Consider the following 111,759-nt stretch of genomic DNA (forward strand, 5'->3'; position numbering starts at 1 on the left):
CCAAAGCGCACTAGGGATCTCGTTGCGACGTGTCATGCCGGCAATGTTGTCGCCGACTCAACAGAATTCAAGGGTTTTGTTAGCCGCTCTTAGTGACCGCTCGACCCGCCTCCTGGCAACCTCTGGCACGACATACCCTGCAACAACACACCAACTATCGCTCCTCGTCGCCGGAACGAAGCTGCCGGACTCGTCAACATAGATGAACATGCGGCCCCTTCCATGGACACACCGGCGACAGCAACGCCAATCCGTGCGCGTCTAACGCGTGAACTTCCGGAGCCAAGCCAGAGCCTTTGCCCGGTCCTCGGCTGACATTTTCCCCATTGCCAATATCGCTTCAGCCGTTTGATCGTCCTCAGCAACTAGGTAGGCCATCGGCACCCCGAGCGTCTCGGCCAGCTTCCCCAGCCCATCCAAGTCAATTCCACTGGTCTCGTTCTCGTAGCGGTTGACCCGGCTGCTGGCCAACTTCTTATCGAGCCCCATCAGCACCCCCAAAGCCCGCTGGCTTGGGATGCCTTGCAGTTCCCGAGCCTGTTTTAGGCGGGCAGCAAAGAGAGCTCGGGGAGAAGCTTTCGGCACGTGAACAGATGTTGAAAAGTTGGCCGAACAGCATGACTTGCTCCTCCACTGCATGGCAGACTCTTCATGAAATGTAGCACCCTCTACCAACACACGGGGATTTCATGGACATCGCAAGGATCGCAGGCGCAGCCCTGCTCGCATTGACCGTGGCCGGCGCCGCCCAGGCCCAGGACGCACAAGAACAGAAGCCCGGCTTCTTCCGTCAACTCGGAAAGGGGTTGGCCGACACGGGCAAGCAGATGGTCGGCCTCAAGCCGAACGCCGGCACCAAGGCCGGCAGCCAGGGGACGGGCTCGATCTATGAGCCTGTCAGTGGTCCTGGGAAGCTGCCCGGGCTCTTCAAGGGCGACAACCATCAGCAAGCCCAGCTCGGGAAGCTGGACTGGCCCCGGGTGGCGCTCACTTTTACTGAGTGGGGCGCCTCCTTGCCCTGTTGGACGACCGAAGCCCGCATCTGGACCAGCTCTACTGCCTCGAGCGTCGAGACCTTCCGCACCTGCTTCGATGCTGCCGTGACGGAAACGGACGACCTGGGCGAGACGGCGGAGCTCAACAGCGCAGCGCTGTGGAAAGGCCGCGACTCGCTCAACGGCATCCGCGTGCCGCCCAGCAACCCCAACACAGGCGCCCAGCGCTCCACCGGTCCCAACCCACCAGCTCAGCCCTTTGTGGTCAACGTGAGCCGCCCTGGCGTCGCTGACCGCGCTGTGGACGTGGCACTGCGTGTGGCGTGGGTCAGCGGCTTCATCCAGACCGCCGACCTGCACCCGGGCCCCTCCGGAATGCTGACGCCCTTCAAGGACAACAGGGTCTGGATTGCTGGCTTCAAGCCGGACGGCAACCGAGACAAGTAAGGCCCCTCTTCGGCCTCCTTCCCATTACCCAGCAAAAGGAACGACATGAAACACGCATGGATTGGCTTGGTCTCGTTGACCATGGTCCTCGGCCTGACCGCCTGCAGCGACAAGCCCCCCTCTGAGAACGCCAAGGACGCCCTTGTCCGGCTGCTGAAAGACAGCGGCGCCGGCCAAGTCACCGGCGTCAAAAACTTCGAACTGACCGGCTGCGTGGAAGCGGAAGGCGCCGACGGCTATCGCTGCGACACGCGCGGCCAGGTGGTCCTGGAGATTGCCGGTCGGCAGGTCCCCGTGCCGGTCAACAAGAACTTGCGCTATGCGAAGGCCGACGGCAACTGGAGGGCCTACGCCAAATGAGCACGAAGACCGATTCGATGGTTGGAACGTCCGCTGGCACCGTGGGTGGGCTTGGTGGGGACGGCGTGCAGCGCGCTGCTCTCAAGAAAGTCATGACGCCCCACAACCGCTTCTTTTGGTGGTTCTCGCTCAGCCTGCTGTTCCTGGGCCCCTTCGGCTTCATCATTGGGCCCCTGATGGCTCGCCGAAGCCTGCGGAAGGCGGAGCGCCTTTACGCTTTCGAGGCTCATATGGCACGTCAACGTGATCGCGGCTTCAGCTGGTGGCAGTGGTGGGTCATGACCCCGCTGACCGTCATGGGGGCTTTTTGGGTCACCTCGGTGCTCAGCGGGCTGCCCATGTTTCTGTTTGTTCTGTATGCGCAACTGACGCGCTAGACAGCAAACACTACTCAGGAATGCGACGTTGGCTTGCTGCGGCGCTCCACGCCGCAATACAGCTTCCATCAAGGACAAGGAACGCCCAAGGTGAAGCACCCGCCCTGCCCCGGCTTTGACTCCACATCGACGAAGCCGTTGGCGACGGATCGTGCCATAGACCTGACAGAGGCTTGGCCCACCCTTTTCCTTGCCGACTTGTTGGTAACCGATTCCTAGGAGCAAGCTCACCCAAGGTATGCGGATTTTTAGAATATAAATGATGTATTTGAGAGGACCTCTGACTGCTTCAAATTCAGGGCCGTTCATCCTTGGGTGGACACTTTATTTATGAAGTCAGGGAACTCAATAACGCTCACTTACTTCACCTCTGCCACCGCTATCTAGCTGAAAGCGCTTTTCCGAAAAATAACATCATTAGAAAGACATTGGCTTGGGGCTTTCCCCGAACAGCGGCCCACTTTTTAAAAGCAGCTTCCGCCAAGCTGACCTGCGCTACCGCATGTAATCTATCAAATGTTCTATTTATGTCGTAATCAGCAGCATGTCGCTCTTCTTGAAGAGTGACAAAATGACGCGCCACGTCAGCCAGTTCAGGCAGGACTGCTGTTGATATTAACGCTGAATACGGCCTACCTAAGTTAGGCTGAGAAATACCCTTGGCCGCACTTTTCATGTCGCCATGAGTAAGTGCCCTTTGGATGTGTCGTCCGATCCCCGCGGGCTTGGCGGGGCTCACGAGGCTTGCGGCCTCTGACGACAAAAGGTGAAATAGGGCGTAGTAGGCGGTTGAAATCGCTCGCCTGAGACTAGCCTGTTGCGGCCTTCTCTTTTCTTTCGTCGCCAAATGCCTTGCTTGACGCAGGAGGTCTTGAGGAAGCGCCATTAACGCTTTTTACCCATCCCACTAACTAGCTCGACATAAGGCCAGCGGGAAACGCCCCGGCTCAGCGCAACCTTCTGCACCTCGTCAGCGAAACTTCTCAACTCCTTAAATCTCTTTGAACTAGAAGCTACGGACTTTTCGTTCACCTTCAGTTTGACAAACAACGAAGAATCCCCGCTTGAGTCATCTCCAACCTTGATGTCGTAAGACAACACAGTGTTAGGAATCCTCATTGCCTTTATAAGACTATCAAGGACTTTGCGGTCTTCGGACTCGGAGTGGATGATTAGATCGGCCATGAAGAACAATTACCACAGATCCATAAATCTTGCAACAGCAGTGGCGTGTAAGACCTTTGATGCGATAGCCGAACCCATCACAATCGCCAATGCTGCTAGAAGGCAAAGCGCCTCCGGGAGCAATCCAGAACACCAGATTAGCAGCGCCTTCGCGCGGGCCCCTCCCCTACCGTTCTTTACGATCTAGCCTGAATGTCGGCAAAGTGCCCGACCGGCGGATCGCAACTAGCAGGCGTCTCCGCTTTATCGGACAAGCTACCGCGATCAATGTAGAAGTTCTCCAAGATCACCTGCCCAGCACCTTGTCACTGAGGGTCTCTTCACGGAAGCCGCCACTCCCGCTTCGCCGAGCCCAGTATCCAACTGCCGTTGAGTTGGATAGGTTTAGGAACAGTCGCTTTCCTCCAGGTAGAGAGGAGCCCAGCCTCAATGACCGCCTATACGCTACTTCCTCTTGGTGCCGCAAGGCGACTGATTGAAGGCTTCGGGGATGTCCCCTGCTTACGGGAATGAGTGGTGGTGATTGATCTTGGAGTCCGTCCCATCTTCAACCAATGATGCGGATTCGGGTATCACCACCTCCGCGCGCCCTCCCGTGACCGACGGAAAGCCGATCACCGAGACTAGCAACATGCATGAGCAAGCCGCTACAATGGCAGACCACAAAGCAGGACACCTTCCTGGTTTGCGTGGCTGTAGGAGAGTCAGGAAGTTGGATCGGGATCAGTACCTCCCCCTCTCTCCGCCAGTTTCATGATCCTGCAACGCGATTGCATGGATCCAGGGTCACGCCAGTGGCCCACGTCTTATGGTGGCCCCGTCGGTCCCTCGCGACGCTAGATCGAAAATCCCGCCAGGGCCGGAAGGCAGCAACGGTATCGATTGATGCGGGCGCCGAGGTCAACCGGCGGGGACACCACCCCAATCCCAGACAGATGCCGCACGCATTCGAGTGCAATGTAGACGGTATGCAAGCACTACTGCGACTCGGCACTTTGCGGCCATGCTCAAAGCCGACCAGTGATTTGCACCGGCCGCGGCGACGGCTTTGAGATACGCGCAACGTCAGACGTTCCCCGGCGCGGTCAACCGGCGGGACACCAACCTGATCTCTTGATGTTCCCGCAGCGCCTGAATGTTCCCGCAGCGCCTGACCTGCGAGACGCGCTACTGCGTCTGCGATTGCGATTGCGGATGCAGCCAGCCCGCATCGCCTTCCAGGTAATGCTCGTGCTTCCAGATCGGCACGCGCGCCTTGACCTCGTCGATGATGAAGCGGCAGGCATCGAATGCGGCGCCGCGATGCGCCGCGCTGACGCCTACCCATACCGCCATGTCGCCGATGCGCAGCTCGTCCACGCGGTGCACGCAGTAGGCGTTGACGATGGCAAACCGACTCATTGCCTCGTCGAGCACGCGCTGGCCTTCGGCCTGCGCCAGCGCGGCGTAGGCCTCGTAGCGCAGCCCGGCCACGCTGCGGCCCTCATTGTGATTGCGTACCCAGCCTTCGAAACTGGCGAATGCGCCGGCATGCGGGTGTTCCAGCGCAGCGCGCAAGCTGTCGACCGGCAAAGGCACGTCGGAAAGCGCAAACAGGGCGGAAGTCTGCTCGCTCATGCTCAACCTCCCGATACCGGCGGAATAAACACGATTTCGCTGCCATCGCGCACGCCGTCCTCCCAGCGTGCGAACGCGCCATCCACCGCCACGCGCAGCTGCGCCGGCGTCCAGCGCAGGCCATGGCGTGTATCGAGTTCGGCATAGAGCGCGCGCAGGTCCTGCGCCTGCGATTGCACCTGCTCGCTGGCAATGCCCGCTGCCTCACGCAGGCTGGCGAAATACAGCACCGTCACTGTCGTGCTCATTGTCCTGCTCCGATATCGCGCTTGCCACCGCGTTTGGACACCAGCCTGGTCGGGCCGATGCTCATGCCGTGCGACAACGCCTTGCACATGTCGTAGACCGTCAGGGCCGCCACGCTGGCACCGGTGAGCGCTTCCATTTCCACACCGGTGCGATGCACGCAGCGCACCGTGCAACGGATGTCCAGCAGCTGATCGCCCGCCCAGTCGATCTCGAACCGGCACACATCGATCGGCAGCGGGTGGCAGAACGGAATCAACTCGTGCGTGCGCTTGACCGCCATGGTGCCGGCGATCACCGCGGTCTCCACGATGCCGCCCTTGGCGCTGCGCAAGCCGTTGGCACGCAACTGTGCGGCGACGGCGGCCGGAAAACGCACCCGGCTCTGGGCGGTGGCGCTGCGCGCAGTGACCGCCTTGTCCGAGACATCCACCATCGTGGGCAGTCCGGAATCGTCCAGGTGGGTCAGGCGTGCGGAACGGGATTTTGCAGGCATGGGAAACGACACGATGACAGGCGCTCAGGATGCGACATTCTCGGTGAACGGGGCGCCTGGATGGAACAGCAGTGCCTTACCCGCCGATCAGGAACATCTCCACCGGCTTGCCACGGCGCGGTGTCGATGCGCGCACCTCGCTGTAGCGGTCGCCACGCACGCTCCAGCGCGCACGCAGATGCTCGGACAATCCATGCTCGCCCGCAGCCAAGGCTGGCTTGAGGTCATGGCCCTGGCTGGCGAACAGGCAGGTGTAGAGCTGTCCGTCGGCCGACACGCGTGCGCGCTGGCAATCGCCGCAGAACGGCACGCTGACCGAACTGACAAAACCCACCTCGCCGGCGCCATCGGCAAATGCATGCCGCTGCGCCACTTCGCCGGTGTAATTGGCATCCAGCGGCACCAGTGGCCAGCGCGCGTGGATGCGCGCGTGCAGTTGCGCCGAGGTCACCACCGCATCGGCCGTCCAGCCATTGCAGCTGCCCACATCCATGAACTCGATGAAGCGCAGCACGTGGCCGCTGCCACGGAAGTGCTCCACCAGGGGCAGCACCTGATCTTCGTTGACGCCACGCTGCACCACGCAGTTGATCTTCAGGCGCTGGAAGCCGGCCGGCTCGGCCGCGGCGATACCGGCCAGCACCTGCGCGATCTCGCCGCGGTTGCCGCTCATGCGCCTGAACAGCTCCGGATCCAGCGCATCCATGCTGACGGTAATCCGGCGCAGCCCGGCCTGGCGCAGCGCCACCGCCTGACGCGCGAGCAAGGTGCCGTTGGTGGTCAACGCCAGATCCTCGATGCCTTCGATCGTGGTCAGGCGCGCGATCAGGCTGGGCAGATCGCGACGCAACAGCGGCTCGCCACCGGTCAGGCGCACCTTGGTGACGCCGACCGAGACGAAAGCACGCACCAGCGTTTCCAGCTGATCGAAACTCAGGCGCTGCTGCGCATCGAATCCGTAGTCGTCGGGCACGCGATCGGCCGGCATGCAGTAACCGCAGCGGAAATTGCAGGCCTCGATGACCGACAGACGCAGGTCGCGCAGCGGCCGGCCATAGCGGTCCTGCATCGGCGCGGCGGTCAAATTCGGCGACAGCAGGGCGCCCATCAGGGCACCATGGCCGCGGTCGGCTCCGCCAGCGGCAGATGTTGTCCAGGCACGGCCACGCGATGGCCGCGTGCGCGGAGCACGTCGCCGTCGGCGTCGCTGGCGTAGTGGTACAGCAGCATGCGGCTCAACAGGTCCTGCGGGTATTCCCGCTCCAAATCGTCCACCCCAGTATGCGACGGGTTGCCGTGAACGCCGCAGTCATGCGCGATGAGCTCGCTGTCATCGGCGTAGCGGGCCAGCATTTCCGGGATCGGCCGGGTGTCGCCGCTCCAGACCAGCGCCCCCTTCAGCCGCAGCCCGTAGGCGGTCTCCGGCCAGTGGTGGCGCGCCGGGAACACTTCCAGCCGCACACCGTCGTGCCAGAACGCGTCGCCGACCGGCACCAGCTGGAACGCATCCCAGAAGTTCGCGCCGCCCTCGGCCAGCACGTTCGGGTAGTCGGCGATCCGCCGCTGCAGCAACGGCACCACCGGCGCCGGCACGTACAGGCGCGTGCGCCCGCGGCGTTGGGAGAAATAGCTGTCCACGAACAGCCGTTCCAGCCCGCCGACGTGGTCCAGATGCACATGGGTGATGAAGACTGCCTGCGGCAGATGACCATACTGGGCCTGGTAGGCAGTCAGCCCTTCGCTGCCGCAATCGATGGTCAGCCACGGCGCGCCGGCGCGCTCGATGGTGGCCATCGGCGAACCGAGCGCCACCGCCGACGCATTGCCGACCCCTTGCACCCGCAACGCCCAGTTCATTAGTAGCCCCGGCCCCAGGCCAGTTCGTACGCGCGATGCAGGCGCTCGTAATCCTTGTCGACCTCTTCGCGGCTGCGGTTGCCGCGCAGCTTGAGCAGCGAGCGATGCAGGCGCTTGAGATTGCGCTCGCGCCAGCGCGTGGCCGGAATGCGCAACACGCCGCGGTCGAAATCGATCAACCAGCCATGCCCGCCGGCATCGAACAGGATGTTGTGCGCGTTGAGATCGGCATGATCCAGGCCGGCGCGATGAAAGCGCGCGATCAGCCGCCCGGTTTCTTCCCACGGCGCACCGCGCCCGGCGACCTGCGCATGCTCGGCGAGCGAGCGCACGTTCTCCAGGCGTTCCATCAACAATGCAGCGCGATAACTCAGCCCCTCGCGCAAGTAACAGGCCGCCAACGGGCGCGGCACCGGCAGCTTGCGCTTGAGCAATTCGCGCATCAGCCGGAACTCGGCAAAGCTGCGCGTGCGCCCGGCGCCCTTCCACAGATAGTGATCGCGGCTCACGCGCGCGGCCATGCCGCCGCGCAGGTACTGCCGCAACACGCTGTGACCGAATGGCGCATCCACGAACCACGCCCCACCCCGCCCACCTTCGTCGACCGGCCGCGCCCTGTCGCCCCAGCGTTGCGGCGAAAACAGCCCGGCATCGGCTTGCCGCAGCCGTTCGCGGTCGAACAGAATGGCGCCATAGCCGCGGCCTTCGCGGTACGGCGCCAGCGCTTCAGTGGCGTCGAAAGAAACCATCTATCGAGTCTAACAACACCATGGCTTCTACGCCCGCCTCGTTATGCCTGCTGCGCCTGTCCGCCCTGGGTGACGTCACCCATGTGGTGCCGCTGGTGCGCACCCTGCAAGCGGGATTTCCGGCCAGCCAGCTGCATTGGATCATCGACAAGGCCGGGCTGAAATTGCTCGACGGCCTGCCGGGCGTGCAGTTCCATGCCTACGACAAGCGCACCGGCGTGGCCGGCATGCGCGCGCTACGCCGCTCGCTGGCGCCATTGGGTCGCTTCGATGCGCTGCTGCAGATGCAGGTGGCCTTGCGCGCCAATGTGCTGTCGGCCTTCGTGCCGGCGCGGCGGCGGATCGGCTATGACCGCAGCCGTTCCAAGGACCTGCACGGCCTGTTCGTCAACGAGCGCATCGCCGACCGCCCCGGCATCCACGTGCTCGACGCCATCGGCAGCTTCGCGCAGCCGCTCGGCCTGACCCAGACCCAGGTGCGCTGGGATCTGCCGGTTCCCGACGAGGCGCATCGCTGGGCACGCGCACAATGGGACGACGATGGCCGCCCGGTGCTGATGATTTCGCCGTGCTCCAGCCACCCACGCCGTAACTGGTATCCCGACCGCCATGCCGCGCTGGCCGACCATGCCGCAGCCCAAGGCTGGCGGGTCGTGCTGTGCGGTGGCCGCAGCGAGCTGGAACGCAGCACCGCCGATGCCATCGTCGCAGCCGCGCGCGCGCCGCTGCTGGACCTGGTCGGCAAGGACACGCTCAAACAGCTCCCCGCGCTGCTCGCCCGCGCCGATCTGGTGGTCACCCCCGATTCCGGGCCGATGCACATCGCCAACGCGATGGGCACCAAGGTGCTGGGCCTGCATGCGGCCAGCAACCCGCTGCGCAGCGGCCCGTATTCGGATGTGCGCTACTGCGTGGACCGTTATGACGCAGCCGCCCGCAAATACCTGGGCAAACCAGCCGACCAGCTGAAATGGGGCAGCAAGATCGAGTTCGAGCAGGCGATGGCGCTGATCAGCGTGGACGATGCGATCGCCGCATTCGAGCGCTATCGCAGCGATCATCCGCGCTGAGGACCGGCGCCGGATCGGCGTTCAATCGCTGCCAAGCGGCACGCTGCGCCGTGGCGCAAACGCCCAGGACGGCCGGGAAACAAGCACGAAACCGCGCCAGCTCACGCGCGCGGCAACCGACCACCGCGGTGCCGGCCGACTCGACGTGTGGCGGCGCACCGGAAAGCGCCGCGCACCCACCGACCACCACGCGTATCGGTTACGCAGACCTGCAGTCAGCGGCTGTCAGACGCCGCTAGCGCGATAGTCCTGATACGACTTCTCTTCCACGTACGACGAACCCAGCGCCAGGTTGATCTCTTTCTTGATGCGCGCGCGTTCGTCGTTTTCGATATAGACGCTGCGCGCCAGCTGCACGAAGCCGTCATCGAAGGTCTGCGCCTGCTCCTTGAGCCGGATGTCGTCCTCGATCACCCATAGCCGCTCGTTGACGGCCTTGAGCGCAGCACGCAGACGCACGATGTCGTGGCCGGCGGCCGGATGCGCCATCCAGCTGGTCTCCAGCGCGGACAGCTCGCTGCGCACGTTGGCCAACTTGACGGGGTCGCTCATGCGCTCGGACTTGATCTGCAGGATCGCGATCTTGTCGAGCAGCTCACCAAAGGACACGGGCACCAGGATCTCGGACATGACAGGCCTCCAACGGATATCGGGCGGATTGTAGCCAGCGCAGCAGCGCGCGGCGGCGACACATAAACAAAAGCCCCCTTGCGGGGGCTGATGCGAATCTGGCGGAGAGGGGGGGATTCGAACCCCCGAGGCGCTATAAACGCCTGCCTGATTTCGAGTCAGGTACATTCAACCGCTCTGCCACCTCTCCAGATGGTCCCCAGTGTCCCGGGGCCGTGCATCATACGGGCACCGGCGCCAAGCCACAAGCGGCCCGTGCCGGCATCGCCGGCACGATCGAAGGGCCGGGCGTGAACCCGCCCTGCGGCATCGGCAATCGGCGTGTTGCTGCGGGCCGGCCGCCCCGCGATGATGGTCACGCACCTCCTTCCTTGGCGACCCGCCCCCCATGCTCGAATTCGGACACCTTACCCATGTCGGCCTGCGCCGTGACCTCAACGAGGACACGTACTACGGCGACAGCGAGCTGGGGCTGTGGCTGGTGGCCGATGGCATGGGCGGGCACGCCTGCGGTGAAGTGGCCAGCGCCCTGGCGCGCGAAACCATCGTGCGCGAGGTGCGCGCCGGCACCCCGCTGGCCCAGGCGGTACGCATCGCCGACGAAGAGATCATCAAGACCTCGCGCCGCTGCAACGACACCTTGCCGATGGGCACCACCGTCGTCGCTGCGCGCGTGCTGGGCCAGCGCTTCGAAGTGGCCTGGGTCGGCGACAGCCGCGCCTACCTGTGGCGCGACGGACGGCTAGCGCAGCTGAGCCAGGACCATAGCTATGTGCAGGAACTCATCGCCCAGGGCACGCTGACCAGCGAGCAGGCGCGCGCGCATCCGCATCGCAACGTGGTGACCCAGGCGCTGGGCGTCACCGATCCGGTCCACCTCAATGTCGCCACCATGCAGGGCGAACTCAAAACCGGCATGCAGCTGCTGCTGTGCAGCGACGGCCTCACCGAAGAAGTCGACGATGCCGCGATCGCCGCGACCCTGTCGCAGGCCGATTGCAGCGCGCAGGAATGTGTCGAATGCCTGGTCGCCGCCGCACTCGATGGCGGCGGCTCGGACAACATCACTGCGATCCTGGTGCGCAGCTACTGAAAGCGGCCAACGAAGCGTAGCGAGCGCCGGCAGGCGGTGAGCGCGGGATTTTCGTCGACTGCATCTTGTGGGATGCAGACAAACGCTTGGTCGGCCCAGGGTGCGGTGTCCTCACCGCCTGCGGACCACGCCGTCAATCTAGCCCTAAAGACTCGCTTGCAGCATCCAGGCCGCCAAGGGTCCCGGAACCGGCAAGAGCGCTGCACCAGAGCATGAGTCGGCTGCCTGGTTGAACACCATGCACACCGACCATCTTGACTGGTCCTTGCCCGTCCACCGTCGCGGGACCTTACGCGGCATGGATGCCGCGTAAGGTCCTACAAGGACGTACTTGCGGCGTGTCCTGCGATGGTGGGCGGGCAAGGGCCTTGCAGCCAGGCCGCAGATCAACGGCCCACAGCCAAGAGCAAGCTCATCGCGCTCCGCAATAGACCGGATCGAAGTAGCTGTTAGCCGCGCCAAGCGCTGACATCGAACTTGCACGGCAGCCTTCATGTGCGCGCTACTCGCGCCCAGAATCGCCAGGCTTCAGCGACGCACTGCACTCCCACCACATCGCCACGCCGCGCGACAGCCGGACACCCGTTGCCGACAGCCGCACTACCCGGCAGCAGCCACCTCTTCAACCGGCGCATCCCACAGCGCGCGCCCGGCCTTCTTGCGCAGGTACGCCAGGCGCGCCTCGTGCGCCTGCGACTCCGACGCGGTCACCACCACCCGTGCGCGCGGCAACAGCAGCGCCGGATCGAAGGTGATCATGCCCTCGCCATGCTCGCTGCGCTGGCCGGTCTCGGCACTGGCAAAGCCGATCTCTTCCTGGCCCGAGGTCAGCGCGATGTACACATCGGCCAGGATCTGCGCATCGAGCAAGGCGCCATGCAACTGGCGATGCGAGTTGTCCACGCCCAGGCGCTTGCACAAGGCATCCAGCGAGTTGCGCTGCCCCGGATAGCGCTCGCGCGCCATCATCAGTGTATCCACCACGGTGGCGCGATCGACGATACGGCCGTAGTTGTCGCCCAGCAGCGCCAGCTCGTTGTCCAGGAATCCCAGATCGAACGCAGCGTTGTGGATGATCAGCTCCGCGCCGTCGATATAGGCCAGGAACTCCTCGACCACATCGGCAAACAGCGGCTTGTCGGCCAGGAACTCCAGGGTCAACCCGGTCACTTCCTGCGCACCGGGTTCGAAATCGCAATCGGGCTTCAGGTAGCGATGGAAATTGTTGCCGCTCGGGCGCCGCTCCAGCAGCTCCACCGCACCGATTTCGACGACGCGGTTGCCCTTGCGCCATTCCAGGCCGGTGGTTTCGGTATCGAGAATGATCTGACGCATGAATCCTCTTGCTGATTGCTTACGCGGTTGCGCTGCCACCGCGCTGGGCGATGGCCTGATTGCGGGCTAGCACGTCGACGCGCTCGTTGTCCGGGTCGCCATTGTGGCCTTTCACCCAACGCCAATCGATGCGGTGGCGTTGCGTGGCCGCATGCAGCCGCTCCCACAGTTCACGGTTCTTGACCGGGTCGCCGCCGGCGGTCTTCCAACCGCGGCGCACCCAGCCGGACATCCACTCGGTGATGCCCTGGCGCACGTATTGCGAGTCGGTATGCAGCACGATCTGGCATGGCTCGGTGAGCGTTTCCAGCGCCATGATTGCCGCCATCAACTCCATGCGGTTGTTGGTGGATGTGGCTTCGCCGCCGGACAATTCCTTCTCGCGGCCGTTGTAACGCAACAGGGCCGCCCAACCGCCCGGCCCGGGATTGCCGAGGCAGGAGCCGTCGGTATGCACTTCAATGGATTTCATCAGCTTCTGGTGTTTGGAAAGTGGTCAGTCATCAGATCGTGGCTACAGGCTGCGGCCAGCGCGAGGGAATCGCGATCGGGGTCGGCCCGATCGAAGCGGCGGCGCGCTTTTCCACTTCGAGCAGATACACCGCGCGCCAGGGTGCGCGATCGGTGCCGGCAACGCCACGCCCGGTGCGCCAGATCGGCCCCAGGTAGCGCTCGGTCTCCACGCATTGCAGCCCCGCACGCTGCGCCAGCAGCCGCCAGCGATCCGGTCGCAACGCCACCGGACCACGCCGTGCCCAACGAAAGCGGTACGGGCTCAGTGGATTGAGCGTGAACAGCCATAGCCGCCCGCCAGGCATCAGCACCCGCTCGCATTCGGCCAGGAATTCCGCCGCGCCGCCCACCACCGCATGCTGCACCACGATGGCCTGCAGGCTTTCGGTCGGCAACGGAAACGGCATGGCGCAGCGCGCATCGCCCGCAAAGCGGCCCGCGCTGCGAGACAGCCGCAACCCGCGCCCTTGCAGCAGCTCGCGTGGCGGCAGCTCGGGCGTCGGCGTCAGCCACAACCAGGGCTGCGAGGGGCGCGTCTGCAACGCCGCAAGCGCCAACTTGCGCTCCAGCAGGAGCAGGCTGCGCCCTGCACCTGTTTCAAACCAGGATGAGACGCCAGCTTGACGGGAGAATGGCGTGGCAGGCATGGTCCCAATTCTATGCGACTGACTGCCCTGCCCGCATTCGACGACAACTACATCTGGGCGCTGGTCGCCAGCGATGGCCGTGCGGTCATCGTCGATCCGGGCCAGGCCGAGCCGGTGTTCGCCGCCGCAGAGCGCGAAGGCTTCAGCCCCAGTGCCGTCCTGCTGACCCACCACCATGCCGACCACATTGGCGGCGTGGCAGCGCTGCAGCAGCGTTGGCCGGACCTTGCGCTGTACGGTCCGGCCGACGAACGCATCCCGGCAGAGGCCCACCGCGTGGGCCAGGGCGATCGCTTGAGCCTGCTCGGCAGCAGCTTCGACGTGCTGGAAGTGCCCGGCCATACCCGCAGCCATATCGCCTTCGTCACCGACCGTCATCTGTTCAGCGGTGATACCCTGTTCAGCCTAGGCTGTGGGCGGATGTTCGAAGGTACCGCTGCTCAGATGTTCGACGCGTTGCAGCGCCTGGCCTCCCTGCCTGGCGAAACGCTTGTGTGTTGCGGCCATGAATACACCTTGGCCAATGCGGCCTTCGCGCTGCACGTCGATCCCACCAACGCTGCCTTGCAGCGCCGTCAACAGGAAGCCCAGGCCATGCGTCATGCAGCCCGTCCTACCCTGCCGATTTCGCTCAAGAGTGAACTGGCCACCAATCCGTTCCTACGCACCAGCAGTCCCGAAATCCGCGCCGCAGTGGCATCGCGCGCGGGCGGGACAATTTCCTCTGAAGTTGACGTTTTCGCCGAACTTCGGCGCTGGAAAGACGAATTTCGCGCATGAGGCGCCTGCTTCTGGCAGTGCTGACCGCATCGGCGGTCATCGCACCCGCAGCCGCATCGTCCAACGACGCAAGCCGCTCCAAACCCGCAGAGAGCTCGATCACCCAGACCGCCACACCCCAGGTGCGCAACGGAAGGGAGATCTTTTCGTCGTTCCTGGACGGTCGCGCCGATCCTGGCTGCGACAGCGAACATAGCGATACCCGCTGGGAACAACATTTTTCGCGCGCGCCGGCCCGTCTGGCGGACGACGCACAGGATGTATTGCCGCTGTTCGGCTACGTGGTCGATGAACTACGCGAAGCCGACATGCCGACCGAATTCGCACTGATTCCGTTCGTCGAAAGCGGTTATCGCCCGGGCGCCCGCAACGGCAGCGGCCCCGCCGGCCTCTGGCAGTTCATCGCCACAACCGCGCGCAACCATCACGTGCCGGTTGGCGCGCAATACGACGGCCGCCTCTCGGCAGTGGACTCCACCACCGCGGCTGTGCGTTATCTCAAGACGCTGTATGGCATGTTCGGCGGCGATTGGCGCCTGGCGCTGATGGCCTACAACGCGGGCGAGTATCGCGTGCTGCAGGCCATGCGCACGGCCGGCATGAACGCGCAGAACGCTCGCCCGTCCGAATTGCCCGGCATGTCCAAGGTCACCTATGAGTACGTGGAAAAGCTGCACGCGCTGGCCTGTGTGCTGGACCATGCGCAGCAGCAGGGCAACCTGCTGACCGCGCTCGACCGCCCGGTACCGGTACTCACCGAACACGCACTGCCGGTCGGCACCAGTCTCAACGCCTTTGCCGGACAACGCGACATCGAGCCGCAACTGCTGGCCCGGCTGAATCCGGCGCTGGCCAGCGCCCGCGCTGCACCGCGCGGCGTGCATGTGCTCGCCCCGATCGCATCTGCGCAACCAGGTGCAACGGGCGCCATGGTGGCATCTGCCGACACGGGCAGCATTGCCGACAACAACGCTGCCGCCCCCACGGTCGTTGCCGCCGTGACGACGGATGCCTCCAGGCCACAGGCGCGCACCACGCATACGGTGCGCAACGGCGAATCCGCCTGGGCCATCGCACGCCGCTACGGCGTGACCGTCACGACACTGCTGACCAGCAATGGCCTGGACAAGCGCGCCGTGCTGAAGCCCGGCATGGTGTTGTCGTTCGACGATACGCGCTGACGTAAGCCGGCCGCCCCAGCCCTTGCCCGGCCGACGCTGACCCTGCCGCGACGGCGCTCCTTCGTGCGACGCTGCGCAATGGGAGCCGAATGCCGCGCGGCGCAGGCGAAGATAGGACATGAGCAGAGCGAACGCGCACGCCATCAGAACGCTGGCCACATGCTCCCGGTGCCCAGCGCATGTCGCCCATCGCCGCCGCGCCAGCAGCCGGACACTCCGCACGAAACGTCGGCACCTGCCCACGGGATCGACCAAAGAAAAAGCCCGGTCACCCGGGCTTTTCTCTACCAGTTGAACAGCAGCGGTTACAGCTGGGCCTCTTCGATCTGGATCTTGTAGCGCTTGCGCATTTCCTTGACGTACGCCTGCGCCGCATTGTTGCCGTCGATCTGGCTCAGCTGCTCGCGCAGCATGGTCTGCTGCTCGGCCGGCATCTGCTTCAGGTCGCCAGGGGTCGCCTTGCTGATGACGAACACCGCAAAGCGCCCGCCATCCAGCTCCACCTTGCCCACCGACGGCTTGCCGTCGGCCGGACGCGGCGCGCTGAAGATGGCGCGGTTTGCCGCCGGCGTCGGAATCGGCGCGGTCCGCGGCAAGCCCGGGATCGGCTGCACCTGCAACTTCTCGCCGGCGGCCAGCGCCTGCAGGGTCTCGCCTTTCTGCACACGTGCCAGCAACGCCTCGGCAGCCGCCGCGGCGGCCTTCTCGGTGCGGTCCGCGCGGACCGCGTCGATCACCTTCTCGCGCACCTTGTCCAGCGGCAGAGCCGCCTCGGCGGTGTGGTTGGTCACCCGCAACACCACGCTGTGGTTCGGCGCGATGGTGATCGGATCGCTCACCGTGCCGTCCTGCACCAGCGTTTCGGAGAATGCCGAACGCAGCACCGCCGGATTGGCCGCGATACCGCTGGCATCGGCGCGCGAGAACGGGCCCAGCGTCTGCACCGGCAGACCGACCTGCTTGGCTGCCGGCTCCAGCGCGGTGGGATTCTTGTAGACCTGATCCACCAGCTTGCCGCTCACATCCGTAAACGCCTTGTCGGCATCGGACTTGAGCTGCTCGGCGGCGAGCTGATCGCGCACCTGCTCGAACGACTTGCCCTGGCCGCCCTTGACCTCGCGCAGCTGGATCACGTGGTAACCGAACTCGCTCTTGATCGGGCCGACCACCTCGCCAGCCTTCATCGCGAACAAGGCATCTTCGAACGGCTTAACCATCGTGCCCTTCTCGACCCAGCCAAGATCGCCGCCGGCACCCTTGGAACCGGGGTCCTGCGAATTGGCCTTGGCCAACGCGGCGAAATCGGCGCCTGGCTGCTTGGCTTCCGCAGCCAGCTTGGCCGCTTTTTCCTCGGCGGCTTTCTGCGCGGCAGGATCGCTACCGGCGGTGATCAGGATGTGCGATGCCAGACGCTGATCCGGCTCGACAAAACGCGCCTTCTCTTCGTCGTAGCGCTTGCGCAGCGTCGCCTCGTCAGCGGCGGTGGCCGGCGGCAACTTGGCGGCATCGAGTTCGACATACTCGATCGTCACCGTCTCCGGCTGACGGAAATCCTGGGTATGCCCGTCGTACCACTGCTTGATCTGTGCATCGCTGACCGGCGCGGTATCGGCGGCCGGTGGCGGCAGCATCGCCAGTTGCACGTCACGCGTTTCGCCCATCAGCTTGAGCAAGCGCTCGAACTCGGCCTTGGTGGCAAAGCCCGACTCGGCGATCGCCTGCGGAATCACCGACTGCTGCAGGCTGTCGCGCACCAACGCATCGAACTGCGCCGGCGTACGCGGCGGCGTGCCCTGCGCAAGGGCAGCGCGGTACTGGTCGGGGCTGAATTTGCCGTCGACCTGGAACGCCTGAATGCCGGCGATGTAATCGCGCACCGTCGCATCGCCGATCACGATGCCGGCATCTTCGGCACCCAGACGCACGACCTGCTCGTCGACCAACTGGTCGAGCACCTGCAACTTGTTTTCGCGGGATTCGAACGTGCGCGGATCGAAATTCTCGCCCTGGCGCTGCCGCTCCTGCATGCGCGCCTGCTCGAAGCGGGCGCGGAAATCCTGGGTACTGATTTCATGGTGCTGCCACAGCAGCGAGACCGGCCACCACGACGGTGCCGATTTCCACCACGTCGGTGGCGCCTGCACCTTGGCCACGTTATTGGCGCCAATGCCGCCGAGGTAGCTGTTGTCGATGACGAACAGGAACGGAATCATCAGCAACCCCAGGATGGCGGTAGCGATCCAGCCTGACGTCTTGTCGCGAAGTTTCTGCAGCATTGGCAAATCACGGCCTGTGGGCGAGCCGCGCAGTGTAACGCGCCTGACGCCGGGCACCCAGCCCAATCCCGCACCGCACCGGATCCGGCATGGCTTCCGGCGCGCAATTGCCGCCATAGCGGCCAAAAAAAAGCCCCCGGCATGCAGCCGAGGGCTTTGTATAACTGGCGGAGCGGACGGGACTCGAACCCGCGACCTCCGGCGTGACAGGCCAGCATTCTAACCAGCTGAACTACCGCTCCGCTTTAAACCTGGACTGCTGCTTCCCCACCATTTCCGCGATGCGAATGCGGTGGAGAAAACGAAGCCCCCAATTGCTCAGGGGCTCCGGTATAACTGGCGGAGCGGACGGGACTCGAACCCGCGACCTCCGGCGTGACAGGCCAGCATTCTAACCAGCTGAACTACCGCTCCGCGCTTGAAACATTTGCCTGGTGCTTAATGGTGGGTGCTGAGGGTTTCGAACCCCCGACCCTCTCCGTGTAAGGGAGACGCTCTACCGCTGAGCTAAGCACCCTAGCGAGTCGATTAGTTTACTGCATCCTTCAGGGCTTTGCCAGCCTTGAATGCAGGATTCTTCGAAGCAGCGATCTTGATGCTGTCGCCGGTCTTCGGATTGCGGCCGGTACGCTCAGCGCGCGCGCGGACCTGGAAGGTGCCGAAGCCGACGAGGGTGACGGCATCGCCCTTCTTCAGCGCCTTGGTGATTTCGCTCACAACCGCGTCGACAGCACGGCCGGCCTCAGCCTTGGAGATGTCAGCGGCAGTGGCAACGCCATCGATCAATTCGGTTTTATTCATTCTTGAAACTCCCTTTGCGGCAGATGCCGCGGAATCGACAATCGGCGCTCTTGCCGTTGGCGAAGAACCCGACACAAGTGGTATCGCGTGACGCATCACAATTTGCCGCGCCCACGAGTCGTGCATTTATACCAGCGCCCCCAACCGCGCGCAAGCCAAAACCCAATAACGACGCGGGTTTTGGCTTGTTTTGCCTGGGTTTAGACAAGCGGTTTCAGTGCTTGACGCGGGTACCCGGAGTAGTGCGCGACTTGCCGCGGACCGCAACCCGCGAAGCCGTCTTGCGGGCCTTTTCCTTGCCCGCCTTCTTCGGTGCCAACGGACGCTCCAACGCGAGATCCAGCACTTCGTCGATCCACTTGACCGGCACGATCTTCAGATCGCGCGTGACATTGGCCGGGATGTCGGCCAGATCCTTGCGGTTCTCGTCGGGGATCAGCACGGTGCGGATGCCACCGCGCAACGCTGCCAGCAACTTCTCCTTCAAGCCGCCGATCGCCGACACGCGACCACGCAAGGTGATCTCGCCGGTCATCGCCACATCGGCGCGGATCGGCACCTTGGTCAACACCGACACCAGCGAGGTCACCATCGCGATACCGGCGCTTGGGCCATCCTTCGGTGTTGCGCCATCGGGCACGTGCACGTGCACGTCCTGCTTCTGCAGGAAATCCACATCGATGCCGAGTCGCTCGGCGCGCGAGCGCACCACCGACAAGGCGGCCGACGCCGATTCCTTCATGACGTTGCCGAGCTGGCCGGTCAGGATCAGGTTGCCCTTGCCCGGCACCAGCGTGGATTCGACCTGCAGCAGCTCGCCGCCGACTTCGGTCCAGGCCAGGCCAGTGACCAGGCCGATCTCGTTCTCCTCTTCGGCACGGCCGAAATCGAAGCGACGCACGCCCAGATACTTGTCGAGGTTCTTCGCGTTGACCGTGACCAGGGCCTTGGGCTTGCCCTTCTTGGCGACCACCTTCTTGGCATCCGGCTGCGGGCCGGCCAGCGCGATTTCCTTGACCACCTTGCGGCAGATCTTGGCGACTTCGCGCTCGAGGTTGCGCACGCCCGATTCGCGCGTGTAGTAACGCACGATGTCCTGGATCGCATCGCCGCCGATCTCGATCTCTTCCGGCTTCAGGCCGTTGGCCTTGATCTGCTTGGGCACCAGGTAACGCATGGCGATGTTGAGCTTCTCATCCTCGGTGTAGCCGGGGATGCGGATGACTTCCATGCGGTCCAGCAACGGACCAGGGATATTGAGCGAGTTGGAGGTGGCGACGAACATCACCTCCGACAGATCCAGGTCCACTTCCAGGTAGTGGTCGTTGAAGGAGTTGTTCTGCTCGGGATCGAGCACCTCCAACAGCGCCGAGGACGGGTCGCCACGGAAGTCCATCGACATCTTGTCGATCTCGTCCAACAGGAACAGCGGGTTCTTGCTGCCGACCTTGTTGAGGTTCTGCACCAGGCGGCCGGGCATCGAACCGACATAGGTCCGGCGATGGCCACGGATCTCGGCCTCGTCGCGGATACCGCCCAGGCTCATGCGCACGAACTTGCGGTTGGTCGCCTTGGCGATCGACTGCCCGAGCGAGGTCTTGCCCACGCCCGGCGGCCCGACCAGGCACAGGATCGGGCCCTTCATCTGCTTCACGCGCGACTGCACCGCCAGATACTCGAGGATGCGTTCCTTGACCTTGTCCAGGCCGTAGTGATCGGCGTCCAGGGTGTCCTCTGCGACCTTCAGATCCTTGCGGACCTTGGTGCGCTTCTTCCACGGCACGCCCAGCAGCCAGTCCAGATAGTTGCGCACCACGGCCGCCTCGGCGGACATCGGCGACATCTGCTTGAGCTTGTTGAGCTCGGCCTTGGCCTTGGTCTCGACCGGCTTGGGCATGCCCGCCTCGGCGATCTTGCGCGCCAGCTCCTCCAGCTCGCCCGGCGCATCGTCCAGATCGCCCAGCTCCTTCTGGATCGCCTTCATCTGCTCGTTGAGGTAGTACTCGCGCTGGCTCTTTTCCATCTGCGACTTGACGCGGCCGCGGATGCGCTTTTCCAGCTGCTGCACATCGATCTCGCCGTCCACCAGCCCGACCAGCAGCTCCAGCCGCTCGCCGATCTCGGTGATTTCCAGCAGGCGCTGCTTGTCGGCCAGGCGCACGCCAATGTGCGCGGCGATGGTGTCGGCCAGACGGCCCGGCTCGTCGATGCCGGCCAGGGTCTGCAGCAGCTCCGGCGGCAGCTTGCGGTTGGTCTTGACGTACTGCTCGAACAGCGACATCAGCGAACGCGCGATGGCCTCCACTTCGCGCGGCTCGCGCGCGTCGCTGGCTTCGATCTCGATGCCCTGCCCCTGCAGTGCGCCATCCAGCTCGACGACCTTGTCGACGGTGACCCGCGACAGACCTTCGACCAGCACCTTGATGGTGCCGTCGGGCAACTTGAGCAGCTGCAGCACCTGCGCGAGCGTGCCGACGGTATAGAGATCGCCGGCGGCCGGGTCGTCGGTTTCGGCCGACTTCTGCGCAACCAGCAGGATGCGCTTGTCCGCCTCCATGGCTTTTTCCAGCGCGCGCATCGACTTGTCGCGGCCGACGAACAGCGGAATCACCATGTGCGGAAACACCACCACGTCGCGCAGCGGCAACACCGGCAGATCGAGAACTTCTGGTTGGGACTGGGCCATGGGGCGCTCCGCAGGAATGGGGGTTTTGGGGCGTAAAAAAAGCCGATGGCCCCGTTATGGGGCCATCGGCCAGGTGTTGCAAGTAGCGTTCGGAAACCCTTTATCCGCCAGCGAGGCCGGGGCCCGGCGCGGCGGCATCCAGGCCTCAGTCGCCGGACGCCGCCTTGGCCGGTTGCGCCTGGTAGATCAGATACGGCTCGGATTTGTGCTCGATCACCGACTCGTCCACCACCACCTTGCTGACATTTTCCTGCGAGGGAAGCTCGTACATCGTGTCCAGCAGCACCGATTCGACGATGGTGCGCAGACCACGCGCGCCGGTCTTGCGCTTGAGCGCCTTCTTAGCGATCGCCGACAGCGCATCGGGGCGGAACTCCAGCTCCACGCCTTCCATGTCGAACAGCTTCTTGAACTGCTTGGTGATGGCGTTCTTGGGCTCGGTCAGGATCTTGATCAGCGCCGGCTCGTCCAGTTCCTCGAGCGTGGCGACCACCGGCAGGCGGCCGACGAACTCGGGGATCAGACCGAACTTGATCAGATCTTCCGGCTCGACTTCGGCCAGGATCTTGCCGACTTCCTGCTTGCGCTCGCTGCTTTTGACCTTGGCACCGAAACCGATGCCGCCAGCGTCGTTGGAACGCTGCTGGATCACCTTGTCCAGACCAGCGAACGCGCCGCCGCAGATGAACAGGATGTTCTTGGTGTCCACCTGCAGGAATTCCTGCTGAGGATGCTTGCGACCGCCCTGCGGCGGCACCGAGGCCACCGTGCCTTCGATCAGCTTCAGCAGCGCCTGCTGCACGCCCTCGCCGGACACATCGCGGGTGATCGACGGGTTCTCGCTCTTGCGCGAGATCTTGTCGATTTCATCGATGTAGACGATGCCCTGCTGGGCCTTTTCGACGTCGTAATCGCACTTCTGCAGCAGCTTCTGGATGATGTTTTCCACGTCCTCGCCGACGTAGCCGGCCTCGGTCAGCGTGGTGGCATCGGCGATCGTGAACGGCACATTGAGCAGACGCGCCAGCGTTTCGGCCAGCAGCGTCTTGCCCGAACCGGTCGGCCCGACCAGCAGGATGTTGGATTTCGCCAGCTCGACGTCATCGTTCTTGCTGCGGCTCTCGATACGCTTGTAGTGGTTGTATACCGCCACCGCGAGCGTGCGCTTGGCGCGCAACTGCCCGATCACGTACTGATCCAGCACCTCGAGAATCTCGCGCGGCTTGGGTAGGCTGGAACGTGCCGACTGCGCCTTCTCTTCGAGTTCCTCGCGGATGATGTCGTTGCACAGCTCAACGCACTCATCGCAGATGAATACGCTGGGACCGGCAATCAGCTTGCGGACTTCATGCTGACTCTTACCGCAGAACGAGCAGTAGAGAATCTTGTTGCTGTCGCCGGAACGACCTTGGCGGTCTTCGCTCATGCTTCTGTTACCCAGTTACCCCACCCGATGCACGGGGGTTCGATTTCGAGAATAGCACAGGGTCGGGAGGACATCCGCCCAGCCCGACCCTGCCGGTTTTTCCTGCAATTTCAGCAATCTGGCGATCAAGACGGCTGGATCGACTCTTCCGGACGGCGTTCCAGCACCTGGTCGACCAGGCCATAGGCCTGCGCATCGACCGCACTCTTGAAGTTGTCGCGCTCGGTGTCGCGCGCGATGGTCTCCAGGGATTGGCCGGTCTGCTTGGCCAGGATCTCGTTCAGACGCGAACGCAAGGTCAGGATCTCGCGCGCGTGGATGTCGATATCGGTGGCCTGGCCCTGGAAGCCGCCCAGCGGCTGGTGGATCATCACGCGCGAGTTCGGCAGCGCGTAGCGCTTGCCAGCTGCACCCGATGCCAGCAACAGCGCGCCCATCGAGGCGGCCTGCCCGACGCAGATGGTGCTCACGTCCGGCTTGATGTACTGCATGGTGTCGTAGATCGCCATGCCGGCGGTGACCACGCCGCCCGGCGAATTGATGTAGATGCTGATGTCCTTTTCCGGGTTGTCCGCTTCCAGGAACAGCAGCTGGGCCACGATCACGTTGGCCATATGGTCGTCGATCGGACCGACCAGGAAGATCAGACGCTCCTTCAGCAGACGCGAGTAGATGTCGTACGCACGCTCGCCGCGGCTGGTCTGTTCGACCACCATCGGCACCAGGTTCAGGGCTTTGGTCACAATGCTCATCAGTCTTCCTGTAGTGGCATCGGCTTGCGCCGATGCCCGGGTTTGACATCCGCGCCCCTGACGCTGGGCGCGGTTCTTCTCTTACTGCCGGATCAGACGCGAATGGCGTCCTGGAACGACAGCGACTGCTCGGTGTGCTGGGCGCGCTCGGCGATCCAGTCGATCACCTGCTCTCCCATGACACGGCTCTGCAATCCATTCATCAGTTGGGGGTCGTTGCGGTACATCTCAATGACCTGCTCCGGCTCTTCGTAGGTCGAGGCGATCAGACGCAGCGTTTCGCTGACGCGCTTGGATTCCAGGCGCAGCTCGTTGCGGCGGGCCACCTCGCCCACCAGCAGACCGACCAGCACGCGCTTGGCGGCGGCGTCCATGAAACCCTGGTGGGCATCGGCCGGGATCTCGCCCGGGTTGCGGCCGCTGCGACGGACCTGCTCGACCTGCTGCGCCAGCATCGAACGGGCTTCGTTCTCGACCAGGCGCGGCGGCATTTCCACGTGCGCATAGGCGGCGATCAGCTGCTCGCCCACTTCGCGACGCAGGCGGTTCATCAGCGCGCCCTTGAGCTCGCGCTCCAGGTTGGTGCGGATGTCGGCGCGGAACTGCTCGGCATCGCCACTCTTCACGCCGAAGCTCTTGATGAACTCCTTGTCCACCACCGGCAGCACCGGCTCGGAGACCTCGACCGCCTTGACGTGCACCTGCACGGTCTTGCCGGCCAGCTGCGGCACGCGCCACTCGGCCGGGAAGTCGATGGTCAGGGTCTTGTCCTCGCCCTTGGCCAGGCCTTCCAGGCCCTTTTCGATCTGGTCGAACATCACGCCCGAGCCCAGCACGCTGCTGCCGGTCTCCACGCCTTCGGCGGGCAGACGCTCGTCGCCGGCCTGCGACCAGGTCTCCAGCGCCACCAGATCACCGACCTGCGCGCCGCGCTCGACCGGGTTCCAGGTGCGGCGCTGCAGACGCAGGTTCTCGATCATCTGATCGATGTCGGCATCGGTCACTTCGGCGGTATGACGCACCACCGACAGCTTGGCCACGTCGATATCGCCAAAATCCGGCACCACTTCGAAGGTGGCGACGAAGTCGAAATCGCTCTCGCCCTGATCGATACGCGGGTTGCCGGCCAGACGCAGCGAATGCTCGCGCACTGCCGAATCGAAGGTCTCACGCAGCAGGCCTTCCATCGCCTCGGCACGCACCTGCTGACCGAAGCGCTGCTCGATCACCTTGGTCGGCACCTTGCCAGGACGGAAGCCCTTGATGCGCGTGGTCCGCGCAAGCTCGCGCAGGCGGCCACCGACATGCGTCTCCAGGCGCTCCTGCGGCAGGGTGAAGGTCAGGCGGCGTTCCAGAGTGCCGGTGGATTCGATCGATGCTTGCATGTTGACTCCTGCCACCGACTGCACAAGCGTCGGCACGAGATGGAAGATGCGGGTTGACGGATGGCGAGAATGCCGCCGAGCCTTGTAGTTTCGCCGATAACGGCGGCCGCTGCCAGCGGAATACGCGTCACTGCGCCGCGCGAGGCAAGACCCCGGGACGACGGCTGCAAGCGGCCGGAACACGCACGGCCGCACTGCCATGGTGCGAAAGGGGGGACTCGAACCCCCACGCCTTGCGGCGTCAGAACCTAAATCTGGTGCGTCTACCAATTCCGCCACTTTCGCGATGCTGCCCTGACCATGCCATTGTTGCAGGGATGCCGGGAAAGAAAAAGCATCGCGAGGGCAATGAGGCCGGCGGAACCGGGAAACGGTCTGCGTCCTCCCGCCCGCACAGGCAGCACGGCGCAGGCGGGCCCCGGATCCGACACACGGAAGGTAAACGCATTCATTAATGCAACTCGACCTGGGTTGGCGTACCTTGCGTCCGCCCCGCTAGCGTTGGGTAAAGCCGAGGCTTGCTAAAATTCAGTTAAAACCAAGTAGTGGCAGTCATCACGATGAGGGATCGCTATCGGCAGATCGTGGCCCTGTCCCGCGACTGCATCAAGGAGATCGACCTCGATGGGCGGATCACGGCCATCAACGTCAATGGTCTGACCGAATTGGGTGCCAGCCACCAGGATCAGCTGATCGCGCAGCCATGGCGCGACCTGTGGCCGCCGGAGGCGACCGAGTTGGTCGATGCGGCGATCGCCGGCTCTCGCGCCGGGTCGATCCAGCAATTCGAAGCCGCCAGCGTGAACTTCGTCGGCGTGCGCCAGATCTGGCAGGTCGTCACCAGCCCGCTGTTCGATGCGCTTGGCAAGGTCGAAGCGATCTTGGTGGTGAGCAGGAACATCTCCGACCGCCGGGCGCTGGAAACCGCCTTTCGCACACTGGATTCGACCCTGGCCGCAGAGCGCGCATTCGCCAGCGGCGTGCTGCGACTGGCGCGCGCGCGCGAACATTCGCTGTCGACCGAACTGCACAGCCTGCGCGACCTGCAAGAGCGCATCGAAGGCGATCTGGACATTGCGCGCGCCGCGCAGAGCGCAGCCGAAAAGATCTCCGAGCAGGCACAAAAGGGCGAAGCGGTGGGACACCTGCTGACCGGCGTGGTGCACGATTTGAACAACGTGCTGCAGGCGGCAACCTCGGCCATCGAGCTGGTGGTGCAGCGCGCCAGGATCGATGCGCATGACGCCAAGCTGTTGAGCGTGGCCGATGCGGCGCTCCAACATGGCTCGGTCATGGCACAGCGCCTGGTCGGGTTTTCGCGACAATATCCGTACAGCCCGGAATCGGTGGACCTGGCTGCCTTGACCGTACAGCTCGGCCCCTTGCTCGAACAGGTGATCGGCGCGGATCTGCACTTGCAGCTGCGCACCGCCGAAGGAGGATGCTGCGCAATGGTCGATCGCCACACGGTGGAACGCGCCATCTTGAACCTGGTGATCAACTCCCGCGATGCCTGCCAGAGTGGCGGCGTCATTCGCGTGGAGACCGGCGACGCCGTGATCGCCGAAGAACAGGCCAACCTGGCCAGGCCGGCCGGGCGCTACGTCACCATCGCCGTGGCCGACAACGGGCACGGCATGGATGCGCACGTGCAGGCGCATCTGTTCGAGGCGTATTTCACCACCAAGGATGCCGACAAAGGCGCGGGCCTGGGGCTGGCGCAGGTGTACAGCGCGGTCCGTCAGGCAGGTGGCTTTGTCGAGGTGACATCGGCGCCGGGCCAGGGTGCGTGCTTTACACTGGCGTTCCCACGCATGCAGCAGAGCGCGGCGGTGGCGCCCGTCGCATCGCCGTAAGCGAACACGGCTGCAGCTGCCCGCAACCGATCAGGCGCGGCGCATCGCCTTTGGGACGTATCGAAGCGCCGCCCAATGCAGCAAGGAACCTCTTCCTGCGCAAGCCGATGGACGCTGCCTGGTGCCCTTTCACCCGGCGCGGGGCGACACTGCCGGCGCGACCACATCAGCCAGACAAGCACGGCGCAGGCGCCACCTGCCGCCAGTCCACACTGCAGCAGCGTCAGCATGACCGTGCGGCGGACATCATCGACCAGCCGCCGATGATCGCCAGCAGCAGCACGATCACCCGGCCGAGAGCAGACCGCTCAACGCACCGATGCCCGTGCCGGGCGAGATCGGCACTGCGTTGCCGCGACCGCCGACCGAGACGACAGCGAAGCTGCAGCCGGTTCCTTGCGTCATCTTTTCCTCAGCACAAAAAGAAAAGCACCTAGGCGGATGCCTAAGTGCTTTTGTTTGGTGGGCCGTCAAGGATTCGAACCTTGGACCTATTGATTAAGAGTCAACTGCTCTACCAACTGAGCTAACGGCCCTGAAACTGGTCGCACATTGTATGTGCGTTTTTGCTTCGTTGCAACACCCCGCGATGCATCGGGTCCAACTTTTCCTGACAATTCCTGCAATCAGTGGGGTGGCTGAGGGGACTCGAACCCCCGACATCTGGAATCACAATCCAGTACTCTAACCAGCTGAGCTACAGCCACCACTGAAACCTACTTCCTACCGCACCGCCGATGGCGCGCCCGACAGGACTCGAACCTGTAACCGCCGGCTTAGAAGGCCGGTGCTCTATCCGGTTGAGCTACGGGCGCCCGGACCGAACTTCGCATTCCCACGCCGTCAAGAGCTCGGAATGGTCGGGGTAGAGGGATTCGAACCCCCGACATCCTGCTCCCAAAGCAGGCGCGCTACCAGACTGCGCTATACCCCGGCGGGACCTTTCAATCCCGAAGGCTGGAAAGGTCGGCTATTTTGGGAATGATTGGCCTTGCTGTCAATCACTCTGTGTAAATCGGACGATCCGGTATCCTCGCAACATCGCTCGCCAAGTCGGCAGGCATCTACATTTCATGGAGAACACGCATGCGTAGCGGCAATCCCGCCCTTCGGGAATCCACCTTCCTCGACCTCGGTTCCGGCTCGGTAGTCACCCGCGACGGTCAGGCGATGACCCTCAACGGCACCGTCAACAAGACCGGCCTGCTGTTGCTGATGGCGGTGGTCACCGCCGCCTTCGCCTGGTCGCAGTCGATCGGGGCCGATGGCGCTCCGTTGCCTGCCGCGCGGCTGTACATGATCGCCGGTGCGATCGGCGGGCTGGTGTTCGCGCTGGCGACCAGCTTCAAGCCGACCTGGGCCCCGGTCACTGCGCCGCTGTACGCGTTGGTGGAAGGCTTCTTCCTGGGCTCGATCTCGGCGGTCTACGAGGCGCGTTTCAACGGCATCGTGTTCCAGGCGGTGCTGCTGACCTTCGGCACCATGTTCGCGCTGCTGTTTGCCTATCGCAGCGGCATGATCAAGGCCACCGAGAACTTCAAGCTGGGCGTGGTGGCAGCCACCGGCGGCATTGCGCTGGTGTATCTGGCGACCATCGTGCTGGGCCTGTTCGGCGTGCGCATCCCCTTCATCCACGACTCGGGCCTGATCGGCATCGGCTTCAGCCTGTTCGTGGTGGTGGTGGCGGCACTGAACCTGGTGCTGGACTTCGACTTCATCGAAAGCGGTGTCGAACAGGGCGCTCCCAAGCACATGGAGTGGTATGGCGCGTTCGGCCTGATGGTGACGCTGGTGTGGCTGTACATCGAGTTCCTGCGCTTGCTGTCGAAGCTGCAGTCGCGCAATTAAGCAGGGAATTGGGAATCGGGATTGGGGAATCGTAAGAGCGTTCCCCACGATCAATGACCAAGTGTGGCTTCAGACAATTCCAAGCAAAAAGAAAGGGCGCCCAGGCGCCCTTTCTTTATTGTGCGATCAACCAGTGCGCTCAGAGGCGGCTGGCGATGGCCTTGGCGAAGCCCATGGTGTTGCCGGTGCCGCCCAGGTCGGGAGTCAGCGAATCCTTGGCTTCCAGGGTGGCCACGATCGCTTCGCGCAGGCGCTCGGCGTTCTGCGGCTGACCAATGTGGTCCAGCATCTGCGCGGCACCCAGCAGCAGCGCGCACGGGTTGGCCTTGCCCTGCCCTGCGATGTCCGGCGCCGAGCCGTGCACGGCCTCGAAGATCGCCGCGTCCACACCGATGTTGGCGCCCGGGGCCAGGCCCAGGCCGCCGACCAGACCGGCGCACAGGTCGGAGATGATGTCGCCGAACAGGTTGGTGGTCACGATGATGTCGAACTGCTCAGGACGCATCACCAGCTGCATGCAGGTGTTGTCGACGATCATTTCCTGGAATTCGATTTCCGGGTACTGCGTGGCCACATCGCGTGCCACCTTCAGGAACAGGCCCGAGGTCGACTTGATGATGTTGGCCTTGTGCACCGCGGTGACCTTCTTGCGGCCGGTGGCGCGCGCCAGGTCGAAGGCGTAGCGCACGATGCGCTCGGAGCCCTTGCGGGTGACGCGGGCGCCGGAGAACGCGGTCTCGCCATCCTCGGACACGGTCTGGCCTTCGCTCAGGTAGGCGCCTTCGGTGTTCTCACGCACCGTGATCAGGTCCACGCCATCGGCAAAACGCGACTTGGTGTTGGGGAACGACTTGGCCGGACGCACGTTGGCGTACAGGTCGAACTTGCGACGCATGGCGACGTTGATCGAGCTGAAGCCCTCGCCGACCGGGGTGGTCAGCGGGCTTTTCAGGGCCACCTTGTTCTTGGTGATCGAGGCCAGGGTGGACTCGGGCAGCAGATCGCCGTGCTTTTCCAGCGCGACCAGGCCAGCGTCGGCGTACTCGTAGGTCAGGCCAGCCTGCAGCGCGTCGAGCACGAACAGCGTGGCATCCATGATCTCCGGGCCGATACCGTCGCCGCGGATGACCGTGATTGTCTGCGTCATAACGTTGGGTTTCCGAACTTGAAGGGGGGAGCGCCAGCCGTCAAACCCGGCAGAGCGGCGCAATGAGGTTTCACCGGCAATTATGCCCGATGCCGGTGAAGGCGCCCAAACCGACCTTGGTCTAAGAGCGCCCGGCTGCGCACGGCGGCACCCCATTCCCACCCAATCACCCGTGCGCGTGCTGCTCCGGTGCCGGCGCGCCGCCTTCGAGCTGGTCGAGGAAGTCCACCGCACGACGCAGATGCGGGATGACGATGGAGCCGCCGACCACCAGCCCGACCGAGAAGGTTTCGAAGAATTCCTCGCGGCTCACACCGGCCTCCTTGCACTGGGCGACGTGGTAGCTGATGCAGTCGTCGCAGCGCAGCACCATCGAGGCGACCAGGCCGAGCAGCTCCTTGGTCTTCACGTCGAGCGCGCCCGCCTGATAGGTCTGGGTGTCCAGCGCAAAGAACCGGCGTACCACCTGGTTCGGCTCGGCCAGGATGCGCTGGTTCATGCGCTGGCGAAATTCGGTGAACTCGCGCAGCCGGTCGTCGCTGCCGCTGCCGGTCTCGCTCATGCCTGGCCGCCTGTATCGCCGGCCAGCAGGGGCTCGAGCTTGCCGGCCCGGTGCATCGCCATCATGTCGTCGTAGCCACCCACATGGACGTCGCCGACGAAGATCTGCGGCACGCTGGTGCGCTTGGCCAGCGCAACCATCTTGTTGCGCTCGGCCGGGTCCAGGTCGATGCGCACCTCGGTCCAGATCCGGCCCTTGCTCTTGAGGAAGTTCTTGGCCGCCACGCAGTACGGGCAGATCGCGGAGGAATACAGGGTGATCTGCGGGCCGCTGGCCGCATCCTGCACGTTGGTGTCTTGGCTCACGGGAAACTCCGTGGTTGGTCTGAGGTCTGACAATGGTACCGGGCGACTGGAATTTCCACGTCGTCACCGCAACACTGTGGATTAACCGATGATTCACGCCAGCGCGCCGTGCTGCCCGCATGCTCCGCGCACCACCTGGGAGTTCCACTTGCGCCTGCTACCGCTCGCCACCGCCCTCACGCTGGCCGTTGCCATCGGGGTGGCACCCGCGCAGGAAAACCGCCTGCCCGACATCGGTTCGTCTGCCGGCGAGTTGCTGACCCCGGCGCGCCAGGCCGAGTACGGCAAGATGATGCTGGCCGAGTTGCGCAACTACGACTACGTGCTGGACGACCCGCTGATCAGCGACTGGCTGCAGACCATGGGTACCCGGCTAGGCGCCAACAGCGACCAGCCGCAGCAGCCGTTCACGTTTTTCATGCTGCGCGACCGCCAGATCAACGCCTTCGCCACGCTGGGCGGCTATATCGCGGTCAATGCCGGGCTGGTGTTGACCGCCGAGCGCGAGGACGAGGTGGCCGCGGTGCTGTCGCATGAAATCGCCCACGTCACCCAGCAGCATGTGCTGCGTGGGGTGGAACGGGCGCAGCGCGACCAGATCCCGATCCTGCTCGGCATGCTGGCGGCGGTGGTCGCCGCGCAACAGGCCGGTGGCAATTCCAAGGGCGATGCCACCATGGCCGGCATCACCAGTGCGATGGGGCTGATGCAGCAGCGCCAGATCGACTACACCCGCTCCAACGAATCGGAGGCCGACCGGCTGGGTATCCGCACGCTGGTGCGCAGCGGCTACGACGTGGATGCGATGGCCGGCTTCTTCGAGCGCATGTCGGTGGCGATGCGCGCCAACGAGGGCGGCTACAGCGCGCCGGACTTTCTGCAGACCCACCCGGTCACGGTCACCCGCATCAGCGAGGCCAAGGCACGCGCCGAGCAGATGAAGAAGAACACCGTGGTGCTGACCACCTCGGTGCCGGGTGGCACGCACCAGGAACGGGTGGACCCGTCCGACCCGTCGCTGTCCGAACCGCTGAGCCGCAACGGCAACGCGCTGCTGCCGTATGCGCTGCGGCTGCCGGTGGATGCGCTGAGCCGCAGCGGCGACCAGCAGAACTTCGACTGGGCCAAGGAACGCCTGCGCGTGCTCAGCGCCAGCACGCCGGATGCGGCCATTCGCGAATACGAAAACCTGCGCCGCAGTGCCAAGCACGGCCTGACCGATGCCCAGCGCTACGGGCTGGCGCTGGCGAAGCTGCGCAACAGCGGCGGGCGGCCGGGTGAGCCGGTGGCCGAGTTGACCAGCCTGCTGGAAGCGCACCCGGACAACCTGTGGCTGACGCTGGGCCTGAGCGAGGCGCAGGCGCGGGTGGGCCAGCGCGAGGTGGCCAATGCGCGTTTCGATGCGCTGCTCAAGCAACTGCCGAACAACCGCGCGGTGGCGCTGACCTATGCCGGCGCGCTCAACGAGCAGGCCAGCAAGGAGTCCGGCCAGCGCGCGCGCCAGGTACTGGAGCCGCTCCTGCATCGCAGCAGCGAAGATCCCCTGCTGCAACAGACCTACGCGCGTGCCTGCGAACTGTCCGGCGACCATCTGCGCGCCAGCGAGGCCTACGCCGAATCTGCGTACTTGAATGGACGCCCGGAGCAGGCGCTGATCCAGCTCGAAGCGCTGAAAAAGAAAGATCTCGACTATGTGACACGGGCGCGGGTGGATGCACGCATCGCGGCGATCACGCCGACCGTGCTGGAACTGCGCCGGCAAGGCATCCGCGACCCGGATCTGTCGACGCGCTGGCGCATGTGACGGGTGGCGCAGCGATCATCCGGGCGCGCGCCCAGGTGCTCGGCACCGCGCCGGCCAATGGCACAGGCCGCTTCGGCCACGGCGGCAACCGTCGGGCATGTCACATTAGAGTCACAAAACCGTAGTCTACTGGCGATCAACCAAAGCCAGACGGTAAGCCCCGCGTGCAGAAACGCATTCTGATCGTCGACGACGAACCCGCGATCCGCGACATGGTGGCGTTCGCGCTGCGCAAAGGCGAGTTCGAACCCATCCATGCCGGCGATGCCCGCGAGGCGCAGACCGCCATCGCCGACCGCGTGCCGGACCTGATCCTGCTGGACTGGATGTTGCCGGGCACCAGCGGGCTGGATCTGGCACGGCGCTGGCGCAAGGAGCAGCTGACCCGCGAGATTCCGATCATCATGCTGACCGCGCGCGGCGAAGAGAACGACCGCGTCGGTGGCCTGGAAGCCGGGGTCGACGATTACGTGGTCAAGCCGTTCTCGGCGCGCGAGTTGCTGGCGCGCATCCGCGCGGTGATGCGCCGCACCCGCGAGGACGACGAGGACGGCAGCGTGGCGGTGGGCCGCCTGCGCATCGACGGCGCCGCGCACCGGGTGTTTGCCGGCGACGCGCCGGTGCCGATCGGCCCGACCGAATACCGCCTGCTGCACTTTTTCATGACCCATCCCGAGCGCGTGTATACCCGCACCCAGCTGCTGGATCATGTCTGGGGCGGCAGCGTGTATGTGGAAGAGCGCACCATCGACGTGCACATCCGCCGCCTGCGCAAGACGCTGGAACCGTTCGGCCTGGAAAACATGGTGCAGACCGTGCGTGGCTCGGGCTACCGTTTCTCATCGGCAACCTAGCGGTTGCCGCACAGCCGCTCGGCCCTGCAGGCCGGCCGGCTCGCACGCCCACCTCACGCCCCGTGGTAACGCCTTCCATGCCTCAACACATCCGTTCCGCCTGGCTCAAGACGCTCGGCACTCTCGCGCTGTTGCTGGGCGCTGCCGTGCTGGTCGGCGTGCTGATCGAGCATGTGTGGATGGCGTTGACGCTGACCGCGCTGGGGGTACTGGCCTGGCATTACTGGCGGCTGCGCCGGGTGCTGCAGCGCCTGACCGCGCGCCAGCGCGCCGAGCCCGCCGCCGGGACCGGCGCCTGGAACGAACTGGATCGCCTGCTCTATCGCAGCCAGGCCGAAATGCGCGGGCGCAAGCGTCGCCTGGTCGAGATGCTGCGTACCTACCGTGCTGCTGCGCAGGCGCTGCCGGATGCGGTGGTGGTGGTGGATCGCAACAGCCAGCGCGTGCAGTGGTTCAACCGAGCCGCGGGCGGACTGCTGGGGCTGCATCATCCGGGCGATCTGGGCGTGTCGGTGGTGGAGCGGTTGCAGCCGTTGCCGTTGGCGCACTGGCTGGCGGCCGGCCGCAATGCCGAGCCGATGCTCGACGCGGCATCGCCGGTCGACCCGGACCTGCGCCTGAACCTGCGCCTGATCCCCTACTCCGACGATTACTGGCTGCTGGTGGCGCGCGATGTCAGCAAGCTGCTGCGGCTGGAGCAGGTGCGCCGCGACTTCGTGGCCAACGTCTCGCACGAGCTGCGTACGCCATTGACGGTGGTGCATGGCTATCTGGACATGCTCGACCCGGAGGACTTTCCCGATTCGGGCCCGATGCTGGCCGAGATGCGCAAGCAGTCGCAGCGCATGGCGCAGCTGGTCGAAGACCTGCTGACGCTGTCGCGGCTGGAATCGCAGGAAGAACTCGGCGAGGAACACGTGGCGATGGCGCCGATGCTGTCGACGCTGCGCCGCGAGGCCGAAGCGCATAGCCAGGGCCGCCACACCGTGGAAGTGTTCGACGAGGCCGGCGTGGACCTACTCGGCTCCAACAAGGAACTGCATAGCGCCTTCTCCAACCTGGTCACCAACGCGGTGCGCTACACGCCCGGCGGCGGCACGGTGACGATCCGCTTCGTGCGCGAAGGCGATGGCGCGGCCCTCGCGGTGCGCGACACCGGCTACGGCATTCCCGCCTCGCATCTGCCGCGCATCACCGAGCGCTTCTACCGCGTCTCCAGCAGCCGCTCGCGCGAGAGCGGCGGCACCGGGCTGGGGCTGTCGATCGTCAAGCACATCCTGGGACTGCACCAGGCGCGTCTGGAGATCGAAAGCGAAGTCGGACGTGGCAGCGAATTCTCATGCCATTTCGTCGCTGCACGCGTCGTGCAGCGCGATCAGTCCCTGCCACTGTCACGTTCGGCGTGATATGTAAGAGGTGCGCGCCGCAACGCGGTGCGATGCGCGCGCACGAGGCGCCGCATTGCCTGCGCTGTACCTGGCGCATTGTCACGCCGCACACCATCTCCGTCTTGATGACCGATTCCAATGGGCCACGCCAAAGAACTGCACGACGTCACACCTTCCGAGGACATCGCCACCGATCCGTTGCGCGATCCGGCGCTGTACATCAACCGGGAGCTGTCGCAGCTGGATTTCAACTTCCGGGTGCTGGCACAGGCGTTGGACGAGCAGGTGCCATTGCTGGAACGGCTGCGGTTCCTGTGCATCTCCTGCACCAATCTGGATGAATTCTTCGAGATCCGCGCCGCCACCGTGCGGCATGCGCAGGAGTTCGGCCTGCCGCCGGCGCCGGATGGCCTGAGCCCGACCGCCATCCTCAACGCAGTGCACGACCGCGCGGCCAAGCTGGTCGAACAGCAGTACCACGCGTGGAATGAGGTGCTGCGCCCGGCGATGGAAGATGCCGGCGTGGCCGTGCTCAGCCGCACGGCCTGGACCTCGCGGCAGAAGCGCTGGCTGCGGGCGTACTTCCGCAACGAGATCATGCCGGTGCTGTCGCCGCTGGGGCTGGACCCGGCACATCCGTTTCCGAAGATCCTCAACAAGACCTTGAACATCGTGGTGGTGCTGGAGGGCCAGGACGCATTCGGGCGCGCCGGGCATCTGGCCATCGTGCGTGCGCCGCGTTCGTTGCCGCGCATCATCCAGCTGCCGGCGAGCCTGTCGCCGGAGGGTGCGCAGAGTTTCGTATTCCTGTCCTCGGTGCTGTCCGAGTTCGTCGACGAGCTGTTCCCGGGCATGCAGGTCAAGGGCTCGTACCAGTTCCGCGTCACCCGTAACTCCGAGCTGGTAGTGGACGAGGAAGAAGTCGAGAACCTGGCGCTGGCCTTGCGCGACGAGCTGGTCACCCGCGGCTATCGCCCGGCGGTGCGCCTGGAGATCGCGCACGACTGCCCGGCGCCGATCATGCGCACCCTGCTGCAGAACTTCGGCCTGAACGAAAACGCGGTGTACCGCATCGTCGGGCCGGTCAACCTGAGCCGCGTCACCCAGGTCTACGATCTGGTGCAGCGCCCCGAACTGAAGTATCCGTTGTTCAATCCGCGCACCCTGCGCGACAACGACGGCATCTTCGAGATCGTCAACAAGGGCGATGTGTTGTTGCATCATCCTTTCGATGCGTTCACCGCAGTGCTGGACGTGATCCGCCAGGCCGCGGTCGACCCGAACGTGCTGGCGATCAAGCAGACGCTGTACCGCACCGGCAAGGACTCGCTGATCGTCGATGCGCTGATCCTGGCCGCGCGCAACGGCAAGGACGTCACCGTGGTGGTGGAGCTGCGCGCGCGCTTCGACGAAGAGGCCAACCTGGGCCTGGCCGACAAGCTGCAGGAAGCCGGCGTGCAGGTGGTGTACGGCGTGGTCGGCTTCAAGACGCACGCCAAGATGCTGCTGATCGTGCGCCGCGAGGGACGCAAGCTCAAACGCTATGTGCATCTGGGCACCGGCAACTACCACAGCGGCACCGCACGCCTGTATACCGACATCAGCCTGATCACCGCGGATGTGGAAATCGGCAACGATGTGCACATGCTGTTCCAGCAATTGTCCGGGCTGGCCCCGCGCATGAAGCTGGAGCAGTTGCTACAGTCGCCCTTCACCCTGCACGCAGGCGTGTTGAAGCGGATCGAGCGCGAAACGCGGCTGGCCCGCAACGGCCGCCCGGGCCGCATCATCGCCAAGATGAATGCCCTCAACGAGCCGCAGGTCGTGCGTGCGCTGTATACCGCCTCGCAAGCCGGTGTGCAGATCGACCTGATCGTGCGCGGCGCCTGCACGCTGCGCCCGGGCGTGCCCGGCGTGTCCGACAATATCCGCGTGCGCTCGATCGTGGGGCGTTTTCTGGAACATAGCCGGGTGTACTGGTTCGGCAACGATGGCGCGGCAGAGTTGTACTGCGCCAGCGCCGATTGGCTGGAACGCAACCTGCTGCGGCGGGTGGAGACCTGCTTCCCGATCCTGGAGCCGGATCTGGCCAAGCGCGTCTACCGCGAAGTGCTGCAGAACTACCTGGACGACAACGTCAACGCCTGGGAACTGGATGCCGACGGCGTCTATCACAAGCGCATGCCCGGCCCTGGCGAGCCAGCCCATTCGGCGCAGATGACCTTGCTCGATCGGATCTGAAAGCGGCGCGGGCGCGGCCCCTCACGGGGCCGACGGCCCATCGGCTACCATGCGCCCATGCCAATGCCCTCCCCCACGATCCCGCCCCTGTGCGATGGCGATTTCCTTGCCGCCATCGACCTAGGATCCAACAGCTTCCACATGGTCATTGCGCGCTACCTGATGGGTCAGCTGCGCGTGGTCGATCGCCTGCGCGAAACCGTGCGCATGGCCGACGGCCTGGATGGCAAGGGCGGCCTTTCCAACGACGCGCGCCAGCGCGCGCTCGAATGCCTGGCGCGCTTTGGCCAGCGCATCCGGGAAGTACCGTCGTTGCGCGTGCGCGCGCTGGCCACCAACACGGTGCGTCAGCTGCGCTCGCCGCAGGCGTTCCTGATGCCGGCCGAAACCGCGCTCGGGCATGCGATCGAAGTCGTCAGCGGACGCGAGGAAGCGCGCCTGATCTATCTCGGCGTTGCGCATGCGCAACCACCCAAGCCCGATCAACGCCGGCTGGTGATCGACATCGGCGGCGGCTCGACCGAGTTCATCATCGGCCGCGGATTCCAGACCCTGGAACGCGAGTCACTGCAGGCCGGCTGCATCGCCAGCACGCGCCGCTTCTTTCCCGGCGGCAAACTGTCGAAGAAAAAATGGAAGGATGCGCTGACCGAGATCGGCACCGAATTCCAGCAGTTCGCCAATCAGTACAAGGCGCTGGGCTGGCACGAGGCAATCGGCTCGTCCGGCACGCACAAGGCCATCGGCGAGATCTGTGCGGCGATGAAGCTCACCAAGGGCGCAATCACCGCCGAGGCGCTGCCGGCGCTGCGCGATGAACTGCTCAAGGCCAAACGCATCGAAGACATCCAGTTGCCCGGCCTGGCGGCCGAACGCCGGCCGATCATCGCCGGCGGCATCCTGGTGCTGGAAGCGGCATTCCAGGCCCTGGGGCTGGAGAAGCTGATGGTCAGCAAGGCGGCGATGCGCGAAGGCATCCTCTACGACATGCTCGGCCGCGGCGGCGAAAACGACCCGCGCGACAGTTCGGTGGCGTCGCTGGTGCAGCGCTACGGCATCGACGAAGTGCAGGCGCAGCGCGTGGAAGCCACTGCCTGCCGCCTGTTCGACCAGGTCTGCGAATCCTGGCAGCTGGATGGCGACGACGCACAGGTGTTGCGCCGCGCCGCGCGCCTGCACGAGCTGGGCCTGATCATCGCGCACAGCCAGTATCACGTGCACGGCAGCTACATCCTGGAGCACTCGGACATCGCCGGTTTCTCTCGCCAGGAGCAGCAGGTGCTGGCAGCGCTGGTGCGCACGCACCGGCGCAACGTGCCCAAGACCGCGTTCGATGCGCTGCCGGACCGCCTGCTGCTGCCGACCCGACGCAAGGCCGCGCTGCTGCGGCTGGCGGTGCTGCTGCATCGCGCGCACGAATCGGACCCGATTCCGACCCTGGAACTCACCGCCGACGACACCCGCCTGTCGTTGATCCTGTCGCAAAGCTGGATCGACTCGCGCCCGCTGCTGCGCGCGGACCTGATCGGCGAAGTCGAAAGCATGGCCGGGCTGGGGATCGCGTTCAAACCGTTTGTGACCTGAGGCCTGCGGCCTCAGGCTGGATTCGGGAGTGGGGATTCGGGAATAGTCGACCACGGAGCTCTGAGAAATTCTGACTGGTGGCGATTGCGCTAAACGAGTGCAGCACGCTGCCTTTGCGATTCCCCATTCCCCATTCCCGGCCCCACTGTCACCGCCGCGACTTATGCGCGCAACATCCATGCCATCGCCCTCCCGGAAGCTAGCGAAAACCGGAGAACGGGCATGCGCTACGCGATCGTTACCGAAACCTATCCCCCCGAAGTCAACGGCGTTGCGCTGACCGTGCACGGGCTGGAAACCGGCCTGCGCGCACGCGGACACCAGGTGGACGTGGTGCGTCCACGGCAGAGCGGCGATACCGATGCGGCCACCGCCCTGCTGGTGCGCGGCGCGTCGCTGCCGCGCTACCCGGGACTGAAATTCGGGCTGCCGGCAACCCAACGCCTCGTTCGTCATTGGCAGATCACGCAACCGGATGCGGTCTATGTGGCCACGGAAGGCCCCTTGGGCTGGTCGGCGATGCGTGCGGCACGCCGGCTCGGCATTCCGGTCGCCACCGGCTTCCATACCCGCTTTGACGAATACCTGCCCGACTACGGTGCCGCCTGGCTGCAGGGCACTGCGCTGCGCTGGATGCGCCGCTTCCACAATCAGGCCGAGGCGACCCTGGTACCCACGCGCGAGCTGCAGCAGTTCCTGCGCGAGGGCGGCTTCCAGCGCGTGCAGTTGCTGGCACGCGCGGTGGACAGCCAGCAGTTCGCTCCGGCCCGGCGCGATCCGGCCTTGCGTGCCGAATGGGGCATCGAGGGCGAAGGCTTCGCCGCGATCTATGTCGGCCGCATCGCCAACGAAAAGAATCTGCCGTTGGCGATTCGCGCGTTCCGCAAGCTGCAGCAGATCCGCCCGAAGGCGCGCTTCGTCTGGGTGGGCGATGGCCCGGCACGCGAAAAGATCGCGCACGAGAATCCGGACTTCATCTTCTGCGGCATCCAGCGCGGCGAGGCGCTGGCGCGCCACTTCGCCAGCGGCGATCTGTTTCTGTTCCCCAGCCGCAGCGAGACCTTCGGCAACGTGACCCTGGAGGCGATGGCCAGCGGTGTGGCCACCGTGGCCTTCGACTACGGTGCCGCGCGCGAGTATCTGCGCAGCGGCCACAGCGGTGCGGCGGTGGATGACGACGAGGCGTTCATCCAGGCCGCCGTCGCACTCACCGACGACGATGCGATGCGCCAGCGCCTAGGTGCGGCGGCCGCGCAGGCGATGAAGAAACTGCATCCGGACAACGTGGTCTCCGACTTCGAGACCTTGCTGATGGGCATCACTGCGGCAAGGGGGCGTTATGTCGGCAACGCGGCTTGAACTTCTGCGCGGTCACGAAGCGCGCTGGTGCCGGCGCGCCAACCACTGGTGCCGTCGCCACCCGGTGCGGCGCGCATTCGCCACCATCAGCCGGCTCGGCGATGGCGTGTTCTGGTACAGCCTGATGGGCTTGCTGGTGCTGCTCGACGGCATGGACGGCGTGCGTGCATCTGCGCATATGGCCGCCACCGGCGTACTCGCGCTGACCTTGTACAAATCACTCAAGCGCTGGACGCGTCGGCCACGCCCGTACGCGGCCGACGTGCGCATCCGCGCCTGGGTGGCGCCGCTGGACGAGTTCAGTTTTCCGTCCGGCCACACCTTGCATGCGGTGTCCTTCAGCATCGTGGCACTGGCCTACTACCCGTGGCTGGCGCCCCTGCTGGTGCCGTTTTCGGCCGGCGTGGCGCTGTCGCGCGTGGTGCTGGGCCTGCACTATCCCAGCGACGTACTCGCTGCCACCGCGATCGGCGTAGTGCTGGCCAGCCTGTCGCTATGGGGATTGCCGGTGCTGCTCGGCTGAGGAGTGAGCGCCGTCATCGCTGCCTCTGCCCGACCAGGCCGGTGATCCTCTGGTTGCCGCGGCCGGCCCTTCACCCGGCACCCGCTCCGCGATGCAGGGCTCCACCGATTCCCGATTCCCGATTCCCGCTCCCGCCGTACAATGGCGCGATGACGACCCTGTTCATTTCCGACCTGCATCTGGATCCGGCCCGGCCGGCGATCACCGAGCTGTTTCTGGACTTCCTGCGCACACAGGTACCTGGTAGCGACGCGCTCTACATCCTCGGCGATCTGTTCGAAGCCTGGATCGGCGATGACACGCCGTCGACCGCTGCCGATGCGGTGGCCGTGGCGCTGCATGCGGTGGCCGATAGCGGCGTGCCGGTGTTGTTCATGCCGGGCAACCGCGACTTCCTGGTTGGCGAGGCATATGCGCAACGTGCGGGCTTCCGCATCCTGCCCGACCCCACCGTGGTCGATTTGTACGGACATCCGACCTTGCTGATGCATGGCGATCTGCTGTGCACCGACGACACCGCCTACCAGGCGTTCCGTGCGCAGACGCGCGATCCGGTCTTTCAGGCGCAGTTCCTGGCGCAGCCGCTGGCCGCGCGGGTGGCCTTCGCGCAGCAGGCACGCGCTGCCAGCCAGGCGCGCCATGCAGAACTCAAGCAGGGCGACCAATCGCGCTTCGAGACCGTCACCGATGTCACCCCGGCCGAGGTGGAGGCCACCTTCGTGCGGTATGGCCTGGATCGCCTGATCCATGGTCACACCCATCGCCCCGCAATCCATACCCTGCAGGCCGGCGGCCAGACCTGCACACGTATCGTGCTGGGCGACTGGTACGAACAAGGCTCGGTATTGCGTGTGGATGCCGACGGCGTGTCGCTGGAGCAGTTGCCGCTTTAACGTGGCTGACAGCAGCTGGCTAGCGGCCGCCAGCTCGGCCCAGGCCGCTCGCCCGGAACCTGTTTGCAGGCGACAGATCGCCATGGGCACAGGCCGCGCCGTCTGCAGGCGAGCGTCATGGTTTCGGGATCAGGCCTGTGGCACGCTCGGCGTGCTGCTCATCCGTGCAGGAATGCAGTCGGATGCGTCGACGCGCTGTCGGCAAGCCTGATCGCACCAGCCTGCTGATACGTAACCGCACGGTCCATGCAGTCTCCAGAAGCATCACTGCATGCTGCGCGCATGCTCGGCGTAGTCGACATAGTCGGCATTGACCACGTCGTACCAGAGCAGCGTGCCATCGGCCTGCACGCGGAAACGATCGCGTATCGGGCTGGTCTGCGGGTCGCCGGGGCAGTCGTTGCCATGCCGCTCGCGCACGGCGAAGTCGAACGCATCCGCTGCGGGCTCAGCGTCGTCTTCGGCGATGATGCTGATGCAGGTGTCCGGATAGAAATGGTCGTTCTGCAGGCGGGTTTCCAGCACATCCAGCGCGCGGGCGCGGGCATCGTTGCCGGTCGTGGCTGCCGGCGCGGACACCGCCGGTTTGGGTGGCGCAGGGGCCGGGTCGGCAGGTTGCTGTTTGCAGCCGGCAACTGCCAGCGCGACCAGGCACAGCGCCGCATAACGCAGGGACTTGGACATGGGTGCTCCGCTCCGCAGGACACGCCGGCAGCTGCCGGCAGTGCCTCTAGTCTGCGCGATCACTGCGCCTGCGTGTAGCGGCAAAGGCCCGGCACCTGCGTGCCGGGCCCGATGACGGAACGATCGGCTTGGTCCTCAGCGGAAGCCGGCGATGGTGGCCTTGGTGTTGACCAGCACGCGCTGGTTGTCGGCAGTGCTGGCGTTCCCCATGGGCACGCCGTTGTAGCTGATGTTGGGGTTGGACCAATAGTTCAGGCGCGGGCAGCTGCTGCTGCAGTCGTAGGCCATGATGGTGCGCCAGCTGTTGCCGTAGCGATAACCGTGCCCGTACGCATACGGCGAGGTGCTGGGGTCGTTGGTGGCGTCGTGACGGGCGCTCTGCAGATGGCCGATTTCATGCGCGAAGCTGTAATAGCCGGTGGCGCAATCCCAGTACACCGAGGCGAACGCAGTCGCCGCGGTGGAGCCGATGCCCGACGCCAGGCCGCAGTAGCTGCTGTTGTTCAACACGATCACGCCCACATCGGCGGTGTAGGTGTTGCGGCTGGTGTGGATGCTGTCCATGTAACCGTCGTTGGTCACGCGGAAGCGCTGCAGGTCGGTGGTGAAATTGCCGGTTTCGCTGTAGCTGGTGGTCTCGTAACGCGCCAGTTGCAAGGTGATGCCGACATTGCTGTTGATGTAGCCCTGGTTGGCCTCGGCCACCGCCAGTTGCACCAGCGACTGCATGTTGCCGCCGTAGGCGGTCACCGCCTGATTGGTGGCCACCACCAGCACGCGGATGGTCGCCGGGCTGCCCGACGACGCCGCGGCGGCGGTGACGCGCCCGTCGCTGGGCATGTCGATCTTCGGCAGCAGGCTGTATTCGGCCGGATGCTCCTGCGGCAGGCGGCTTTCTTCCACCTGCACCAGCACATGGCGGCCATCGGCGAGCGGACGCAGCCGATACAGCTTGCCGGCGTAACGGATGGTGCCGGTGACGGTATCGCCGCTGCGCACCAGGATCGCCGAGTTGAGCGGATCCACACCCGACAGCGTGCGTGCGCGGGTGCCGGCACGCGGGCCGAGGTTGCCGTACCACACGCTATCGCCGCCTTCCAGCGCATCGACCTTGGCCTGGGTGGCGGTGATGGTCTGGCCGTCCAGCTGCAGCTCCAGCAGCTTTTCTGCGGCGGTGACGGCACCGGCGTCGAGCTGGACCACCTGCGCGTTGGCGGTGGACGGTGCACTGAGCAGGCGCTGCAACGAGGGTTCGGCAGTGGCGGTGGCGCTCGCGCTGCGGCTCAGCGCAGGGCCGGATTGATACAGCGGCTTGCCGGCAGCGGCGGCCGAACCGGCCAGACACATGGCGATCAGACCCACCGTGGTGCACATCGACTTCGACTTCATCGTCTCTCTCTCCTTAGACATGGAAGTAACGGATGTGAAACACCGGGCCCCTGCCCCCGGGACGCCATTAAGGCGCGCCAGGCCTTACAGATTGCAAGTTGTTACAAAAGAAAATTACTGTTTTGTGATGTCTGCCGTTCAATGGATGCGATTCCGGCAGCTGTGCGGGAAGACGCAGCGCACAGTCCGGTGGTCGGAGCCGCGTTGCCGCGCAGGCGGCCTGTTGCGTTTGGCGGTAGCCGGGCGCGGGCGCGATGTCACAGCGAAGGGATGCGATGCACATCGCCCCAGTGCGCTGCAATCGTTCTGCCGCGCAATGCTCGGTACTCCACGAGCGATAGTGCAAACGCGCATCACCCAGCGTGGCGTCGGTACGGGCCGATTCGCTATCTGCTCCGCAAATGGCGATCGACAGATCGCGCACTGCAGCCCTCCCACGCATCCATTACCGGCTGCTCAGCCGGCCTGCTCCACCAGATCGGCCAGTTCGTCCTCATCGAAGCCGGCAAGCAGCCGCGCCTGCAGATTGAACGGCCCATGCAGGTAACCACCGGCGTACTCGTGCAGCAGCGCCTTGAAGCGCGCGCGCGGCTCGATGCCGGCCTGCGCGCAATACCAGCGGTACCAGCGCGAGCCGGCCGCCACATGCACCACTTCTTCGCGCAGGATGGTGTCCAGCACCTCGGCTGTGGCGGTATCGCCGAGCGAGCGCAGCTTGACGATCATCGCCGGCGTCACATCCAGGCCGCGCGCTTCGAGCACGCGCGGCACCAGCGCCATGCGTGCCAGGCCATCGTGCGCGGTTTTTTCGCACATTTCCCACAGGCCGTTGTGCGCGGCGAAGTCGCCATAGTCGTGGTCGTGTGCGTGCAAGCGCGTGCGCAGCAGCATGAAGTGGCGCGATTCGTCGTCGGCCACGCCAACCCAGTCGGCATAGAACGCCGCCGGCAGCCCACGGAAGCGGTACACCGCATCCCAGGCCAGGTCGATGGCGTTGAGCTCGATATGCGCGATGGCGTGGATAAAGGCGGCGCGGCCTTCCGGGTTGCCCAGCCCACGCCGCGGCACCTGCCGCGGATGCACCAGCACCGGCCTTGCAGGTCGGCCGGGCATGCGGATCGGCTGCGGGGGCGCCGCCTGCGGTGGCGGCAACGGCAACGTGCCGGCACGGAACGCGGCCGCATGTCGCTGCGTCAACGCGACCTTCTCCAGCGGATCGGCCGCCTGCAGGCAGGCGTATGCGGCTTGCAGAAGATCCATCGTGTCCATCACTCCATCGTTGCGGTCGCCGCTAGATCGACAACTGGCGCTTCGATCTGCAGCGGCGACCGAGACCACTGCGCAGCCGTTGCAGGTGCGGTGCGTATAACCAGCGGCTGGCGCCACTGTCGAACCAGCGCGGCGCACCCGCTTGTCGATCGGCGGCACCCAAATCGCGCGATCGCCATGCAGGTACTCCTGCGTGGCACAGCGGCTCTAGGCCACGTCTGGGTAGCGCCGAGCTGCAGCGCTACCGCACAGCCTCACGCACGACGGCGCTTCTTGGCATCGTCCGAGCGCAGCTGCTGGATGCGCTCGAAATACCCCGGTTCGATGCCGGTGATGTACTCGCCGTTGAAGCACGAAGAATCGAACTGCTGGATGTCCGGGTTACCTTCGCGCACGGCCACTTCCAGGTCCTCCAGATCCTGGTAGATCAGCCAGTCGCAGCCCAGGAATTCCTGGATTTCCAGCTCGCTGCGGCCATGCGCAATGAGCTCTTCTGCCGCCGGCATGTCGATGCCGTAGATGTTGGGGTAACGCACCGGCGGCGCGGCCGAAGCCAGGTACACCTTGCGCGCGCCGGCGTCGCGCGCCATCTGCACGATCTGCCGGCTGGTGGTGCCGCGCACGATCGAATCGTCGACCAGCAGCACCACACGGTTGCGGAATTCCAGGTGGATCGGGTTGAGCTTGCGGCGCACCGATTTCTGCCGTTCGCCCTGCCCCGGCATGATGAAGGTCCGGCCCACGTAGCGATTCTTGACGAAGCCCTCGCGGTACTTCACGCCAAGCACGTTGGACATTTCCAGCGCCACGTCGCGCGAGGTGTCGGGGATCGGAATGATGGTGTCGATGTCGTGATCCGGGCGCAGGCGCAGGATCTTTTCGCCCAGCTTCAGGCCCATGCGCATGCGCGCCTTGTGCACCGAGATGTTGTCGATCATCGAATCGGGACGCGCGAAATACACGTATTCGAAGATGCACGGCGCGTTGTTGGTCGGCGCAGCGCACACTTCCGAAAACAGTTCGCCGCGCGCGGTGATCACCAACGCTTCGCCCGGGCGCACGTCGCGCACGCGCTGGTAGCCGAGGATGTCCAGCGCCGCCGATTCGGAGGAGACGATGTATTCGGTGCCTTCGGCGTGCTCGCGCTTGCCCAGCACCAGCGGACGGATGCCATGCGGGTCGCGGAAGGCCACCAGGCCCAGGCCCAGCACCACGCTGACCACCGCATAGCCGCCCTTGCAGCGGCGGTGTACGCCGGCCACCGCGCGGATCGCCGCCTCGGGGGTGAGCATGCGCTGCGCGTCCAGCTCGTAGGCGAACACGTTCAGCAGCACTTCGCTGTCCGAATCGGTGTTGATGTTGCGGCGGTCGGCTTCGAACACCTGCTGGCGCAAGGCCTCGGTGTTGATCAGGTTGCCGTTGTGCGCCAGCGCGATGCCGTAGGGCGAGTTGACGTAGAACGGCTGCGCCTCGTCCATGCCTTCCGAACCCGCAGTCGGATAGCGGCAATGCGCGATGCCGACCCGGCCTTCCAGCACCGCCATCTTCTTTTCGTCGAAGACGTCGCGCACCAGCCCGTTGGCCTTCTGCACACGCAGGCGCGTGCCGTCTGCGGTGGCGATGCCTGCGGCGTCCTGCCCACGATGCTGCAGGACGGTCAGGCCGTCATACAGCTGCCCGGCGACGTTCTGGTTGCCGACAATACCGACGATGCCACACATGGTGCGCGTTCTCCGCTACGGCTTGCGCCGTTACTGTGAAGGGGGCCGTGCCTGGCCTTGGGACTCGACCCGAGCCGGGTCGCTTTCTCCGCCGCGAACCTGCGCCGGATCGATATTGGCCGGCATCGCCTGCGCCGGATCGCGTCCGTCGCTGGCGGCTTTGCCGGGTTGCCCGAGCGCACGCGTGATGGTGTCGCTCAGACCGGACCCGGACAGCGCCTTGCCCAGGTCCGTATTATCGCCTGCCGAGGGCAACTTCCCCAACTCCGTTGGCAAGTTGCCGAGTTCCATCGATGGCATGTCCATCGACGGCATCCGCCAGGCCGGCAGTTGCGCCCGCATCCAGCTCGCGCCCGGCGACAGCATCGGCATCAGCAGCGACTGGCGCCAGGACGGCTCGCGCGGCAGCGGCGTGAGGCTCATCAGCAGCACCAGCACGCTGGCCAGAAAACCGCCGCGCACCAGACCCAGGCCGAACCCGAGCATGCGGTCCATCCCGCCCAGGCGCACCGCATCCACCCCGGCACGGATCACCATGCCGATCACCGCCACGGTGATCAGCACGCCCACGAACACCATCGCATAGCCGCCGAACGATTCGGTGGCCGAGGGATGCCTGCCATCGGCGATCCAGCGCGCGGCCGGGCCGCCGAACTGGAACGTCGCCCAGCCGGCCAGCAACCACGACAGCGTGCCGACCACAATGGCGACAAACCCGCGCAGCAGGCCCAACAGGGCCGACACCAGGATGATGACGCCCAGCACCATGTCGATCATTGCCCACTTCTCCGCGCGGCGCGCGCGCCGCTGGTCCAACCTGGCTCGGTGTTCATTGCGCTCCCCTCCATGGGTGTGAGGCGATCAGGAAATCCGCTCGCTGCCGGCGATACCACGCAAGCGACGATCGGGCGGGCTGCGGACGAGCCGCACTGCGCGCAGTGGATCCACCGGCATGCCGATCTCCGCCATGCACCGCGCCCGCCGGTTGGCGGCGCCGTGGTTTACGGATGCGGGCGCACCATGCCGGAAATGCCGACCTTGGCCGCCACCTGCGCACGCAGCTGTTCGGCATCGCCCCGGTTGGCCACCGGGCCGACCCGCACGCGGTTGAGCGCGCCCTTGTCGGTCCGCACCTGTTCGACGAAGGCGCTGAAACCGGCTGCGCGCACGCGGTCGCGCAAGGCGTCGGCGTCTTCGGCGCGACCGAAGGCGCCCAGCTGCACCGCAAAGCCGACCGAACTGGCCGCAGGGGCTGCCGGCGCGGCGGGCGCCGCGACGGCCGGCTTGGCGGCCTCGGGCCTGGCCGGCTCGGTCTTCGCCACCTCCGGCTTGGCCGGAGCAGGCTTGGGCGCTTCAGCCGGCTTGGGCGCGGCGGCCACCGGCTTGGCCGGCTCCGGCGGCAGGCTTTCGGTCTTGGTCGGGGCGGCGGTGCTGGCGGCGGCCACGCTGCTGCTGGGTTTTGCGGCCGGGGCCGGGGCCGGCGCCGGCGTCGGTGTACTGGCTGCAGGCGCCGGCGCGGCGGCATTGGCATCCAGCGTCACCACCTGGGCGTTGACGTCGCTGCGCACCTTCACCGCCTGCAGGCGCGCCGATTCGGCCTGTGCCTGGTCGACATACGGCCCCACGCGCACGCGCCAGGCCGGGCGGCCGTTGATCTGGGTCTTTTCGCTGAAGCCGGGCAGCTGCGCCTGCTTGAGCCGCGCCAGCACCGCGTCGGCATCGGCGCTGGTGGCGTAGGCGCCGAAGTTGACCGCGTAGTTGCCGGCCGCCACCTCAGGCGCCGACGGCGCGCTGGACGGGTTGGCCAGATCGGCCGCATCCGGGTTGTCCTGCACCGCAGCAGGCGCGGTGGCGGCGCCGCGCATGCCCAGCGCGCCACCGGCAGGCGCATCGCCCGGGGTGACCAGCGGCAATTCGCGGGTTTCGAACTCGCCATTGGCCGGTGCGGCAGGCGCCTCCAGCGGCACATCGGCCACGCCGCTCGACGGCGCAGGGCCCTTGACCAGCATCGGCAGGAAGATCACGGCAAGCGCCACCAGAACGATGGCGCCAATCAGTCGCTGTTTCAGAGCAGTATCCACGTAAAGAGACGAGAGGCGGCGTGGCGGGGTGCCGCGGCGATTATAAGGCCGCAGCCGGGCTACCGCCCCGGGTGGACTGAACGAAGTGCGTTTAGGGCGTCGGCAACGCTATGAAACGAGCCGAACACCAGCACCCGATCGCCCGGCGAGGCCTGCGCCAGCACCGCGCGCAGGGCGCCCGCCACATCGCCATGGCAGGCCGCCTGCGCTGCGGCACTGCCCTGCAGACGGGCCTGCAAGGCCTGCGCCGACTGCCCCCGCGCACCATCCAGCCCGGCCAGGGCCCAATGGTCGACCTGCGCGGCCACCGCCTCCACCACGCCCAGCACATCCTTGTCCGCCAATGCGGCGTAGATCGCATGGGTACTGCCGGTGTGCGCCTGCGCGCCCAGTGCGTCGGCCAGCGCGCGCGCGGCCTGCGGGTTGTGGCCGACATCCAGCAGCACCTGCACGCCATCGATGTCGCTGCGCTGCAGGCGACCGGCCACCCGTGCATCGGCAATGCCCTGCGCCCAGGCGGCCTCGGGCAGTTCCACCGGCAAGGCCTGCAACGCGGCGATCGCCGCGGCGGCGTTGGCCAGTTGCACCGGCGCCTGCAAGGCCGGCATCGGCAGCTCCAGGGTCACCGCGACATCGCGCCAGCGCCACTGCGGCGCGTCCGCGTGCTGCGCCTCGATCGGCTCGAAGAAGTAATCGCTGCCGGCGCGGATCGCATTGGCGCCCAGCTGGTAGGCCCGCCGCAACACGCTCGACGGCGGGTCGATTTCGCCCAGCACCACCGGCTTCCAGGCGCGGATGATGCCGGCCTTCTCGGTGCCGATCGCCTCGCGGTCCTCGCCCAGCCAATCGGTGTGGTCGATATCCACGGTGGTGATCACCGCCACATCCGAATCAATGATGTTGACCGCGTCCAGGCGCCCGCCCAGGCCGATTTCCAGCACCGCCAGGTCCAGCCCGGAGCGCTGCAGCAGCCACAGCGCCGCCAACGTGCCGTATTCGAAATAGGTCAGTGCGGTCTGGCCACGCGCCGCTTCGACGGCGGCAAAGGCGTCCACCAGTTGCGCGTCGCCGGCCTCGTTGCCGTCGATGCGCACGCGCTCGTTGTAGCGCAGCAGATGCGGCGAGGTGTAGCTGCCCACCTTCCAGCCGGCGGCCTGCGCGATCGCCTCGATAAAGGCCACGGTGGACCCCTTGCCATTGGTGCCGCCGACCACGATGACGTGCCTGGCCGGCGCGGCAAGCTGCAGACGTGCCGCGACCTCGCGCACGCGCTCCAGCCCCATGGCGATGTTCTGCGGATGCTGCTGCTCGATGTAGGCGAGCCAGTCGGAGAGGGAATCGGTTGCGTTCACGGTCAGGGCTGCGCGGGAAGAACCGCATTATCGCCGTTTGCCGGCACGCAACGCACATCGCCAGGCAGGCCGGCAGATCGCGTGCTGTCGCATGCGCCGACAGGGTGCGCGCGCCTCAGCCAGCAACTGGAGGAGCGCTGTCGCCCGCAGTCAAGGGACATCGGAAATGGCCGCAATGCGCATGCCCACCATGGAGCGTTGACCGCGCAACGGCACCGAGACGCGCTGCTGGGGATGACACCGGGACTGCGCTTGATCGATGCACGCATGGCCCGGCAAACGATGCGCGAGCGGCCCGCCACTCAACCGGTACCGCACGCCCGCGCCCCGGGCATGGAGGCGGTCTGCACGACATGCGTCTGCTCGACATCGATGCCGGCGATGTGAGTGCAGACCCAGGGCCAGCTCGGGCCAGCACGCCACAACGTGCCCGGCATGCCTGCCGGGCGTTGTCTTACAGCGCCCGATGCTTGGCTTCACCAAAAAACGGCGTGTGATGCGCGCAGTCGTTGAGCCGCACCACTTCCAGGTGATCCACGTCCTCGCCTTCGAGCAGGTTGAGCGTGGTCGGTGCCTGGCGGAAGGTCCACAGCCGGGACAGCGGCAGGCCCAGGATCTTGCACAGGATCACGCGATTGACCGCATCGTGCGCGACCACCAGCAAGGTGTCGGCCGCGCCCAGGCCTTCGGCCGCGCGCGCCAGGCCGCGCCAGCTGCGGTCCAGCACCTGCCGCAGGGATTCGCCTCCGGGCATCAGCACGGTATCGGGCTCGTCACGCCAGGCGCGCAGACGTGCCGGATCCTTGTCGTTGATCTCGCTGGCCAGCAGGCCTTCCCATTCGCCGTGGGCGATTTCCTGCAGGTCCGCATCGGTCTGCAGCAGGCTTTCGCGGTTGCCGCCCAGCGCCAGCCTGGCGGTGGCCTGCGCACGCGACAGCGGCGATGCCACCGCGCGGGTGATCTCCAACGATTGCAGACGCGCGCCCAGGGCGGCGGCCTGGCCTTCGCCGACCGGCGACAGCGGGATATCGATCTGGCCCTGGTAACGGCCTTCGGCGTTCCACGGCGTCTCGCCGTGACGGGCAAGCAGGATGCGCATGCGCGAGAGATTCCTTGGGGAAGGGGCCGGCTCGCCGCAGCGAAACGGGAGCGCATGATAACCCCTCCCGCTGCGGTGCCGGCCGCCCGCGTCAGCGCATGCCGAGTTGCTGCAACAGCTGCGATGCGGGGCGACTCCGGCATGACCCGGCGCAAATACCGGCTATCCACGGCGATCTTGCGGGTCATCGCCGGATCGAAGATCCCGTTGCGGCTCACCGACTCCCGGTTGCCGTCGAGGCCAGGCCGACCCGCCTGCCCTGCGCGCCCATCATCGGCGCGTCCCGGCGCCGGCTCAGGCGCGCCCGAATGCCGGATCGCTGCGGCTGGGCCTGCCGGTTTCCAGATGCCCGGCCAGGCGGCGGCGGAATGGCGCGCCCGGTTGTTCCAGCACCACGTCGTACCAGTGATCGCTGGCAGCAAGCGCCAGACGCACGGTCTGGCGCTGACCTGCAGCCAGGTGCAGCGAGCGCGCGGTCGGGTCTGCGTAGTCCAGCGCGCGCAGTTGCAGCGTGCACGGCTGCTGCCCGGCATTGCCGATGTCCAGCACCAGCGCCTCGCCGTCCTGCCGCGCCTCCAACCATGGCGCAGCCGACTGCGTCCCGGCCGCAGCGAGGTCGCCGGCGAATTCGCGCAGGAAGCCATTGGGTCCATGCACGCTCAGCGCATAGCCGCCGTTGTGCGCAGCGCCGACCGGTACATCGTGGAGGCGGGTGCCGGGCAACACGGTGTAGTACCACGGGCCGCCGCTTGCAGCGTTGGTGTAGACGTTGAACGCGGCCGCCGCAGCGCCACTGTTGACGAACTGCAGTTGCACGCCGCTGTCGCCCTGCTCGCGCGCATGCACCTGCAAGGCATACGGCAGCGCGCGCGCCGGACGTTGTCCCGGCTCCTGCCGCGGCATGCTGGCCTGGGCCGGCGGCACCGGTAGCGGCTTGTTGCGCACTGCGGCGGTGCGCGCGCGGTAGTCGTCGACCGACGGCAATGCGCGCAGTGCCGAGTCGTCCGGCTTGCGGAAATCGAACACGCTGGTGAGATCGCCGCTGACCGCACGCCGCCACGGGCTGATGTTGGGTTCGGCCACACCGAAGCGGCGTTCCAGCAAGCGCAGCACCGAGGTGTGATCGAACACCTGCGAATTGACCCAGCCACCGCGCGTCCAGGGCGAGATCACCAGCATCGGTACGCGAATGCCCAGCCCCATCGGCACACCTTCGTAGACCTCCCCGCGCGTCTCGACATTGCTGCGCCCCATGCGCGCATCCAATGCCGGCAGCGCTGCGGGAACGTGATCGAAGAAGCCGTCGTTCTCGTCGTAGTTGATGATCAGCGCGGTCTTCGCCCACACCTGCGGATTGGCGGTGAGCGCATCGATCAGGCGCGCCACCAGCGATTCGCCATAGGCCGGCGGCGCTTCCGGATGCTCGCAGTACGCGGTGGGCGGCACGATCCAGGACACCTGCGGCAAGCGATCGGCCTGCACGTCGGCGGCGATTGCGGCGATCAGATGCTCGGCCTGCGTGGTGGCGGCATTGTCTGCAGTGGACCCTGGCACGCAGGCACGCGCGCGTCGATAACGTTCGTCGCCGGGGTGCAGATCGCGGTAGTGCGAAAAATACGCCAGCGAGTTGCAGCCGAAGTTGTCGTACTCCTGGTATACGCGCCAGTCCACGCCGGCGGCCTGCAGGCGCTGCGCATAGGTGGTCCAGTCCATCGCCGCATAACCGGGCTTGTCGCGCGCCATGTCGGCGGTCCAGTTGCCGTCGTCGGCATTGGTCACCGCCTGCGCGCCGAGATTGCCCACGCTGGTGCCGCTGGTGCCGGTGAACAGGTACATGCGATTGGGATTGGTCGGCCCGTGCAGCGAACAGAAATAGCCATCGCAAATGGTGAACGCATCGGCCAGTGCGTGGTAGTACGGGATGTCGTGACGCTGGAAATATCCCATCGTCAATTCGCCCTTGTACGGCACCCAGGCGTCGTACTCGGCCCAGCGCGCCGGGTCCTGGCCGTGGCCGGCTTTCCACGAATGATCCAGGCTCTTGATCAACGGCGCGCAGGTGTCTTGCGAATCGAAAGCGAACGGCAGCAGGCGACGACCATCGGCGGCCGGCTGGCTCCAGACCGGGTGACCGTCGCGCAGCTGCAACGGGCGCGGATCGCCGAAGCCGCGCACACCGCGCAGCGCGCCGAAGTAATGATCGAAGGAGCGGTTTTCCTGCATCAGGATCACCACGTGTTCGATGTCGCGCAGCGTGCCGGTGCGCGAGTTGGCCGGCAGCGCGAGTGCGCGGCCGATCGAGGACGGCATGGCGCCGGCGGCGGTCAGCGCGGCGACGCGCCTGAGGAAATCGCGGCGCGAGGGGGAGGACGTCATGGCTACGGAACCTGCAGGAAATACGTGTACATCGCCGCGCAGTGCGGCCGGGTACGACACGTATAGCGGCCAAGCACGACAGTTTTGCGACAGCCACCGTCATCAATGTTTCATACGTCGTTGACACCCTGCGTCGCGAAACGCCGGTCCTGCACCGCGCGTTGCCCTCAGCCGTGCTCGAACAGGATTCCCCCATGACTTCCGCTCGCCGTTTTCATGTCACTCCGCTGGCGCTTGCCCTGGCCGCGCTGCTCCCCGCCATCGCCTCTGCTGCCACACCGGCGGCCGATCCGGTTGCCGGTGCAGATGCGCCGGTAGCCGATGCCCCGGCCAGCGTGGCCGATGCCGCCACCAACGCCACCCAACTGGACGCGATCAACGTGGTGTCGCAAGGCAGCACCCGCCAGGTCCAGCGCATCAGCCGGCAGGACATCGAGCAGCTGACACCGGGCAGCAGCGCCTTCAAGGCAGTGGAAAAGCTACCGGGCGTGCAGTTCCAGTCGGCCGATCCGTTCGGCACCTACGAGTGGTCCACGCAGGTCACCCTGCACGGCTTCGATCAGAGCCGGCTGGGTTACACGCTCGATGGCATTCCGCTCGGCAACATGAGCTACGGCGTCACCAACGGCCTGCACATCACCCGCGCCATCATTTCGGAAAACCTCGGCTCGGTGGAAATTGCGCAAGGCGCCGGTGCGCTGGGCACCGCGTCCAACACCAACCTCGGCGGCACCATGCAGTTTTACTCGGCCGACCCGCAGAGCACGCCGGGCCTGCGCCTGGTGCAGACGGTCGGCAGCGATGCCACGCGCCGCACCTTCGTGCGCGGCGACACCGGCGACCGCAACGGCTTGTCGGCGTACCTGTCCTATGCCAATGCCAGCACCGACAAGTGGAAAGGCTTCGGCGACCAGCAGTCCGAGCAGGCCAACCTCAAGACCGTCTACCAGTGGGGCGACGGCAACCGTCTGAGCCTGTTCGTGGACACCTCGCGGCGCAAGGAATACGACTACATGGACCTGTCGTTGACCAGCCAGCGCGCACTGGGCTGGGACTACGACTACCTGCAGCCGGATTGGGCCACCGCCGTGCAGATGGCGCGTGCGTATCAGAACACCGGCGCCACCAGTGGCGTGGCCAACGGCTATCCGCAATCGCTGGCCGGGCTGCCCGACGATTACAGCTGGCTCGACGCCAGCTACTACGCTGGCGGCGGCCTGCGCCGCGACAACCTGGCCGGGCTGTCGGGCACGTTCGTGTTCGGCGACGCCACCCTGGATGCCACCGGCTACTACCACGGCAATCGTGGCGAAGGTCAATGGGTGACACCGTATGTACGCACCTCTGCGCAGGTGCCGCTGTCGATGCGCACCACCGACTACGGCCTGGATCGTTTCGGCGGCACCAGCGCCTTGAAATGGTCGTGGGGCAACCACGATCTGGAAGCGGGCCTGTGGGCGGAAAACGCACGCACCACGCAGCAGCGCAACTACTTCGCGCTCGGCAACGAGGGCTATACCTCGCTGTACAACGTGTATGAAGCGCAGACCCCGTTCCGTCGCGATTTCCTTCAGCGCTACACCACCCAGACCCGCATGCTGTACCTGCAGGACACCGTGCGCCTGCTCGACGATCGGCTGACCCTCAACTACGGCGCGAAGGCGCTCAGCACCACCACGCGCGCGCAATCGCTGGTGCCGACCACCGCACTGGCACAGGGCCGCATCCGCGCCGAAGACAACTTCCTGCCGCAGGTCGGCGTGAACTACAAGCTGGACGAGCGCAAGGACCTGTACGCCTCCTACAGCAAGAACATCGCCGCGTTCGGCTTCACTCCGTTCGGCACCTCGCAGGCGGCGTTCGACCGCAGCCGTTCCACGCTGGAACCGGAAGAATCGCAGACCGTGCAGGTGGGTTACCGCGTGCAGGATGCGCAGTTCCAGCTGTCGGCCGATGCCTATTTCACCAAGTTCTCCAACCGCTTGTTGACCACCTCGCCGTGTACCGCCGTGCAGACCTGCGCGGCAATCCTGAGCAATGTCGGCGCCGTGCATAGCGCGGGTGCCGATCTGGCCTTGATGTGGCGCCCGGTGGAGGGCCTGAGCTGGTTGAACTCGCTGTCGTGGAACCGCTCGCGCTACCAGGACGATTACCTCAACAACGGCGTGGTCGCCACCTCCGGCAAGGACGTGGTCGGCATCCCCGCGTTGATGTTCTCCTCCAGCGCCAGCTACCAGCTCGGCAACCTGCGCCTGGATCTGGACGGCAAGTACGTCGACAAGCGCTACATCACCTTCCTCAACGATTCGCAGGTGCCCTCGTACTGGCTGTTCAATGCCGGCGCGCGCTACGAGTTCGGCCGTGTCGGTGGACTGGCGGATGTGGCGTTGGCGCTCAACATCACCAACCTCACCGACAAGCGCTATTTCGCCAGCACCGGCACCAACGGCTATGTCGCCTCCGATCCGGATGGCTACAACCAGACCATGGTGGTCGGCGCACCGCGGCAGACCTTCATGAGTCTGGATGTGAAGTTCTGAGTCGCCGCCGCTGTAGCCCCTCTCCTTCGGGGCGAGAAGGCACGGCTTGCGCGCCACCGGCGCGCGTGGTTGGGAGCGCCCTGCCCGCACGTGCGGGCAGGGGCGCGGAGCAGGGGCTTCTAGGGTGAGGGTGACGCCGGTGATCCAGCCTGGCGACGCGTGGCGACGCATTTGTCTTTGCATGTACTGGTAAATCTCTGAGGCGCCCCCGCATCCGGCGCTGCGCCATCTTCTCCCGCTGGGAGAAGGGCGGCACCGGCCCTACCCCGCCATGATCCGTGTCGGGCAACACCGCAATTCCCGCACCGCCGCATGGCCGCGACCTCGCGCCGCATATAATCGCCGTCTTACTTTCACTCAGCAGGTCCCGCCAGATGGCGCAGACGATGAAGGCGCTGGTCAAGCGCGAAGCAAACAAGGGCATTTGGCTGGAACAGGTCGCCGTTCCCAGCCCCGGCCCCAACGAGGTGCTGATCAAGCTGGAAAAGACCGCAATCTGCGGCACCGACCTGCATATCTATCTGTGGGACGAGTGGAGCCAGCGCACCATCAAGCCCGGCCTGACCATCGGCCATGAGTTCGTCGGCCGCGTGGCCGAGCTCGGTTCGGCGGTGACCGGCTACCAGGTCGGCCAGCGCGTGTCGGCCGAAGGCCACATCGTCTGCGGCCACTGCCGCAACTGCCGTGGCGGCCGCCCGCACCTGTGCCCCAACACGGTCGGCATCGGCGTCAACGTCAACGGCGCCTTCGCCGAGTACATGGTGATGCCGGCCAGCAACCTGTGGCCGATCCCCGACCAGATTCCCTCGGAGCTGGCCGCATTCTTTGATCCTTACGGCAATGCTGCGCACTGTGCGCTGGAGTTCGATGTGATCGGCGAGGACGTGCTGATCACCGGCGCCGGACCGATCGGCATCATTGCCGCCGGCATCTGCAAGCACATCGGTGCGCGCAACGTGGTGGTCACCGACGTCAACGACTTCCGCCTCAAGCTGGCGGCCGACATGGGCGCCACGCGCGTGGTCAACGTGTCCAAGACCTCGCTCAAGGAGGTCATGGCCGACCTGCACATGGAAGGCTTCGACGTGGGCCTGGAAATGAGCGGCAACCCGCGCGCCTTCAACGACATGCTCGACTGCATGTACCACGGCGGCAAGATCGCCATGCTCGGCATCATGCCGCGCGGCGCCGGTTGCGATTGGGACAAGATCATCTTCAAGGGCCTCACCGTGCAGGGCATCTACGGCCGCAAAATGTACGAGACCTGGTACAAGATGACGCAACTGGTGTTGTCGGGTTTCCCGCTGCACAAGGTGCTGACCCACCAATTGCCGATCGACGATTTCCAGAAGGGCTTCGACCTGATGGAAGAAGGCAAGGCCGGCAAGGTCGTGTTGAGCTGGAACTGATCGGCCGATACGTTTCAACGCAAAAGGCGCCGCAAGGCGCCTTTTGCATGTCCGTCTTCAGAGCGCAGGCAACGCAGCAGGCAACGCTCACTGGTCGAGGGCGCGGCGCCCTCACCGCACCAGAAAATGCGTCGGTTACCTTGTTGAAAGCCTGCTTGTTGCTCTGCTTGTGATGGAACGTTTGTCAGACGCACCGTCGTCCGAACAACGCACGCCATGTCCCGCTTGCAACCTGCACACCGACCGTCTCAACTGGCCCTTGCCCGCTCACCGTCGCGGGACCTTACGCGGCATGGATGCCGCGTAAGAGCCTACATGGACGTCCTTGCGGCGTGTCATGCGCGCGCGCAGCTGGCGGCCGGCGTCCTGCTGCCGGCGTTGCAGCAATTGCAGTCGCGCCTGCGGGCTGTGCGCACGCAGGCGCAGGGCGAGCCGGTCGGCGCGCTGCATCGCGTTGCCCAGCGCGCCCGCGACGGTGGGCGGGCAAGGGCCCTGCAGCCAGGCAGCAGATCAGCCGCTCCGCAAGTGATCTATCCGCACGATGCATCATTCAAAGACAAAACAAACGATATTTGAGCCTCGCTGTCCTTCAAATTTAGACACCGAAGAACCCGGGCATCAACTCTTGTTGCCGCCTCACCACTACCACTGCACGGCCGAGTCGTTAGAGCCGCTGTTCCAGCGATTGCCATCACGGCATCACGGCCAGGTGACCGTGGCAGTCGCGACCAGATGGTTCTGCGAATTCTGTCGACCGAAGCCGAATTCCGCTGCCTCGCTGGTGTCGTAATAGCCCACGCTCAAACCCAGCGGACCGAAGGCCTTGCCGACATTCACGCCGAAGTCGTTGTAGTCGTGATCCACCTGGCTCAGCGACGAGGTATAGACGCTGTGCCCCGCATGCGCGCCGAAGGTGAAGTCGTAGGGCAGCGACCAGTTGGCATCCAGCGCGTAGTAGTAGCCATCGGTCTTGCTGCCGTAGAGATCGTCGGTATAGGCAACGGTGAGGCTATAGGTTTTCAGGAACGTGGTCTTGGTGATCAGCTCAGCGTAATTGGACGCACCCGCTCCCAGGTACTGGTAGCGATTGACCATCACATCGAAATTGAAGTTGGTGCCCAGATCGGTGTTGTAGCCGACAAAGCCATCCACTTCCCAATCCGGATCGCCGGCACCGTAGTCGACGTTGGACGTCCAGGTGCCGATGTACAGGCCGAACGGCGTCTTGTAGGTGAGTCCGGCCTGGAAGGCCGGCTCTTCATTGGTCTGCGAAATACCGCGGAACAGGTAGTCGCTGGTCACCGCAAAAGTGCCGCTGAAGGGAGAAGCGGCGGCTTGTTCGTCCTGCGCCTGTGCCAACGGCACCACACCGAGCAACAGCAACGACAGACAACACGCGAGCGAGGACGGCTTCATGGACATCTCCTGGAACGATGGGCGGTCGGATTGCGCAAGGCGGGACTGCCATGACTTCTTAGTCCAACCGTCATTGCAGCGCAACATGCACGTCGCGCTCGCTTGACCCAGCGCACACGCTGGAGAGCCGATGACGCTGGTCAGCGCTCTGTCTCATCGACCGCCGGCGCGAAATCTTGATGGGCCGGGAGTGGAGATTGGGGATTAGAAATTAGCAGGGATTCGCTTCGCTTCTGCGCATCCCCAATCCCGAATCCCCAATCCCGGCTTAGATCAGACCGGAAACACGCCGTAATGCCGCGCAGCCAGCCGCAGCTGCTGCCCGGGCTGAAAGCTGCCCGCCGATGCCGGCAGCTCCACTTCCACCTCGTTGCCTGCCGGCTCCAGCGTCGCGCGCAGGCGCAGACGCGCCCCGCTGCGCTGCGACCAGGCCACCGTGGCCGGCCAGCCGGCATCGTCCGGCACCAGATCCTCCGGCCGCACGTAGACCTCTACCGGGCCAGCCGCCAGCGCGGCATTGGCCACCGGCAAGGCATGCCCGGCAACCTGGATCTGGCCTTGCGCCAGCACGCCGGGGATGCGGTTCACCGCTCCCACGAAGGAGTACACGAACGGCGAGGCCGGCTTGTCGTAGATCATCGCCGGCGTGTCGAGCTGCTCGATGCGGCCACGGTTGAGGATCGCCACGCGGTCGGCCAGCTCCAGCGCCTCTTCCTGGTCATGGGTGACGAACACCGTGGTCAGGCCGGTCCGCTCGTGCAGCTCGCGCAGCCAGCGGCGCAGATCGCGGCGCACCTGCGCATCCAGCGCACCGAACGGCTCGTCCAGCAGCAGCACGCGCGGCTCGATCGCCAAGGCGCGCGCCAGCGCCACGCGCTGCCGCTGGCCGCCGGACAGCTGGGTGGGATAACGCTGCTCCAGGCCCTGCAACTGCACCAGCGCCAGCAGCTCCTCCACGCGTGCGCGGATACGCGCTTCGGCCCAGCGCTCGTTGCCGCGCCGCACCCGCAGGCCGAAGGCGATGTTCTCGAACACGTCCATGTGCTTGAACAGCGCGTAGTGCTGGAACACGAAGCCGACCCGACGCGACTGCACGCTCATGCGGGTGGCATCTTCGTCGCCGAACAGCACCTGCCCGCCATCGGCATGCTCCAGCCCAGCCATGATCCGCAGCAAGGTGGTCTTGCCCGAACCGGACGGGCCCAGCAAGGCCAGCAACTCGCCCTGACGCACGTCCAGGGTGATGTCGTCCAGCGCGGTGAACGTATCGAACTGCTTGCGCAGGCGGTGGATGCGGATGCCCATGTTCACCTCAATGTCGGTGGTTGGCAGCGAGCGAATCGCCGTGCCGCCATTCCAGGTACGTCTTCAGCGCCAGCGTCAGCAGCGCGGTCAGTGCCAGCAACGAGGCACACGCAAACGCGGCGCTATAGGCGTATTCGTTGTAGAGAATTTCCACATGCAGGGGCAGCGTGTTGGTGCGCCCGCGGATATGCCCGGACACCACCGACACTGCACCGAACTCGCCCATCGCACGCGCCGCGCACAGCAACACGCCGTACAGCAGGCCCCAGCGGATGTTCGGCAGGGTCACCCGCCAGAACATCTGCCAGCCATTGGCGCCCAGGCTCAAGGCGGCCAGTTCTTCATCGCTGCCCTGCTGTTCCATCAACGGCATCAGCTCGCGCGCGATGAACGGGAAAGTGACGAAGGTCGTGGCCAGCACGATGCCGGGCAACGCAAACACGATGCGCGGCAACTGGATCAGCAGCTCGCCAAAAAACGGCAACTGCAGCCGCCAGCCTTCGTCGATCAACGGCCATGCCCAGCCGCTGCGGCCGAAGATCAGCACGAAGATCAGGCCCGCCACCACCGGCGACACCGAGAACGGCAGGTCGATCAGGCTGATCAGCAAACGCTTGCCGGGGAATTGGTGCTTGCTGACTGCCCACGCCGCCGCCACGCCGAACACCAGATTCAGCGGCAGCACGATGGCAGTGACGATCAGGGTCAGCTTGATCGCCGACAACGCATCCGGGTCGACGATCGCGCGCAGGAAGGTCGCCCCGCCGCCACGCAGCGCCTCGGCGAACACCAGCACCAGCGGCAGCAGCAGGAACGCCAGCAGGAACAGCAGCGCCCCCGCAATCATCAACCACTGCACCCAACGCGGCTCGTTGGTGGCCGAGTCGGTGATGCGGCGGGTCTGCTCGGTCATCTGGCGGGTGTGCAACATGGCAGGCAGCGGCGAAACAGCATCGCTCATGCAGTCCTCCGTTGATAGCGCAGCAGGCGTGCCTGCAGCGTATTGACCACCAGCAAAATCACCAACGACAGCAGCAGCATCGCCGCGGCAATCGCAGTGGCGCCGGCGTAGTCGAATTCTTCCAGCCGGATGGTGATCAGCAACGGCGCGATCTCGGTGGAATTGGGCAGATTGCCGGCGATGAAGATCACCGAACCGTACTCACCCACGCCACGCGCGAAGGCCAGCGCAAAGCCGGTCAGGATTGCCGGCCACAGTCCCGGCAGCACCACCCGCCACACTGTCTGCCAGCGCGATGCGCCCAGCGTGGCGGCGGCCGCTTCCAGCTCGCGCTCGCTCTCGGCCAGCACCGGCTGCACCACCCGCACCACGAACGGCAACCCGACGAACACCAGCGCCAGCACGATACCCAGCTGGGTGTAGGCCACCTTGATGCCGATCGCCTCCAGCCAGCGCCCGACCCAGCCGTTGCCGCCGTACAAGGCGGTCAGCGCGATGCCGGCCACTGCGGTCGGCAATGCGAACGGCAGGTCGATCACCGCATCGAACAGGCGCTTGCCCGGAAAGCCGTAGCGCACGAACACCCAGGCCACCCAGGTGCCCATCACCGCATTGAAGGCGCCGGCCGCAAACGCGGTGCCGAAACTCACCCGCAGCGCCGACAGCACGCGCGGCTCGCTCCACACCCGCCACAGGCCGTCCCATCCCAGCCCGCTGGTGTTGATGAAGATGCCCAGCAACGGGATCAGCACGATCAGGCCAAGCCAGGTCAGCGTGATACCCAGACTCAAGCCCAGCCCCGGCATCACGCGTCGGCGCGGTGACGGCGCTGGGTGGTGTGCAACCGACATCTGCATCGCCTACTTTTTTGCCTGGATCTGATCGAACACGCCACCGTCGGCGAAGTGTTCCTGCTGCGCCTTGTCCCACGAGCCGAACGCGTCCTGGATGGTCACCAGCTTGATGTCCGGGAAACGCGCCAGGTCGGCAGGGTCGGCAAATTCCGGATGGCGCGGGCGATAGAAATGCTTGGCCGCCAGCTTCTGCCCTTCCGGCGCATACAGGTAGCGCAGATAGGCCTCGGCCACCTCACGGGTGCCGTGCTTGTCGACATTCTTGTCGACCAGCGCCACCGACGGCTCGGCCAGGATCGACAGCTTGGGCACCACGATCTCGAACTTGTCCTTGCCCAGCTCTTCGCGCGCCAGCAGCGCCTCGTTTTCCCAGGCCAGCAGCACATCGCCGATGCCACGCTGCACGAACGTGGTGGTGGCGCCGCGCGCACCGGTATCGAGCACCGGCACATTGCGGAACAACGCCTGCATATAGCGCAGGATGCGCTCGCGGTCGCCCTTGAAGATGTGGTCGGCGTAGGCCCAGGCGGCCAGGTAATTCCAGCGCGCGCCACCGGAGGTCTTGGGGTTGGGGGTCACCACCGCCACGCCGGAGCGCAGCAGGTCCGGCCAATCGTGGATGTTCTTCGGGTTGCCCTTGCGCACCAGGAACACGATGGTCGAGGTGTACGGCGCGCTGTTGTCGGGCAGGCGCTTTTCCCAGTCGCTGTCGATCAGCTTGGCCTTTTCGGCGATCGCATCGACGTCGTAGGCCAACGCCAGCGTGACCACATCGGCTTCGATGCCGTCGATCACCGCCCGTGCCTGTTTGCCGGAGCCGCCATGCGAGGTCTCCACCGTGACGGTGTCCTGCGGATGCTTCTGCTTCCAGTTCGCGGCGAAGGCGCTGTTGTAGTCGCGATAGAACTCGCGGGTGGGGTCGTAACTGACATTGAGCAGGCCGATATCGCGCGCACCTGCCGGGCCGGCCAGGACCAGCAGGCTGCACAACACGGTCGATACAAGACGGAAGCGGGGGTGGGTCACAGCAATCTCCAAACCGTTGGGGCGCAGCTGAACAGCAAGCATGCCATGCTGCGCAGCGGCACGCAGGCGGTGAAATGACATCAAGGCCGCACCTTATGCCGATTCTGCATGACGTAGTGGTATGCCACCGTGATCGTTAAAATCATGCGTCTCTTGCCACTGCGACCGTCATGACCAACGCTCCTGCTGCGCTGACCGCCCATTACGCCGCCGAACTGGACACCATCCAGGCCCAGGGCCTGTTCAAGTCCGAGCGCATCATCACCGGCCCGCAGTCGGCGCGGATCACCCTGGCCGATGGCCGCAGCGTGCTCAACTTCTGCGCCAACAACTATCTGGGCCTGGCCGACCACCCGGACATCATCCGGGCCGCCAAGGACGCGCTGGACACGCACGGCTTCGGCATGGCCTCGGTGCGCTTCATCTGCGGCACCCAGGACCTGCACAAGCAGCTCGAGCGCACCATCGCCGACTTCTTCGGCACCGAGGACACCATCCTCTACGCCGCCTGTTTCGATGCCAACGGCGGCCTGTTCGAACCGCTGCTCGGCGAAGCGGACGCGATCATTTCCGACGCGCTCAACCACGCCTCCATCATCGACGGCGTGCGCCTGTGCAAGGCCAAGCGCTTCCGCTACGCCAACTGCGACATGGCCGATCTGGAAGCGCAGCTGCAGGCCGCCGACGCCGCGGGGTGCAAGACCAAGCTGATCACCAGCGACGGCGTGTTCTCGATGGACGGCTTCATCGCGCCACTGGATGAAATCACCGCGCTGGCGCGCAAGTACGACGCGCTGGTGCATATCGACGAATGCCACGCCACCGGCTTTCTCGGCGCCAGCGGCCGCGGCTCGGCCGAGGTCAAGGGCGTGCTGGACCGGATCGACATCATCACCGGCACGCTGGGCAAGGCGATGGGCGGCGCCCTGGGCGGCTTCACCACCGCCAAGCGCGAAGTCATCGAACTGCTGCGCCAGCGCTCGCGCCCCTACCTGTTCTCCAACTCGCTGCCGCCGCATGTGGTGGCTGCCGGCATCAAGGCCTTCCAGATGCTGGAAGCCGCCGGCGAGCTGCGCATGCAACTGGTCGACAACACCCGCTACTTCCGCGAGCGCATGACCGCTGCCGGCTTCGACCTCAAGCCCGGCGTGCACCCGATCAGCCCGGTAATGCTCTACGACGCGCCGCTGGCGCAAAAATTCGCCGAGCGGCTGCTGGAAGAAGGCATCTACGCGATCGGCTTCTTCTTCCCGGTGGTGCCCAAGGGCCAGGCGCGTATCCGCACCCAGATCAGCGCCGCGCACACCCGCGAGCAGCTGGATCAGGCGATCGACGCGTTCATCAAGATCGGCCGCGAACTGGACGTCATCCAGCACTGATGCGCTCGGTGCTGCGCCAACGGCTGCTGCTCGCGGCGCAGACCGATACCCAGGCGCAGCTGTTGCATGGCAACTGGGAAACCCGCTGCCTGCATTGCCGTCGGCGCCTGCAACTGCGCGGCGATGGCGAACCGCTCGGGCACACCACGCTGGAACACGTGGTCCCGCAGGCCTGGTTCGGCCGTCGCGCGGCGGCGGCCCTGTGTGCGCTGGTCGGCAACGATGCCAATGCAGCGCGCAATCTCGCCCTGGCCTGTGCCGGCTGCAATCATGCCAAGGGCCGACGCCACGATGCCAACGGTGCCGGCGACGCCCGCGCCGTCGAGGTGGTGAGCGCCCTGCTCAGCGCGCGTCTGGCGCGCTGGCGGGAGCCGCCGTCAGCGCGCTGACTTCGGCTGGACTGAGCATCCGCCACGCCCCCTTGCCCAGCTCGCCCATCGCCAGCGAGCCGATCGCCACCCGCACCAACCGCAGCACGCCGATCTCCACCGCAGCCAACAAGCGGCGGATCTGCCGGTTGCGGCCTTCGTCCAGCACGATCTCCAGCCATGCATTGCGCTCGCCTTCGCGCAGCACGCCGACCCGCCTGGCGCGCAGCAGCACGCCCTCGCCGTCCGGATCGGGATCGACCACGCCGGCCTGCAGTTGCGCCAGTTGCGCAGCGCTCGGGCGGCAATCGATCTGCACGTGATAGGTCTTGTCCGGCCCGGTCGCCGGATCGGTCACCGTGGCCGCCCATTGCGGATCGTTGCTGAAGAGCAGCAGGCCTTCGCTGGCCTTGTCGAGTCGCCCGACCGGGGCGAGCCATGGCAATCCGGCGCCATCGAAGCAGCGATACACCGTGTCCCTGCCCTGCTCGTCGCGCGCGGTGGTGACCACGCCACGCGGCTTGTTGAGCATCAGGTAGCACCGCGCCGGGCCGGCCATAGGCTGTCCGTCGATGCGGATAGTGGAGTGCTGATCGGCGCGGATCGGATATTCGGGATCGTGCACTACGCGCGCCGCCACGCTGACCCGCCCGTCGACGATCCAGCGCGCCGCTTCGGTACGCGAACACACGCCCAGTTTGGACAGCACGCGCGCCAGTCCATGGCGTGGCGCGGCATTGCCGGGTGCAGTAGCAGAGACGCGCGTTGCGCCTGCCGCACCCGGACCACGCTGACGTTGCCGGGACCTCGCCGGCGCAGGCCGCCGGGTCATGTCGTCCCGACCGCGTTGCTTACTTGTTTTCGACCGACTTGGCGTCGGCCGCAGGCGTTGCGGTTGCGGCAGCAGCCGGAGCCGGCGCAGCCACCGGGCGTGCCTTGACCACACGCACGCCGCGCGCCTTCATCCAGGCATCGAATTCTTCGGCGGTCATGCGCTTGCCGTTCTGGCTCATGTCAAAGCGCCACGGCGTGTTGTCGAACGCGGTGGTGGCCTTGTAGGCGGCCGGATCGTTCGGATTGACGGTGCCGCCGGGCGGAATGACCTTGGCCAGATCCTGGCAGCCTTCCACGCGCAGACGCAGCAGCACGCGGTCCACCGACTGCTCGGTGGTGTAAGGCTGTGCCAGCACGCCGGTGGGCATGCCCAGCTGCACGCTACGGGTGTAGAACTCGGCGGCCGCCGGCGCGATGACGGTAGCGGGCAACGGCAGCGGCTGGGACACCGTGCTGCCGGCGCAGTTCGGAGCGGCGTAGGCGGCGGGAATCAAGGCAAGACAGAGCAATCCAGCCGTAGCGGTACGCAGCATCGGGTTCTTCCAATTATGAGTGTGGTGTCGACGCGGCGAGTGTAGGCAGCGATGAACGCCGTTTCAACCGGAAGCGTGCCTGGATGGCAACGCAGACAGGATTTGCATCACCCAACGGTAGGTTTTGCGGCCCCACAAAGACAAAACCCGGCGCAAGGCCGGGTTTTGTATGCAACAGCTAGCGGTCCAATTAGTTCTGGACGTTCAGCTCGGTACGACGGTTCTTCGCACGGCCTTCCGGATTGTCGGAACCATCCGGGTTGGCGTTCGGAGCAATCGGACGGCTCTCGCCGTAGCCGATCGGGCCGACCAGACGCGACGCATCGACGCCGTTCTTGGTCAGGTAGTCGTACACGGTGGTCGCACGACGCTCGGACAGCTTCTGGTTGTACTCGTCGGTACCCTTCGAGTCGGTGTGACCAGCAACCTCGACCTTCAGGTCGGGGTAACGCTTCAGGATCTCGGTCGCTTCGCTCAGGATCGAGACGGCGTCCGGACGCAGGGTCGACTTGTTGAAGTCGAAGTTCACGCCCTTCAGATCGATCGACACAGGCACCGGGCAACCGTCCGGACCGATGGTCTGGCCAGGCTGCGAAGCCGGGCACTTGTCGTCGCAGTTGTTGACGCCGTCACCGTCGTCATCCAGGTCTGCGCAGCTCGGAGGAACCGGAGCCGGAGCCGGCGGCGGAGCGGTCGACGGAGCCGGTCCCAACGGGATCACGACGCCGACCGAAGCCAGCACGTCGCCGAACCAGTCTTCCTGCGGAGCGGCAACGCTCTGGTCGTTGAAGTCAGCGCGGTAGGCCAACTCGGCACGCACGGCGACGCGCTTGTCGAAGGTGGTCTGCAGACCGACACCAGCCTTGGCGGCAAAGTTGCCGTCCTTCTGCTGGCCCGGCGAAACCGGGTTCGGGGTCGCGTCGAATTCTTCTTCCGAACGCTGGTAGCCCAGACCGAACAGCAGGTAGGGGTTCCAGCCGCGGCCTTCCTGGATGAAGTGGCGACGCAGGTCGAACGAGATGCCGTACTGGCTCCAGTTCTGATCCTGGTTGGCATCGAAGTTCGGGTTCTGATAATTCAGCTCGCCGTCGATCGACCAGTTCGGGCTGACGAACTTGCCCAGACCCAGGGTGACGAACGGGGCATCATTGGTCAGACGATCGCTGTCCTGGAAGTTGAAGCCAGCGCTACCGGTCAGGTACCAACGGTCATCGAACTCCTGCGCGGAAGCAGCCTGGGCAACCGCCAGACCGCCGAGCAACGCGGCAGTGAGAATTTTCTTGTTCATGTGTATACAGCTCCTTCTTTGGGAGATAAAACCGATAGAGGCGTTGTTCTTGGTAAAGATGCTCGTCACATCCAGAGCCATCGGGGCGCAGATTAAGCCGGCTTCAGTGAAGATCGCGTTAACGGTCATATAACATGTGAAAGCAATCACCAGGGCCGGCGATCCCTTCCAATACTACGTATACAGTTTCATGAAGGGAAGGACCGCGCACTCAGTTTGCACATCTGACCTGCATGAACCGCAGCCCAATTAAGCCAGTTGAATACGTGGGCGGACCGAGCCGGCCGGCCGGTTGCGCAGTGATGCGAAAACCACATTGGTGAACGCCAGGCCCCGTCCGAGCTGAATTGTGGGGTCGGTGGTTGCGGCGCGACGGCTTCACAACGCACCCTGAACTCCCCACATGGAGCGCCCCGATGAAAGCTGTCGTCATCACCCGTCATCTTCCGATCGACGATCCCGCCGCACTGCTTGACATGGAACTTCCGGCCCCGTCGGCCCCGTCGGCCCCGTCGGGGTATGACTTATTGGTGCGCGTCGAGGCGATCTCGGTCAATCCGGTCGACACCAAGGTGCGTGCACCCAAGCCACAGACGCTGGATGCGCCGAAGATCCTGGGCTACGACGCGGCTGGCGTCGTCGAAGCGGTAGGCCCCGAGGTCACCGCGTTCGCAGTCGGCGACGAGGTGTATTACGCGGGCGACATCGGCCGCCCGGGCAGCAACGCGCAATACCAATTGGTCGATGCGCGCATCGCCGGCTGCAAGCCCACCTCGCTCAGCTTCGCCCAGGCCGCGGCCCTGCCGCTGACCACGTTGACCGCCTGGGAGCTGCTGTTCCAGCGCATGCCGTTTTCTTTCGACGGCGCGCGCAATCGCGGCAAGCACGTATTGATCATCGGCGGCGCGGGCGGCGTGGGCTCGATCGCGATCCAGTTGGCGCGGCATGCCGGTTTCAGCGTGATCGCCACCGCCTCTCGGCCGGAAACCATCGAATGGGTGCGACAGATGGGCGCCCAGCATGTGATCGACCATCACCAGCCACTGCAGCCGCAGTTGCAGGCCCTGGGCATGCAGAGCGTGGACGCCGCACTCAACCTGGCCGACACCGACCGCTACTGGGAGCAGCTGGGCGAGATCCTGGCACCGCAGGGGCATGTGGGCTTGATCGTGGAGCCGCGCGGCCCGCTGTCGATCGGCGATCCCTACAAAGCCAAGTGCATCGGCATCCACTGGGAGCTGATGTTCACCCGTGCCCGCTACGCAACCGAGGACATGGTCGAGCAACACCGCATCCTCAACCGTGCCGCCAGCTTGATTGATGCGGGCGAATTGCGCACCACCCATACCGAAACGCTGTCGCCGATCAATGCGCAGCAATTGCGCGAGGCGCACCGACGGCTGGAAAGCGGCAGCACGATCGGCAAGCTGGTGCTGGCGGGCTGGTGATCGGCTTTAGCGCTTGAGTCCGGCTGCCGCGCCGGTCAAGACTTGCCGCCAGGCCCGTTTGCCTGCATCGTGCGCACTCCGTACGCCAGCGTATCCACACCATGTCGCGCGCCACCGGCCCGTCCGTCTCGTCCTACCCGCACCTGTTCGCACCGCTCGATCTGGGCTTCACGCAACTGCGCAACCGCGTCCTGATGGGCTCGATGCACACCGGTCTGGAAGACCGGGCGCGCGATTTCCCCAAACTGGCCGCGTATTTCGCCGAGCGCGCTGCCGGCGGGGTCGGCTTGATCGTCACCGGCGGCTTTTCGCCGAACGTGGTGGGCTGGCTCAAGCCGTTCGGCGGCAAGCTGTCATGGCCGTGGGAGGTGCGCCCGCATCGTCAGGTCACCCAGGCGGTGCATGCGCACGGCGCCAAGATCTGCCTGCAGCTGCTGCATGCCGGGCGCTACGCCTATCACCCGCTGTCAGTGGCACCGTCCAGACTCAAGGCGCCGATCAACCCGTTCACCCCGCGCGCGCTATCGGCACGTGCGGTGGATCGTCAGATCGCCGCCTACGCGCGTGCGGCGCGGCTGGCGCGCGAGGCCGGCTACGACGGTGTGGAGGTAATGGGGTCGGAAGGCTATCTGATCAACGAATTCACCGCTGCGCGCACCAACCGGCGCAGCGATGCCTGGGGTGGCGATGCGGCCAGGCGCATGCGCTTTGCGGTGGAGATCGTGCGACGCATCCGCGAGGCCTGCGGGCCGGACTTCATCATCATCTACCGGCTGTCGCTGGTGGACCTGGTCGAAGGCGGCAACCAGTGGCAGGACATCCTGACGCAGGCGCAGGCGATCGAGGCGGCCGGCGCGACCATCATCAATTCCGGCATCGGCTGGCACGAGGCACGCATCCCGACCATCGCCACCTCGGTACCGCGCGCGGCATTCGCCGGTGTAACCGCCAAGCTCAAGCCGCACCTGCGCATTCCGGTGGTGGCGACCAACCGCATCAACATGCCCGACGTGGCCGAGCGCATCCTGGCCGACGGCGCGGCCGACATGGTGTCGCTGGCGCGCCCGCTGCTGGCCGACCCGCAATGGGCCAACAAGGCCCGCGCCGGCCAGTCGCACGCCATCAATACCTGCATCGCCTGCAATCAGGCCTGCCTGGATCACGTGTTCGACAACAAGCTGGCGAGCTGCCTGGTCAACCCACGCGCAGCGCACGAAACCGAACTGATCTACGCACCGACCCCCAATCCCAGGCGCATTGCGGTGGTCGGTGCCGGCCCGGCCGGCCTGGCCTGCGCGACGGTAGCCGCCGAGCGCGGTCACCATGTCACCTTGTTCGATGCAGGCGATGCGATCGGCGGGCAATTCAATGTCGCCAGGCGCATCCCGGGCAAGGAAGAATTCAACGAGACGCTGCGCTACTTCCGCCACCGCATCGACGCGACCGGGGTGCAGCTGCGCCTGAGTACCCATGTAGACGCGGCAGATCTGAAAGACTTCGACGAGATCGTGCTGGCCACCGGCATCGAGCCGCGCAAGGTGGACTTCCCCGGCGCCGACCACCCGATGGTCGTGAGCTATCTGGACGTGGTGCTGGGCCGCCATGTCGCTGCCGACAAGGTCGCGATCATCGGCGCCGGCGGGATTGGCTTCGATGTCGGCGAATTTCTCGTGCATACAGGGCCATCGCCGTCGCTGGACCCTGCACGCTGGATGGCCGAATGGGGGGTGGACCCCAGCTTCGAGACCGCTGGCGCATTGGCCAAGCCACAGCCCGAGCGCCCTGCCCGCCAGGTCTGGCTGCTACAGCGCAGCGCCGGCAGCCCCGGCGCGCGCCTGGGCAAGACCACCGGCTGGATCCACCGCGCCACGCTCAAGGCCAAGGGCGTCAAGATGCTGGGCGGCGTGGAATATCTGGGCGTGGAAGACGCCGGGCTGCGAATCCGCGTGGAAGGCGCCGAGCAATTGCTCGATGTCGGCACGGTGGTGATCTGCGCCGGGCAGGAACCGCGCCGCGACCTGCTGGCCGCGCTGCAGGCCAACGGCCAGCAACCGCATCTGATCGGCGGTGCGGATGTCGCCGCCGAACTGGATGCCAAGCGTGCGATCGATCAGGCCTGCCGCTTGGCGGCGAGGCTGTAGCGCGCATTGCCGCAAAGCGTTGAACGTCACAGCAGCCTGAGCGCGACGCCCGCACGACGCTCTGCGCGAGCGACGTGCGGGCGGGACTGGCGCAACGCGACGGTAACCCGGATGGTGGCGGCGATGAAGCGATGACCGGTCCGCCCCTCCGATGCCGGCACGGGCGTCCACACCGGCGTCCGATGTGCCGGATCGGTGCGGATCCCAACACTGCCCATCGATCACGCCCCCCGCCATGCAAACGCTGCTGATCGATGCGGCGCGGCCCCTTCTTTTTCCTGTCGCGCAGCTCGGCTATAAATCGCACATGACCTCGACGCCGATTGCATCGCCGCCTCCGATCCTGCCGCCGGCAGCGCTACGGGCCTATGTTGCGGCCCATTTCGGCAAAAGCCTGCTGTGGTACACCGGCGAGTTGCTGCTGATCTTTGCGTTGACCGAATACGTCGGATTGAGCGCGGCGGCGGCTGGCGCGTCGGTTGCCGGCGGGTTGGTGGTCAGTGCGGTGATGGGCATGCTTGCAGCGCGACGCTGGAGCGCCGGCGTCAGCCTGGCCTGGGCCGGGCGCTCGCAATGGCGCGGCATCGCATTGGCAGCGGTCGCCCTGGCGCTGCTGTTCGTGACGCCATCACTTCCCGCCGATGTCCGCCTGACCAGCGTGTTGCTGCTCAGCCTGCCCTTCCGTGCGGCCTATGCGGTCGGTGACGTCGCACAGAACACCTTGCTGGGATTGGGCCACTGGCCCTGGCGTGGCGCACGCGGCGTCAGTGCGCTGCGTCTGATCGGTAGCGGGCTGGCCGCGCTCTTGGTCAGCGCCGCGATCGGCCTGGTCCTGAAGGCCGGCACGCCTGCCGCCGCATCGACCGCGTTGGTGGTGGTCGCGCTGATCAGCAGCATCGCCCTGTTGTCGTCATGGTGGTTACGCAACGCACTGCAGGTTTACGCGCATACCGCTGCCGCCACGCCATCGCCGCTCGCTGCGCAGGCGTGGCGACGCGATCAGTTGCTGCCCTTGGCGGTCATCGCCGCATTGGCCTTGGCGTTGCCGACGTTCACCAAATTGGCGCCGTATCTGGCGCAGTCGCGGCTCGGCTCGGCTGGATGGGGCAGCGCGGTATTGATTGCATACGCGGTGGGCAGCATCTGCATACAGCCCCTGGCAGCGCGTTGGCCGACCGTGGCGATGCGTCGATTGGGACTGAGTGGAGCCGCATTGTGCGGCCTGGGATTGATCTTCGCCATCGCCACGTCTCGACATTACCTGCTGGATGCCAGCCTGGCCTTCGGCATTGGGTTGGCGGCCGGTAGTGCCGGGCAATGGGTGTGGGCACGCCATGCAGAACTTGCTTCGCGCCATGGCCCCGCACAGCAGGCGCGCGAAAGTGCCGCACTCACCGCGACCGCCCAACTCGCGCTAGCAGCCGGCAGTGGCGCGATCGGACTGCTGCTGAGCGCATCCGGCTATCACACGGGAAACGATACGCATCTGGCGTGGGCGATGGCCTTGGGGCCGATGCTCTGCGGCGTGTTGTGCGTGCTGATCGCCTGGATCGGCAGTGCATTTGCACTGCCTGAAAAACGCAGGCCCGTTGCAGCAGCAATGCCGTCAAATCAGATCTGACAATCTCGATCGGGCCACGACGATTCCTTTCAGGGCGTGCATGAGGTTCTGCGCTGGCTGCAATCGCGGTCTTCGGCGATCGCCGCGCATGTCTGCATGTCTGCGTGTCTGCGTGTCTGCGTGTCTGCGTGAAATTATTTCGCACCGCGTCGAACTCGATGTGCGTGAGGCAACACGCCTGTACGCTTGAACATGTGCACGCGAATCAAGTAAAAGCGGCAACCAGCCTGCAATGCGATTGCGGCATGACCCATGCAGAGGCGCTACAGATACAGTCGAAGGAATCGTGATCGATGACATCGACGATCCCGGCTGCATAACGCCGTGCAGCCGCCACCACTTATATAAAAAGCCGCTGACGCATTTGTGCAGGATGCATGCAAGCTTGGCGCGCGATGTGGTGATGGGATGCACGGGCAATAACGTCGTAGCGCCTTGTGTCCCCTCGTCAGCATCGACGCGCATCGCGCAACGCGACCGCCTCCTGTGGCGATGACACCGCCGCGTTCTACGCTGCACGGGCAGGCGTTCGCAGCACGATCCCGGCAGCGGCACACATCACGCACACAGGTTATTCCTGCACCCTGCGTTCGCATCCGGACATGTCGCTGCGGCGGCGGAAACCTCAGTGCCCCAGCACACCCATCAGTGACGATGATGTGTACTACAGACTGCAATGGCGCTGCGTGCGTAGTCCATTGGCAACGCGTCGCGTAGCTTGAGCATCTGCGCAGACGCGCAACATCGCGGGCGCAGCGCGTCGAGATCCATCACAGCATCTGCTGTCGCCAGCGCGATGCGACGCACGCAACGAATGCAGCGCAGCGTGTCGTCGAGCGAAGCGATAGATGCAGCAAGCGATCACCCGCGTCAACCCCGCCTATTCAGCCGCGATTCTGTGATCGACGCCTACCTTGCGCCAACTTTTTGACCCGCCGCATTTGGCGGGCACCTCCGGTAGATCTTCTTTCGCCGGAGACCGGGCGACCCGTAGCAGGTCGCCTCCCCATGACGCCAAGCCCTCTGTACTGGTGCATCCACCTTGGATGCTCTGCGGATCGGCCCATACGGAGCAAGGAGTTATATGAAACTGGTGTGGATACTTTGGCTGTCGCAGTTGTTGCCGCAGCCGGCTGCAGATTCGTTGTGCTTGAGCACCACCGTCTACCTGGAAGCGCGTGACCAGACCTTGCGCGGCCAGCAAGCCGTCGCCGAAGTTGCCTTGCGTCGGCTGGACAGCGGCTTGTGGGGCGACTCGATGTGTCAGGTGGTCACTGCACGCAAGCAGTTCGCGCCCACCATCGTGGCTCCGGGAACGCAGCTGAAAAATGACGATGCCTGGAACAAGGCACTGGATGTGGCACTGGCTGCAGAGCGCAACTGGGCACTGCCGGTGGGTCAACGCAAGGAAATCGTGCCGGGCGCCAGTCACTTCGCCGCAAGCGCGATCGCAAGCCCGAGCTGGCGCAACGCGTACCAGGTGGCCACCATCGGCGACCACACGTTCTATCGCGTACAGAAGCTGCGTCCGCGCACCGCATCCTGACGCTGGCCACGCACTCACGCGTTGTCGTCAGGACGACGCGCTGATCGCGCGCGCCCATGACGACGCACGCAACAGGCAGGCTGCGCAGCTTGTGCGAACGTATCGACACGCATCTGCGGCGACGCGACTGGCTGGCAAGCGACACCCACACCAACGCCGATGCGTATCTGTTCGTGACGCTGCGATGGGCGCAGAAGGTGGGCGTGGACCTGGGCGGCCTGAGCGCAGTGCATGCGTTCGTGCAGCGCATGCTGGACGATGCGGATGTGCAGGCCGCATTGCAGGCCGAAGGCCTGGCCTGAGCCGAGAGCAGCGCACGAAGTGATCGGTGCAGCGGCCACGCGTCCCGCACCGCATCGCATGAGCGCCACATAAAAAACGCCGGGCATTGCCCGGCGTTTTCATTACAGCAGCGAGGCGAGACACTCAGCCCAGCAGATGCGACACGCCGCTGCGCTCTTCTTCCAGCTCGGCCAGGGTCTTGTCGATGTACTTCTGGCTGAAGTCGTCGATCGGCAGATCCTTGACCAGGGTGTACTCGCCGTTGGCGGTGGTCACCGGGAAGCCGAAGATCACCCCTTCCGGAATGCCGTAGGAGCCGTCGGACGGCACGCCCATCGTCACCCACTTGCCGTTGCTGCCCAGCACCCAGTCACGCACGTGATCAATGGCGGCATTGGCGGCCGACGCAGCCGAGGACAGGCCGCGCGCTTCGATGATCGCCGCGCCGCGCTTGCCCACGGTCGGGATGAAGGTGGACGCGTTCCATTCCTGGTCGTTGATCGCATCGCCGATGGATGCGCCATCGGCGGTGGCGAAACGGTAGTCCGGGTACATGGTCGGGCTGTGGTTGCCCCAGACCACCAGCTTCTCGATGCCGCCGACCGGCTTGCCGAGCTTCTGCGACAGCTGGCTGAGCGCACGGTTGTGATCCAGACGCAGCATGGCGGTGAAATTCTTCGGATTCAGATCCGGCGCCGACTTCATCGCGATGTAGGCATTGGTGTTGGCCGGGTTGCCGACCACCAGCACCTTGACGTCACGCTTGGCCACCTTGTTCAACGCCGCGCCCTGCGCGGTGAAGATCTTAGCGTTTTCCAGCAGCAGGTCCTTGCGCTCCATGCCCGGGCCGCGCGGACGCGCACCGACCAGCAGGGCGACGTCGATGTCCTTGAACGCCACTTCGGCGTCGTCGGTGCCGACCACGCCGGCCAGCAGCGGGAATGCGCAGTCTTCCAGCTCCATGATCACGCCCTTGAGCGCGGCCTGGGCCTTTTCATTGGACAGTTCCAGCAATTGCAGGATCACCGGCTGGTCCTTGCCCAGCATTTCGCCGGAGGCGATGCGGAACAGCAGGGCATAGCCGATCTGGCCGGCAGCGCCGGTCACGGCAACACGAACAGGTGCTTTCATGGGGAGTTTCCTCTGCTAAAAAACATGGGTGAAGGTGCACGCTGGCGTGGCGCAGGGCCTGGCGGCGCGCAGTGACAGACGAACGGCCGCGCAAGGCGGCCGTTCGGGGAAAGACATCAGGCGGCGAGGATCTTGTTCCACTCCGCGACGCGGTCGGCCTTGGCAGCCAGCACGGCATCGGTATCGCCTTCGATCGTCACCTTGTTGATCACATCGCCCTGGGCGACGGCATCGACCACGTCCAGGCCCTGGGTGACCTTGCCGAACACGGTGTGCTTGCCGTCCAGCCACGGGGTGGCGGTGTGGGTGATGAAGAACTGGCTGCCGTTGGTGTTGGGGCCGGCATTGGCCATGGACAGCACGCCGCGCTCGTGACCGACGCCGTTGTTGGCTTCATCCTCGAAACGGTAGCCCGGGCCGCCGCGGCCGGAGCCTTCCGGGCAGCCGCCCTGGATCATGAAGTCGGCGATGACGCGGTGGAAGCTCAGGCCGTCGTAGAAGCCGCGCTGGACCAGGTTGACGAAGTTGGCGACGGTCAGCGGGGCCTTGTCGGCGAACAGCTCGACCGCGATCGGGCCGCGGGTGGTGTCGAAATGGGCAATCAGGGACATGGAAATCCTTGCAGGTTTCAGGGTGTATGACAGCCCATTAGGATACACCCGGGCGTGCAGGCGACCGTGCAGGTTGGACCATCGTCGGGGGTATCCCGGCAAGATGAATGGGCGTCTTGGCCCACTTGGCGGCCGAACGCAACGGCACGGCGACGAAACCGCTATAATGTCGGGCTTACCTCATCTCAAGACTGGCGCCAGACAGGGGCCCTTTCCGCATGTCTATCGAAAAACTCCGCAATATCGCCATCGTCGCGCACGTTGACCATGGCAAGACCACCCTCGTCGACTGCCTGCTGAAGCAGTCCGGCACCCTGTCCGAACGCACCGTGCTGGCTGAGCGCGTGATGGACAGCAACGACCAGGAAAAGGAGCGTGGCATCACGATCCTGGCCAAGAACACGGCCATCACCTGGAACGGCAACCGCATCAACATCGTCGACACCCCGGGACACGCCGACTTCGGTGGCGAAGTCGAGCGCGTGCTGTCGATGGTGGACTCGGTGCTGATCCTGGTCGACGCGATGGACGGCCCGATGCCGCAGACCCGCTTCGTCACCCAGAAGGCGTTCGCGATGGGCTTCAAGCCGATCGTGGTGGTCAACAAGATCGACCGTCCCGGCGCACGCCCGGACTGGGTGATCGACCAGGTGTTCGACCTGTTCGACAAGCTCGGCGCAACCGACGAGCAGCTGGACTTCCCGATCGTCTACACCTCCGCCCTGAACGGCTACGCCAGCCTGGATTCGAGCGTGCGCGACGGCGACATGACCCCGCTGTACGAAGCGATCATGCAGCACGTCTCGGCACCGGACGTGGATCCGGACGGCCCGTTCCAGATGCGCATCAGCCAGCTGGACTACAACAACTTCGTCGGCGTGATCGGCATCGGCCGCATCCAGCGCGGCGTGCTGAAGAAGAACATGCCGGTCAGCGTGATCGACCGCGAAGGCAAGAAGCGTCAGGGCAAGGTGCTGCAGGTGCTGGGCTTCCTGGGCCTGGAGCGCATCGAGCAGGACACCGCCGAGGCCGGCGACATCGTCGCCATCTCCGGCGTGGCCGAGCTGACCATTTCCGACACCGTGTGTGCGCTCGACGCCCCGGAAGCGCTGCCGGCGCTGACCGTGGACGAGCCCACCATCTCGATGACGTTCCAGGTCAACAACTCGCCGTTCGCCGGCAACAAGGACCTGTCCGGCGGCAAGTTCCTGACCAGCCGCCAGCTGCGCGACCGCCTGGACCGCGAGAAGGTGCACAACGTGGCACTGAAGGTCGAGGAAGGCTCCGACGCCGACAAGTTCCTGGTCTCCGGCCGTGGCGAACTGCACCTGTCGGTGCTGATCGAGAACATGCGTCGTGAAGGCTACGAGCTGGCCGTGTCGCGTCCGGAAGTCATCATCAAGGAAATCGACGGCAAGCAGATGGAGCCGATCGAACAGCTGGTGGTCGATATCGAAGAACAGCACCAGGGCGGCGTGATGGAAAAGCTGGGCACCCGCAAGGGCCAGCTGAAGAACATGGAGCCGGACGGCAAGGGCCGCGTGCGCCTGGACTACATGATCCCGGCGCGTGGCCTGATCGGCTTCCAGAACGAGTTCCGCACCCTGACCCAGGGCTCGGGCCTGCTGTTCCACGTGTTCGACCATTACGGTCCGAAGGAACAGGGCGCAATCGCCAAGCGCCAGAACGGCGTGATGATCGCCAACGCGGCGGGCGCCACCCCGGCCTACGCGCTGGGGCCGTTGGAAGAGCGCGGCCGCCTGTTCGCTGCCGAAGGCGACAACGTGTACGAAGGTCAGCTGATCGGTATCCATTCCAAGGACAACGACCTGACCGTCAACGCGATCAAGACCAAGCCGCTGACCAACATGCGCGCCTCGGGCAAGGACGATGCGATCAAGCTGACTCCGGCGATCAAGTACACGCTGGAGCAGGCTCTGGACTTCATCGAGGACGACGAGCTGGTGGAAGTCACCCCGAAGGAAATCCGCCTGCGCAAGAAGTTCCTGACCGAAAGCGACCGCAAGCGCGCTGGCCGTTCCGGCTAAGCACGGGACGTCCATCTCCGTGAGCAACACGCCCTACAGCCCGGATCCGCGTGCGCATCCGGGGCTGCACATGATCGCCTTGCTAGAGGCGGTCAAGGGGACGCTTGCGCTGTTGGCGGCGACGGGCCTGGAAATTCTGGGCCCGCTCCCGCTGCAGAACGCGGTCAGCACGCTGATCCGCCGCTTCAACCTGGATCCCGACCACGGCGCACTGCCGTCGTTGCTCAAGACCATCAGTCCCGATGCGGTGCATCTGGCCGCTGCCGCCATGCTGGCCTACGGCCTGCTGCACGTGGTGGAAGCCTGGGGTCTGTGGCGTGCCAGGGCCTGGGCATCGCTGCTGGGCTGCCTGTCGGCGGCCATCTACCTGCCGTTCGATATCTACGCCATCGTCCGCCATCCCGGCTGGACCGCCTGGGGCGTGCTGGCGATCAATCTGATCGTGGTCGGCGTGCTGGCACGCGATCTGATCAAGCGCCGGCGCCGCTGACCCACCCTGCCCATATGCGGGCATGTCATACACATTGTCACCCCGACGCAGCGCCGTTAGCCTGCGAACAGGCCCCGGGGAACACCGCCAATGCGATCCACCACCTTGTCCTTCGCGCTGCTGCTTGCGCTGTGCGGCTGTGCGCATACCGAAAGCCTGACCCCGGCCGGTGCCAACGCAGCCACTGCCAGGCAAGACGATCTGATCGACGCCGACATCGTCGGCCTGCAGGCACGCATGGCGTCCGGCACGACCAGCAGCCTGGATCTGACCCGCGCCTACCTGCAGCGTATCGCCACCATCGATCGCGCCGGGCCCACCCTCAATTCGGTGATCGAACTCAACCCGCAAGCCGAAGCCGACGCACGTGCATTGGACGCCGAACGCCGCGCCGGCCATGTGCGCGGTCCCCTGCATGGCATTCCGGTGCTGCTCAAGGACAACATCGATGCGCTGCCGATGGTCAACAGCGCCGGCTCGCTGGCGCTGGCCGATTTCAGGCCCGGCCGCGATGCGTTTCTGGTACAGCGCCTGCGCGCTGCCGGCGCGGTGATCCTGGGCAAGACCAACCTGAGCGAGTGGGCCAACTTCCGCTCCACCACGTCCAGCTCCGGCTGGAGCGCACGCGGCGGGCTGACCCGCAATCCGTACGCGCTGGATCGCAATCCCTGCGGCTCCAGTGCCGGCACCGGCGCGGCGATCGCCGCCAGCCTGGCCACGGTCGGCATCGGCACCGAAACCGACGGCAGCATCACCTGCCCGGCTTCGGTCAACGGCCTGGTCGGGCTCAAGCCGACCGTGGGCCTGGTCAGCCGCGACGGCATCATTCCGATCTCGGCCAGCCAGGACACCGCCGGCCCGATGACGCGCAGCGTCGCCGATGCGGCCGCCGTGCTGCAGGCGATCGCCGCGCCCGACCCGCAGGACCCGGCCACCGCCAAGGCGCCGGCGACCAGCGTGGACTATCTCGGCCACCTGAAGCCCGACGGCTTGCGTGGGGCGCGCCTGGGCCTGTTGCGCAACCCGCTACGCGAGGACCCGGCCATTGCAGCGACGCTCGACCGCGCCGTGCAGACGCTGCGTGCTGCGGGCGCCACCGTGGTTGAGACCGCCCTGGTCACGGATGGCAAGTGGGATGCTGCCGAGCAGATGGTCTTATTGGTCGAATTCAAGGCCGGCCTGAATGCTTACCTGCAACGCCACGGCGCGCCGGTGGCGAGCCTGGAACAGGTGATCGCCTTCAACCGCAAACATGCGCAGCGCGAGATGGCGTATTTCGGGCAAGAGCTCTTCGAACAGGCGCAGGCAGCGCCCGATCTCGACGACGCGGGGTATGTGAGCGCGCGCGCCAGCGCCAAGCGATTGGCCGGCCCGAAAGGCATCGATGCCACACTGAAGGCAGATCGCCTGGATGCCTTGATCGTGCCCACCACCGGCGAGGCGTGGGTCACCACGCTTGGCAAGGGCGACGCCTTCCCCGGCGCCGGCTATGGCGCCGCAGCGGTGGCTGGCTACCCGAGCCTGAGCGTGCCGATGGGACAGACCCAGGGCCTGCCATTGGGTCTGTTGTTCATGGGCACAGCCTGGAGCGAGCCGCGCCTGATCGAGCTGGCGTATGCGTACGAGCAACGCAGCCATGCGCGCTTTACGCCTGGTTATGCGCAAAGCGCGCCGGCCGTGCAGGGCCGGCCCCCTTCACAGACTGCGCCTTCTATGCCGGTGTCGGCGCCGCGCAAACATGATTGACCGCGCCACGCGTGGCCGTAAGGCGCAGCTGGCAGGCGGTGACACACGCTGCGAGTGCAGGCGCCATTGATGCCTGCGCTACCCAGTGCATGCGCAAGAATCGGGACGGCTGGTGCTCACACAACTCCCAGCCGCATCCATTAAACCTCTGTATCCAGCTGCAGATACACGCTAAATCGTCGTCGCAGGTTCGCCGTCTTCAGCGCCCGGCGATCGCACACTTTCTTGTGCGATCGGCTCGGCAGCATGCGATGGCGCTTTTTCCTGCGCAGCGATTTCGGCGCGGATCCTCGGCAATGCATAGGCATGCTCGCGGGTCAGGAAATCGATCATGCGTTCGCGCACCAGACAGCGTAAATCGAAGGCATCGCCGGAATTGCGTGCGCTCACCAGCAGTCGTACCTGGATGGTATTGTCGCTGGTGTCGGTAATCTGGGTCACGCACACGCGGCCGTCCCACAGCGGCTCGCTATGGCAGATACGCTCCAGTTCCGCGCGTACCGCTGCAATCGGGGTGCGGTAGTCCAGCCACAGGAATGCGGTACCGAGCAGATCGGCGCTGCTGCGCGTCCAGTTCTGAAACGGGTTTTCGATCCACCAGGTCAACGGCACCACCATGCGCCGCTCGTCCCAGATCCGCACCACCACATACGAGCTGCCGATCTCCTCGATGCGGCCCCATTCGCCTTCCACGATCACCACATCGTCCAGGCGAATCGGTTGGGTCAGCGCAATCTGCAGGCCGGCGATCAGGTTGCCGAACACCGGCTTGGCCGCGATACCGGCCACCAGGCCGATGATGCCGGCCGAGGCCAGCAGCGTCTTGCCGATCTGGCGCACCTGCGGAAAGGTCAGCAGCACCACCGAGATGCCGAGCAGGATCACCGCGCCCATCACCACCCGGCTCAGCACGCGTGTCTGGGTCTGGATGCGCCGAGCGGTGAGGTTGTCGGACACCTCGATCGGGTTGCTGCGCAGGATCGCCATCTCGCCGGCAGCGACGGCGCGCACCAACAACCAGGTCACGCAGCCGACGATGCCGACATGCAGCAGGTGCTGCACCGCCGCCAGCGCCTTGCCGGCCAGCGGCGTCGCTTCGGTGGCGATGCCCAGAAACAGCAGCGGCAGGATGAAGGCTGCCGGCAGCGTGATTACGCGAATGATGCGCGCACGGCGATAGTCGCGGCCCTGCATGCGGCGGAACAGCCACAGCATCAACGACCAGGTGACGATGCCCGCCAGCAGCGCGGCACCAAGCGGGATTGCGTATTCGCGGATGACGTTCCAATCGGCAGTCAAACCGTTCCTCCTGTGGGGGGGAAAGAGGGATGGCTGCAGCATCATGCCGCACGCGGCATGAGCATCACGTCATGCGTACGGTGACATCACGCGCCCAGCGGCTGCGACGCCACCTGTTGTTGCTTGCGCACGATCGCCATTGCGATTTCCAGCGACTGCTCGTAGTTCAGCCGCGGATCCACGCTGGAGCGATAGGCCCGCTCCAGATCGCGCTCGGTCAGCTCGCGCGCACCACCTGTGCACTCGGTGACGTCTTCGCCGGTCAGTTCCAGATGCACCCCGCCCAGCCGCGTCCCGGCGGCCGCATGCAGATCGAACGACAACTCGACCTCGCTGCGGATATTGTCGAAACGCCGTGTCTTATAGCCATTTCCGGTGCTTTCGGTGTTGCCGTGCATCGCATCGCACACCCACAGCACCCGACGTCCATCGCGCTTGACCGCCTCCAGCAGCGGCGGCAACTTCTCGGCGATCTGCGCCGCGCCCATGCGATGGATGAAGCTCAGGCGGCCGGGTTCGTCTTCCGGATTGAGCACGTCGATGAGACGCAACAGCTGATCCGGCTGCACCGACGGCCCCACCTTGATCGCGATCGGATTACGTACGCCACGCAGATACTCCACATGCGCGCCATCCAGCGCGGCGGTGCGCATGCCGATCCACGGGTAATGCGTGCTCAGGTTGAACCACCCCCACTGCCGCGGCACCTGCCGGGTCAGGCCTTCCTCGTACGGCAGCAACAGCGCCTCGTGCGAGGTGTAGAAGTCGATGCGGTTGAGGTTGTAGACCTCCGCGCCGGACAAGGTCTCCATGAAGCGCACCGCATCGCCGATCGATGCCACCATCTTCTGGTAGTCCGCCGCCAGCGGCGAATACCCCACCCAGTCCAGATTCCAGTATTCGGGATGGTGCAGGTCGGCAAAGCCGCCGTCGATCAAAGCGCGTACGAAATTCATCGTCATCGCCGAGCGCGAATGCGCGGTGATCATGCGCTGCGGATCCGGCACGCGCGCCGCTTCGGTGAAGGCCGGCGCGTTGATCACATCGCCGCGGTAGCTGGGCAAGGTCACCCCGTCGCGGGTCTCGGTATCGGCCGAGCGCGGCTTGGCGTACTGCCCGGCAAAGCGCCCTACCCGAACCACCGGCAGGTGCAGACCATGCACCAGCACCAGGCTCATTTGCAGCAGCACCTTGAGGCGATTGGAGATCGTGCCCGATTCGCAATCGCTGAAATTCTCGGCGCAGTCCCCGCCCTGCAGCAGGAAGCGCTTGCCCTCCTGGGCCTCCGCCAGCTGGCGCTTGAGCGCAAAGATTTCCCAGGAGGTCACCAGCGGCGGCAGCTGCCGCAACTCGCCCAGCGTGTGTTCCAGCGCAACGGCGTCCGGGTAGACCGGCATCTGCAACGCCGGACGCTGCCGCCAGCTCTGCGGCGACCACTGGTCTGCCTGGTTGACCGACGAATGAGGGGAAGCGGACATCGTGAACTCCAGAAATCTCGGGCGCCGGCCAGCGCCGGAACGAAACGATCAGAACAATTTGCGCGGACCACGCTGCCTGAAGCCGGCATACAGCGCCCACAGCGCCAGGCCCACGAACCACAGCATGCTCCACATCGGCATGCTCAGGCCCAGAAAGCGCCAATCGATATTGCCGCAGTCGCCAGTGCCGGTCAGCACGGTGCGGAACACTTCGAACGGACCCATCGTCTCGCTCAGGAAGCTCAACGGCGGCCCGCAGGAAGACATCATGTCCTTGGGACGGATCTGCACCCAGACATGCCGCGCTGCAATGCCCATGCCCACCCCGGCAGCGATGAAGCTCAGCACGCCATAGAGCTTGCGCGTGCCCGCAGCCCGCGGCCCATGCAAGGCGCCCAGCAGAAACAGCACCGCCAGCGCAGCAAACGCGATCCGCTGGAAGATGCATAGCGGGCAAGGCTCCAGTCCGAGATGCAGCTGCACATAGATCGCATAGGCAAGCAGTCCTGCGCACGCAAGAAAGCCCAGCAAGAACTGCGCCCGGAAACCCCAACGAAATGGATTCATCGCTATCGCTTGCCTAGGATCGAATGCCCGATTATCAGCCATCGCCGCCGCGGTGACCACGGATGCCTGCATCGGGCAGGTTGCATGGCGGCCGGCCCCGTACAAGCATGCGTGTCAACTGTCGTGCGCGCTCGCTGTAGACCGGGCGACGCCACCCGGAGGCGGTCGTGCGTGATCATGGGTGAGCCCTGCGCGCCGCTGCTGCTGAAACACCGATACCAAGATCGACCGCCATGGTCCGGCACGGGCAATAAAAAAGCCCGGCGCTAGCCGGGCTTTTCGAGAATCTTTGCCAAGCGCGAACCGATTACTCGGCCACTTCCTCGGCGACGACTGGACGGTCGACCAGCTCGACATACGCCATCGGCGCATTGTCACCGGCACGGAAGCCGGCCTTCAGGATGCGCAGGTAGCCGCCGGGACGGGTCGCGTAACGCGGGCCCAGTTCGACGAACAGCTTGCCCACCGCTTCCTTGTCGCGCAGGCGAGCAAACGCCAGACGACGATTGGCAACGCCATCGACCTTGCCGATGGTGATCAGCGGCTCGGCCACGCGACGCAGTTCCTTGGCTTTCGGCAAGGTGGTCTTGATCAGCTCGTGCTTGAACAGCGAGGCGGCCATATTGCGGAACATGGCTTCGCGATGCGCGCTGGTGCGGTTGAATTTACGACCGGATTTCTGGTGACGCATGAGTGTGATTTCCTAAGGAATGTTGAGACTGCTTCAGAAACGTTGTCGCCATCCTGGCGCTGTTGAATGGACTGCGGTTGGTCCGAGCCGGCCGTCCTTTGACCGGATGTCACCGCGGGCTCTGGCCCGTCGATGTAAAAAAACAGCATGGGCGCCCGAGGACGCCCATGCGGTGATGCATTAACCAAGCATGCCGTGCTGGGCGACACCGGCCGGCGGCCAGTTCTCCAGCTTCATGCCCAGTGCAAGGCCGCGCTGTGCCAGCACTTCCTTGATTTCGGTCAGCGACTTCTTGCCGAGGTTCGGGGTCTTGAGCAGCTCCACTTCGGTCTTCTGGATCAGATCACCGATGTAGTAGATGCTCTCGGCCTTCAGGCAGTTGGCCGAACGCACGGTCAGCTCGAGGTCGTCGATCGGGCGCAGCAGCACCGGATCCACGCCGCTGGCAGCCGGCTTGGCCGCACCGCGATCGCGGTGGGTGAAATCGCCGAACACCGACAGCTGATCGCTGAGGATGTCGGCGGCGGTGCGCACGGCTTCCTCGGCATCGATCGTGCCGTTGGTCTCGATATCGATGACCAGCTTGTCGAGGTCGGTACGCTGTTCAACGCGCGCAGCTTCCACGGCGTAGGCAACGCGACGCACCGGCGAGAACGACGCATCCAGCATCAGACGACCGATGGTGCGGGTCTCTTCGTCCGGACGACGACGCGCGGCAGCCGGCTGGTAGCCGAAGCCACGCTCGATCTTCAGGCGCATGTTCAGCGCCGTGTCCTTGGTCAGGTGGCAGATCACGTGGTCGCCGTTGATGATCTCGACGTTGTGATCGGTCCTGATGTCGGCCGCAGTGACCGTGCCCGGACCCTGCTTGGACAACGACAGCGTCGCGCTGTCGCCACTATGCATACGAATCGCCACGTCTTTCAGGTTGAGCAGGACGTCAAGCACGTCTTCCTGCAGCCCTTCGACCGTGGTGTACTCGTGCAGCACGCCGTCGATCTCGACCTCGGTGATCGCAAAACCCGGGATCGACGACAACAGCACACGACGCAGGGCATTGCCCAGCGTGTGCCCGTAACCGCGCTCCAAGGGCTCGATCACGACCTTTGCGCGATTGTCGGTAAGACGTTCGATCTGCGGACCACGGGGGCGCAGAACCTGGTTGGCGGTAACCGTCATGTTGCGGGGTCTCCTGCGAACCTCCGGCGGTGCCGGAGGCTCTCCAATGTGAATTACTTCGAATACAACTCGACGATCAGCGCTTCGTTGATATCCGAAGGCAGGTCAGCGCGATCCGGAACGGCCTTGAACACGCCGCTGAACTTCTTCGAATCGACTTCGACCCACGACGGCGTCATGTCGTGCTGCTCAGCCACGGTCAGGGCTTCCTGCACGCGGAGCTGCTTCTGTGCCTTTTCCGACAGCGTGATCGCATCGCCAGCCTTGATCTGGTACGAAGCCAGATTCACCGACTTGCCGTTGACCAACACGCCACGGTGCGACACCAGCTGGCGCGCGGCCGGACGGGTGACGGCAAAGCCCATGCGGTAGCAGACGTTGTCCAGACGGGTTTCCAGCAACTGCAGCAGGTTCTCGCCGGTGTTGCCCTTCTTGGTCGAGGCCTTCTTGTAGTAGTTGCGGAACTGACGCTCCAGCAGACCGTAGATACGCTTGACCTTCTGCTTTTCGCGCAGCTGGGTCGCATAGTCGGAGAGCTTGCCTTTGCGAGCCGCGCCATGTTGGCCGGGCTTCTGCTCAAGCTTGCACTTGGAGTCCAGCGCGCGCGCCGGGCTCTTGAGGGAAAGATCGACGCCTTCGCGGCGGGCGAGCTTACAGGTAGGACCGATATAACGAGCCATTTCTTATCGCTCCCTTTAGACGCGACGCTTCTTCGGCGGACGGCACCCGTTGTGCGGGATTGGCGTCACGTCGATGATGTTGGTGATCTTGTAGCCCACGTTGTTCAACGAACGCACGGCCGACTCACGGCCCGGACCCGGACCCTTGATACGCACTTCCAGCGACTTCACGCCGTAGTCGAGCGCAGCGCGGCCAGCCTTTTCGGCGGCAACCTGAGCAGCGAACGGGGTCGACTTGCGCGAACCACGGAAGCCGGCGCCGCCGGACGTAGCCCACGACAGTGCATTGCCCTGGCGATCGGTGATGGTGACGATGGTGTTGTTGAACGAAGCGTGGACGTGAGCGACGCCGTCAGTGATGACGCGCTTGATCTTCTTCTTCGTTTTCTTTTCTGCTGGCTTTGCCATGATCTATCCCTTACTTCCTGATCGCCTTGCGCGGACCCTTACGGGTGCGGGCGTTGGTACGGGTGCGCTGACCACGCAGCGGGAGACCACGGCGATGACGCAGACCGCGATAGCAGCCCAGGTCCATCAGTCGCTTGATCGCGATACCGATTTCGCGGCGCAGGTCGCCTTCGACGACATACTTGCCGACCTCGGCGCGCAGGCGCTCGATTTCGGGTTCGGACAGATCACGAATCTTCGTGGTCGAGGTAACGCCTGCGGATTCGCAGAGCTTCTTCGAACGGGTACGGCCGATGCCGTAGATGCTTTGCAACCCGACCCAGACGTGCTTCTGGGCTGGCAGGTTGACGCCTGCAATACGCGCCATGACGCGATTCTCCAACTGAGTGATGGCCCGACGGCGCCCAGGCGCCACCCGGCAGGATGGATCAAAAGTGAACTCGGAATTGTAGCAAGGCCTCGGATTGCTTTGAAGCCCGTGGAACCAAAAGTTCCATGGACCCGGCGTGGGGAGTGTGCCCTCGCTCCGGCGCCGGACGATGTTGATCCAGAAGACTTCTCCGAATCGCCTGTACTACCCCCCGCACAGGACCACCTCGCCACACCCGCGCGCGAGACGTCGCGCGAGCCGCCCTTCTGATCGGAAGATCGTGGCCCGGGAACCAGGCCGTCTTCACGCAATGAAGATCTAGTGTACCACTTAACTGCGCGCCAGACCGCCGCGCGAGCCACCCTTGAGGTTGGCCTTCTTCAGCAGACTCTCATACTGATGCGACATCAGATGTGCCTGGATCTGTGCGATGAAGTCCATCACCACCACCACGGCAATCAGCAACGACGTACCACCGAAGTGGAACGAGGTGCCCAGCTGCGTGCGCATGATTTCCGGCAGCAGGCAGACGATCACCAGGTACAACGAACCTGCCGCGGTCAACCGGGTCAGCACGCCGTCCACATAGTCGGCCGTTGCCTTGCCCGGACGGATACCCGGAATCAGTGCGCCCGACTTTTTGAGGTTGTCGGCGGTTTCCTGCGAATTGAACACCAACGCGGTATAGAAGAACGCGAAACCGATGATCAGTGCGGCGAACACCAGCATGTGCACCGGCTCGCCGGGCCCGAGCGCATTGGCAATCTTCTGCAGCCACGAACCCACGCCGCTACCGGAAGCAGCCTGACCGGACCACATCGACAGCGTGGCCGGGAAGGCCAGGATGCTGGACGCGAAGATCGGCGGAATCACGCCTGCCATATTGAGCTTCAGCGGCAGGAACGAGGTCTGGTTCATGTACGCATTGCGACCGCCCTGGCGGCGTGCGTAGTTGACCGTGATACGGCGCTGCCCGCGCTCGACGAACACCACGAACAGCGTAAACGCCAGAATGGTGATGACGATCAGCAGCAGCGAGATGAAGCTCAGATTGCCTTCGCGGAAGGCCTCGACGGTCTGGATCGCCGCCGACGGAAGGCCTGCCACGATGCCGGCAAAGATGATCAACGATACGCCGTTACCGATGCCACGCTCGGTGACCTGCTCGCCCACCCACATCAGGAAGATGGTGCCGGCGGTCAGCGCAATCACCGCGGTGAGCACGAAGCCCATGCCCGGCGCATACACCACCGGCGCGCCACCAGGCGCGGTCTGGTTCTGCAGTGCCAGCGCGATACTGCCGCCCTGCACCACCGCCAGCAACACCGCGCCGATACGCGAATACTGGGTGATCTTGCGTCGACCGGATTCGCCTTCCTTCTGCATCGCCTTGAGGGCGGGAAAGATATGCGTGGCCAACTGGATCACGATCGATGCCGAGATATACGGCATCACGTTCAACGCAAAAATACTGAAACGGTGCAGGGCGCCGCCCGAGAACATGTTGAACATGTCCACGATGCCGCCGCCCTGCGCCTGCATCAACGAAAGCATGGCATCGGGATTCACGCCAGGCACCGGCACATAGCAGCCGATGCGATAGACGATCAATGCCCCGAGGACGAACAGTAGCCGCTGGCGAAGTTCCGTGAACTTGCCGAGCCCGCCACCGAGGTTACCAATGCCAGCCTGCGCCATCTGCCGATTACTCCTCTACGCTGCCGCCGGCAGCTTCGATTGCCGCCTTGGCGCCTGCGGTCGCCGCAACGCCCTTCAGCACGAACTTCTTGCTCAGCTCGCCCTTCAGCACGATCTTCGCCTTCTTGGCGCGGCTCGGGACCAGGTTGGCCGCACGCAGCGCTGCAAAGTCGACATCACCGGCATCCAGCTTGTCCAGCTGGTAGGACAACACTTCAGCGGTATCGCGCGCCATCTTGGAGCGGAAACCGATCTTCGGCAGACGGCGCTGCATCGGGGTCTGGCCGCCTTCGAAGCCGGCCTTGATCTTGCCGCCACCCTTACGGGCGAACGAACCCTTGTGACCGCGACCAGCGGTCTTGCCGAGGCCCGAACCGATACCACGACCGACGCGGGTGCGCTCGGTACGGGCGCCGTCGGCCGGCTTGAGGTCATTAAGACGCAGAGTCATTGAGTTACTCCTCAACCTTGACGAGGTAGTGAACCGTATTGATCAGACCACGCACCTGCGGGCTGTCTTTCAGTTCACGCACATCGTTGAGCTTATTCAGGCCCAACGCACGCACCGACAGGCGATGACGCGACTGGGTTCCACGCAGGCCACGCACCAGGCGCACCTTCACGGTCTTGTTGGTGTCATTAGCCATGGTTGAGCTCCTCGACCTTCTTGCCGCGCTTGGCAGCAACACGTGCCGGCGACTGCACTTCCGACAGACCCTTCAGGGTTGCACGGACCAGGTTGATCGGGTTACGCGAACCAACTGCCTTGGCCAGCACGTTCTTGACGCCAACCGCTTCCAGCACTGCGCGCATGGCGCCGCCAGCGATGACGCCCGTACCTTCCGACGCCGGCTGCATGTAGACGCGTGCTGCGCCGTGGCCCGACTTGACGGCATGCCACAAGGTGCCGTTGTTCAGATCGACAGTTGCCAGGTTCTTGCGCGCCTGCTCCATCGACTTCTGGATGGCGACCGGCACTTCGCGCGCCTTGCCATACCCGAAACCGACCTTGCCCAGACCATCGCCGACCACGGTCAACGCGGTGAAGGTGAACTGGCGACCGCCCTTGACCGTCTTGCTGACGCGATTGACCGCGACCAGCTTCTCGATCATGCCATCGTCGACTTTCTCTTCGCGGTTACGGTCGCGATCACGACCCCGCGGTGCACGTTCTTCTGCCATCTTGATTCCTTGACTGATTGAGTATGTACGGCTCGAAGCCGCTTATGGTTGTGGAGTCACGCTGTGTTCCCGGCACCGTTGCAAAAGAACGGGACGGTCCGGCATCTCCCCTGCCGGCGGTAACGCGGATGTGGTCGATGACCGCATCCGCAGCAGTACTTAGAACTGCAGGCCGCCTTCGCGCGCTGCATCGGCCAGCGCCTTGATGCGGCCGTGGTAGCGGTAGCCCGAGCGGTCGAATGCGACCTTCTCGATGCCCGCAGCCTTGGCGCGCTCGGCGATCAGCTTGCCGACCTTGACGGCCGCATCGCTGTTCTTGCCGTTCTTCAGGCCGTCCTTGACGTCGGCCTGCAGGGTGTTCGCCGCAGCGATCACCTTGGAACCGTCGGCGGTGAAGACCTGCGCGTACAGATGCTGACCGGTGCGCAGCACCGACAGACGGGCGACGCCCAGCTCACGGATGTGCGAGCGGGTGGACTTGGCGCGACGCAGACGGGCGATGTTTTTGTTGATGCTCATGATATGTGTCCTACGGAAGCTGAAGGGAGAGCGCGTTCCTGTCAAAAGTCCGCACAGGGATGTGCGGGCTCTTGCGAGGGACTCGCCATTAAGCCTTCTTGGCTTCCTTGCGAATGATGACTTCACCGGCGTACTTCACACCCTTGCCCTTGTAGGGCTCCGGCGGACGGAAACCGCGAATCTTGGCGGCAACTTCGCCGACGCGCTGCTTGTCGGCGCCCTGGACCACGATTTCGGTCTGGGTCGGGGTCGACAGCGTGATGCCTTCCGGCGCCACGAACACCAGCGGGTGCGAGAAGCCGAGCGCCAGGCTCAGGTCCTTGCCCTGCATGGCGGCACGGTAACCGACGCCGACCAGCTCGAGCTTGCGCTCGAAGCCCTCGGACACACCCTTGACCATGTTGGCAAGGATGGCGCGCACGGTGCCGGTGATGGCGATCTGCGACGGTTCGTTGGCCGACAGCGTGGCAACGTCGCCGTCGATGGCGATTTCGACGCCAACCGGCTTCGGCAGGGTCAGGGTGCCCTTCGGACCCTTGACGCTGACCAGCTCGGGCTGGACCTTGAGTTCAACACCCTTCGGAAGGGAAACAGGCTTCTTGGCTACACGGGACATGATCGATTCCTTCCCTTAGGCCACGAAGCACAGGACTTCACCACCAACGCCGGCTTCGCGAGCCTGCGCATCGGTCATGATGCCCTTCGACGTGGAAATGATGGCGATACCCAGGCCACCCAGGACCTTGGGCAGCTCGGTCTTGCCGCGGTACTGGCGCAGACCCGAGCGCGAGAAACGCTTCAGGGTCTCGATGACCGGACGGCCTTCGAAATACTTCAGCACGATTTCCAGCTCCGACTTGTTGTTCTCGGTCGCTGTCACGCGCAGGTCGGTGATGTAACCCTCGTCCTTCAGGACCTGGGCGATCGCGACCTTGATCTTGGACGACGGCAATTTCACCGTCTGCTTACCAACCGCGGCCGCATTCTTGATGCGTACCAGCAGGTCGGCGATGGGATCAGTCATGCTCATATGAGTACCTTTGAGTGCACCGATATCCGCTTTCGCGAAAATCTTGTGTTTTCCTGGGGATGGGCCAGGACCCTTGACGCCATGCCAGGCCCGTGCGGGCAAGACAGGAGCGGAAGTATACGACAAAAGAGCCCGACTTGCGTCGGACTCCCGTGTTGAACAGAACCATCCTGTTCAAGCCGGCCGCGAACGGCCGACACTGCTGTTACCAGCTTGCCTTGCGCAGGCCCGGAACGTCGCCGTTCATCGTGGCCTTGCGCAGCATGTTGCGACCCAGACCGAACTTGCGGTAGACACCGCGCGGACGACCGGACAGCTCGCAACGGTTGCGATGGCGGCTCGGCGACGAATCGCGCGGCAGCTTCTGCAACTTGGTCGAGGCATCGATCTTCTCTTCGTAGGACGCATCCTGACTGGAGAGGATCTTCTTCAGCGCATCACGCTTGCCGGCGAATTTCTTCGCCAGCTTTGCACGCTTGATGTCGCGGTGGATCATGGAGGTCTTTGCCATTTCGGATGTCCTCGACGGTCAGTTACGGAACGGGAACTTGAACGCTGCCAGCAGCGCCTTCGCTTCCGCATCCGTCTTGGCGGTGGTGGTGATGGCGATATCCATACCGCGAATCGCGTCGACGGCGTCGAAATCGATTTCCGGGAAGATGATCTGTTCCTTCACACCCATGTTGAAGTTGCCACGACCGTCAAAGGAGCGACCGGAAACACCACGGAAGTCGCGCACGCGCGGCAGCGAGATGTTGATCAGACGATCCAGAAACTCGTACATCTTGGCGCGACGCAACGTGGTCTTGCAGCCGATCGGCCAACCGTCACGAATCTTGAACGATGCGACCGAAACGCGCGACTTGGTGACCACCGGCTTCTGACCGGAGATCTTGGACATGTCGGCGACCGCATTTTCCAGAATCTTCTTGTTGGTAGCCGCCTCGCCCACGCCCATGTTGAGCGTGACCTTAACCAGCTTCGGCACTTCCATCGGATTGGTGTAGCCGAATTCCTTCATCAGGGCCGGCACCACGTTTTCCTTGTAAAACTTTTCGAGACGAGTGTTCATGATCGCATTCCTCAGGCGTCGAGCGCCTCACCGCTGGAGCGGAACACACGCAATTTGCGTCCATCCTCCAGCACCTTGAAGCCAACGCGCTCGCCCTTGCCCGTTGCCGGGTTGACGATATTGACGTTGGAGATATGGATCGACGCTTCACGCTCGACCACGCCGCCGGCGACACCCGCCTGCGGGTTCGGCTTGGTGTGGCGCTTGATGACGTTGGCGTTGGCGACGATCACGCGATCGCCGTCCACACGCACGACTTCACCCTGCTTACCCTTGTCCTTGCCGGTGTTGATGACGACCTGGTCGCCCTTCTTGATACGGTTAGCCATGTATATGTCCTCCGCTCACAGCACTTCGGGAGCGAGCGAGACGATCTTCATGAACTTCTCGGAACGCAGCTCGCGCGTCACCGGCCCGAAGATGCGGGTCCCGATCGGCTCCTGCTTATTGTTCAACAGCACAGCGGCGTTGCCATCGAAGCGGATCAGCGAACCGTCGGGACGGCGCACACCCTTGCGGGTACGCACCACGACGGCGTCGTAGACTTCGCCCTTCTTGACCTTGCCACGCGGAATGGCGTCCTTGACGGTCACCTTGATGATGTCGCCAATGTGTGCGTAACGGCGCTTGGAGCCGCCCAGCACCTTGATGCACATCACTTCCTTGGCACCCGAATTGTCGGCGACATCGAGGTAGCTCTGCATCTGGATCATGATTCAGATCTCCCTTATTCGGCCGAACGGGTGACGATTTCGACCACCCGCCAGTTCTTGGTCTTGGACATTGGAGCAATCTCGGTCACACGCACGACATCGCCTTCGTTGCAGGCATTGTCGGCGTCGTGTGCGTGGAGCTTGGACGAGCGCTTGATGTACTTACCGTACAACGGGTGCTTGACCTGGCGCTCCACCAACACGGTGACCGTCTTGTCCATCTTGTTGCTGACGACACGGCCTTCGACCGTGCGCAGCGCTTGCTTTTCGTTGTTGTCGCTCATCGCGGCCGTCCTTACTTGGTGCTGCCGAGCAGGTACTTGACGCGAGCAATGTCGCGGCGCACCCGGCGGGTATCGTGGGTCTTCGGCAGCTGGCCGGTGACCTGCTGCATACGGAGCGAGAACTGCTCCTTACGCAGATCGGTCAGGTGGGCCTTCAGTTCGTCAGCCGACTTCTCGCGGAGTTGTTTGATATCCATCAGCGCACCGTCCGGGTCACGAAAGTGGTGGTCACCGACAATTTCGCGGCGGCAAGGCGGAACGCCTCACGTGCGATATCTTCGGGAATACCCTCGATTTCATAGATCATGCGGCCCGGCTGAATCTGCGCGACCCAGTACTCCACGTTGCCCTTGCCGGAGCCCATGCGGACTTCGATCGGCTTCTTGGTGATCGGCTTGTCGGGGAACACACGAATCCACATCTTGCCGCCCTTCTTGACGTGGCGGCTGATCGTACGACGTGCTGCTTCAATCTGACGCGCGGTCAGCTGACCGTGCGCGGTTGCCTTGAGGCCGTACTCGCCGAAGCTGACGGCGTTTCCGCTCCATGCCAGGCCGTCGTTACGGCCCTTGTGCATCTTGCGATATTTGGTTCGCTTGGGTTGCAACATTGCCGTTACCTCGCTTCACGAGCCGGGCGCGAAGGACGATCACCACGGTCGCCGCGATCGTTACGATCGTTGCGCGGGCTGTCGTCCTGCTTCTCCTGGCCAACCTGGGAGAAGTCGAAGACCTCACCCTTATAGATCCAGACCTTGATGCCGATGATGCCGTACGTCGTGGACGCCTCGGCAAAACCGTAATCGATGTCGGCACGTAGCGTGTGCAGCGGCACGCGGCCTTCGCGGTACCACTCCGAACGGGCGATTTCTGCACCGTTGAGGCGGCCAGCCACATTGACCTTGATGCCCAAGGCACCCAAGCGCATCGCGTTGCCGACCGAGCGCTTCATTGCACGGCGGAACATGATGCGACGCTCAAGCTGCTGCGCGATCGACTCGGCGACCAGCTGCGCATCCAGCTCCGGCTTGCGCACTTCGGTGACGTTGATGTGGGCAGGAACACCCATCATCGCGCTCACTTCCTTACGCAGCTTTTCGATGTCCTCGCCACGCTTGCCGATCACCACGCCCGGACGGGCGGTGTGGATCGTCACGCGGGCGGTTTTGGCAGGGCGCTCGATCAAGATCTTGCTGATACCTGCCTGCGCGAGCTTCTTGCGCAGCATTTCACGCACTTTCAGGTCGGCTGCCAGGTAGGCGGCGAAGTCGGCCTTGCTTGCGTACCACTTGGAATTCCAGTCCTTGGCGATGCCAAGGCGAATTCCAGTCGGATGAACTTTATGACCCATGGTCTTTTCCTTTCCGCTTACTTGGCGGCGCCGACAATCACAGTGATGTGACTGGTGCGCTTGAGGATGCGGGTACCGCGGCCTTTCGCCCGCGCCATGAAACGCTTCAGGGAGGGACCTTCATCAACCATGATGGTCTTGACCTTCAGCTCGTCGACATCCGCGCCCTGATTGTTCTCGGCATTGGCAATAGCCGACTCCACAACCTTTTTGATCAGGTGTGCAGCCTTCTTGTCCGAGAACTTCAGCAGATTGACCGCACGCTCGGCGGACAAACCACGCACCTGGTCAGCGACCAGGCGGGCCTTCTGCGGGGAGATGCGCGCGGTGCGCAGGATTGCTTTCGCTTCCATCGTCATCTCTCCTTACCTGCTCGACTTCTTGTCGCCACCGTGACCCTTGAAGGTCCGGGTGACGGCAAATTCGCCGAGCTTGTGGCCGACCATATTCTCGTTGACGAGCACCGGAATGTGGTTCTTGCCGTTATGCACGGCGATGGTGATGCCTACCATTTCCGGCAGGATCATCGAACGGCGCGACCAGGTCTTGATCGGCTTCTTGCTACCCGCAGCGGACTCCACCTTCTTTGCAAGGTGGTGATCGACGAACGGGCCCTTCTTGAGTGAACGTGCCATGGTCGATTAGCCCCTACGATCGCGGACGATGAATTGCTGGGTGCGCTTGTTCTTGCGCGTCTTGTAACCCTTGGTCGGAACACCCCACGGGGTGACCGGATGCGGATTACCCTGGCCAGCCTTGGCCTCACCACCACCGTGCGGGTGATCGACCGGGTTCATCGCCGCACCGCGAACGGTCGGACGAACGCCGCGCCAGCGCTTGGCGCCAGCCTTGCCCAGCTTCTCGAGGTTGTGCTCGTCGTTGCCGACTTCGCCGATGGTGGCGCGGCACTCGACCGGCACCTTGCGCATTTCGCCCGAGCGCAGACGCAGCGTGGCATAGATGCCTTCGCGAGCGACCAGCTGGACGGCTGCACCGGCAGCACGTGCGATCTGAGCGCCCTTACCCGGCTTCAGCTCGATACCGTGGACCGTCGTACCGACCGGGATGTTGCGCAGCGGCAGCGTGTTGCCGGTCTTGATCGGTGCGTTGGCACCGGCAATGACCTGGTCGCCAGCCTTCAGGCCCTTGGGGGCGATGATGTAGCGGCGCTCGCCGTCGACGTAGCACAGCAGGGCGATATGAGCGGTACGGTTCGGATCGTATTCGATCCGCTCCACACGCGCCGGAATGCCTTCCTTGTTGCGCTTGAAGTCGATGATGCGGTAGTGCTGCTTGTGACCACCACCGACGTGACGCACGGTGATGCGGCCATGGTGGTTACGACCACCGGACTTGCTCTGCGAGTCGAGCAGCGCCGCGTGCGGTGCGCCCTTGTGCAGATCAGGGGTGACCACGCGCACGGCGGAACGACGGCCGGGAGAGGTGGGTTTGAACTTCATCAATGGCATGGGATGGACCTCAGGCCTTGGCCGTTACGTCGATGGACTGACCATCAACCAGGCGGACGTACGCCTTGCGCCAATTGCCACGGCTGCCAGCACGGTTACGGAAGGACTTGCTCTTGCCCTTGACGTTGACCACGTTGACCGCTTTGACCTTGACGTCGAACAGCTGCTCAACCGCGGCCTTTACATCGGCCTTGGTGGCTTCGTTCGAAACTTCGAAGACATACTGGTTGGAGATTTCCTGCAGGCGCGCGGTCTTTTCGGAGACTCGCGGAGCACGCAGCACGCTGAAGATTTTTTCGTTGCTGCTCATGCCAGCCACTCCTCGACCTTCTTGACCGCATCGGCGGTGATCACGACCGTATCGGCCCCGACCAGAGCGACCGGATCCAGACCCTGCACATCACGCACCTGCACATACGGCAGATTGCGGGCGGACAGATACAGGTGCTCGGAGGCTTCCTCGGTGACGATCAGCGGGCGCTTGCCCACATCCAGTCCCTTGAGCTTTTCGATCAGGCCCTTGGTCTTGGTCGCTTCGAGGTCGAACGCGTCGACGATCATCAGACGGCCCTGACGGTTCAGCTCGGAGAAGATCGCGCAGATGGCCGCACGGTACATCTTGCGGTTGACCTTCTGCTCGAAGCTGCGCGGCTTGGCCGCGAAGGTCACGCCGCCGCCGACGAAGATCGGAGCCGTCAGCGCGCCATGACGCGCACCGCCGCCCTTCTGCTTCTTCGACTTCTTGGTCGTGCCCGCAACTTCCGAACGCGTCTTCTGTGCCTTGGTACCGGCGCGACCGGCGTTGCGATAAGCGACGACGACCTGGTGGACCAGATCTTCGCTGAATTCGCGACCGAACACGGCATCGGAGACCGAGACCTTGTTGTTGCTACCCGTGATAACGAGTTCCATCGTCATCTCTCCTTATGCCTTGCTCGCCGGACGGACGATCACGTCGCCACCAGCTGCGCCAGGCACGGCGCCGCGGATAGCAATCAGACCACGCTCGACGTCGACCTTGACCACTTCCAGGTTCTGCGTGCTTTGCTGCACGGCGCCCATGTGGCCCGACATCTTCTTACCCGGGAAAACGCGACCCGGGGTCTGGCGCTGACCCAACGAACCCGGCGCGCGATGCGACAGCGAGTTACCGTGAGTTGCATCGCCCATACGGAAGTTGTAGCGCTTGATGGTGCCCTGGAAACCCTTACCCTTGGTGACGCCCTGGACGTCGACCTTCTGGCCGATGGCGAAGATGTCCGCCTTGATTTCGCCGCCGACGGCGAAATCGCCGAGCTGCGCATCTTCAACGCGGAATTCCCACAGGCCGCGACCCGCTTCCACCTTCGCCTTGGCGAAGTGGCCAGCAGCCGGCTTGTTGACCAGTGCGGCGCGACGCGCGCCAACGGTAATCTGCACTGCGCTGTAACCGTCGGTTTCAACGGTCTTGATCTGCGCGATGCGGTTCGGAGTTGCTTCGATCAGCGTAACCGGCACCGAGCGGCCGTCTTCAGTGAAGACGCGGCTCATGCCAGCCTTGCGGCCCACGAAGCCCAACGAATATTTCTTCGTCATGGTCGTAGTCCTCAGGTCAACTTGATCTGTACGTCGACGCCAGCCGCGAGTTCGAGCTTCATCAGCGCGTCCACGGTCTTGTCGTTCGGGTCGACGATATCGAGCACACGCTTGTGCGTGCGGGTTTCGTACTGGTCACGCGCATCCTTGTCGGCATGCGGGGATACGAGGATGGTGTAACGTTCGATCTTGGTCGGCAACGGAATCGGGCCACGCACTTGCGCGCCGGTCCGCTTAGCCGTTTCGACGATCTCGCTGGCCGAACGGTCGATCAAACGATGATCGAACGCCTTCAGCCGAATCCGGATCTTTTGTTCCGACATGACGGAAGCTTCCTTCGTTAAAAGAGCGACGGGCAAGGCCTCTGGGATACCTGCCCCGATATTCCTGACGTAAATGAAATCGCCGCGCGTCCTGCTGGCGAGGGCATTTCCTCCGCCCAAAAACTGAAGCAGACCGGTAAACCGGCCTGCCCAGACGGAAAAGTATAGTGCGCAACAAGAGCACGGTCAACAACACGTGAGTTGTTGAGTGCTCCATGCAACGCGACCTTCCCGGTCTGGCGAACACGAGCGGCATCCTGCCGTTCTTTTCGCTGTAACTCAGCGCCCTACCCAGGGACACCGAGCCGCGCATTATAGCGATGGACTTTTACCTGTGCAAGCGCCCTGGTCCGTCAATACGCCCCCGCAAGCACATCCCCCCGACCTGGCGCACAAAAAAAGGGCCGGCTTGCGCCGACCCTCCCTTTTGCAGATCCAGCGACTGAAAGCCGCCGGGCTGCAGGACTTACTTGATGATCTTGGCAACCACGCCGGCGCCGACGGTACGACCGCCTTCACGGATGGCGAAGCGCAGACCTTCGTCCATCGCGACCGGGTTGATCAGGGTCACGACCATCTTCACGTTGTCGCCCGGCATGACCATCTCCACGCCTTCCGGCAGCTGGCAGGCGCCAGTGATGTCGGTGGTGCGGAAGTAGAACTGCGGACGGTAGCCCTTGAAGAACGGGGTATGACGGCCACCCTCGTCCTTGGACAGCACGTAGACTTCGGCCTCGAAGTCGGTGTGCGGCTTGATCGAACCCGGCTTGCACAGCACCTGGCCGCGCTCGACGTCGTCACGCTTGGTGCCGCGCAGCAGCAGACCGGCGTTGTCGCCTGCCTGACCCTGGTCCAGCAGCTTGCGGAACATTTCCACGCCGGTGACGGTGGTCTTCTGGGTGTCGCGGATGCCGACGATTTCGATTTCGTCGCCGACCTTGATGATGCCGCGCTCGATACGACCGGTCACCACGGTGCCGCGGCCGGAGATCGAGAACACGTCTTCGACCGGCATCAGGAACGGACGGTCGACGTCGCGGGTCGGCTCCGGAATGAACGAATCCAGCGCCTCGACCAGCTTCAGGATCGCCGGCACGCCGATGTCGCTCTGGTCACCGTCCAGCGCCAGACGCGCCGATCCGTGGATGATCGGGGTGTCATCGCCCGGGAAGTCATACTTGCTGAGCAGCTCGCGCACTTCCATCTCGACCAGCTCAAGCAGCTCGGCGTCGTCGACCATGTCGGCCTTGTTCAGGAACACCACGATGTGCGGCACACCGACCTGACGCGAGAGCAGGATGTGCTCACGGGTCTGCGGCATCGGGCCGTCAGCGGCCGAACACACCAGGATCGCGCCGTCCATCTGCGCCGCACCGGTGATCATGTTCTTGACGTAGTCGGCGTGGCCGGGGCAGTCGACGTGCGCGTAGTGACGGGTCGGGGATTCGTATTCGACGTGGGCGGTCGAAATCGTGATGCCGCGCGCCTTCTCTTCCGGCGCCGCGTCGATCGCGTCGTACGCCTTGAACTCGCCACCGAAACGCTCAGCACCGATCTTGGTCAGCGCGGCTGTCAACGTGGTCTTGCCATGGTCGACGTGACCGATGGTGCCGACGTTCACGTGCGGCTTGGTGCGCTCAAATTTCGCTTTTGCCATGACTAACTACCTCTAATTGAAAAATTTGTGAGAAGCGGCTGAGCGAACTCAGCCCTTCTTGGTGACGGCGTCGGCGATGTTGGCCGGTGCCTCTTCGTAGTGGTCGAATTCCATCGAGAACGTCGCGCGGCCCTGGCTCATCGAGCGCAGCGAGGTCGCATAGCCGAACATTTCACCCAGCGGTATCATCGCGTTGATGATCTTGCCCGACGGGCTGTCGTCCTGACCCTGCAGCACGCCACGACGGCGGCTCACGTCGCCCATCACGTCACCCAGGTAATCCTCCGGGCTGACGATTTCGACCTTCATGATCGGCTCCAGCAACACCGGGCTGGCTTTCGCAAAGCCCTGCTTGAACGCCATCGACGCGGCCAGCTTGAACGCCATTTCCGAAGAGTCGACGTCGTGGTACGAGCCGAACACCAGCTTGACCTTCACGCCCACCACCGGGAAGCCAGCGATCGGACCACTGGTGATCGTCTCGCGCAGACCCTTTTCGACCGAGGGGATGAATTCCTTCGGAATGATGCCGCCGGTGATGTCGTTGATGAAGAGGAAATCGTCCTTGACGTTGTCGCTCTTGCGATCTTCCTCGGTCATCGGCGACAGCTCGATCACCACGTGACCGTACTGACCCTTACCACCGGACTGCTTGGCGTGCTTGTAGTCGGACTTGACGTCGGACTTGCGGATGGTTTCGCGGTAGGCCACCTGCGGCTTGCCGACGTTGGCCTCGACGTTGAACTCGCGACGCATGCGGTCGACGATGATGTCCAGGTGCAACTCGCCCATGCCCGAGATGATGGTCTGGCCGGATTCCTCGTCGGTCTTGACGCGGAACGAGGGATCTTCCTGCGCCAGACGGCCCAGGGCCATGCCCATCTTTTCCTGGTCCGACTTGGTCTTGGGCTCCACCGCCATCGAGATCACCGGCTCCGGGAACACCATGCGCTCCAGGGTGATGACCTTGTCCTGCGCACACAGCGTGTCGCCGGTGGTGACGTCCTTCAGACCCACGGCAGCGGCGATGTCGCCAGCGCGCACTTCCTTGATCTCTTCGCGATTGTTGGAGTGCATCTGCAGGATGCGGCCCACGCGCTCTTTCTTCGACTTGACCGGGTTGTAGACCTGGTCGCCGGAGTTCAACGTGCCCGAGTAGACACGGAAGAACGTCAGCGAGCCCACGAACGGGTCGGTCATGATCTTGAACGCCAGCGCCGAGAACGGCGCGGTATCGGTGGCCGGACGGGTGTCTTCCTTCTCGTCCTCATCGATACCCTGGACAGGCGGACGGTCGGCCGGCGACGGCAGCAGGTGCACGACGCCGTCGAGCATGGCCTGCACACCCTTGTTCTTGAACGCCGAACCGCAGAACACCGGCACGATTTCCACCTTCAGGGTGCGCTCGCGCAGACCCACCAGGATCTCCTCTTCGCTCAGGTCGCCTTCGTTGAGGTACTTGTCCATCAGGTCTTCGCTGGCTTCTGCAGCCGCCTCGACCATGAACGAACGCGCCTCGGTCGCGATCTCGACCAGATCGGCCGGGATGTCGCGGTATTCGAAGGTGGTGCCCTGCGATGCGGTATCCCAATGGATCGCCTTCATCTTGAGCAGGTCGACCACGCCCTCGAAGCCGTCTTCGGCGCCGATCGGCACCTGCATCGGCACGGCGTAGGCACCCAGACGGGCCTTCAGCTGCTCGACGACCTTGTCGAAGTTGGCACCGGTACGGTCCATCTTGTTGACGAAGGCCATGCGCGGCACCGAGTACTTGTTGGCCTGGCGCCACACGGTCTCGGACTGCGGCTGCACGCCACCGACGGCACACAACACGAACACCGCACCGTCGAGCACGCGCAAGGAGCGCTCCACTTCGATGGTGAAGTCAACGTGCCCGGGGGTGTCGATGATGTTGAAGCGGTGCTGCGGCATGGACTTGTCCATGCCCGACCAGAACGCAGTGGTCGCAGCAGAGGTGATGGTGATACCACGCTCCTGCTCCTGCTCCATCCAGTCCATCACTGCAGCGCCGTCATGGACTTCGCCGATCTTGTGACTGACACCGGTGTAGAACAGGATGCGCTCGGAAGTGGTGGTCTTGCCGGCATCGATGTGGGCCATGATGCCGAAGTTGCGGTAACGCTCGATAGGGGTGGTGCGGGCCACGGGGAGCCTCTCAATTTCTTGGATTTCGGATGGCCGAACGCCGCCTTTCGGCGGCCTTCGGATTGAATGCGACGCGTAACGCGTCGCAAACAGCACTCAGATGGTGCTGAAGGGCCCCGTTACCAAGGCCCACGAGGTCACCAGCGGTAATGTGCGAACGCCTTGTTCGCCTCCGCCATACGGTGCGTCTCTTCGCGCTTCTTGATCGCGCCGCCGCGGCTTTCCGAGGCGTCCAACAGTTCTGCAGCCAGCTTGCGCGGCATGGTGTTCTCGCCACGCTTGCGCGCGGAGTCGATCAACCAGCGCATTGCCAGCGCCATGCGACGGGAGGAGCGCACTTCGACGGGCACCTGATAGGTAGCACCACCGACGCGACGCGATTTGACTTCGACAGCCGGGGCCACGTTGTCCAGTGCTTTCTGCACCAGCTCGACGGCATTCGGATTCTTTTCGCCAATGACGTCCATTGCGCCATAGACAATTTTCTCAGCAACCGACTTCTTGCCACTTTGCATCACCATATTGATGAAGCGGGCAATGGTTTCGCTGCCATGCTTTGGATCAGGCAGGACGGTGCGCTGCGGAGTAGAACCTTTACGGGACATTGGAGTGTTTCCTTAGCTCTTCGGGCGCTTGGCGCCGTACTTGGAACGACCTTGACGGCGCTTTGCGACGCCGGCGGCGTCCAGCGAACCACGGACGGTGTGATAACGCACACCGGGAAGATCCTTGACGCGGCCACCACGAATCAGGACCACGGAGTGCTCCTGCAGGTTGTGGCCTTCACCACCGATGTAGCTGATGACCTCTTCCTGGTTCGTCAGGCGCACTTTGGCAACCTTACGCAGGGCCGAGTTCGGCTTCTTCGGGGTAGTGGTATAGACGCGTGTGCAGACGCCACGGCGCTGCGGACACTTGTCCAGTGCCGGGGAGGCACTCTTGTAGGTGGTCGCTTGCCGAGGCTTGCGGACCAGCTGATTGATCGTCGTCATCAGTTGATTCTTCTGATTGAGAGGCCGAGACGGCCTTGCACGAAAACGAAGGCAGGCCGAAAAACGGCCCGCCGAGACAGGGAAGTATAGCTGGCAGGACGAAACTCCGTCAACTTCACGGAATTCTAACCCTGCTGGCCCATCCAGGGCCGGAAAACGGAGGGCCTCCTGCCCTCCTTTTCGCTTGGCTTACGGCGGTCTTGCGACCGCCGTCGGAGCGCTTACTCCTCGTCCGCGCCAGCGTCGGCCACGGCTGCGACCGGTTCGGCCACCGTCGGCTTGCCCGACAGCGTTTCCATTTCCGAGTCGGTCAGACCCGACGACTTGCGACGTCCGGCGTGATACGCCAGACCGGTACCGGCCGGGATCAGACGACCCACGATCACGTTTTCCTTCAGACCGCGCAGGTTGTCGCGGGTGCCGCGGACGGCCGCCTCGGTCAACACGCGGGTGGTCTCCTGGAACGATGCCGCCGAGATGAACGACTCGGTGGCAAGCGACGCCTTGGTGATACCCAGCAGCACCGGATCGTACCTGGCCGGCAGTTCGTTGCGCTTGACCAGGCGGGCATTTTCCTCGATGACGCGCTGGCGCTCGACCTGCTCGCCGTTGAGGAACTTGCTGGTGCCCTGGTCGGTGATCTCGACCTTGCGCAGCATCTGGCGCGTGATCACCTCGATGTGCTTGTCGTTGATCTTCACGCCCTGCAGGCGGTACACGTCCTGGATTTCCTTGACCAGATACGCAGCCAGCGGTTCGACGCCCAGCAGACGCAGGATGTCCTGCGGGCTCGGCTCGCCGTCCACCACGGTCTCGCCCTTGGTCACGTGCTCGCCTTCGAACACGATGATCTGGCGGTACTTCGGGATCAGCTCTTCGTGTTCCGAACCATCGGTGTCCTTGATGATCAGGCGCTGCTTGCCCTTGGTGTCCTTACCGAAGCTGATGATGCCCGAGCGCTCGGCCAGGATCGCCGGATCCTTAGGCTTGCGTGCTTCGAACAGGTCGGCAACGCGCGGCAGACCACCGGTGATGTCGCGGGTCTTGGACGCTTCCTGCGGGATCTTGGCAACCACGTCGCCCACGCCGACGGCGGCGCCGTCCTGCAGGTTGACAATGGAGCGCGGCGGCAACAGGTACTGGGCCGGCAGATCCGTATTCGGAATCGTCAGGTCGTTGCCCTTGCCATCGACGATGCGCACGATCGGGCGCAGTTCCTTGGCATGCGCACCGCGACGCTTCGGGTCGGTGATTTCGCGCGAGGCCAGACCGGTCAGTTCGTCGGTCTTCTCGATGACGGTAACGCCGTCGACGAAGTCGATGAAGCGGATGAAGCCAGCCACTTCCGACACGATCGGGTGGTTATGCGGATCCCAGTTCGCAACGCTCTGCCCGGCCTTGACCGCATCACCGTCCTTGGCGGTGATGGTGGCACCGTACGGCAGCTTGTAACGCTCGCGCTCGCGGCCATGGCCGTCGAGCACGGACAGTTCGCCCGAACGCGAGACCGCGACCAACGCGCCGCTGGCATGCGCCACCGACTTGAGGTTGTTGAACTTCACCGAACCGGTGGTCTTGACGGTGATGTTGTCCACCGCCGCCGCACGCGATGCCGCACCACCGATGTGGAACGTACGCATGGTCAGCTGGGTACCGGGCTCACCGATCGACTGGGCGGCGATGACGCCGACCGCTTCACCGATGTTGACCTGGTGACCACGTGCGAGATCGCGACCGTAGCAACGTGCGCACACGCCGAACGAGGACTCGCAGCTGATGGTCGAACGCACCTTCACCGACTGCACGCTGGCGTCTTCCAGCTTGGCAACCCAGGCTTCGTCCAGCAGCGTGTTACGGGTGACGATCGGCTCTTCGTCGTTGCCCGGCAGGTAGACATCCTCGGCCACCACACGGCCCAGCACGCGCTCCCTCAACGGTTCCACCACGTCGCCGCCTTCCACGATCGGGGTCATGATCAACCCTTCGGTGGTGCCGCAATCGACTTCGGTGATCACCACGTCCTGCGCCACGTCGACCAGACGACGGGTCAGATAACCCGAGTTCGCGGTCTTGAGCGCGGTATCGGCCAGACCCTTACGGGCACCGTGGGTGGAGTTGAAGTACTCCTGCACGTTCAGGCCTTCGCGGAAGTTCGCCTTGATCGGCGTCTCGATGATCGAGCCGTCCGGACGCGCCATCAGGCCGCGCATGCCGGCCAGCTGACGGATCTGCGCCTGGCTACCACGCGCACCGGAGTCGGCCATGATGTACAGCGAGTTCATCGACTTCTGGTCGATGGTCTCGCCCTTGGCGTTTTCGACCTTCTCGGTACCGATGGTGTCCATCATCGCCTTGGCGATGCGCTCGCTGGTACGCGACCAGATGTCCACGACCTTGTTGTAGCGCTCGCCGGCGGTGACCAGACCGGACTGGTACTGCTCCTGGATTTCCAGCACTTCGGCTTCGGCCTCGGTGAGGATGCCCTTCTTCTCGTCCGGGATCAGCATGTCGTCGATGCCGATCGACACGCCTGCGCGGGTGGCGTAGGCATAGCCGGTGTACATCAGCTTGTCGGCGAACACGACGGTGTCCTTCAAGCCCAGCAGACGGTAGCTGGAGTTGATCAGACGCGAGATGTTCTTCTTGGTCATCTCGGTGTTGGCCAGCTGGAACGGCAGGCCTTCGGGCAGGATTTCGCTCAGCAGGGCACGACCGACCGTGGTGTCCACGATCGAGGTGCCGCTGCTGCGCTTGCCGTCGGCTTCCACGTCCACCTGGGTGATGCGGACCTTGACTTTGGCGTGCAGTTCGACCACGCGGTTGTCGTAGGCGCGCTTCACTTCGCTGGTGTTGGCGAACACCATGCCCTCGCCCTTCTTGTTCTCCAGGGCGCGGCTCATGTAGTACAGGCCCAACACCACGTCCTGCGACGGCACGATGATCGGCTCGCCGTTGGCCGGCGACAGGATGTTGTTGGTGGACATCATCAGCGCACGCGCTTCCAGCTGGGCTTCCAGTGAAAGCGGCACGTGGACGGCCATCTGGTCACCGTCGAAGTCGGCGTTGAATGCAGTACACACCAGCGGATGCAGCTGGATGGCCTTGCCTTCGATCAACACCGGTTCGAACGCCTGGATGCCCAGACGGTGCAGGGTCGGCGCACGGTTCAGCAACACCGGATGCTCGCGGATCACTTCTTCCAGGATGTCCCAGACTTCGGCTTCTTCGCGCTCGACCAGCTTCTTGGCCGCCTTGATGGTGGTGGCCAGGCCGCGACGCTGCAGCTTGGCGAACACGAACGGCTTGAACAGCTCCAGCGCCATCTTCTTCGGCAGGCCGCACTGGTGCAGCTTGAGGTACGGACCGACGGTGATGACCGAACGACCGGAGTAGTCCACGCGCTTGCCGAGCAGGTTCTGACGGAACCGGCCCTGCTTGCCCTTGATCATGTCGGCCAGCGACTTCAGCGGACGCTTGTTGGTGCCGGTGATGGCACGGCCGCGACGACCGTTGTCCAGCAGCGCATCGACCGATTCCTGCAGCATGCGCTTTTCGTTGCGCACGATGATGTCCGGCGCATTGAGCTCGAGCAGGCGACGCAGACGGTTGTTGCGGTTGATCACGCGACGGTACAGATCGTTCAGATCCGAGGTCGCGAAGCGGCCGCCATCCAGCGGCACCAGCGGACGCAGATCCGGCGGCAGCACCGGCAGCACGGTCATGACCATCCACTCCGGACGGTTGCCCGATTCCAGGAAGGCTTCGATCAGCTTGATGCGCTTGGTCAAACGCTTGAGCTTGGTTTCCGAACCGGTGCTGGCGATTTCTTCGCGCAGGCGGGTCATTTCCGACTGCAGGTCAATCGTGCGCAGCAGCTCGTACACGGCCTCGGCGCCCATGGCGGCGTCGAAGTCGTCGTTGTACTCCTGGCGTGCGGTCAGGTACTGCTCTTCGGTCAGCAGCTGGCGGCGCTCGAGCGGGGTCAGGCCCGGCTCGGTGACCACGTAGGCTTCGAAGTACAGCACGCGCTCGATGTCACGCAGGGTCATGTCCAGCATCAAACCGATGCGCGAGGGCAGCGACTTGAGGAACCAGATGTGCGCGACCGGCGAGGCCAGATCGATGTGACCCATGCGCTCGCGGCGCACCTTGGCCAGGGTGACTTCGGTGCCGCACTTTTCGCAGACCACACCGCGGTGCTTCATGCGCTTGTACTTGCCGCACAGGCACTCGTAGTCCTTGATCGGTCCGAAGATGGCGGCGCAGAACAGGCCGTCACGCTCGGGCTTGAAGGTCCGGTAGTTGATGGTTTCGGGCTTCTTCACTTCGCCGTAGGACCACGAACGGATCAGGTCCGGCGATGCCAGCGCGATCTTGATCGCGTCAAAATCCAGCGTCTGGCGCTGTTGATTGAAGAGGTTGAGCAGGTCTTTCATTTGATATCTCCGGGTCGGAGGAATTTCGTAGCTGAGATGAAACCGAGGGCCTTGCGTTCCGGATCCCGGCACCGCATCGCGGCGCCGGGATCCGGCTCGATCACTCTTCCAGTTCCATGTTGATCGCCAGCGAGCGGATTTCCTTCACCAACACGTTGAAGGATTCCGGCATGCCCGCGACCATCTCGTGCTCACCATCGACGATGTTCTTGTACATCTGGTTGCGGCCCTGCACGTCGTCGGACTTCACCGTCAGCATTTCCTGCAGGGTGTAGGCCGCGCCGTAGGCTTCCAGCGCCCAGACTTCCATTTCGCCGAAGCGCTGACCGCCGAACTGCGCCTTGCCGCCCAGCGGCTGCTGGGTGACGAGCGAGTACGGACCGGTCGAGCGCGCATGCATCTTGTCGTCGACCAGGTGGTTCAACTTCAGGTAGTGCATGTAACCGACCGTGGTCTTGCGATCGAACGCTTCGCCGGTACGACCGTCGTACAGCTGGGTCTGACCGCTCTGCGGCAGTTCGGCCAGTTCCAGCATGCGCTTGATTTCCGCTTCGCTGGCGCCGTCGAACACCGGGGTGGCCATCGGCACACCATCGACCAGGTTCTTGCCCAGGTTGAGCAATTCCTCATCGCTGAACTGCGACAGATCCACACGCTGCGCATTGATCGCGTTGTCGTGGTTGTAGATATCGTCCAGGAACTTGCGCAGTTCGCTGACCGCCGCCTGGGCTTCCAGCATGCGCTGGATCTTGCGACCCAGGCCCTTGGCGGCCCAGCCCAGATGCACTTCCAGAATCTGGCCGATATTCATACGCGACGGCACGCCGAGCGGGTTCAGCACGATGTCGACCGGCTCGCCGGTGGCCATGTACGGCATGTCTTCCACGGGCACCACGTTGGAGACCACACCCTTGTTGCCGTGACGGCCTGCCATCTTGTCGCCCGGCTGGATGCGGCGCTTCACGGCCAGGAACACCTTGACCATCTTCAGCACGCCCGGTGCGAGGTCATCGCCCTGGGTGATCTTGCCGCGCTTGTCGGCGAAGCGTGCCTCGAATTCCTTTTCGTGCGCCTGGATCTGCTTCTGCGCACGCTCGATGGCGTCGGCAGCGTCTTCGTCCTTCATGCGCAGTTGGAACCAGTCGGACTTCTTCAGGCCGTCCAGGTACGCGTCGGTGACGTTGTCGCCCTTCTTCAGGTTCGGACCACCGTTGGCAACCTTGCCCACGATCTGCGAGCGCAGGCGTGCGTAGATGGCCGCTTCCAGGATGCGGAACTGGTCGTCGAAGTCCTTCTTGACGCGCTTGATTTCGGACTCTTCGATCTGACGCGCACGCTTGTCCTTCTCGATGCCGTCGCGGGTGAAGACCTGCACATCGATGACGGTACCGTCCATGCCCGGGGGCACGCGCAGCGAGCTGTCCTTCACGTCGGACGCCTTCTCACCGAAGATCGCACGCAGCAGCTTTTCTTCCGGGGTCAGCTGGCTCTCGCCCTTCGGCGTGACCTTGCCGACCATGATGTCGCCGGCGCGCACTTCCGCACCGATGTACACCACGCCGCTCTCGTCCAGACGGTTCAGGGCCTGCTCGGACACGTTCGGGATGTCGGCGGAGATTTCCTCCGGCCCCAGCTTGGTGTCGCGCGCAACGCAGGTCAGTTCTTCGATGTGGATCGTGGTGTAACGATCTTCTTCCACCACGCGCTCGGAGAGCAGGATGGAGTCTTCGAAGTTGTAGCCGTTCCACGGCATGAAGGCGATCAACATGTTCTGACCCAACGCCAGTTCACCGATGTCGGTGGACGGGCCGTCGGCCAGCACGTCGCCGCGCGCGATCACGTCGCCCACGTTCACCAGCGGACGCTGGTTGATGCAGGTGTTCTGGTTGGAGCGGGTGTACTTGATCAGGTTGTAGATATCCACGCCGGCATCGGTGCCGCCGCCGATTTCTGCCTCGTTGACCTTGACTACGATGCGGGCTGCGTCGATCTGCTCGATCACGCCACCACGCAGCGCATTCACGGTCACGCCCGAGTCGCGCGCAACCGCACGCTCGATGCCGGTACCGACCAGCGGCTTCTGCGAACGCAGCGTCGGCACGGCCTGGCGCTGCATGTTGGCGCCCATCAGTGCGCGGTTGGCGTCGTCGTGCTCCAGGAACGGCACCAGCGCCGCTGCGACCGACACGGTCTGCATCGGCGAGACGTCCATGAAGTGCACTTCAGCCGGCGGCTTGAGCAGCGACTCGCCCTGGAACCGGCACGGCACGAACTGCTCGGTGAGCATGTTCTTGGCATCGGTCAGCGCGTTCGCCTGGGCGATCACGTACTCGTTTTCCTCGATCGCCGACAGGTATTCGACGTCGTCGGAGACCTTGCCGTCCAGCACCTTGCGGTATGGCGTCTCGAGGAAGCCGTACTGGTTGGTGCGCGCGAACACGGCCAGCGAGTTGATCAGGCCGATGTTCGGGCCTTCCGGGGTTTCGATGGTGCAGACGCGGCCGTAATGGGTCGGATGCACGTCGCGCACTTCGAAGCCGGCGCGCTCGCGGGTCAGACCGCCCGGGCCCAGCGCGGAGACACGACGCTTGTGCGTGACTTCCGACAGCGGGTTGTTCTGGTCCATGAACTGCGACAGCTGCGAGGAACCGAAGAATTCCTTGATCGCCGCAGCCACCGGCTTGGCGTTGATCAGTTCCTGCGGGGTCAGACCCTCGGACTCGGCCATCGACAGGCGCTCCTTGACCGCGCGCTCGACGCGGACCAGGCCCACGCGGAACACGTTCTCGGCCATTTCGCCGACCGAACGCACGCGACGGTTGCCCAGGTGATCGATGTCATCGACCACACCGCGACCGTTGCGGATTTCGGTGAGCACCTTGATCACTTCCAGGATGTCGGAGGTATCGGTGTGCTCGGCCACCAGGCGCTTGGATTCTTCGTCGTTGCGCTCGGCAAAGTACTTCTTGTCGTACAGCACCGACTCGCCGAGCACGTCCTTGCGGCCGACGCGACGGTTGAACTTCATGCGGCCGACCGTGGACAGGTCGTAGCGCTCGAAGGTGAAGAACAGGTTGTGGAACAGGTTCTGCGCGGCTTCCTTGGTCGGCGGCTCGCCCGGACGCATCATGCGATAGATCTCGACCAGCGCTTCGAGCTGGGTCTTGGTCGGATCGATCCGCAGGGTGTTGGACAGGTATGGACCGCGGTCCAGATCGTTCACCCACAGGGTGCCGACCGCATCGACGCCGGCCTTGCGGAACGCTGCCAGCTGGTCTTCGGTGATCTCGTCGTTGGCATTGGCCAGCAGTTCGCCGGTGGAGCCATCGACCACGTCGTGCGACAGGATGCGGGTGAGCAGATAGTCGTCCGGCACGGCCAGCGCGGCGACGCCGGCGGCTTCGAGCTGCTTGACATGCCGGGCGGTGATGCGTTTACCCGCTTCCACGATGACCTTGTCGCCATCGGCCAGGTCGAAGTTCAGCGTTTCGCCACGCAGACGCTCCGGCACCAGCTCCAGCTGCACGCCTTCGTCAGGATTGATGTGGAAGGTATTGATCTCGAAGAACTCGGCCAGCATCTCTTCGTTGCTGTAGCCAAGCGCGCGCAGCAGGATCGACACCGGCAGCTTGCGGCGACGGTCGATACGGGTGAACAGCGCGTCCTTCGGGTCGAACTCGAAGTCCAGCCAGGAACCGCGGTACGGAATGATGCGGGCGCTGTACAGCAGCTTGCCCGAGCTGTGGGTCTTGCCACGGTCGTGGTCGAAGAACACACCCGGCGAACGGTGCAGCTGCGAGACGATGACGCGCTCGGTGCCGTTGACGATGAAGGTGCCGTTGTCGGTCATCAGCGGGATTTCGCCCAGATAGACCTCCTGCTCCTTCACGTACTTGATGGCCTTGGTCGACGACTCGCGGTCGTAGATCACCAGGCGCACGGTCACGCGCAGCGGCGCGCCATAGCTCATGCCGCGCTGACGGCATTCACGCTCGTCAAACACCGGCTGACCCAACTTGTAGCCCACGTATTCCAGCGCGGCATTGCCGCTGTAGCTGGAAATCGGGAACACCGACTTCAGTGCCGCGTGCAGACCAAGGTCCTTACGCTTGTTCGGCTCCACGTCTTCCTGCAGGAATTCGCGGTAGGAATCGACCTGGATGGCAAGCAGGAACGGCACTTCGAGAATCGAGCGCTGCTTGCCGAAGTCCTTGCGGATACGCTTTTTTTCGGTGAACGAATAAGACGTCATGAGTCTTCACCCTAGGCTGCGGGGGCCGCGTCGCGGCGGCCCTGAAATAACAAAAATTGTCAGTTGGAAGTCGCTGGTATTGCCGGCACCAGCACGCCTTCTCCCGCTACTTCCAACTACCAACTCGGTGAAGCGGAGATTGGGGATGACGAG

At 64.6% G+C, this 111,759-nt stretch carries 106 protein-coding genes, 9 tRNA genes, 1 other RNA gene and 2 pseudogenes; 31 read left to right on the forward strand and 87 right to left on the reverse strand.

The genetic code is table 11. The annotated features are described in order from the left end of the window. Positions 1–261: 261 nt before the first annotated feature. Complete coding sequence (locus tag XarbCFBP7408_RS00005) at positions 262–639, reverse strand: helix-turn-helix domain-containing protein (protein WP_429001784.1); 378 nt, start codon at positions 637–639, stop codon at positions 262–264. A 50-nt stretch (positions 640–689) separates the two neighbouring features. Between XarbCFBP7408_RS00005 and XarbCFBP7408_RS00010 the strand changes: the two genes are divergently transcribed. Genes XarbCFBP7408_RS00010 through XarbCFBP7408_RS00020 form a run of 3 tightly spaced genes read left to right on the forward strand, consistent with a single transcriptional unit; the run spans position 690 to position 2,179 of the window. Next, positions 690–1,442 carry a hypothetical protein gene (locus tag XarbCFBP7408_RS00010; protein WP_104560322.1) on the forward strand — a complete coding sequence of 251 codons (753 nt, stop codon included), beginning with the start codon at positions 690–692 and terminating at the stop codon, positions 1,440–1,442. A 45-nt stretch (positions 1,443–1,487) separates the two neighbouring features. Beyond that, positions 1,488–1,802 carry a hypothetical protein gene (locus XarbCFBP7408_RS00015; RefSeq protein WP_104560324.1) on the forward strand — a complete coding sequence of 105 codons (315 nt, stop codon included), beginning with the start codon at positions 1,488–1,490 and terminating at the stop codon, positions 1,800–1,802. Continuing rightward, positions 1,799–2,179 carry a hypothetical protein gene (locus XarbCFBP7408_RS00020; protein WP_181107113.1) on the forward strand — a complete coding sequence of 127 codons (381 nt, stop codon included), beginning with the start codon at positions 1,799–1,801 and terminating at the stop codon, positions 2,177–2,179. The genes XarbCFBP7408_RS00015 and XarbCFBP7408_RS00020 overlap by 4 nt, the downstream gene beginning before the upstream one ends. Before the next feature lie 379 nt (positions 2,180–2,558). On the opposite strand, the gene XarbCFBP7408_RS22225 is transcribed toward XarbCFBP7408_RS00020, so the two are convergent. Together XarbCFBP7408_RS22225 and XarbCFBP7408_RS22925 are read right to left on the reverse strand one after the other, a co-directional pair. Beyond that, positions 2,559–2,855 carry a hypothetical protein gene (locus XarbCFBP7408_RS22225; RefSeq protein WP_146093717.1) on the reverse strand — a complete coding sequence of 99 codons (297 nt, stop codon included), beginning with the start codon at positions 2,853–2,855 and terminating at the stop codon, positions 2,559–2,561. Between the two features lie 209 nt (positions 2,856–3,064). Next, complete coding sequence (locus XarbCFBP7408_RS22925) at positions 3,065–3,364, reverse strand: hypothetical protein (RefSeq protein WP_146093718.1); 300 nt, start codon at positions 3,362–3,364, stop codon at positions 3,065–3,067. Between the two features lie 817 nt (positions 3,365–4,181). Here XarbCFBP7408_RS22925 and ffs point away from each other — a divergent pair. Then, positions 4,182–4,278, forward strand: an RNA gene (gene ffs, locus XarbCFBP7408_RS00035) — signal recognition particle sRNA small type. A gap of 253 nt (positions 4,279–4,531) precedes the next feature. Here ffs and XarbCFBP7408_RS00040 read toward each other — a convergent pair. The 6 genes from XarbCFBP7408_RS00040 to XarbCFBP7408_RS00065 all read right to left on the reverse strand — a co-directional run bounded on the left by XarbCFBP7408_RS00040 (position 4,532) and on the right by XarbCFBP7408_RS00065 (position 8,329). Next, the gene (locus XarbCFBP7408_RS00040) at positions 4,532–4,987 is read right to left on the reverse strand and encodes a molybdenum cofactor biosynthesis protein MoaE (RefSeq protein ID WP_181106488.1); all 456 of its coding nucleotides are present in this window, start codon (positions 4,985–4,987) and stop codon (positions 4,532–4,534) included. Continuing rightward, positions 4,984–5,229, reverse strand: coding sequence for a MoaD/ThiS family protein (locus XarbCFBP7408_RS00045; protein ID WP_024938437.1), 246 nt, complete (start codon positions 5,227–5,229; stop codon positions 4,984–4,986). The genes XarbCFBP7408_RS00040 and XarbCFBP7408_RS00045 overlap by 4 nt, the downstream gene beginning before the upstream one ends. After that, on the reverse strand, positions 5,226–5,723 hold the full coding sequence (moaC, locus tag XarbCFBP7408_RS00050) for a cyclic pyranopterin monophosphate synthase MoaC (RefSeq protein WP_104560330.1): 498 nt from the start codon (positions 5,721–5,723) through the stop codon (positions 5,226–5,228). Before moaC ends, XarbCFBP7408_RS00045 begins: the two co-directional genes overlap by 4 nt. Positions 5,724–5,799: 76 nt before the next feature. Continuing rightward, positions 5,800–6,831, reverse strand: a complete 1,032-nt coding sequence (moaA, locus tag XarbCFBP7408_RS00055; protein ID WP_104560332.1) for a GTP 3',8-cyclase MoaA — start codon at positions 6,829–6,831, stop codon at positions 5,800–5,802. Then, positions 6,831–7,580 carry an MBL fold metallo-hydrolase gene (locus tag XarbCFBP7408_RS00060; RefSeq protein WP_016902535.1) on the reverse strand — a complete coding sequence of 250 codons (750 nt, stop codon included), beginning with the start codon at positions 7,578–7,580 and terminating at the stop codon, positions 6,831–6,833. Before XarbCFBP7408_RS00060 ends, moaA begins: the two co-directional genes overlap by 1 nt. Further along, positions 7,580–8,329, reverse strand: a complete 750-nt coding sequence (locus tag XarbCFBP7408_RS00065) for a 3-deoxy-D-manno-octulosonic acid kinase (protein ID WP_046341930.1) — start codon at positions 8,327–8,329, stop codon at positions 7,580–7,582. Before XarbCFBP7408_RS00065 ends, XarbCFBP7408_RS00060 begins: the two co-directional genes overlap by 1 nt. A 20-nt stretch (positions 8,330–8,349) precedes the next feature. Here XarbCFBP7408_RS00065 and XarbCFBP7408_RS00070 point away from each other — a divergent pair, with 20 nt between their 5' ends. Continuing rightward, positions 8,350–9,399 (forward strand): glycosyltransferase family 9 protein, encoded by a 1,050-nt coding sequence (locus XarbCFBP7408_RS00070; RefSeq protein ID WP_104560334.1) that lies wholly within the window; start codon positions 8,350–8,352, stop codon positions 9,397–9,399. 225 nt (positions 9,400–9,624) lie between these two features. On the opposite strand, the gene XarbCFBP7408_RS00075 is transcribed toward XarbCFBP7408_RS00070, so the two are convergent. Both XarbCFBP7408_RS00075 and XarbCFBP7408_RS00080 read right to left on the reverse strand, forming a co-directional pair. Next, complete coding sequence (locus tag XarbCFBP7408_RS00075; RefSeq protein WP_102252645.1) at positions 9,625–10,029, reverse strand: DUF6165 family protein; 405 nt, start codon at positions 10,027–10,029, stop codon at positions 9,625–9,627. A 99-nt stretch (positions 10,030–10,128) separates the two neighbouring features. Continuing rightward, a tRNA-Ser gene (locus XarbCFBP7408_RS00080) sits at positions 10,129–10,219 on the reverse strand. A 198-nt stretch (positions 10,220–10,417) separates the two neighbouring features. Between XarbCFBP7408_RS00080 and XarbCFBP7408_RS00085 the strand changes: the two genes are divergently transcribed. Next, a complete protein-coding gene (locus XarbCFBP7408_RS00085; RefSeq protein WP_104560336.1) occupies positions 10,418–11,122 on the forward strand; it encodes a PP2C family protein-serine/threonine phosphatase in 705 nt (234 codons plus the stop codon). A 600-nt stretch (positions 11,123–11,722) separates the two neighbouring features. Here XarbCFBP7408_RS00085 and dnaQ read toward each other — a convergent pair. From dnaQ to XarbCFBP7408_RS00105, 3 genes are read right to left on the reverse strand one after another with little or no spacing between them, the layout of a single operon-like run. After that, a complete protein-coding gene (dnaQ, locus tag XarbCFBP7408_RS00095) occupies positions 11,723–12,457 on the reverse strand; it encodes a DNA polymerase III subunit epsilon (protein WP_104560338.1) in 735 nt (244 codons plus the stop codon). A gap of 19 nt (positions 12,458–12,476) precedes the next feature. After that, on the reverse strand, positions 12,477–12,929 hold the full coding sequence (gene rnhA / locus XarbCFBP7408_RS00100) for a ribonuclease HI (RefSeq protein ID WP_104560340.1): 453 nt from the start codon (positions 12,927–12,929) through the stop codon (positions 12,477–12,479). Between the two features lie 31 nt (positions 12,930–12,960). Further along, on the reverse strand, positions 12,961–13,617 hold the full coding sequence (locus XarbCFBP7408_RS00105; RefSeq protein ID WP_104560342.1) for a hypothetical protein: 657 nt from the start codon (positions 13,615–13,617) through the stop codon (positions 12,961–12,963). 12 nt (positions 13,618–13,629) lie between these two features. Here XarbCFBP7408_RS00105 and gloB point away from each other — a divergent pair, with 12 nt between their 5' ends. Next, positions 13,630–14,397 (forward strand): hydroxyacylglutathione hydrolase, encoded by a 768-nt coding sequence (gloB, locus tag XarbCFBP7408_RS00110; protein WP_104560344.1) that lies wholly within the window; start codon positions 13,630–13,632, stop codon positions 14,395–14,397. Continuing rightward, positions 14,394–15,578 carry a lytic transglycosylase domain-containing protein gene (locus XarbCFBP7408_RS00115; RefSeq protein ID WP_104560346.1) on the forward strand — a complete coding sequence of 395 codons (1,185 nt, stop codon included), beginning with the start codon at positions 14,394–14,396 and terminating at the stop codon, positions 15,576–15,578. The genes gloB and XarbCFBP7408_RS00115 overlap by 4 nt, the downstream gene beginning before the upstream one ends. Positions 15,579–15,883: 305 nt before the next feature. On the opposite strand, the gene XarbCFBP7408_RS00120 is transcribed toward XarbCFBP7408_RS00115, so the two are convergent. The 10 genes from XarbCFBP7408_RS00120 to XarbCFBP7408_RS00165 all read right to left on the reverse strand — a co-directional run bounded on the left by XarbCFBP7408_RS00120 (position 15,884) and on the right by XarbCFBP7408_RS00165 (position 25,189). Next, on the reverse strand, positions 15,884–17,854 hold the full coding sequence (locus XarbCFBP7408_RS00120; RefSeq protein ID WP_104560348.1) for a peptidyl-prolyl cis-trans isomerase: 1,971 nt from the start codon (positions 17,852–17,854) through the stop codon (positions 15,884–15,886). Between the two features lie 165 nt (positions 17,855–18,019). Next, positions 18,020–18,096: transfer RNA gene (locus XarbCFBP7408_RS00125), tRNA-Asp, on the reverse strand. Positions 18,097–18,191: 95 nt separating this feature from the next. Next, positions 18,192–18,268, reverse strand: a tRNA-Asp gene (locus XarbCFBP7408_RS00130). Between the two features lie 28 nt (positions 18,269–18,296). Next, positions 18,297–18,371, reverse strand: a tRNA-Val gene (locus XarbCFBP7408_RS00135). Positions 18,372–18,382: 11 nt separating this feature from the next. Further along, positions 18,383–18,655 carry an HU family DNA-binding protein gene (locus tag XarbCFBP7408_RS00140; protein WP_104560350.1) on the reverse strand — a complete coding sequence of 91 codons (273 nt, stop codon included), beginning with the start codon at positions 18,653–18,655 and terminating at the stop codon, positions 18,383–18,385. A gap of 214 nt (positions 18,656–18,869) precedes the next feature. Continuing rightward, positions 18,870–21,341: an endopeptidase La gene (lon, locus tag XarbCFBP7408_RS00145; protein WP_104560352.1), complete on the reverse strand. Its 2,472-nt coding sequence runs from the start codon at positions 21,339–21,341 to the stop codon at positions 18,870–18,872. 145 nt (positions 21,342–21,486) lie between these two features. Further along, positions 21,487–22,767, reverse strand: a complete 1,281-nt coding sequence (gene clpX / locus XarbCFBP7408_RS00150; RefSeq protein WP_104560354.1) for an ATP-dependent Clp protease ATP-binding subunit ClpX — start codon at positions 22,765–22,767, stop codon at positions 21,487–21,489. 125 nt (positions 22,768–22,892) lie between these two features. After that, on the reverse strand, positions 22,893–23,519 hold the full coding sequence (gene clpP / locus XarbCFBP7408_RS00155) for an ATP-dependent Clp endopeptidase proteolytic subunit ClpP (protein WP_104560356.1): 627 nt from the start codon (positions 23,517–23,519) through the stop codon (positions 22,893–22,895). Positions 23,520–23,611: 92 nt separating this feature from the next. Then, on the reverse strand, positions 23,612–24,904 hold the full coding sequence (tig, locus tag XarbCFBP7408_RS00160) for a trigger factor (protein ID WP_104560358.1): 1,293 nt from the start codon (positions 24,902–24,904) through the stop codon (positions 23,612–23,614). A gap of 200 nt (positions 24,905–25,104) precedes the next feature. Further along, positions 25,105–25,189: transfer RNA gene (locus XarbCFBP7408_RS00165), tRNA-Leu, on the reverse strand. 275 nt (positions 25,190–25,464) lie between these two features. Here XarbCFBP7408_RS00165 and XarbCFBP7408_RS00170 point away from each other — a divergent pair. Further along, positions 25,465–26,760, forward strand: coding sequence for a sensor histidine kinase (locus tag XarbCFBP7408_RS00170; protein WP_104560360.1), 1,296 nt, complete (start codon positions 25,465–25,467; stop codon positions 26,758–26,760). A 460-nt stretch (positions 26,761–27,220) separates the two neighbouring features. On the opposite strand, the gene XarbCFBP7408_RS00175 is transcribed toward XarbCFBP7408_RS00170, so the two are convergent. From XarbCFBP7408_RS00175 to XarbCFBP7408_RS00190, 4 genes are all read right to left on the reverse strand, one after another. Further along, positions 27,221–27,296: transfer RNA gene (locus tag XarbCFBP7408_RS00175), tRNA-Lys, on the reverse strand. 94 nt (positions 27,297–27,390) lie between these two features. Then, a tRNA-His gene (locus XarbCFBP7408_RS00180) sits at positions 27,391–27,467 on the reverse strand. Positions 27,468–27,498: 31 nt separating this feature from the next. Further along, a tRNA-Arg gene (locus XarbCFBP7408_RS00185) sits at positions 27,499–27,575 on the reverse strand. Positions 27,576–27,617: 42 nt separating this feature from the next. Further along, positions 27,618–27,694 (reverse strand) — tRNA-Pro (locus tag XarbCFBP7408_RS00190). 152 nt (positions 27,695–27,846) lie between these two features. Here XarbCFBP7408_RS00190 and XarbCFBP7408_RS00195 point away from each other — a divergent pair. Continuing rightward, positions 27,847–28,608, forward strand: a complete 762-nt coding sequence (locus XarbCFBP7408_RS00195; RefSeq protein ID WP_039523860.1) for a Bax inhibitor-1/YccA family protein — start codon at positions 27,847–27,849, stop codon at positions 28,606–28,608. Positions 28,609–28,747: 139 nt separating this feature from the next. On the opposite strand, the gene XarbCFBP7408_RS00200 is transcribed toward XarbCFBP7408_RS00195, so the two are convergent. The 3 genes from XarbCFBP7408_RS00200 to grxC all read right to left on the reverse strand — a co-directional run bounded on the left by XarbCFBP7408_RS00200 (position 28,748) and on the right by grxC (position 30,622). Further along, positions 28,748–29,755, reverse strand: a complete 1,008-nt coding sequence (locus tag XarbCFBP7408_RS00200; RefSeq protein ID WP_005998180.1) for an isocitrate dehydrogenase — start codon at positions 29,753–29,755, stop codon at positions 28,748–28,750. 166 nt (positions 29,756–29,921) lie between these two features. Further along, on the reverse strand, positions 29,922–30,317 hold the full coding sequence (locus XarbCFBP7408_RS00205) for a carboxymuconolactone decarboxylase family protein (protein ID WP_104560362.1): 396 nt from the start codon (positions 30,315–30,317) through the stop codon (positions 29,922–29,924). Beyond that, positions 30,314–30,622: a glutaredoxin 3 gene (gene grxC, locus XarbCFBP7408_RS00210; RefSeq protein WP_104560364.1), complete on the reverse strand. Its 309-nt coding sequence runs from the start codon at positions 30,620–30,622 to the stop codon at positions 30,314–30,316. The genes XarbCFBP7408_RS00205 and grxC overlap by 4 nt, the downstream gene beginning before the upstream one ends. Before the next feature lie 88 nt (positions 30,623–30,710). On the opposite strand from grxC, the gene XarbCFBP7408_RS00215 reads away from it, so the two are divergent. The 8 genes from XarbCFBP7408_RS00215 to lpxH all read left to right on the forward strand — a co-directional run bounded on the left by XarbCFBP7408_RS00215 (position 30,711) and on the right by lpxH (position 41,268). Next, positions 30,711–32,426 (forward strand): M48 family metalloprotease, encoded by a 1,716-nt coding sequence (locus tag XarbCFBP7408_RS00215; protein ID WP_181106490.1) that lies wholly within the window; start codon positions 30,711–30,713, stop codon positions 32,424–32,426. 164 nt (positions 32,427–32,590) lie between these two features. Continuing rightward, on the forward strand, positions 32,591–33,280 hold the full coding sequence (phoB, locus tag XarbCFBP7408_RS00220) for a phosphate regulon transcriptional regulator PhoB (protein ID WP_002806631.1): 690 nt from the start codon (positions 32,591–32,593) through the stop codon (positions 33,278–33,280). A 77-nt stretch (positions 33,281–33,357) separates the two neighbouring features. Next, entirely contained in the window at positions 33,358–34,686 is a 1,329-nt protein-coding gene (gene phoR, locus XarbCFBP7408_RS00225) for a phosphate regulon sensor histidine kinase PhoR (RefSeq protein WP_181106492.1), read from the forward strand. 120 nt (positions 34,687–34,806) lie between these two features. Further along, positions 34,807–36,909 carry a polyphosphate kinase 1 gene (gene ppk1, locus XarbCFBP7408_RS00230; protein ID WP_104560368.1) on the forward strand — a complete coding sequence of 701 codons (2,103 nt, stop codon included), beginning with the start codon at positions 34,807–34,809 and terminating at the stop codon, positions 36,907–36,909. Positions 36,910–36,972: 63 nt separating this feature from the next. Further along, a complete protein-coding gene (gene ppx / locus XarbCFBP7408_RS00235) occupies positions 36,973–38,493 on the forward strand; it encodes an exopolyphosphatase (protein WP_181106500.1) in 1,521 nt (506 codons plus the stop codon). Positions 38,494–38,715: 222 nt separating this feature from the next. Further along, positions 38,716–39,852: a glycosyltransferase family 4 protein gene (locus XarbCFBP7408_RS00240; RefSeq protein WP_104560372.1), complete on the forward strand. Its 1,137-nt coding sequence runs from the start codon at positions 38,716–38,718 to the stop codon at positions 39,850–39,852. Then, positions 39,833–40,375, forward strand: coding sequence for a phosphatase PAP2 family protein (locus XarbCFBP7408_RS00245; RefSeq protein ID WP_016902233.1), 543 nt, complete (start codon positions 39,833–39,835; stop codon positions 40,373–40,375). Before XarbCFBP7408_RS00240 ends, XarbCFBP7408_RS00245 begins: the two co-directional genes overlap by 20 nt. Before the next feature lie 149 nt (positions 40,376–40,524). Further along, positions 40,525–41,268: a UDP-2,3-diacylglucosamine diphosphatase gene (gene lpxH, locus XarbCFBP7408_RS00250; protein ID WP_104560374.1), complete on the forward strand. Its 744-nt coding sequence runs from the start codon at positions 40,525–40,527 to the stop codon at positions 41,266–41,268. Between the two features lie 264 nt (positions 41,269–41,532). On the opposite strand, the gene XarbCFBP7408_RS00255 is transcribed toward lpxH, so the two are convergent. From XarbCFBP7408_RS00255 to XarbCFBP7408_RS00295, 10 genes and pseudogenes are all read right to left on the reverse strand, one after another. Further along, positions 41,533–41,952 carry a hypothetical protein gene (locus XarbCFBP7408_RS00255; RefSeq protein ID WP_104560376.1) on the reverse strand — a complete coding sequence of 140 codons (420 nt, stop codon included), beginning with the start codon at positions 41,950–41,952 and terminating at the stop codon, positions 41,533–41,535. Between the two features lie 135 nt (positions 41,953–42,087). Beyond that, a complete protein-coding gene (locus tag XarbCFBP7408_RS00260) occupies positions 42,088–43,341 on the reverse strand; it encodes a zinc-dependent metalloprotease (protein ID WP_104560378.1) in 1,254 nt (417 codons plus the stop codon). A gap of 456 nt (positions 43,342–43,797) precedes the next feature. Beyond that, the gene (locus tag XarbCFBP7408_RS00265; RefSeq protein ID WP_104560764.1) at positions 43,798–44,601 is read right to left on the reverse strand and encodes a ferritin-like domain-containing protein; all 804 of its coding nucleotides are present in this window, start codon (positions 44,599–44,601) and stop codon (positions 43,798–43,800) included. 263 nt (positions 44,602–44,864) lie between these two features. After that, the gene (gene purF, locus XarbCFBP7408_RS00270) at positions 44,865–46,331 is read right to left on the reverse strand and encodes an amidophosphoribosyltransferase (RefSeq protein ID WP_104560380.1); all 1,467 of its coding nucleotides are present in this window, start codon (positions 46,329–46,331) and stop codon (positions 44,865–44,867) included. A gap of 30 nt (positions 46,332–46,361) precedes the next feature. Further along, positions 46,362–47,108 carry a CvpA family protein gene (locus XarbCFBP7408_RS00275; protein ID WP_104560382.1) on the reverse strand — a complete coding sequence of 249 codons (747 nt, stop codon included), beginning with the start codon at positions 47,106–47,108 and terminating at the stop codon, positions 46,362–46,364. A 224-nt stretch (positions 47,109–47,332) separates the two neighbouring features. Next, positions 47,333–48,412: an SPOR domain-containing protein gene (locus XarbCFBP7408_RS00280; protein ID WP_104560384.1), complete on the reverse strand. Its 1,080-nt coding sequence runs from the start codon at positions 48,410–48,412 to the stop codon at positions 47,333–47,335. A gap of 59 nt (positions 48,413–48,471) precedes the next feature. Beyond that, the gene (gene folC / locus XarbCFBP7408_RS00285) at positions 48,472–49,764 is read right to left on the reverse strand and encodes a bifunctional tetrahydrofolate synthase/dihydrofolate synthase (protein WP_104560386.1); all 1,293 of its coding nucleotides are present in this window, start codon (positions 49,762–49,764) and stop codon (positions 48,472–48,474) included. A gap of 454 nt (positions 49,765–50,218) precedes the next feature. Then, a complete protein-coding gene (locus tag XarbCFBP7408_RS00290) occupies positions 50,219–50,863 on the reverse strand; it encodes a histidine phosphatase family protein (protein WP_104560388.1) in 645 nt (214 codons plus the stop codon). A 91-nt stretch (positions 50,864–50,954) separates the two neighbouring features. Then, positions 50,955–51,143 (reverse strand): annotated as a pseudogene (locus XarbCFBP7408_RS23440) (S46 family peptidase); the annotation flags it as partial. A 14-nt stretch (positions 51,144–51,157) separates the two neighbouring features. Beyond that, on the reverse strand, positions 51,158–53,239 hold the full coding sequence (locus XarbCFBP7408_RS00295) for a phosphocholine-specific phospholipase C (RefSeq protein WP_104560390.1): 2,082 nt from the start codon (positions 53,237–53,239) through the stop codon (positions 51,158–51,160). 194 nt (positions 53,240–53,433) lie between these two features. Here XarbCFBP7408_RS00295 and XarbCFBP7408_RS00300 point away from each other — a divergent pair, with 194 nt between their 5' ends. The 3 genes from XarbCFBP7408_RS00300 (at position 53,434) to XarbCFBP7408_RS23445 (ending at position 57,764) form a co-directional block, all read left to right on the forward strand. Continuing rightward, positions 53,434–55,779: a TonB-dependent receptor gene (locus XarbCFBP7408_RS00300; RefSeq protein ID WP_104560392.1), complete on the forward strand. Its 2,346-nt coding sequence runs from the start codon at positions 53,434–53,436 to the stop codon at positions 55,777–55,779. A gap of 374 nt (positions 55,780–56,153) precedes the next feature. Beyond that, positions 56,154–57,188 (forward strand): L-threonine 3-dehydrogenase, encoded by a 1,035-nt coding sequence (tdh, locus tag XarbCFBP7408_RS00305; protein ID WP_172641694.1) that lies wholly within the window; start codon positions 56,154–56,156, stop codon positions 57,186–57,188. Positions 57,189–57,503: 315 nt separating this feature from the next. Further along, on the forward strand, positions 57,504–57,764 hold the full coding sequence (locus tag XarbCFBP7408_RS23445; RefSeq protein ID WP_181106496.1) for a hypothetical protein: 261 nt from the start codon (positions 57,504–57,506) through the stop codon (positions 57,762–57,764). A gap of 123 nt (positions 57,765–57,887) precedes the next feature. Here the strand turns inward: XarbCFBP7408_RS23445 and XarbCFBP7408_RS00315 are convergent, their stop codons facing one another. From XarbCFBP7408_RS00315 to XarbCFBP7408_RS00335, 5 genes are all read right to left on the reverse strand, one after another. Then, complete coding sequence (locus XarbCFBP7408_RS00315; protein ID WP_104560396.1) at positions 57,888–58,604, reverse strand: TorF family putative porin; 717 nt, start codon at positions 58,602–58,604, stop codon at positions 57,888–57,890. 273 nt (positions 58,605–58,877) lie between these two features. Beyond that, entirely contained in the window at positions 58,878–59,909 is a 1,032-nt protein-coding gene (locus XarbCFBP7408_RS00320) for a sulfate/molybdate ABC transporter ATP-binding protein (RefSeq protein WP_104560766.1), read from the reverse strand. A 7-nt stretch (positions 59,910–59,916) separates the two neighbouring features. After that, positions 59,917–60,870, reverse strand: a complete 954-nt coding sequence (gene cysW / locus XarbCFBP7408_RS00325) for a sulfate ABC transporter permease subunit CysW (RefSeq protein WP_104560398.1) — start codon at positions 60,868–60,870, stop codon at positions 59,917–59,919. After that, positions 60,867–61,727: a sulfate ABC transporter permease subunit CysT gene (cysT, locus tag XarbCFBP7408_RS00330; RefSeq protein WP_104560400.1), complete on the reverse strand. Its 861-nt coding sequence runs from the start codon at positions 61,725–61,727 to the stop codon at positions 60,867–60,869. Before cysT ends, cysW begins: the two co-directional genes overlap by 4 nt. A gap of 3 nt (positions 61,728–61,730) precedes the next feature. Beyond that, on the reverse strand, positions 61,731–62,831 hold the full coding sequence (locus XarbCFBP7408_RS00335) for a sulfate ABC transporter substrate-binding protein (RefSeq protein WP_181106498.1): 1,101 nt from the start codon (positions 62,829–62,831) through the stop codon (positions 61,731–61,733). A gap of 89 nt (positions 62,832–62,920) precedes the next feature. Here XarbCFBP7408_RS00335 and kbl point away from each other — a divergent pair, with 89 nt between their 5' ends. After that, the gene (kbl, locus tag XarbCFBP7408_RS00340; protein WP_104560402.1) at positions 62,921–64,129 is read left to right on the forward strand and encodes a glycine C-acetyltransferase; all 1,209 of its coding nucleotides are present in this window, start codon (positions 62,921–62,923) and stop codon (positions 64,127–64,129) included. Then, the gene (locus tag XarbCFBP7408_RS00345; RefSeq protein WP_104560404.1) at positions 64,129–64,518 is read left to right on the forward strand and encodes an HNH endonuclease; all 390 of its coding nucleotides are present in this window, start codon (positions 64,129–64,131) and stop codon (positions 64,516–64,518) included. The genes kbl and XarbCFBP7408_RS00345 overlap by 1 nt, the downstream gene beginning before the upstream one ends. On the opposite strand, the gene XarbCFBP7408_RS00350 is transcribed toward XarbCFBP7408_RS00345, so the two are convergent. From XarbCFBP7408_RS00350 to XarbCFBP7408_RS00360, 3 genes are all read right to left on the reverse strand, one after another. Further along, on the reverse strand, positions 64,472–65,329 hold the full coding sequence (locus XarbCFBP7408_RS00350; protein ID WP_104560406.1) for a pseudouridine synthase: 858 nt from the start codon (positions 65,327–65,329) through the stop codon (positions 64,472–64,474). The two genes, XarbCFBP7408_RS00345 and XarbCFBP7408_RS00350, sit on opposite strands and share 47 nt — an antisense overlap. Before the next feature lie 19 nt (positions 65,330–65,348). Further along, entirely contained in the window at positions 65,349–65,864 is a 516-nt protein-coding gene (locus XarbCFBP7408_RS00355) for a hypothetical protein (RefSeq protein WP_024938551.1), read from the reverse strand. Positions 65,865–66,054: 190 nt separating this feature from the next. Next, a complete protein-coding gene (locus XarbCFBP7408_RS00360) occupies positions 66,055–67,152 on the reverse strand; it encodes an OmpA family protein (RefSeq protein WP_104560408.1) in 1,098 nt (365 codons plus the stop codon). A 416-nt stretch (positions 67,153–67,568) separates the two neighbouring features. Between XarbCFBP7408_RS00360 and XarbCFBP7408_RS00370 the strand changes: the two genes are divergently transcribed. The 5 genes and pseudogenes from XarbCFBP7408_RS00370 to XarbCFBP7408_RS00390 form a co-directional block, all read left to right on the forward strand. Continuing rightward, on the forward strand, positions 67,569–68,600 hold the full coding sequence (locus XarbCFBP7408_RS00370) for a zinc-binding alcohol dehydrogenase family protein (RefSeq protein WP_104560410.1): 1,032 nt from the start codon (positions 67,569–67,571) through the stop codon (positions 68,598–68,600). A 101-nt stretch (positions 68,601–68,701) separates the two neighbouring features. Continuing rightward, complete coding sequence (locus tag XarbCFBP7408_RS00375; RefSeq protein ID WP_104560412.1) at positions 68,702–70,741, forward strand: NADPH-dependent 2,4-dienoyl-CoA reductase; 2,040 nt, start codon at positions 68,702–68,704, stop codon at positions 70,739–70,741. Positions 70,742–71,048: 307 nt separating this feature from the next. Beyond that, complete coding sequence (locus XarbCFBP7408_RS00380) at positions 71,049–72,362, forward strand: hypothetical protein (protein WP_104560770.1); 1,314 nt, start codon at positions 71,049–71,051, stop codon at positions 72,360–72,362. Positions 72,363–73,446: 1,084 nt separating this feature from the next. Then, a complete protein-coding gene (locus XarbCFBP7408_RS00385) occupies positions 73,447–73,908 on the forward strand; it encodes a cell wall hydrolase (RefSeq protein ID WP_016905076.1) in 462 nt (153 codons plus the stop codon). A 28-nt stretch (positions 73,909–73,936) separates the two neighbouring features. Continuing rightward, positions 73,937–74,210 (forward strand): annotated as a pseudogene (locus XarbCFBP7408_RS00390) (glutathione binding-like protein); the annotation flags it as partial. Positions 74,211–74,334: 124 nt separating this feature from the next. Here the strand turns inward: XarbCFBP7408_RS00390 and XarbCFBP7408_RS00395 are convergent. Next, positions 74,335–75,321, reverse strand: coding sequence for a malate dehydrogenase (locus tag XarbCFBP7408_RS00395; RefSeq protein WP_024938556.1), 987 nt, complete (start codon positions 75,319–75,321; stop codon positions 74,335–74,337). 116 nt (positions 75,322–75,437) lie between these two features. After that, on the reverse strand, positions 75,438–75,932 hold the full coding sequence (locus tag XarbCFBP7408_RS00400) for a peptidylprolyl isomerase (RefSeq protein ID WP_102252625.1): 495 nt from the start codon (positions 75,930–75,932) through the stop codon (positions 75,438–75,440). Between the two features lie 218 nt (positions 75,933–76,150). On the opposite strand from XarbCFBP7408_RS00400, the gene typA reads away from it, so the two are divergent. From typA to XarbCFBP7408_RS00415, 3 genes are all read left to right on the forward strand, one after another. Further along, on the forward strand, positions 76,151–77,980 hold the full coding sequence (gene typA / locus XarbCFBP7408_RS00405; protein ID WP_104560414.1) for a translational GTPase TypA: 1,830 nt from the start codon (positions 76,151–76,153) through the stop codon (positions 77,978–77,980). Positions 77,981–78,050: 70 nt separating this feature from the next. Next, the gene (locus tag XarbCFBP7408_RS00410) at positions 78,051–78,470 is read left to right on the forward strand and encodes a DUF2127 domain-containing protein (protein ID WP_181106502.1); all 420 of its coding nucleotides are present in this window, start codon (positions 78,051–78,053) and stop codon (positions 78,468–78,470) included. 105 nt (positions 78,471–78,575) lie between these two features. Further along, a complete protein-coding gene (locus XarbCFBP7408_RS00415; protein ID WP_258071970.1) occupies positions 78,576–80,216 on the forward strand; it encodes an amidase in 1,641 nt (546 codons plus the stop codon). A gap of 171 nt (positions 80,217–80,387) precedes the next feature. Here XarbCFBP7408_RS00415 and XarbCFBP7408_RS00420 read toward each other — a convergent pair whose 3' ends face one another. The 36 genes from XarbCFBP7408_RS00420 to rpoB form a co-directional block, all read right to left on the reverse strand. Next, positions 80,388–81,515: a mechanosensitive ion channel family protein gene (locus tag XarbCFBP7408_RS00420; RefSeq protein ID WP_104560418.1), complete on the reverse strand. Its 1,128-nt coding sequence runs from the start codon at positions 81,513–81,515 to the stop codon at positions 80,388–80,390. 86 nt (positions 81,516–81,601) lie between these two features. Next, positions 81,602–82,993 (reverse strand): class II 3-deoxy-7-phosphoheptulonate synthase, encoded by a 1,392-nt coding sequence (locus XarbCFBP7408_RS00425; protein ID WP_039530484.1) that lies wholly within the window; start codon positions 82,991–82,993, stop codon positions 81,602–81,604. Between the two features lie 48 nt (positions 82,994–83,041). Further along, positions 83,042–83,560: a disulfide bond formation protein B gene (locus XarbCFBP7408_RS00430; RefSeq protein WP_039513404.1), complete on the reverse strand. Its 519-nt coding sequence runs from the start codon at positions 83,558–83,560 to the stop codon at positions 83,042–83,044. Positions 83,561–83,867: 307 nt separating this feature from the next. After that, a complete protein-coding gene (gene rplQ, locus XarbCFBP7408_RS00435) occupies positions 83,868–84,251 on the reverse strand; it encodes a 50S ribosomal protein L17 (protein ID WP_003486665.1) in 384 nt (127 codons plus the stop codon). Between the two features lie 180 nt (positions 84,252–84,431). Continuing rightward, complete coding sequence (locus XarbCFBP7408_RS00440; protein ID WP_002811635.1) at positions 84,432–85,430, reverse strand: DNA-directed RNA polymerase subunit alpha; 999 nt, start codon at positions 85,428–85,430, stop codon at positions 84,432–84,434. 53 nt (positions 85,431–85,483) lie between these two features. Next, complete coding sequence (gene rpsD / locus XarbCFBP7408_RS00445) at positions 85,484–86,110, reverse strand: 30S ribosomal protein S4 (RefSeq protein ID WP_024938562.1); 627 nt, start codon at positions 86,108–86,110, stop codon at positions 85,484–85,486. Between the two features lie 15 nt (positions 86,111–86,125). Continuing rightward, positions 86,126–86,518: a 30S ribosomal protein S11 gene (gene rpsK / locus XarbCFBP7408_RS00450; RefSeq protein ID WP_003486671.1), complete on the reverse strand. Its 393-nt coding sequence runs from the start codon at positions 86,516–86,518 to the stop codon at positions 86,126–86,128. A 10-nt stretch (positions 86,519–86,528) separates the two neighbouring features. Continuing rightward, positions 86,529–86,885, reverse strand: coding sequence for a 30S ribosomal protein S13 (rpsM, locus tag XarbCFBP7408_RS00455; protein ID WP_003486672.1), 357 nt, complete (start codon positions 86,883–86,885; stop codon positions 86,529–86,531). Positions 86,886–87,218: 333 nt separating this feature from the next. Further along, complete coding sequence (gene secY / locus XarbCFBP7408_RS00460) at positions 87,219–88,586, reverse strand: preprotein translocase subunit SecY (RefSeq protein WP_016900648.1); 1,368 nt, start codon at positions 88,584–88,586, stop codon at positions 87,219–87,221. Positions 88,587–88,593: 7 nt separating this feature from the next. After that, complete coding sequence (gene rplO, locus XarbCFBP7408_RS00465) at positions 88,594–89,037, reverse strand: 50S ribosomal protein L15 (RefSeq protein WP_003486676.1); 444 nt, start codon at positions 89,035–89,037, stop codon at positions 88,594–88,596. 4 nt (positions 89,038–89,041) lie between these two features. After that, the gene (gene rpmD / locus XarbCFBP7408_RS00470) at positions 89,042–89,233 is read right to left on the reverse strand and encodes a 50S ribosomal protein L30 (protein ID WP_064634203.1); all 192 of its coding nucleotides are present in this window, start codon (positions 89,231–89,233) and stop codon (positions 89,042–89,044) included. After that, the gene (gene rpsE / locus XarbCFBP7408_RS00475) at positions 89,226–89,768 is read right to left on the reverse strand and encodes a 30S ribosomal protein S5 (RefSeq protein ID WP_003486682.1); all 543 of its coding nucleotides are present in this window, start codon (positions 89,766–89,768) and stop codon (positions 89,226–89,228) included. The genes rpmD and rpsE overlap by 8 nt, the downstream gene beginning before the upstream one ends. A gap of 159 nt (positions 89,769–89,927) precedes the next feature. After that, complete coding sequence (gene rplR, locus XarbCFBP7408_RS00480; RefSeq protein WP_010371104.1) at positions 89,928–90,287, reverse strand: 50S ribosomal protein L18; 360 nt, start codon at positions 90,285–90,287, stop codon at positions 89,928–89,930. An 88-nt stretch (positions 90,288–90,375) separates the two neighbouring features. Next, the gene (gene rplF, locus XarbCFBP7408_RS00485; protein ID WP_104560420.1) at positions 90,376–90,903 is read right to left on the reverse strand and encodes a 50S ribosomal protein L6; all 528 of its coding nucleotides are present in this window, start codon (positions 90,901–90,903) and stop codon (positions 90,376–90,378) included. A 15-nt stretch (positions 90,904–90,918) separates the two neighbouring features. Further along, positions 90,919–91,317 carry a 30S ribosomal protein S8 gene (gene rpsH, locus XarbCFBP7408_RS00490; RefSeq protein ID WP_010371096.1) on the reverse strand — a complete coding sequence of 133 codons (399 nt, stop codon included), beginning with the start codon at positions 91,315–91,317 and terminating at the stop codon, positions 90,919–90,921. Between the two features lie 205 nt (positions 91,318–91,522). Further along, positions 91,523–91,828, reverse strand: coding sequence for a 30S ribosomal protein S14 (gene rpsN / locus XarbCFBP7408_RS00495; protein WP_005917137.1), 306 nt, complete (start codon positions 91,826–91,828; stop codon positions 91,523–91,525). An 18-nt stretch (positions 91,829–91,846) separates the two neighbouring features. Beyond that, a complete protein-coding gene (gene rplE, locus XarbCFBP7408_RS00500; protein WP_010371090.1) occupies positions 91,847–92,389 on the reverse strand; it encodes a 50S ribosomal protein L5 in 543 nt (180 codons plus the stop codon). An 11-nt stretch (positions 92,390–92,400) separates the two neighbouring features. Then, entirely contained in the window at positions 92,401–92,718 is a 318-nt protein-coding gene (rplX, locus tag XarbCFBP7408_RS00505; RefSeq protein WP_104560422.1) for a 50S ribosomal protein L24, read from the reverse strand. Positions 92,719–92,733: 15 nt separating this feature from the next. Then, positions 92,734–93,102 (reverse strand): 50S ribosomal protein L14, encoded by a 369-nt coding sequence (gene rplN / locus XarbCFBP7408_RS00510; RefSeq protein ID WP_003486699.1) that lies wholly within the window; start codon positions 93,100–93,102, stop codon positions 92,734–92,736. 14 nt (positions 93,103–93,116) lie between these two features. After that, positions 93,117–93,386: a 30S ribosomal protein S17 gene (gene rpsQ, locus XarbCFBP7408_RS00515; RefSeq protein WP_016900663.1), complete on the reverse strand. Its 270-nt coding sequence runs from the start codon at positions 93,384–93,386 to the stop codon at positions 93,117–93,119. Between the two features lie 11 nt (positions 93,387–93,397). Continuing rightward, positions 93,398–93,583 carry a 50S ribosomal protein L29 gene (rpmC, locus tag XarbCFBP7408_RS00520; RefSeq protein WP_104560424.1) on the reverse strand — a complete coding sequence of 62 codons (186 nt, stop codon included), beginning with the start codon at positions 93,581–93,583 and terminating at the stop codon, positions 93,398–93,400. Continuing rightward, a complete protein-coding gene (rplP, locus tag XarbCFBP7408_RS00525; protein WP_011036127.1) occupies positions 93,583–93,996 on the reverse strand; it encodes a 50S ribosomal protein L16 in 414 nt (137 codons plus the stop codon). The genes rpmC and rplP overlap by 1 nt, the downstream gene beginning before the upstream one ends. Positions 93,997–94,001: 5 nt before the next feature. After that, complete coding sequence (gene rpsC, locus XarbCFBP7408_RS00530) at positions 94,002–94,736, reverse strand: 30S ribosomal protein S3 (RefSeq protein WP_024938565.1); 735 nt, start codon at positions 94,734–94,736, stop codon at positions 94,002–94,004. 17 nt (positions 94,737–94,753) lie between these two features. Further along, positions 94,754–95,089 (reverse strand): 50S ribosomal protein L22, encoded by a 336-nt coding sequence (rplV, locus tag XarbCFBP7408_RS00535; protein WP_002811686.1) that lies wholly within the window; start codon positions 95,087–95,089, stop codon positions 94,754–94,756. A 12-nt stretch (positions 95,090–95,101) separates the two neighbouring features. Next, positions 95,102–95,371, reverse strand: coding sequence for a 30S ribosomal protein S19 (rpsS, locus tag XarbCFBP7408_RS00540; RefSeq protein WP_005993369.1), 270 nt, complete (start codon positions 95,369–95,371; stop codon positions 95,102–95,104). A 6-nt stretch (positions 95,372–95,377) separates the two neighbouring features. Beyond that, entirely contained in the window at positions 95,378–96,205 is an 828-nt protein-coding gene (gene rplB, locus XarbCFBP7408_RS00545; RefSeq protein ID WP_003486715.1) for a 50S ribosomal protein L2, read from the reverse strand. A 10-nt stretch (positions 96,206–96,215) separates the two neighbouring features. Then, the gene (gene rplW / locus XarbCFBP7408_RS00550; RefSeq protein WP_002811694.1) at positions 96,216–96,515 is read right to left on the reverse strand and encodes a 50S ribosomal protein L23; all 300 of its coding nucleotides are present in this window, start codon (positions 96,513–96,515) and stop codon (positions 96,216–96,218) included. Further along, the gene (rplD, locus tag XarbCFBP7408_RS00555) at positions 96,512–97,117 is read right to left on the reverse strand and encodes a 50S ribosomal protein L4 (protein WP_010371054.1); all 606 of its coding nucleotides are present in this window, start codon (positions 97,115–97,117) and stop codon (positions 96,512–96,514) included. Before rplD ends, rplW begins: the two co-directional genes overlap by 4 nt. Positions 97,118–97,129: 12 nt before the next feature. Beyond that, complete coding sequence (rplC, locus tag XarbCFBP7408_RS00560) at positions 97,130–97,780, reverse strand: 50S ribosomal protein L3 (RefSeq protein WP_104560426.1); 651 nt, start codon at positions 97,778–97,780, stop codon at positions 97,130–97,132. 11 nt (positions 97,781–97,791) lie between these two features. Further along, positions 97,792–98,103 (reverse strand): 30S ribosomal protein S10, encoded by a 312-nt coding sequence (gene rpsJ / locus XarbCFBP7408_RS00565; RefSeq protein ID WP_003486723.1) that lies wholly within the window; start codon positions 98,101–98,103, stop codon positions 97,792–97,794. A gap of 466 nt (positions 98,104–98,569) precedes the next feature. Then, positions 98,570–99,760, reverse strand: coding sequence for an elongation factor Tu (gene tuf, locus XarbCFBP7408_RS00570; protein WP_104560428.1), 1,191 nt, complete (start codon positions 99,758–99,760; stop codon positions 98,570–98,572). A gap of 48 nt (positions 99,761–99,808) precedes the next feature. Continuing rightward, positions 99,809–101,926 (reverse strand): elongation factor G, encoded by a 2,118-nt coding sequence (gene fusA / locus XarbCFBP7408_RS00575; RefSeq protein WP_046345811.1) that lies wholly within the window; start codon positions 101,924–101,926, stop codon positions 99,809–99,811. Positions 101,927–102,063: 137 nt separating this feature from the next. Further along, positions 102,064–102,531: a 30S ribosomal protein S7 gene (rpsG, locus tag XarbCFBP7408_RS00580; protein ID WP_005993356.1), complete on the reverse strand. Its 468-nt coding sequence runs from the start codon at positions 102,529–102,531 to the stop codon at positions 102,064–102,066. Between the two features lie 12 nt (positions 102,532–102,543). Next, positions 102,544–102,918 carry a 30S ribosomal protein S12 gene (rpsL, locus tag XarbCFBP7408_RS00585; protein ID WP_002811712.1) on the reverse strand — a complete coding sequence of 125 codons (375 nt, stop codon included), beginning with the start codon at positions 102,916–102,918 and terminating at the stop codon, positions 102,544–102,546. Positions 102,919–103,139: 221 nt separating this feature from the next. Further along, a complete protein-coding gene (gene rpoC / locus XarbCFBP7408_RS00590; protein WP_104560430.1) occupies positions 103,140–107,354 on the reverse strand; it encodes a DNA-directed RNA polymerase subunit beta' in 4,215 nt (1,404 codons plus the stop codon). A gap of 100 nt (positions 107,355–107,454) precedes the next feature. Next, complete coding sequence (rpoB, locus tag XarbCFBP7408_RS00595) at positions 107,455–111,606, reverse strand: DNA-directed RNA polymerase subunit beta (RefSeq protein ID WP_104560432.1); 4,152 nt, start codon at positions 111,604–111,606, stop codon at positions 107,455–107,457. Positions 111,607–111,759: the final 153 nt, after the last annotated feature.

The organism is Xanthomonas arboricola pv. guizotiae (genome assembly GCF_002940205.1).
In the GTDB taxonomy this organism is placed as follows: Bacteria; Pseudomonadota; Gammaproteobacteria; order Xanthomonadales; family Xanthomonadaceae; genus Xanthomonas; species Xanthomonas arboricola_C.

Coding starts and splice junctions, on each gene's coding strand:
- XarbCFBP7408_RS00005 (WP_429001784.1), bottom strand. CDS start 639: ATGCAGTGGAGGAGCAAGTCATGCTGTTCGGCCAACTTTTCAACATCT.
- XarbCFBP7408_RS00010 (WP_104560322.1), top strand. CDS start 690: ATGGACATCGCAAGGATCGCAGGCGCAGCCCTGCTCGCATTGACCGTG.
- XarbCFBP7408_RS00015 (WP_104560324.1), top strand. CDS start 1,488: ATGAAACACGCATGGATTGGCTTGGTCTCGTTGACCATGGTCCTCGGC.
- XarbCFBP7408_RS00020 (WP_181107113.1), top strand. CDS start 1,799: ATGAGCACGAAGACCGATTCGATGGTTGGAACGTCCGCTGGCACCGTG.
- XarbCFBP7408_RS22225 (WP_146093717.1), bottom strand. CDS start 2,855: ATGAAAAGTGCGGCCAAGGGTATTTCTCAGCCTAACTTAGGTAGGCCG.
- XarbCFBP7408_RS22925 (WP_146093718.1), bottom strand. CDS start 3,364: ATGGCCGATCTAATCATCCACTCCGAGTCCGAAGACCGCAAAGTCCTT.
- XarbCFBP7408_RS00045 (WP_024938437.1), bottom strand. CDS start 5,229: ATGAGCACGACAGTGACGGTGCTGTATTTCGCCAGCCTGCGTGAGGCA.
- moaC (WP_104560330.1), bottom strand. CDS start 5,723: ATGCCTGCAAAATCCCGTTCCGCACGCCTGACCCACCTGGACGATTCC.
- moaA (WP_104560332.1), bottom strand. CDS start 6,831: ATGGGCGCCCTGCTGTCGCCGAATTTGACCGCCGCGCCGATGCAGGAC.
- XarbCFBP7408_RS00060 (WP_016902535.1), bottom strand. CDS start 7,580: ATGAACTGGGCGTTGCGGGTGCAAGGGGTCGGCAATGCGTCGGCGGTG.
- XarbCFBP7408_RS00065 (WP_046341930.1), bottom strand. CDS start 8,329: ATGGTTTCTTTCGACGCCACTGAAGCGCTGGCGCCGTACCGCGAAGGC.
- XarbCFBP7408_RS00070 (WP_104560334.1), top strand. CDS start 8,350: ATGGCTTCTACGCCCGCCTCGTTATGCCTGCTGCGCCTGTCCGCCCTG.
- XarbCFBP7408_RS00075 (WP_102252645.1), bottom strand. CDS start 10,029: ATGTCCGAGATCCTGGTGCCCGTGTCCTTTGGTGAGCTGCTCGACAAG.
- XarbCFBP7408_RS00085 (WP_104560336.1), top strand. CDS start 10,418: ATGCTCGAATTCGGACACCTTACCCATGTCGGCCTGCGCCGTGACCTC.
- dnaQ (WP_104560338.1), bottom strand. CDS start 12,457: ATGCGTCAGATCATTCTCGATACCGAAACCACCGGCCTGGAATGGCGC.
- rnhA (WP_104560340.1), bottom strand. CDS start 12,929: ATGAAATCCATTGAAGTGCATACCGACGGCTCCTGCCTCGGCAATCCC.
- XarbCFBP7408_RS00105 (WP_104560342.1), bottom strand. CDS start 13,617: ATGCCTGCCACGCCATTCTCCCGTCAAGCTGGCGTCTCATCCTGGTTT.
- gloB (WP_104560344.1), top strand. CDS start 13,630: ATGCGACTGACTGCCCTGCCCGCATTCGACGACAACTACATCTGGGCG.
- XarbCFBP7408_RS00115 (WP_104560346.1), top strand. CDS start 14,394: ATGAGGCGCCTGCTTCTGGCAGTGCTGACCGCATCGGCGGTCATCGCA.
- XarbCFBP7408_RS00120 (WP_104560348.1), bottom strand. CDS start 17,854: ATGCTGCAGAAACTTCGCGACAAGACGTCAGGCTGGATCGCTACCGCC.
- XarbCFBP7408_RS00140 (WP_104560350.1), bottom strand. CDS start 18,655: ATGAATAAAACCGAATTGATCGATGGCGTTGCCACTGCCGCTGACATC.
- lon (WP_104560352.1), bottom strand. CDS start 21,341: ATGGCCCAGTCCCAACCAGAAGTTCTCGATCTGCCGGTGTTGCCGCTG.
- clpX (WP_104560354.1), bottom strand. CDS start 22,767: ATGAGCGAAGACCGCCAAGGTCGTTCCGGCGACAGCAACAAGATTCTC.
- clpP (WP_104560356.1), bottom strand. CDS start 23,519: ATGAGCATTGTGACCAAAGCCCTGAACCTGGTGCCGATGGTGGTCGAA.
- tig (WP_104560358.1), bottom strand. CDS start 24,904: ATGCAAGCATCGATCGAATCCACCGGCACTCTGGAACGCCGCCTGACC.
- XarbCFBP7408_RS00170 (WP_104560360.1), top strand. CDS start 25,465: ATGAGGGATCGCTATCGGCAGATCGTGGCCCTGTCCCGCGACTGCATC.
- XarbCFBP7408_RS00195 (WP_039523860.1), top strand. CDS start 27,847: ATGCGTAGCGGCAATCCCGCCCTTCGGGAATCCACCTTCCTCGACCTC.
- XarbCFBP7408_RS00200 (WP_005998180.1), bottom strand. CDS start 29,755: ATGACGCAGACAATCACGGTCATCCGCGGCGACGGTATCGGCCCGGAG.
- XarbCFBP7408_RS00205 (WP_104560362.1), bottom strand. CDS start 30,317: ATGAGCGAGACCGGCAGCGGCAGCGACGACCGGCTGCGCGAGTTCACC.
- XarbCFBP7408_RS00215 (WP_181106490.1), top strand. CDS start 30,711: ATGATTCACGCCAGCGCGCCGTGCTGCCCGCATGCTCCGCGCACCACC.
- phoR (WP_181106492.1), top strand. CDS start 33,358: ATGCCTCAACACATCCGTTCCGCCTGGCTCAAGACGCTCGGCACTCTC.
- ppk1 (WP_104560368.1), top strand. CDS start 34,807: ATGGGCCACGCCAAAGAACTGCACGACGTCACACCTTCCGAGGACATC.
- ppx (WP_181106500.1), top strand. CDS start 36,973: ATGCCCTCCCCCACGATCCCGCCCCTGTGCGATGGCGATTTCCTTGCC.
- XarbCFBP7408_RS00240 (WP_104560372.1), top strand. CDS start 38,716: ATGCGCTACGCGATCGTTACCGAAACCTATCCCCCCGAAGTCAACGGC.
- XarbCFBP7408_RS00245 (WP_016902233.1), top strand. CDS start 39,833: ATGTCGGCAACGCGGCTTGAACTTCTGCGCGGTCACGAAGCGCGCTGG.
- lpxH (WP_104560374.1), top strand. CDS start 40,525: ATGACGACCCTGTTCATTTCCGACCTGCATCTGGATCCGGCCCGGCCG.
- XarbCFBP7408_RS00255 (WP_104560376.1), bottom strand. CDS start 41,952: ATGTCCAAGTCCCTGCGTTATGCGGCGCTGTGCCTGGTCGCGCTGGCA.
- XarbCFBP7408_RS00260 (WP_104560378.1), bottom strand. CDS start 43,341: ATGAAGTCGAAGTCGATGTGCACCACGGTGGGTCTGATCGCCATGTGT.
- XarbCFBP7408_RS00265 (WP_104560764.1), bottom strand. CDS start 44,601: ATGGATCTTCTGCAAGCCGCATACGCCTGCCTGCAGGCGGCCGATCCG.
- purF (WP_104560380.1), bottom strand. CDS start 46,331: ATGTGTGGCATCGTCGGTATTGTCGGCAACCAGAACGTCGCCGGGCAG.
- XarbCFBP7408_RS00275 (WP_104560382.1), bottom strand. CDS start 47,108: ATGATCGACATGGTGCTGGGCGTCATCATCCTGGTGTCGGCCCTGTTG.
- XarbCFBP7408_RS00290 (WP_104560388.1), bottom strand. CDS start 50,863: ATGCGCATCCTGCTTGCCCGTCACGGCGAGACGCCGTGGAACGCCGAA.
- XarbCFBP7408_RS00295 (WP_104560390.1), bottom strand. CDS start 53,239: ATGACGTCCTCCCCCTCGCGCCGCGATTTCCTCAGGCGCGTCGCCGCG.
- XarbCFBP7408_RS00300 (WP_104560392.1), top strand. CDS start 53,434: ATGACTTCCGCTCGCCGTTTTCATGTCACTCCGCTGGCGCTTGCCCTG.
- tdh (WP_172641694.1), top strand. CDS start 56,154: ATGGCGCAGACGATGAAGGCGCTGGTCAAGCGCGAAGCAAACAAGGGC.
- XarbCFBP7408_RS23445 (WP_181106496.1), top strand. CDS start 57,504: ATGGACGTCCTTGCGGCGTGTCATGCGCGCGCGCAGCTGGCGGCCGGC.
- XarbCFBP7408_RS00315 (WP_104560396.1), bottom strand. CDS start 58,604: ATGAAGCCGTCCTCGCTCGCGTGTTGTCTGTCGTTGCTGTTGCTCGGT.
- XarbCFBP7408_RS00320 (WP_104560766.1), bottom strand. CDS start 59,909: ATGGGCATCCGCATCCACCGCCTGCGCAAGCAGTTCGATACGTTCACC.
- cysW (WP_104560398.1), bottom strand. CDS start 60,870: ATGAGCGATGCTGTTTCGCCGCTGCCTGCCATGTTGCACACCCGCCAG.
- cysT (WP_104560400.1), bottom strand. CDS start 61,727: ATGCAGATGTCGGTTGCACACCACCCAGCGCCGTCACCGCGCCGACGC.
- XarbCFBP7408_RS00335 (WP_181106498.1), bottom strand. CDS start 62,831: ATGTCATTTCACCGCCTGCGTGCCGCTGCGCAGCATGGCATGCTTGCT.
- kbl (WP_104560402.1), top strand. CDS start 62,921: ATGACCAACGCTCCTGCTGCGCTGACCGCCCATTACGCCGCCGAACTG.
- XarbCFBP7408_RS00345 (WP_104560404.1), top strand. CDS start 64,129: ATGCGCTCGGTGCTGCGCCAACGGCTGCTGCTCGCGGCGCAGACCGAT.
- XarbCFBP7408_RS00350 (WP_104560406.1), bottom strand. CDS start 65,329: ATGACCCGGCGGCCTGCGCCGGCGAGGTCCCGGCAACGTCAGCGTGGT.
- XarbCFBP7408_RS00355 (WP_024938551.1), bottom strand. CDS start 65,864: ATGCTGCGTACCGCTACGGCTGGATTGCTCTGTCTTGCCTTGATTCCC.
- XarbCFBP7408_RS00360 (WP_104560408.1), bottom strand. CDS start 67,152: ATGAACAAGAAAATTCTCACTGCCGCGTTGCTCGGCGGTCTGGCGGTT.
- XarbCFBP7408_RS00370 (WP_104560410.1), top strand. CDS start 67,569: ATGAAAGCTGTCGTCATCACCCGTCATCTTCCGATCGACGATCCCGCC.
- XarbCFBP7408_RS00375 (WP_104560412.1), top strand. CDS start 68,702: ATGTCGCGCGCCACCGGCCCGTCCGTCTCGTCCTACCCGCACCTGTTC.
- XarbCFBP7408_RS00380 (WP_104560770.1), top strand. CDS start 71,049: ATGACCTCGACGCCGATTGCATCGCCGCCTCCGATCCTGCCGCCGGCA.
- XarbCFBP7408_RS00385 (WP_016905076.1), top strand. CDS start 73,447: ATGAAACTGGTGTGGATACTTTGGCTGTCGCAGTTGTTGCCGCAGCCG.
- XarbCFBP7408_RS00395 (WP_024938556.1), bottom strand. CDS start 75,321: ATGAAAGCACCTGTTCGTGTTGCCGTGACCGGCGCTGCCGGCCAGATC.
- XarbCFBP7408_RS00400 (WP_102252625.1), bottom strand. CDS start 75,932: ATGTCCCTGATTGCCCATTTCGACACCACCCGCGGCCCGATCGCGGTC.
- typA (WP_104560414.1), top strand. CDS start 76,151: ATGTCTATCGAAAAACTCCGCAATATCGCCATCGTCGCGCACGTTGAC.
- XarbCFBP7408_RS00410 (WP_181106502.1), top strand. CDS start 78,051: ATGATCGCCTTGCTAGAGGCGGTCAAGGGGACGCTTGCGCTGTTGGCG.
- XarbCFBP7408_RS00425 (WP_039530484.1), bottom strand. CDS start 82,993: ATGTCCGCTTCCCCTCATTCGTCGGTCAACCAGGCAGACCAGTGGTCG.
- XarbCFBP7408_RS00430 (WP_039513404.1), bottom strand. CDS start 83,560: ATGAATCCATTTCGTTGGGGTTTCCGGGCGCAGTTCTTGCTGGGCTTT.
- rplQ (WP_003486665.1), bottom strand. CDS start 84,251: ATGCGTCACCAGAAATCCGGTCGTAAATTCAACCGCACCAGCGCGCAT.
- XarbCFBP7408_RS00440 (WP_002811635.1), bottom strand. CDS start 85,430: ATGACGGTTACCGCCAACCAGGTTCTGCGCCCCCGTGGTCCGCAGATC.
- rpsD (WP_024938562.1), bottom strand. CDS start 86,110: ATGGCTCGTTATATCGGTCCTACCTGTAAGCTCGCCCGCCGCGAAGGC.
- rpsK (WP_003486671.1), bottom strand. CDS start 86,518: ATGGCAAAGCCAGCAGAAAAGAAAACGAAGAAGAAGATCAAGCGCGTC.
- rpsM (WP_003486672.1), bottom strand. CDS start 86,885: ATGGCGCGTATTGCAGGCGTCAACCTGCCAGCCCAGAAGCACGTCTGG.
- secY (WP_016900648.1), bottom strand. CDS start 88,586: ATGGCGCAGGCTGGCATTGGTAACCTCGGTGGCGGGCTCGGCAAGTTC.
- rplO (WP_003486676.1), bottom strand. CDS start 89,037: ATGACTCTGCGTCTTAATGACCTCAAGCCGGCCGACGGCGCCCGTACC.
- rpmD (WP_064634203.1), bottom strand. CDS start 89,233: ATGGCTAATGACACCAACAAGACCGTGAAGGTGCGCCTGGTGCGTGGC.
- rpsE (WP_003486682.1), bottom strand. CDS start 89,768: ATGGCAGAAGAACGTGCACCGCGGGGTCGTGATCGCGACCGTAACCGC.
- rplR (WP_010371104.1), bottom strand. CDS start 90,287: ATGAGCATCAACAAAAACATCGCCCGTCTGCGTCGCGCCAAGTCCACC.
- rplF (WP_104560420.1), bottom strand. CDS start 90,903: ATGTCCCGTGTAGCCAAGAAGCCTGTTTCCCTTCCGAAGGGTGTTGAA.
- rpsH (WP_010371096.1), bottom strand. CDS start 91,317: ATGAGCATGACTGATCCCATCGCCGACCTGCTGGTACGCATCAAGAAT.
- rpsN (WP_005917137.1), bottom strand. CDS start 91,828: ATGGCAAAGACCTCCATGATCCACCGCGACATCAAGCGTGCAAAGCTG.
- rplE (WP_010371090.1), bottom strand. CDS start 92,389: ATGAACACTCGTCTCGAAAAGTTTTACAAGGAAAACGTGGTGCCGGCC.
- rplX (WP_104560422.1), bottom strand. CDS start 92,718: ATGGCTAACCGTATCAAGAAGGGCGACCAGGTCGTCATCAACACCGGC.
- rplN (WP_003486699.1), bottom strand. CDS start 93,102: ATGATCCAGATGCAGAGCTACCTCGATGTCGCCGACAATTCGGGTGCC.
- rpsQ (WP_016900663.1), bottom strand. CDS start 93,386: ATGAGCGACAACAACGAAAAGCAAGCGCTGCGCACGGTCGAAGGCCGT.
- rpmC (WP_104560424.1), bottom strand. CDS start 93,583: ATGGATATCAAACAACTCCGCGAGAAGTCGGCTGACGAACTGAAGGCC.
- rplP (WP_011036127.1), bottom strand. CDS start 93,996: ATGTTGCAACCCAAGCGAACCAAATATCGCAAGATGCACAAGGGCCGT.
- rpsC (WP_024938565.1), bottom strand. CDS start 94,736: ATGGGTCATAAAGTTCATCCGACTGGAATTCGCCTTGGCATCGCCAAG.
- rplV (WP_002811686.1), bottom strand. CDS start 95,089: ATGGAAGCGAAAGCAATCCTGCGCACCGCGCGCATCTCCCCGCAGAAG.
- rpsS (WP_005993369.1), bottom strand. CDS start 95,371: ATGGCACGTTCACTCAAGAAGGGCCCGTTCGTCGATCACCACCTTGCA.
- rplB (WP_003486715.1), bottom strand. CDS start 96,205: ATGCCATTGATGAAGTTCAAACCCACCTCTCCCGGCCGTCGTTCCGCC.
- rplW (WP_002811694.1), bottom strand. CDS start 96,515: ATGAGCAGCAACGAAAAAATCTTCAGCGTGCTGCGTGCTCCGCGAGTC.
- rplD (WP_010371054.1), bottom strand. CDS start 97,117: ATGGAACTCGTTATCACGGGTAGCAACAACAAGGTCTCGGTCTCCGAT.
- rplC (WP_104560426.1), bottom strand. CDS start 97,780: ATGACGAAGAAATATTCGTTGGGCTTCGTGGGCCGCAAGGCTGGCATG.
- rpsJ (WP_003486723.1), bottom strand. CDS start 98,103: ATGTCGGAACAAAAGATCCGGATTCGGCTGAAGGCGTTCGATCATCGT.
- tuf (WP_104560428.1), bottom strand. CDS start 99,760: ATGGCAAAAGCGAAATTTGAGCGCACCAAGCCGCACGTGAACGTCGGC.
- rpsG (WP_005993356.1), bottom strand. CDS start 102,531: ATGTCCCGTAAAGGTTCTACTCCGCAGCGCACCGTCCTGCCTGATCCA.
- rpsL (WP_002811712.1), bottom strand. CDS start 102,918: ATGACGACGATCAATCAGCTGGTCCGCAAGCCTCGGCAAGCGACCACC.
- rpoC (WP_104560430.1), bottom strand. CDS start 107,354: ATGAAAGACCTGCTCAACCTCTTCAATCAACAGCGCCAGACGCTGGAT.
- rpoB (WP_104560432.1), bottom strand. CDS start 111,606: ATGACGTCTTATTCGTTCACCGAAAAAAAGCGTATCCGCAAGGACTTC.